The 90,314-nt window shown below is 62.3% G+C and carries 70 protein-coding genes, 11 tRNA genes and 1 pseudogene; 14 read left to right on the top strand and 68 right to left on the bottom strand.

Annotation, left to right across the window (positions count from 1 at the left end; all coding sequences use genetic code 11):
* The 17 genes from IDM28_RS16195 to leuC all read right to left on the bottom strand — a co-directional run bounded on the left by IDM28_RS16195 (position 1) and on the right by leuC (position 17,686).
* Positions 1–77, bottom strand: a tRNA-Asp gene (locus tag IDM28_RS16195).
* A 78-nt stretch (positions 78–155) separates the two neighbouring features.
* A tRNA-Val gene (locus tag IDM28_RS16200) sits at positions 156–231 on the bottom strand.
* Positions 232–367: 136 nt separating this feature from the next.
* The gene (locus IDM28_RS16205) at positions 368–1,141 is read right to left on the bottom strand and encodes an SDR family oxidoreductase (protein ID WP_101321401.1); all 774 of its coding nucleotides are present in this window, start codon (positions 1,139–1,141) and stop codon (positions 368–370) included.
* Positions 1,138–2,349 (bottom strand): O-succinylhomoserine sulfhydrylase, encoded by a 1,212-nt coding sequence (locus tag IDM28_RS16210; protein WP_101321403.1) that lies wholly within the window; start codon positions 2,347–2,349, stop codon positions 1,138–1,140. The genes IDM28_RS16205 and IDM28_RS16210 overlap by 4 nt, the downstream gene beginning before the upstream one ends.
* Before the next feature lie 14 nt (positions 2,350–2,363).
* Positions 2,364–3,869 carry an amidophosphoribosyltransferase gene (purF, locus tag IDM28_RS16215; protein WP_101321405.1) on the bottom strand — a complete coding sequence of 502 codons (1,506 nt, stop codon included), beginning with the start codon at positions 3,867–3,869 and terminating at the stop codon, positions 2,364–2,366.
* 42 nt (positions 3,870–3,911) lie between these two features.
* Positions 3,912–4,466 carry a CvpA family protein gene (locus IDM28_RS16220; RefSeq protein ID WP_101321407.1) on the bottom strand — a complete coding sequence of 185 codons (555 nt, stop codon included), beginning with the start codon at positions 4,464–4,466 and terminating at the stop codon, positions 3,912–3,914.
* 120 nt (positions 4,467–4,586) lie between these two features.
* The gene (locus IDM28_RS16225) at positions 4,587–5,237 is read right to left on the bottom strand and encodes an SPOR domain-containing protein (RefSeq protein ID WP_188036472.1); all 651 of its coding nucleotides are present in this window, start codon (positions 5,235–5,237) and stop codon (positions 4,587–4,589) included.
* A complete protein-coding gene (gene folC / locus IDM28_RS16230; protein WP_188036473.1) occupies positions 5,221–6,528 on the bottom strand; it encodes a bifunctional tetrahydrofolate synthase/dihydrofolate synthase in 1,308 nt (435 codons plus the stop codon). The genes IDM28_RS16225 and folC overlap by 17 nt, the downstream gene beginning before the upstream one ends.
* A complete protein-coding gene (gene accD, locus IDM28_RS16235; RefSeq protein ID WP_101321413.1) occupies positions 6,528–7,427 on the bottom strand; it encodes an acetyl-CoA carboxylase, carboxyltransferase subunit beta in 900 nt (299 codons plus the stop codon). The genes folC and accD overlap by 1 nt, the downstream gene beginning before the upstream one ends.
* A 238-nt stretch (positions 7,428–7,665) precedes the next feature.
* Positions 7,666–8,286 (bottom strand): phosphoribosylanthranilate isomerase, encoded by a 621-nt coding sequence (locus IDM28_RS16240; RefSeq protein ID WP_150570206.1) that lies wholly within the window; start codon positions 8,284–8,286, stop codon positions 7,666–7,668.
* 59 nt (positions 8,287–8,345) lie between these two features.
* Positions 8,346–9,200: a tRNA pseudouridine(38-40) synthase TruA gene (gene truA, locus IDM28_RS16245; RefSeq protein ID WP_101321417.1), complete on the bottom strand. Its 855-nt coding sequence runs from the start codon at positions 9,198–9,200 to the stop codon at positions 8,346–8,348.
* 119 nt (positions 9,201–9,319) lie between these two features.
* Positions 9,320–12,058 (bottom strand): FimV/HubP family polar landmark protein, encoded by a 2,739-nt coding sequence (locus tag IDM28_RS16250; protein WP_188036474.1) that lies wholly within the window; start codon positions 12,056–12,058, stop codon positions 9,320–9,322.
* A 71-nt stretch (positions 12,059–12,129) separates the two neighbouring features.
* A complete protein-coding gene (locus IDM28_RS16255) occupies positions 12,130–13,134 on the bottom strand; it encodes an aspartate-semialdehyde dehydrogenase (RefSeq protein ID WP_101321421.1) in 1,005 nt (334 codons plus the stop codon).
* Between the two features lie 139 nt (positions 13,135–13,273).
* The gene (gene asd, locus IDM28_RS16260; RefSeq protein WP_101321423.1) at positions 13,274–14,386 is read right to left on the bottom strand and encodes an aspartate-semialdehyde dehydrogenase; all 1,113 of its coding nucleotides are present in this window, start codon (positions 14,384–14,386) and stop codon (positions 13,274–13,276) included.
* Positions 14,387–14,450: 64 nt separating this feature from the next.
* A complete protein-coding gene (gene leuB / locus IDM28_RS16265) occupies positions 14,451–15,533 on the bottom strand; it encodes a 3-isopropylmalate dehydrogenase (RefSeq protein WP_150572950.1) in 1,083 nt (360 codons plus the stop codon).
* A 78-nt stretch (positions 15,534–15,611) separates the two neighbouring features.
* Entirely contained in the window at positions 15,612–16,256 is a 645-nt protein-coding gene (gene leuD / locus IDM28_RS16270; RefSeq protein ID WP_101321427.1) for a 3-isopropylmalate dehydratase small subunit, read from the bottom strand.
* On the bottom strand, positions 16,253–17,686 hold the full coding sequence (gene leuC, locus IDM28_RS16275; protein WP_101321429.1) for a 3-isopropylmalate dehydratase large subunit: 1,434 nt from the start codon (positions 17,684–17,686) through the stop codon (positions 16,253–16,255). The genes leuD and leuC overlap by 4 nt, the downstream gene beginning before the upstream one ends.
* 130 nt (positions 17,687–17,816) lie before the next feature.
* Here leuC and IDM28_RS16280 point away from each other — a divergent pair, with 130 nt between their 5' ends.
* Positions 17,817–18,695 carry a LysR family transcriptional regulator gene (locus IDM28_RS16280; protein WP_101321431.1) on the top strand — a complete coding sequence of 293 codons (879 nt, stop codon included), beginning with the start codon at positions 17,817–17,819 and terminating at the stop codon, positions 18,693–18,695.
* A gap of 61 nt (positions 18,696–18,756) precedes the next feature.
* Positions 18,757–22,053: a PAS domain S-box protein gene (locus IDM28_RS16285; RefSeq protein WP_188036475.1), complete on the top strand. Its 3,297-nt coding sequence runs from the start codon at positions 18,757–18,759 to the stop codon at positions 22,051–22,053.
* Positions 22,054–22,102: 49 nt separating this feature from the next.
* Here the strand turns inward: IDM28_RS16285 and IDM28_RS16290 are convergent, their stop codons facing one another.
* From IDM28_RS16290 to uvrB, 13 genes are all read right to left on the bottom strand, one after another.
* A complete protein-coding gene (locus IDM28_RS16290) occupies positions 22,103–22,546 on the bottom strand; it encodes an Hsp20 family protein (RefSeq protein ID WP_101321435.1) in 444 nt (147 codons plus the stop codon).
* A gap of 126 nt (positions 22,547–22,672) precedes the next feature.
* Entirely contained in the window at positions 22,673–23,647 is a 975-nt protein-coding gene (locus tag IDM28_RS16295) for a tRNA dihydrouridine synthase (RefSeq protein ID WP_101321437.1), read from the bottom strand.
* Positions 23,648–23,696: 49 nt separating this feature from the next.
* Complete coding sequence (locus IDM28_RS16300; RefSeq protein WP_186700129.1) at positions 23,697–24,131, bottom strand: acyl-CoA thioesterase; 435 nt, start codon at positions 24,129–24,131, stop codon at positions 23,697–23,699.
* Between the two features lie 43 nt (positions 24,132–24,174).
* Entirely contained in the window at positions 24,175–25,008 is an 834-nt protein-coding gene (locus tag IDM28_RS16305) for an alpha/beta hydrolase (protein ID WP_188036509.1), read from the bottom strand.
* Between the two features lie 22 nt (positions 25,009–25,030).
* Entirely contained in the window at positions 25,031–25,570 is a 540-nt protein-coding gene (locus IDM28_RS16310) for a TetR/AcrR family transcriptional regulator (RefSeq protein WP_188036476.1), read from the bottom strand.
* Positions 25,571–25,741: 171 nt separating this feature from the next.
* Positions 25,742–25,817, bottom strand: a tRNA-Glu gene (locus IDM28_RS16315).
* Positions 25,818–25,862: 45 nt separating this feature from the next.
* A tRNA-Ala gene (locus tag IDM28_RS16320) sits at positions 25,863–25,938 on the bottom strand.
* A gap of 64 nt (positions 25,939–26,002) precedes the next feature.
* Positions 26,003–26,078 (bottom strand) — tRNA-Glu (locus IDM28_RS16325).
* A 42-nt stretch (positions 26,079–26,120) separates the two neighbouring features.
* Positions 26,121–26,196 (bottom strand) — tRNA-Ala (locus tag IDM28_RS16330).
* A gap of 53 nt (positions 26,197–26,249) precedes the next feature.
* A tRNA-Glu gene (locus IDM28_RS16335) sits at positions 26,250–26,325 on the bottom strand.
* A gap of 76 nt (positions 26,326–26,401) precedes the next feature.
* Positions 26,402–26,477 (bottom strand) — tRNA-Ala (locus IDM28_RS16340).
* A 245-nt stretch (positions 26,478–26,722) separates the two neighbouring features.
* Complete coding sequence (gene gltX / locus IDM28_RS16345; RefSeq protein ID WP_103438112.1) at positions 26,723–28,204, bottom strand: glutamate--tRNA ligase; 1,482 nt, start codon at positions 28,202–28,204, stop codon at positions 26,723–26,725.
* 146 nt (positions 28,205–28,350) lie between these two features.
* Positions 28,351–30,366, bottom strand: a complete 2,016-nt coding sequence (gene uvrB / locus IDM28_RS16350) for an excinuclease ABC subunit UvrB (protein WP_101321457.1) — start codon at positions 30,364–30,366, stop codon at positions 28,351–28,353.
* Between the two features lie 279 nt (positions 30,367–30,645).
* Here uvrB and IDM28_RS16355 point away from each other — a divergent pair, with 279 nt between their 5' ends.
* Positions 30,646–31,842 (top strand): amino acid aminotransferase, encoded by a 1,197-nt coding sequence (locus tag IDM28_RS16355; protein WP_188036477.1) that lies wholly within the window; start codon positions 30,646–30,648, stop codon positions 31,840–31,842.
* A 36-nt stretch (positions 31,843–31,878) separates the two neighbouring features.
* On the opposite strand, the gene IDM28_RS16360 is transcribed toward IDM28_RS16355, so the two are convergent.
* The 16 genes from IDM28_RS16360 to IDM28_RS16435 all read right to left on the bottom strand — a co-directional run bounded on the left by IDM28_RS16360 (position 31,879) and on the right by IDM28_RS16435 (position 45,091).
* Complete coding sequence (locus IDM28_RS16360; RefSeq protein WP_150570200.1) at positions 31,879–32,439, bottom strand: DUF1285 domain-containing protein; 561 nt, start codon at positions 32,437–32,439, stop codon at positions 31,879–31,881.
* 12 nt (positions 32,440–32,451) lie between these two features.
* On the bottom strand, positions 32,452–33,057 hold the full coding sequence (locus IDM28_RS16365) for a DUF4823 domain-containing protein (protein ID WP_101321464.1): 606 nt from the start codon (positions 33,055–33,057) through the stop codon (positions 32,452–32,454).
* Between the two features lie 66 nt (positions 33,058–33,123).
* The gene (locus tag IDM28_RS16370; RefSeq protein WP_150572945.1) at positions 33,124–34,092 is read right to left on the bottom strand and encodes a GTP 3',8-cyclase MoaA; all 969 of its coding nucleotides are present in this window, start codon (positions 34,090–34,092) and stop codon (positions 33,124–33,126) included.
* Positions 34,093–34,200: 108 nt separating this feature from the next.
* On the bottom strand, positions 34,201–34,836 hold the full coding sequence (locus IDM28_RS16375) for a TetR/AcrR family transcriptional regulator (protein ID WP_101321468.1): 636 nt from the start codon (positions 34,834–34,836) through the stop codon (positions 34,201–34,203).
* Positions 34,837–35,241: 405 nt separating this feature from the next.
* Complete coding sequence (locus IDM28_RS16380) at positions 35,242–36,024, bottom strand: TatD family hydrolase (RefSeq protein WP_101321470.1); 783 nt, start codon at positions 36,022–36,024, stop codon at positions 35,242–35,244.
* Positions 36,025–36,055: 31 nt separating this feature from the next.
* A complete protein-coding gene (locus tag IDM28_RS16385) occupies positions 36,056–37,042 on the bottom strand; it encodes a DNA polymerase III subunit delta' (protein ID WP_188036478.1) in 987 nt (328 codons plus the stop codon).
* The gene (gene tmk, locus IDM28_RS23930; protein ID WP_101321474.1) at positions 37,035–37,667 is read right to left on the bottom strand and encodes a dTMP kinase; all 633 of its coding nucleotides are present in this window, start codon (positions 37,665–37,667) and stop codon (positions 37,035–37,037) included. Before tmk ends, IDM28_RS16385 begins: the two co-directional genes overlap by 8 nt.
* A 9-nt stretch (positions 37,668–37,676) precedes the next feature.
* Positions 37,677–38,840, bottom strand: a complete 1,164-nt coding sequence (gene mltG / locus IDM28_RS16395) for an endolytic transglycosylase MltG (protein ID WP_188036479.1) — start codon at positions 38,838–38,840, stop codon at positions 37,677–37,679.
* A gap of 3 nt (positions 38,841–38,843) precedes the next feature.
* The gene (gene pabC, locus IDM28_RS16400) at positions 38,844–39,665 is read right to left on the bottom strand and encodes an aminodeoxychorismate lyase (RefSeq protein WP_188036480.1); all 822 of its coding nucleotides are present in this window, start codon (positions 39,663–39,665) and stop codon (positions 38,844–38,846) included.
* Positions 39,665–40,909 carry a beta-ketoacyl-ACP synthase II gene (gene fabF, locus IDM28_RS16405; protein ID WP_101321480.1) on the bottom strand — a complete coding sequence of 415 codons (1,245 nt, stop codon included), beginning with the start codon at positions 40,907–40,909 and terminating at the stop codon, positions 39,665–39,667. The genes pabC and fabF overlap by 1 nt, the downstream gene beginning before the upstream one ends.
* A 169-nt stretch (positions 40,910–41,078) precedes the next feature.
* Entirely contained in the window at positions 41,079–41,315 is a 237-nt protein-coding gene (acpP, locus tag IDM28_RS16410; protein WP_004371293.1) for an acyl carrier protein, read from the bottom strand.
* 215 nt (positions 41,316–41,530) lie between these two features.
* Entirely contained in the window at positions 41,531–42,271 is a 741-nt protein-coding gene (gene fabG / locus IDM28_RS16415; RefSeq protein WP_101321482.1) for a 3-oxoacyl-ACP reductase FabG, read from the bottom strand.
* 16 nt (positions 42,272–42,287) lie between these two features.
* Positions 42,288–43,226 (bottom strand): ACP S-malonyltransferase, encoded by a 939-nt coding sequence (gene fabD, locus IDM28_RS16420; protein ID WP_150570149.1) that lies wholly within the window; start codon positions 43,224–43,226, stop codon positions 42,288–42,290.
* 127 nt (positions 43,227–43,353) lie between these two features.
* The gene (gene plsX / locus IDM28_RS16425; RefSeq protein ID WP_188036481.1) at positions 43,354–44,364 is read right to left on the bottom strand and encodes a phosphate acyltransferase PlsX; all 1,011 of its coding nucleotides are present in this window, start codon (positions 44,362–44,364) and stop codon (positions 43,354–43,356) included.
* A gap of 3 nt (positions 44,365–44,367) precedes the next feature.
* Positions 44,368–44,550, bottom strand: a complete 183-nt coding sequence (gene rpmF, locus IDM28_RS16430; RefSeq protein ID WP_016485486.1) for a 50S ribosomal protein L32 — start codon at positions 44,548–44,550, stop codon at positions 44,368–44,370.
* Between the two features lie 13 nt (positions 44,551–44,563).
* Positions 44,564–45,091, bottom strand: coding sequence for a YceD family protein (locus tag IDM28_RS16435; protein WP_101321489.1), 528 nt, complete (start codon positions 45,089–45,091; stop codon positions 44,564–44,566).
* Between the two features lie 94 nt (positions 45,092–45,185).
* Between IDM28_RS16435 and IDM28_RS16440 the strand changes: the two genes are divergently transcribed.
* Positions 45,186–45,764 carry a Maf family protein gene (locus IDM28_RS16440; protein ID WP_188036482.1) on the top strand — a complete coding sequence of 193 codons (579 nt, stop codon included), beginning with the start codon at positions 45,186–45,188 and terminating at the stop codon, positions 45,762–45,764.
* Between the two features lie 38 nt (positions 45,765–45,802).
* Here IDM28_RS16440 and sppA read toward each other — a convergent pair whose 3' ends face one another.
* Genes sppA through rluC form a run of 3 tightly spaced genes read right to left on the bottom strand, consistent with a single transcriptional unit; the run spans position 45,803 to position 48,438 of the window.
* Positions 45,803–46,792 (bottom strand): signal peptide peptidase SppA, encoded by a 990-nt coding sequence (sppA, locus tag IDM28_RS16445; RefSeq protein ID WP_103438127.1) that lies wholly within the window; start codon positions 46,790–46,792, stop codon positions 45,803–45,805.
* A gap of 6 nt (positions 46,793–46,798) precedes the next feature.
* Positions 46,799–47,476, bottom strand: coding sequence for an HAD family hydrolase (locus IDM28_RS16450; protein WP_150570145.1), 678 nt, complete (start codon positions 47,474–47,476; stop codon positions 46,799–46,801).
* The gene (gene rluC / locus IDM28_RS16455; protein ID WP_101321498.1) at positions 47,473–48,438 is read right to left on the bottom strand and encodes a 23S rRNA pseudouridine(955/2504/2580) synthase RluC; all 966 of its coding nucleotides are present in this window, start codon (positions 48,436–48,438) and stop codon (positions 47,473–47,475) included. The genes IDM28_RS16450 and rluC overlap by 4 nt, the downstream gene beginning before the upstream one ends.
* A 783-nt stretch (positions 48,439–49,221) precedes the next feature.
* On the opposite strand from rluC, the gene rne reads away from it, so the two are divergent.
* Positions 49,222–52,509, top strand: a complete 3,288-nt coding sequence (rne, locus tag IDM28_RS16460) for a ribonuclease E (RefSeq protein ID WP_188036483.1) — start codon at positions 49,222–49,224, stop codon at positions 52,507–52,509.
* Positions 52,510–52,608: 99 nt separating this feature from the next.
* Here the strand turns inward: rne and murB are convergent, their stop codons facing one another.
* The 8 genes from murB to IDM28_RS16500 all read right to left on the bottom strand — a co-directional run bounded on the left by murB (position 52,609) and on the right by IDM28_RS16500 (position 59,452).
* Positions 52,609–53,628: a UDP-N-acetylmuramate dehydrogenase gene (gene murB / locus IDM28_RS16465; RefSeq protein WP_188036484.1), complete on the bottom strand. Its 1,020-nt coding sequence runs from the start codon at positions 53,626–53,628 to the stop codon at positions 52,609–52,611.
* Positions 53,625–54,089 carry a low molecular weight protein-tyrosine-phosphatase gene (locus IDM28_RS16470; RefSeq protein WP_101321504.1) on the bottom strand — a complete coding sequence of 155 codons (465 nt, stop codon included), beginning with the start codon at positions 54,087–54,089 and terminating at the stop codon, positions 53,625–53,627. The genes murB and IDM28_RS16470 overlap by 4 nt, the downstream gene beginning before the upstream one ends.
* Complete coding sequence (gene kdsB / locus IDM28_RS16475) at positions 54,089–54,853, bottom strand: 3-deoxy-manno-octulosonate cytidylyltransferase (protein ID WP_101321506.1); 765 nt, start codon at positions 54,851–54,853, stop codon at positions 54,089–54,091. The genes IDM28_RS16470 and kdsB overlap by 1 nt, the downstream gene beginning before the upstream one ends.
* Positions 54,850–55,035 (bottom strand): Trm112 family protein, encoded by a 186-nt coding sequence (locus tag IDM28_RS16480; protein WP_028633616.1) that lies wholly within the window; start codon positions 55,033–55,035, stop codon positions 54,850–54,852. The genes kdsB and IDM28_RS16480 overlap by 4 nt, the downstream gene beginning before the upstream one ends.
* A 42-nt stretch (positions 55,036–55,077) precedes the next feature.
* Positions 55,078–56,085 carry a tetraacyldisaccharide 4'-kinase gene (gene lpxK, locus IDM28_RS16485; RefSeq protein ID WP_188036485.1) on the bottom strand — a complete coding sequence of 336 codons (1,008 nt, stop codon included), beginning with the start codon at positions 56,083–56,085 and terminating at the stop codon, positions 55,078–55,080.
* On the bottom strand, positions 56,085–56,519 hold the full coding sequence (locus IDM28_RS16490) for an ExbD/TolR family protein (RefSeq protein ID WP_060481531.1): 435 nt from the start codon (positions 56,517–56,519) through the stop codon (positions 56,085–56,087). Before IDM28_RS16490 ends, lpxK begins: the two co-directional genes overlap by 1 nt.
* Entirely contained in the window at positions 56,516–57,151 is a 636-nt protein-coding gene (locus IDM28_RS16495) for a MotA/TolQ/ExbB proton channel family protein (protein WP_060481604.1), read from the bottom strand. The genes IDM28_RS16490 and IDM28_RS16495 overlap by 4 nt, the downstream gene beginning before the upstream one ends.
* A gap of 90 nt (positions 57,152–57,241) precedes the next feature.
* The gene (locus IDM28_RS16500; protein ID WP_188036486.1) at positions 57,242–59,452 is read right to left on the bottom strand and encodes a DNA internalization-related competence protein ComEC/Rec2; all 2,211 of its coding nucleotides are present in this window, start codon (positions 59,450–59,452) and stop codon (positions 57,242–57,244) included.
* Between the two features lie 142 nt (positions 59,453–59,594).
* Here IDM28_RS16500 and IDM28_RS16505 point away from each other — a divergent pair, with 142 nt between their 5' ends.
* The gene (locus tag IDM28_RS16505; protein ID WP_150570139.1) at positions 59,595–60,221 is read left to right on the top strand and encodes a DUF2062 domain-containing protein; all 627 of its coding nucleotides are present in this window, start codon (positions 59,595–59,597) and stop codon (positions 60,219–60,221) included.
* Here IDM28_RS16505 and IDM28_RS16510 read toward each other — a convergent pair.
* The 3 genes from IDM28_RS16510 to IDM28_RS16520 all read right to left on the bottom strand — a co-directional run bounded on the left by IDM28_RS16510 (position 60,105) and on the right by IDM28_RS16520 (position 62,582).
* Positions 60,105–60,884 carry an ABC transporter permease gene (locus IDM28_RS16510; protein ID WP_103438136.1) on the bottom strand — a complete coding sequence of 260 codons (780 nt, stop codon included), beginning with the start codon at positions 60,882–60,884 and terminating at the stop codon, positions 60,105–60,107. The two genes, IDM28_RS16505 and IDM28_RS16510, sit on opposite strands and share 117 nt — an antisense overlap.
* A complete protein-coding gene (locus IDM28_RS16515) occupies positions 60,881–61,813 on the bottom strand; it encodes an ABC transporter ATP-binding protein (protein WP_150570138.1) in 933 nt (310 codons plus the stop codon). The genes IDM28_RS16510 and IDM28_RS16515 overlap by 4 nt, the downstream gene beginning before the upstream one ends.
* Before the next feature lie 145 nt (positions 61,814–61,958).
* Positions 61,959–62,582 carry a glutathione S-transferase gene (locus IDM28_RS16520; protein WP_188036487.1) on the bottom strand — a complete coding sequence of 208 codons (624 nt, stop codon included), beginning with the start codon at positions 62,580–62,582 and terminating at the stop codon, positions 61,959–61,961.
* A 168-nt stretch (positions 62,583–62,750) separates the two neighbouring features.
* On the opposite strand from IDM28_RS16520, the pseudogene IDM28_RS16525 reads away from it, so the two are divergent.
* Positions 62,751–65,174, top strand: a pseudogene (locus IDM28_RS16525) (acyl-CoA dehydrogenase); the annotation flags it as partial.
* An 11-nt stretch (positions 65,175–65,185) separates the two neighbouring features.
* Here IDM28_RS16525 and IDM28_RS16530 read toward each other — a convergent pair.
* Positions 65,186–66,715 carry a hypothetical protein gene (locus tag IDM28_RS16530; RefSeq protein ID WP_188036489.1) on the bottom strand — a complete coding sequence of 510 codons (1,530 nt, stop codon included), beginning with the start codon at positions 66,713–66,715 and terminating at the stop codon, positions 65,186–65,188.
* A 216-nt stretch (positions 66,716–66,931) separates the two neighbouring features.
* Here IDM28_RS16530 and IDM28_RS16535 point away from each other — a divergent pair, with 216 nt between their 5' ends.
* From IDM28_RS16535 to IDM28_RS16545, 3 genes are all read left to right on the top strand, one after another.
* Entirely contained in the window at positions 66,932–67,342 is a 411-nt protein-coding gene (locus tag IDM28_RS16535; RefSeq protein ID WP_150573109.1) for a PA2817 family protein, read from the top strand.
* A gap of 228 nt (positions 67,343–67,570) precedes the next feature.
* A complete protein-coding gene (locus IDM28_RS16540) occupies positions 67,571–68,110 on the top strand; it encodes a fimbrial protein (protein ID WP_188036490.1) in 540 nt (179 codons plus the stop codon).
* 56 nt (positions 68,111–68,166) lie between these two features.
* A complete protein-coding gene (locus IDM28_RS16545; RefSeq protein WP_101321525.1) occupies positions 68,167–68,901 on the top strand; it encodes a molecular chaperone in 735 nt (244 codons plus the stop codon).
* 146 nt (positions 68,902–69,047) lie between these two features.
* Here the strand turns inward: IDM28_RS16545 and IDM28_RS16550 are convergent, their stop codons facing one another.
* From IDM28_RS16550 to IDM28_RS16565, 4 genes are all read right to left on the bottom strand, one after another.
* Positions 69,048–72,764 (bottom strand): RHS repeat domain-containing protein, encoded by a 3,717-nt coding sequence (locus IDM28_RS16550; protein ID WP_150573107.1) that lies wholly within the window; start codon positions 72,762–72,764, stop codon positions 69,048–69,050.
* A gap of 58 nt (positions 72,765–72,822) precedes the next feature.
* On the bottom strand, positions 72,823–75,645 hold the full coding sequence (locus tag IDM28_RS16555; RefSeq protein WP_188036491.1) for a hypothetical protein: 2,823 nt from the start codon (positions 75,643–75,645) through the stop codon (positions 72,823–72,825).
* Positions 75,646–75,647: 2 nt separating this feature from the next.
* Complete coding sequence (locus IDM28_RS16560; RefSeq protein WP_262500158.1) at positions 75,648–78,059, bottom strand: hypothetical protein; 2,412 nt, start codon at positions 78,057–78,059, stop codon at positions 75,648–75,650.
* Between the two features lie 211 nt (positions 78,060–78,270).
* The gene (locus IDM28_RS16565; protein WP_150570130.1) at positions 78,271–80,067 is read right to left on the bottom strand and encodes a hypothetical protein; all 1,797 of its coding nucleotides are present in this window, start codon (positions 80,065–80,067) and stop codon (positions 78,271–78,273) included.
* A gap of 322 nt (positions 80,068–80,389) precedes the next feature.
* On the opposite strand from IDM28_RS16565, the gene IDM28_RS16570 reads away from it, so the two are divergent.
* The 4 genes from IDM28_RS16570 (at position 80,390) to IDM28_RS16585 (ending at position 89,870) form a co-directional block, all read left to right on the top strand.
* Positions 80,390–80,827: a hypothetical protein gene (locus tag IDM28_RS16570; RefSeq protein ID WP_188036493.1), complete on the top strand. Its 438-nt coding sequence runs from the start codon at positions 80,390–80,392 to the stop codon at positions 80,825–80,827.
* Between the two features lie 27 nt (positions 80,828–80,854).
* Positions 80,855–85,966, top strand: coding sequence for an RHS repeat domain-containing protein (locus IDM28_RS16575; RefSeq protein WP_188036494.1), 5,112 nt, complete (start codon positions 80,855–80,857; stop codon positions 85,964–85,966).
* 248 nt (positions 85,967–86,214) lie between these two features.
* On the top strand, positions 86,215–88,794 hold the full coding sequence (locus tag IDM28_RS16580) for a fimbria/pilus outer membrane usher protein (protein ID WP_188036495.1): 2,580 nt from the start codon (positions 86,215–86,217) through the stop codon (positions 88,792–88,794).
* Positions 88,791–89,870 (top strand): fimbrial protein, encoded by a 1,080-nt coding sequence (locus IDM28_RS16585; RefSeq protein WP_188036496.1) that lies wholly within the window; start codon positions 88,791–88,793, stop codon positions 89,868–89,870. The genes IDM28_RS16580 and IDM28_RS16585 overlap by 4 nt, the downstream gene beginning before the upstream one ends.
* A 106-nt stretch (positions 89,871–89,976) precedes the next feature.
* Here IDM28_RS16585 and IDM28_RS16590 read toward each other — a convergent pair.
* From IDM28_RS16590 to IDM28_RS16600, 3 genes are all read right to left on the bottom strand, one after another.
* A tRNA-Gly gene (locus IDM28_RS16590) sits at positions 89,977–90,052 on the bottom strand.
* 84 nt (positions 90,053–90,136) lie between these two features.
* Positions 90,137–90,212 (bottom strand) — tRNA-Gly (locus IDM28_RS16595).
* Positions 90,213–90,215: 3 nt separating this feature from the next.
* Positions 90,216–90,291: transfer RNA gene (locus IDM28_RS16600), tRNA-Glu, on the bottom strand.
* Positions 90,292–90,314 lie beyond the last annotated feature (23 nt).

Genomic DNA, 90,314 nt, shown 5'->3' on the forward strand with positions numbered 1-90,314 from the left:
TGGCGCAGCGGACGGGACTCGAACCCGCGACCCCCGGCGTGACAGGCCGGTATTCTAACCGACTGAACTACCGCTGCGCATAGTGGACTTGCGTCCTGTTCCTCTCTACCGATTTGCTTCTTGCGAAGCTGACCAGTCAGGAACATCTCAGAAAGTGGTGGGTGATGACGGGATCGAACCGCCGACCCTCTGCTTGTAAGGCAGATGCTCTCCCGGCTGAGCTAATCACCCATATTCGCTTCAAGTGTTGCCTAGTTCTACCTAGTCTTGCTTGTTACGTTTACTTCGCTGAGGCCGCGAAATTTACGCAGGTACCGATGCTAAGTCAATACCCCCATTGAATTTTTTTTCAAAAAGGCAAAACGGATCAGGTATAGATCATCTTCCGGCTCATGCCGCCGTCCACTACAAATTCCTGGCCGGTAACGAACCCGGCCTGACGCGACAGTAACCACGCCACCAGCGCCGCGACGTCTTCCACTGTCCCTACCCTGCCGGTCGGATGCTGGGCGTGGTCGGCATCGGTCAACGGCTCAGCCCTGCGCTGGGACGGGTCACGTGCGTCGATCCAGCCCGGGCTCACCGCATTGACGCGAATCTCCGGGCCCAGGCTCATGGCCAAGGCGTGGGTCAGCGCCAGCAGCCCGCCCTTGCTCGCCGCATAAGCCTCGGTATCAGGCTCGGATTGGCGTGCACGGGTCGAGGTCAAGTTGACGATGGCGCCGCCATGGGCACGTAGATACGGCGCACAGTGCTTGGCCAGCAGCATCGGGCCATTCAGATTGACCGCCAGCACCCGGTTCCACTGGCTCAGGCTCAAACTCTCGAGGGTATGGTTGTGCGGGTTGGCGATGGCGGCGTTGCACACCAGTGCATCGAGGCGACCAAACTGGCCAAGCACCTCGGACACCCCGGCACTGACCTGGGCTTCATCGGCAACGTCCATGGTGATGAACCAGGCATTGTCGCCCAGGGCCTTGGCCACCTTGGCACCGCGCGGGCGGTCAAGGTCGCTGAGAACCACTTGCCAGCCCTCACAGATCAGCCAGGCGGCAATGCCCAGGCCGATGCCGCGGGCGGCACCGGTAACCAGGGCGACCCGACCGTTATGATCGGGCTCGCCGCCCTTCCAGTCGATCACAGCGCTGCCAGCCCACGCGCCAGGTCGGCTTGCAGGTCAGCAACGTCTTCCAGGCCAACCGCAATGCGGATCAGGCTGTCACGGATACCCGCCGCCTCACGCTCCTGCGGCGACAGACGGCCGTGGGAAGTGGTCGCCGGGTGGGTGATGGTGGTCTTGCTGTCACCCAGGTTGGCCGTGATCGAGAGCAAACGGGTGGCATCGATGAAGCGCCAGGCGCCGTCTTTGCCGCCTCTGACCTCAAAGCTCACCACCGCACCGAAGTCACTCATCTGCCGTTTGGCCAGTTCGTGCTGCGGGTGGCTGGCGAGGCCAGCGTAGTGGACTTTCTCTACCCCATCCTGCTGCTCAAGCCACTGCGCCAGCGCCTTGGCACTCTCGCAATGGGCGCGCATACGCAGCTTGAGCGTCTCCAGGCCTTTGAGGAAGACCCAGGCGTTGAACGGGCTGAGGGTAGGCCCTGCGGTACGCAGAAAGCCCACCACTTCTTTCATCTGCTCACTACGCCCGGCCACCGCACCGCCCATGCAACGGCCTTGGCCATCGATGAACTTGGTTGCCGAATGCACGACGATGTCGGCACCCAGCTTCAGCGGTTGCTGCAGCGCTGGGGTGCTGAAGCAGTTGTCGACCACCAGCAGCGCGCCGCGGGCATGGGCGATCTCGGCCAGCGCGGCAATATCGACAAGCTCGGCCAGCGGATTGGACGGCGACTCGACGAACAGCAGCTTGGTGTTGGCCTTGATGCCCTGCTCCCAACCGCTGAGCTCGGCCAGTGGCACGTAGTCCACCTCGACGCCAAAGCGTTTGAAGTACTTCTCGAACAGGCTGATGGTCGAGCCGAACACGCTTTGCGAGACCAGCACATGATCACCGGCGCTGCACAGCGCCATCACCGTCGACAGGATCGCCGACATGCCGGTAGAGGTGCCGACTGCCTGTTCCGCGCCTTCCAGGGCCGCCAGACGCTCTTCAAAGGCGCGCACGGTCGGGTTGGTATAGCGCGAATAGACGTTGCCCGGTGTTTCACCGGCAAACCGCGCAGCTGCATCGGCAGCCGTGCGGAACACGTAGCTGGAGGTGAAGAACAGCGCGTCGCTGTGCTCAGCCTCCGGCGTGCGGTATTGACCGGCGCGCACCGCCAGGGTGTCGAAAGCGACACCCTCGAGGTCGCTGTCCAGTCGCCCGGCATCCCATTGATCCGTCATGCCGTCACTCCCAATCAGTTGTTGTAGAGGTCGATGATCGCGCTGACAGCCTGAGTCTTGACCTTCGCCGCATCGTTGCGATTTTGCTCGATACGGTCCAGGTAGGCGTCGTCGATGTCGCCGGTGACGTATTCACCGTCGAACACTGCGCAGTCGAAATGCTCGATCTTGATCTTGCCGCCACCGACCGAATCTATCAGGTCTGGCAAGTCCTGATAGATCAGCCAGTCGGCGCCGATCAACTCGGCCACCTGGTCGGTGGTACGGTTGTGGGCGATCAGTTCGTGGACACTCGGCATGTCGATGCCGTAGACGTTGGGGTAACGCACTGCCGGGGCAGCGGAACAGAAGTAGACGTTTTTCGCGCCGGCCTCGCGGGCCATCTGGATGATCTGCTTGCAGGTGGTACCGCGCACGATCGAGTCGTCGACGAGCATCACGTTCTTGCCGCGGAATTCCAGCTCGATGGCGTTGAGCTTCTGGCGCACCGACTTCTTGCGCGCGGCCTGGCCGGGCATGATGAAGGTACGGCCGATGTAGCGGTTCTTGACGAAGCCTTCGCGGAACTTCACGCCCAAACGATTGGCCAGCTCCAGCGCTGCGGTACGGCTGGTGTCCGGAATCGGGATAACCACGTCGATGTCATGCTCAGGACGCTCGCGCATGATCTTGTCGGCGAGTTTCTCGCCCATGCGCAGCCGCGCCTTGTACACCGAGACGCCATCCATGATCGAGTCAGGACGCGCCAGGTAGACGTGCTCGAAGATGCACGGCTTGAGCATTGGGTTATGCGCGCACTGCTTGGTGTGCAGCTGGCCTTCCTCGGTGATGTACACCGCTTCGCCCGGTGCCAGGTCACGGATCAGGGTGAAGCCGAGCACGTCGAGGGCGACGCTTTCGGAGGCGATCATGTACTCCACGCCCTCGTCGGTGTGACGCTGGCCGAACACCACCGGGCGAATGCCGTTGGGGTCACGGAAGCCGACGATGCCGTAGCCGGTGATCATCGCTACTACCGCGTAACCACCAACACAGCGGCTGTGCACGTGGGAGACCGCCGCGAACACGTCTTCTTCGGTAGGCTGCAGCTTGCCGCGCACGGCCAGCTCGTGGGCGAATACGTTGAGCAGCACTTCCGAATCGGAGTTGGTGTTGACGTGGCGCAGATCGGACTCGTAGATCTCCTTGGCCAGCTGCTCGACGTTGGTCAAGTTGCCGTTGTGGGCCAAGGTGATGCCGTACGGCGAGTTGACGTAGAACGGCTGGGCCTCGGCCGAGGTCGAGCTGCCCGCAGTCGGGTAGCGCACGTGGCCAATGCCCATGTGGCCGACCAGGCGCTGCATGTGCCGCTGCTGGAATACGTCGCGCACCAGGCCATTGTCCTTGCGCAGGAATAACCGGCCGTCATGGCTGGTGACGATACCGGCAGCATCCTGGCCGCGGTGCTGGAGGACCGTAAGCGCATCATACAGCGCCTGATTGACGTTCGACTTACCGACAATACCGGTGATGCCACACATGCGACGCAACCCCTACTTTGATGAAACTTGAGTGAATAGCGCTCAAGGCCGCGATGGCCCCAGCAACTGTTCCTTGAACGGAAGATCAGCAGGTGCGCTGATCCCACTGGACATCCACTGGCTGGTGAAACCCAGGATAAGGTTTTTCGACCAGTCAGCGACCAATAGAAATTGAGGTATCAGGCGCGACTCTTGCCACCATGGGTCCTGTTGTACAGGGCCAAGGCTGAGCAGACCGACTGCCACGACAACCAAAAGGGCTCCACGGGCGGCGCCGAAGGCCATGCCCAGAAAGCGATCGGTGCCGGACAGCCCGGTCACGCGGATCAGCTCGCCTATCAGGAAATTGAGCATCGCCCCGACAATCAGCGTGGCGACAAAAAGAATGGTACAGCCGGCGATGACCCGTGCCGAAGGCGTCTGGATGTAGCTTTCCAGGTACTGCGCCAACGAGCCGCCGAACATCCAGGCAACCGCACCCGCGGTAATCCAGATGACCAGCGACAGGGCTTCCTTGACGAAGCCGCGTGTCAAACTGATCAATGTGGAGACGGCGATAACAGCGATGATCGCCCAATCAACCCAGGTAAATGCCACGGTGCCGCCTGCATACGTTTGAGGCGGCGCATTTTACCAGAGCAACGGGCTGGGAGTAAGCGGAATGTCAGGGTGTTGCTTCACCAGCGCTGGCGACGCTGGCAAAGCGACATTCCGGACTCAGTTGCGCTCGGGCTGGAAGCGGGTGACAAAGCCCTTGAGCTTCTGCTGGCGGTTGATCACATCACGCAGGCGCTCGGCCTCGGCGCGCTCGATCAACGGCCCGACGTAGACCCGGTTCATGCCATCGGCGGAGCGAATGTAGGCGTTGTAACCCTGGCTGCGCAGGGTCTTTTGCAAGTTGTCGGCACCGGCCCGGTTGGACAGACTGGCCAACTGGATCGACCAACTGACCGGCAGACCATTGCTATCGATCTTGGACGCGGCGGCAGGCTTGGTGACGGCGGCGCTGGCGGTGGCTGGCGCGGTGACCGGCGCACGGTTCTCGACCTTCGGCGCAGGCGCTGGCGCAGTTACCGGCGCTGGCGACGGTGCAGCACTGATCGGCTGGCTCGGCGTGGACGGTGGCGCGGTCGACTCATCGACCACCACCGGTGGCTGCTCGACAATCGGCTGCTGCTCGGGCACCTGGATCGTCTCGACCTGCACCTGCGGCAAGCTCGGCATAGCCGGGGCCTCGGGCGCATCGACCCGGACCTGGCGCATCTCGTCTTCGCGGGTGAACAGCATCGGCAAGAAGATCACCGCCAGTGCAACCAGCACCAACGCACCGACCATGCGCTGTTTCATTCCCTTATCCAGCACTGCCATTTACTCCGCCCTCAGGAGCCTGCTGCGCAAGCCATTGCAAGGCCTGGGCAACACAGAAAAACGAACCGAACAGCACGATCTGATCATCGCCGGTCGCGTGTGCGCACTGGCCCTGCAAAGCGGCCTCGACGCTGGGGTAAGACTTCACCGACTGGCCAAGGTTCGTCAAGGCCTGCGCAAGCTCGCCAGCCGGGCGACTGCGCGGGGTGTCGAGCGGTGCCACGGCCCAGCTGTCGAACAGCCCCTGCAGCGGCGCGAGCACGCCGTCGAGGTCCTTGTCGGCGAGCAGGCCGAACACCGCCAGGCGTTTGCCCAGTGGTGGCCTGGCAGCCAGCCGTCGTGCCAGGTACTCGGCCGCATGCGGGTTGTGGCCGACATCCAGCAGGACCTCGACAGGTGTACCCTGCCAAGTCAGCGAACGCCGGTCGAGGCGACCGGTCATGCGCGTATCCAGCAGTGCCTGACGTACCTGCGCCGCGTCCCACTCCAGCCCCATCAGCAGATAGGCCTGCAACGCGAGCGCGGCGTTTTCCATAGGCAGATCGAGCAACGGCAGGTCATGCAGCTCGACCGCCGCGCCATCCAGGGTCCGCCCCCGCCAGTGCCAGCTATCGGTAGCCAGGCTCAAGTCAAAATCGCGGCTGCGCAGGAACAACGGGCAGTCCAGCTCGCGGGCTTTATCCAGCAACGGCTGCGGCGGCTCGAGATCACCACACAGGGCCGGTTTGCCCGGACGGAAGATGCCCGCCTTCTCGAACGCCACCGACTCTCGCGTGTCGCCCAGGTATTCGACGTGATCGACGCCGATACTGGTGACCAGCGCCAGATCGGCATCGACAAGATTGACGGTATCCAGCCGCCCACCGAGGCCGACTTCAAGCACCACGGCATCCAGCGCCGACCGCTCGAACAGCCAGAACGCCGCCAGGGTGCCCATCTCGAAATAGGTCAAGGAGGTGTCACCGCGTGCAGCCTCGACGGCGACAAACGCCTCGCACAGGCGCTCATCGCTGGCATCGACGCCATCGATGCGCACCCGCTCGTTGTAGCGCAGCAGGTGCGGCGAGCTGTACACGCCAACGCGCAGGCCCTGGGCCTTGAGCAACGCTGCGACAAAGGCACAGGTCGAGCCCTTGCCGTTGGTGCCGGTAACCGTCACTACCCGCGGCGCCAGCTTGCCCAGCCCGAGCCGCTGCGCCACCTGCTGCGAACGCTCCAGGCCCATGTCGATGGCTGAAGGGTGCAACTGCTCGAGATAGGCGAGCCATTCGCCGAGGGTGCGCTGACTCATCAGGCGACGGCCGCCACTTCCTGCACCAGGGCCTGGGCAGGCGTTGGCTGACCGGTCATCTGCGCCAGCAGACGGGCCAGACGTGGACGCAGTTCAGGACGGGAGATGATCAGGTCGATGGCACCGTGCTCCAGCAGGAACTCGCTGCGCTGGAAGCCTTCTGGCAGCTTCTCGCGCACGGTCTGCTCGATTACGCGCGGGCCGGCGAAGCCGATCAGCGCCTTGGGCTCGCCAACGATCACGTCGCCGAGCATAGCCAGCGAAGCAGAAACGCCGCCATAAACCGGGTCGGTCAGCACCGAAATGAACGGGATGCCTTCTTCACGCAGACGCGCCAGCACTGCCGAGGTCTTGGCCATCTGCATCAGCGAGATCAGCGCTTCCTGCATGCGCGCACCGCCGGAAGCGGAGAAGCAGATCATCGGGCAGCGATGTTCCAGGGCATAGTTGGCAGCACGCACGAAGCGTTCACCGACCACGGCACCCATCGAGCCCCCCATGAACGAGAATTCGAAGGCGCTGACCACGACCGGCATGCCCATCAGGGTGCCGCTCATGGAGATCAGGGCGTCTTTCTCGCCGGTCTGCTTCTGCGCGCCGACCAGACGGTCCTTGTACTTCTTGCCATCGCGGAACTTGAGGCGGTCGACCGGTTCCAGATCGGCACCCAGCTCGGCACGGCCTTCGGCGTCGAGGAAGATGTCGATGCGCGCACGGGCACCGATACGCATGTGGTGGTTGCACTTGGGGCAGACGTCGAGGGTCTTTTCCAGCTCCGGGCGATACAGCACGTTCTCGCAGGCCGGGCACTTGTGCCAAAGGCCTTCAGGCACCGAGCTTTTCTTCACCTCGGAACGCATGATCGAAGGGATCAGTTTGTCGACTAACCAGTTGCTCATGCTTCGTCTCTCCAGTATTTGACGGACGGGGACCGGTCACGCCGGCCAAGCCCTGCCCTTGAGCTCAATTTTTTCAAATGATTCGCTACCAGCTCGGTTCCGTGGCCCGCGGTAGTGCGGTGCCGGCCGGACGACCGGGCCGTGTTCAATCTGTTCGGCTGCGCCACAGCGCGCGCCGGGCAGCACCAGGCTGCGAAAGCTATGGACGATGGCGCGCGGCCAGCCGTCACATCTGCACTCATGCCTGGCGCACTGCGCGCATGAACGCTTCGATCCTGGCCGCGTCCTTGATGCCCTTGGCCTGCTCGACGCCGCCGCTGACATCCACCGCATACGGCTGCACCTGGGCGATCGCCTGGGCGACGTTGTCTGCGCTCAGGCCGCCGGCAAGGATGATCGGCTTGCTTAACTGCGCCGGCACCAACGACCAGTCGAACGCCTCGCCGGTGCCACCAGGCACGCCGGCGACGAACGTATCCAGCAGAATTCCGCTGGCACCCGCGTAGTGCTGGCAAGCCGCCTCCAGATCATCCCCCGGGCGCACCCTCAGGGCCTTGATGTATGGCCGGTTAAAGCCCACACAGTCGCTCGGGGTTTCGTCGCCGTGGAACTGTAGCAGGTCCAACGGCACCGCCTCGAGGATCTCGTTGAGTTCGCAGCGTGAGGCATTGACGAACAAACCGACCGTAGTCACGAACGGCGGCAGCGCGGCGATGATCGCCCGCGCCTGGTGCACGTCGACCGCACGCGGGCTCTTGGCGTAGAACACCAGACCAATGGCATCGGCGCCTGCGTCGGCGGCAGCCAGGGCATCCTCGATGCGGGTAATCCCGCAGATTTTGCTGCGCACGTTGCTCATGGACGGCGAACCCTCGGTAATCGATAGGGGGCGGATGGTAGCAAACGCTGGATGCCGCGTCAGTCCGCCAAGGTATCGAAACCGCTGAGAAAGTGTGGGCCGATGTAACGCTGAGGCAGCACGAATGGCTCGGGATATTCGACCTGGACCAGGTACAGCCCATACGGATGCGCGGTAACTCCGGCTTCGCGCCGGTCGCGGCTTTCCAGCACTTCACGGGCCCAGGCCACTGGCCGCTCACCGCTGCCGATGCTCATCAACACACCAGCGATGTTACGCACCATATGGTGCAGAAAGGCGCTGGCGCGGATGTCGAGCACGATCATCTGGCCGTGCCGGGTCACGCGCAGGTGGTACATCTCCTTGACCGGCGATTTGGCCTGACACTGGCTGGCGCGAAAGGCGCTGAAGTCGTGGGTACCGAGCAGGCATCGAGCGGCCTCGGCCATGCGCTCGACGTCGAGTGGGCGGTGGTTCCAGGTGACTTCCTCGGCCAAGTGCGCCGGGCGGATCGGATCGTTGTAGATGACGTAGCGATAACGCCGGGCGTTGGCTTTGAAGCGGGCGTGAAAATCCGCCGGCATGACCGTCGCCCAGGTCACGCTGATGTCGTGGGGCAGATTGAAATTGGTACCCATGGTCCAGGCACGCTCGTCGCGCAACGCATTGGTATCGAAATGCACAACTTGACCACTGGCATGCACACCGGCATCGGTGCGCCCGGCGCAAGACACGGTAATGGGTGCATTGGCCACCTTCGACAGGGCCTGCTCAAGCGCCTGCTGAACACTCGGTACGCCACTGGTCTGGCGCTGCCAGCCACGGTAGCGGGCGCCCTTGTATTCCACGCCCAGGGCAATCCGGGAGAAGCCTTCGGCCGCCGATTCGGCCCGGTCGATGTCGATGATGTCCAAGTAACTGAAACCTGTGGATGGAACAAAAGGCGCCAGTATAACGACAACGGCAGCCGATAGGGCTGCCGTTGCCGGGCAGGCGCCATGTCGGCCCTGCCCCGTTCTGCTGAACTGGCTGACTAGACCAGACGCGAGAGCATGTCCTCAGCTTCGCTGCGCTGGGTGTCGTCGCCGTCCTTGACCACTTCATCGAGGATGTCCCGTGCGCCTTGATGGTCACCCATGTCGATGTAGGCACGCGCCAGGTCAAGCTTGGTCGCGACCTCATCGGCGCCGGAGAAGAAGTCGAAGTCCAAATCGTCCAGCGGCTCCAGCTCCTGCTCGGCATCGGCGGCCGTGAACTGCGGCTCGAGCGGCGGGGTTTCCAGGCTCTGCGACAGCTTGTCGAGTTCGGCGTTGACGTCGTCCAACTCGGAGGCGAAGTTCTGCGCTGCCGGCGAGTCGTCGTCCAGCGACAGCGACAGATCGAAGTCGTCTGGCAGCTCCAGCTCGGAGATCGGATCGAACTCGGGGATTTCGTCGAATGCGGCCAGTTCCGCCGCGACATCTACCGGTGGCTCTGCTGCCGGCGGCTCGACTGCTACGTCGCCGACGTCAAGGTCGAAGTCAGCCAGGTCATCAACGGCCTGCGGCTCGGCCTGGGCCTGGGCTTGTGCCAGCAGCGCTTCGAAATCATCGTCCGCGTCGGTAGCGGCAGCGACAGGTTCAACCGGCTCGCTCAGCTCGGTTTGCGGATTATCGTCCAGCGTTACCGTGAGGTCGTCCTGGGGCTGCGCCTGCAGTGGCTCATCCAGCAACAGGTCATCGTCCAGGCTGAGGTCGAAGGCAGTGTCCAGATCGTCTTCGGCAACCGGTTCGATATCGGCCAGTGCGGCCGGCTCGGGCTCAGGCTCTGCTGCAGGTGCGGGCTCGGTGATTACCGGCTCGGGCTCGAAAGACAGATCGTCAAGCACCGGCTCCGGCTCGACAGCGGCCGGGATGTCCTGTTCGTCCTGCAGCAGCTCCTGTACGTACTGCTCGTCCAGCTCAGCGGCCAGCGCCGCAGCACCGAGGCCGGCAGCTGCCACTGCAACCATGGCCGGGAAGCGCTCGCGCAGCGATTCGACTTCGGCTTGATTGGCTGGGTTGGCGGGCAACTGGCGTTCCTGCTCGACAAAGGCGTTTTGATCGCCCTGGCGCGCGTAGACTTCCATCAGTTTGAGGCGCAGATCGCTGCGTTCCGGCTCGGCAGCAACCGCTGGTTCGAGCAGGTCGGCGGCGTGATTCAGGCGACCACGAGCCAGGCTCAGGTCGACTTCCGCGAGCAGTGGATCAGTCGTATCGGCTTGAGCTGCGGGCTCGGCCTCCACCACTGGCACCACCGGAGCAACCGGCACCACCGGTTTCTCGGCCGCTGTCGCCGCTGCTGCCGACGCTGCTACCACCGCTGGTGCAAGGGTCACGCTCGGCGCCGACATGTCCAGACCGTCGAAGCTGCCAGGTGGCAGATCCAGATCAGGGTTGCGCTCGCCCTCCTCCGACAAGGCACGGGCCATGCGCAGGTGTTTTTCGGCCTCTTGGTCGGCTTTGCGCTTACGCGCCAGCAAGAGCAGGAGCAACAGCAGCACGAGCAGCGCGGAACCGGCGATCAGCGCCAGCAACAGCGGGTTGCCGAGCAACTGGTCCAGAGCGCTCTGCTCCGGCTTGACTTCGTCTGCAGGAGCGACTTGCGGCGCAGTATCCACAGCAGCTGGCGCAGGTGTAACCACCGGCTCGGCCGGGGCCAGTTGCGCATCGACAGCAGGTACAGCAGGCTGAGCAGGCGTCTCTGCACCAGGCAGCGCAGCTGCAGCGGCCGGGTCTGGCTCGGCCGCGCCTTGGGCTTCAAGGCGGGCCAGCTGGTCGTTCTTCATCTGGATCAGACGCTGCAGCTTGTCCAGCTGGCTCTGCAGGTCGGTCATGCGGCTTTTCAGTTCGTCGTTGTCACGACGGCTGGTGTCCAGGCTTTCCTGGGCCACGGCCAGCTTGTCACTGACCGCCCTGGCATCGTTCCTGGCGGTCTTGCCGCCAGGGGTCACCAGGCGCAGGTTGTCGCCTTGAGCGATCTGCGCGGGCGTGGCTTCAGCGGCACCGCGGCGAGTGGCATCGAGCTGGCGGGCGCGCGGCCCGAGCCTGCGCCCTTCACGCCAGGCGGCATATTGCTCGGCCACATCGCGATTGGCCTCACCCTGCGGGATGCTCTGGATCTGTTGCTGATCAGGCAGGCGCAGCACCTGACCGACCTTGAGCTGGTTGATGTTGTTGCCGATGAACGCGTCCGGGTTGAGCGCCTGGATCGCCAGCATGGTCTGCTGCACCGAGCCACCCTGGCTGTTGCGCGCAGCAATCTGCCAAAGCGTGTCGCGGCGCTTGGTGGTGTAGTTGGCGGCACCACTCACGGCCGGGTTTATATTGGCTGCAGCAGGCTGCGCGCCTTGGGCCTGGGCCTGGTCGAGGAGAACGCTGTAGTCACGCAGCAATCGCCCCTGCGGCCACATTACCTGCACCAGGAACTTGACCACCGGCTCCGGCAACGGCCGACTGGAAGTAACCCGCAACACGCTCTTGCCGTTGGGGCTGAGCACCGTGGTGAAGGTCAGGTCCTCGACGTAGGACGGATAGGCCACCCCGGCCTTGGCGAACTCTTCGCGCGAAGCGAGGCTAGGTGCCACCTCGGCAGCGGTGAGGTCGCGAACGTCGAGCAGTTCGATCTCAGCGTCCAGCGGTTGGTTTTGCGCCGACTTCAATGTCAGCTCACCCAACCCCAGAGCATTGGCCATGCCAGACGACAGCGCCGAAGCTGCCGCCATGGCCAGAACCAGTTTGCGAATTCGAAGCATGACCTCTTCCCTTGTATGAATCGTCCCGAAACCTGCATGCGGTGCAGGACAAAAGTGCTCAGCAGTATCTTTTACAGCCTGTGTTTAAGCAACAATTGGCCGACCTGCACGGCGTTGAGCGCCGCACCCTTGCGCAAGTTGTCGGTGGTCAGCCAAAGGTTGAGCTGCTCTGGCTCATCAATTCCGTGCCGTACACGACCAACATAGACCACGTCTTGGCCGACTGCGTCACCCACCGGTGTCGGATAATCATCCGCTTCGACCAATTCGATGCTCGCCGCCGCCTCCAGCGCCTGGTTCACCGCACCCAGATCCACCGGGCGCCGGCTTTGCACGGCCACACTCAAGCTATCGCCGAAAAACACCGGGACTTGAACGCAGCTCACAGAAATCTTCAGCGCTGGCATATCCAGCAGCGCCCGCAGCTCATTGACCAGGCGCCGCTCTACCGCGCTGTGGCCGTGCGCGTCAACGGCGCCGACCTGGGCCAACACGTTGAACGCGATCTGCCGATCGAAGAAGCGCGGCTCCAATGGCCGCGCATTGAGCAGCTCGGCGGTCTGCCGGGCCAGCTCACCCACCGCTTCCTTGCCCTGGGCCGACACCGCCAGGCTGGCCATGACCTGCACCCGCTCGATATCGAGCAGGCCCTTGAGCGGCGCCAACGCCACCGCCAGGGCCACGGCACTGGCACTTGGGCTGGTGATCAGCGCGGGCAGGCTCAAGCCGGCCACCTGCTCGGGATTGGCTTCTGGTACCAGGGCAACGGCGTGCTCAAGCTCGCCGGACAGGTCGATCACGCTGCAACCGGCAGCGTGGGCCTTGCTAGCGAAGCTGCGGCTGACCGCCGGGCCCGCAGCAAAGAAGGCCAGCTTGACCTGGCTGAAGTCGAAACTGTCGACCTCACGCACGCGCACCTTTTTGCCGGCGAACATCACACTGCTGCCAGCCGATTCCATGCTGGCCAGCAGATGCAGGGTGCCCACCGGGAATTCGAGCTCTTCGAGGATCTGCACGAGGGTTTCACCGACACTGCCGGTGGCGCCGATCACGGCGATATCTAGGGGTTGGCTCATGGGGAGTCCTCTGCTGAAACGGCGGGAGCGGCACTTTACTTGGATTCTCAGTCTGGGGGTACCTTGGCCGCGCCATCTACCGCCCATAAAAAAACCCGCGCTGGGCAACAGCGCGGGTTTTTCTTCAGTGCAAACGCAATCAGCGCTCCAGCAGAATCCGCAGCATGCGGCGCAGCGGCTCGGCAGCACCCCACAGCAGCTGGTCACCGACGGTGAACGCGCCCAGGTACTGGCTGCCCATGTTCAGCTTGCGCAGACGACCAACCGGCACGTTGAGGGTACCGGTGACGTTGGTCGGGCTCAGCTCCTGCATGCTGATTTCACGCTGGTTCGGCACCAGTTTCACCCATGGGTTGTGCTGGCTGATCATGCCTTCGATATCGGCCAGCGGCACATCCTTGTTGAGCTTGATGGTCAGCGCCTGGCTGTGGCAACGCATGGCACCGATGCGCACGCAGATGCCGTCGACCGGGATCGGGCTCTTGAAGCGGCCGAGGATCTTGTTGGTCTCGGCCTGGGCCTTCCATTCCTCACGGCTCTGGCCGTTGGGCAGCTCCTTGTCGATCCACGGGATCAGGCTACCGGCCAGCGGCACACCGAAGTTCTCGGTAGGGAAGGCTTCGCTGCGCATGGCCTCGGCAACCTTGCGGTCGATGTCGAGGATAGCGCTGGCCGGGTTGGCCAGGTCTTCGCTGACGGCGGCGTTGATGCCGCCCATCTGCTTGATCAGCTCGCGCATGTTCTGCGCGCCAGCGCCGGAAGCGGCCTGGTAGGTCATGGCGCTCATCCACTCGACCAGACCCGCTTCGAACAGGCCACCCAGGCCCATCAGCATCAGGCTGACGGTGCAGTTGCCGCCGATGTAGTTCTTGGTACCGGCATCGAGCTGCTGGTCGATCACCTTGCGGTTGACCGGATCGAGGACGATCACCGCGTCATCTTGCATACGTAGCGACGATGCAGCGTCAATCCAGTAACCCTGCCAGCCGGCTTCGCGCAGTTTGGGGAACACCTCGTTGGTGTAGTCGCCGCCCTGGCAAGTCAGAATGACGTCGAGGGTCTTCAGCTCTTCAATGCTGTAGGCGTCCTTCAGCGGAGCAATATCCTTGCCCACGTTCGGACCTTGGCCACCGACATTGGAGGTGGTGAAGAACACCGGCTCGATCAGGTCGAAGTCCTGCTCTTCCAGCATGCGCTGCATGAGCACGGAACCGACCATTCCACGCCAACCGATCAGACCTACACGTTTCATCGCAACTACACCTTTGCTAAAAAGTGGGCCGCCACCGAGAGATATTGGCAGCGGGCCAGAGAGATTACAGATTCCGCAGCGCCGCGACTACTGCATCGCCCATTTCCTTGGTGCCAACCTTGTTGCAGCCTGTCGACCAGATATCACCCGTGCGCAGGCCTTGATCGAGCACCTGGCTGACCGCCTGCTCGATTGCCTCGGCAGCAGCGTGCTGATTGAAGCTGTAACGCAGCATCATCGACACCGACAGGATGGTCGCCAACGGGTTGGCTACGCCCTGGCCGGCGATGTCTGGCGCCGAGCCGTGGCAAGGCTCGTACATGCCTTTGTTGTTGGCATCCAGCGAGGCCGAAGGCAGCATGCCGATGGAACCGGTGAGCATGGACGCTTCATCCGAAAGAATGTCGCCGAACATGTTGTCGGTAACCATTACATCGAACTGCTTGGGTGCCCGCACCAGCTGCATGGCGGCGTTGTCGACGTACATGTGGCTGAGTTCGACGTCTGGGTAATCCTTGGCAACCTCTTCAACCACTTCACGCCACAGCTGGCTGGACGCAAGTACGTTGGCCTTGTCGACCGAGCACAGCTTCTTGCCGCGCACGCGGGCCATGTCGAAGCCGACCCGGGCAATCCGGCGCACTTCGCTTTCGCTGTATGGCAGGGTGTCGTAGGCCTGACGCTCGCCGCCTTCCAGCTCGCGCTGGCCACGCGGGGCGCCGAAGTAGATGCCGCCGGTGAGTTCACGGACGATGAGGATGTCCAGGCCCGAAACGATTTCCGGCTTCAGCGAAGAGGCGTCGGCCAGTTGCGGGTAGAGAATCGCAGGACGCAGGTTGGCGAACAGGCCCAGTTGCGCACGAATCTTCAGCAGGCCGCGCTCTGGACGAATGTCCCGCTCGATCTTGTCCCACTTCGGCCCGCCGACCGCGCCCAACAGCACCGCATCAGCGTTGCGCGCACGCTCAAGGGTGGCATCCGCCAATGGCACGCCATGGGCGTCGATGGCAGCGCCACCGATCAGATCGTGCTCCAGGGCGAAACCGAGCTGGAACTTGTCGTTGGCCAGCTCCAGTACCTTGACCGCTTCGGCCATGATTTCCGGGCCGATACCGTCACCTGGGAGAATCAGAATCTGCTTGCTCATGCTTTTCTCTATCCGTTCAAACGGCGCCGCCGTCATGGCCGCGCCGAACAAAAATTAATGCCCGACCTGCGCACTGCTTCAGGCTTCGCGGAACAGCCATGGCTGGCTGGCGCGGTGCCTGGCTTCGAACGCCTGGATCGACTCGCTATCCTGCAAGGTCAAGCCAATGTCGTCGAGGCCATTGAGCAGGCAATGCTTGCGGAAGGCGTCGATCTCGAAGTGCAGCACCTTGCCGTCAGGACGGGTAACGGCCTGCGCCTGCAGGTCGACGGTCAGCTGATAGCCTGGAATGGCTTCGACCTGCTTGAACAACTCGTCGACTTCTTCGTCGCTGAGGATGATCGGCAGCAAGCCGTTCTTGAAGCTGTTGTTGAAGAAGATATCAGCAAAGCTTGGCGCGATGACGCTGCGAAAGCCATATTCGTCGAGGGCCCACGGGGCGTGCTCACGGCTCGAGCCGCAACCGAAGTTTTCCCGGGCGAGCAACACGCTGGCACCTTGGTAACGTTCGTGGTTGAGCACGAAGTCCATGTTCAATGGGCGCTTGCTGTTGTCCTGGTATGGCTGGCCAACGTCCAGGTAGCGCCATTCATCGAACAGGTTCGGGCCGAAGCCGGTGCGCTTGATCGACTTGAGAAACTGCTTGGGGATGATCTGGTCGGTATCGACGTTGGCGCGATCCAATGGCGCAACCAGGCCGGTGTGCTGGGTAAAGGCTTTCATGCTGCGCTCCCTTGAATCAACTCGCGGACATCGATGAAGTGGCCGGTCACCGCGGCAGCGGCGGCCATTGCCGGGCTGACCAGGTGGGTACGACCACCGGCGCCCTGCCGACCTTCGAAGTTACGGTTGGAGGTCGACGCGCAATGCTCGCCGCTTTCCAGCCGATCCGGGTTCATCGCCAGGCACATCGAGCAGCCCGGTTCACGCCATTCGAAGCCGGCTTCGATGAAGATCTTGTCCAGCCCTTCCTTCTCGGCCTGAGCCTTGACCAGGCCCGAGCCCGGTACCACCATCGCCTGCTTGACGGTAGCGGCGACCTTGCGGCCCTTGGCGACTTCGGCGGCAGCGCGCAGGTCTTCGATGCGCGAGTTGGTGCACGAGCCGATGAACACCCGATCGAGACGAATATCGGTGATCGCCTGGTTGGCACTCAGGCCCATGTACTTGAGCGCGCGCTCGATCGAGCCACGTTTGACCAGATCCGGCTCGGCAGCTGGATCCGGTACACGCTGGTCAACGGCCAGGACCATCTCCGGCGAGGTGCCCCAGCTGACCTGTGGCTTGATCTGTGCGGCGTCGAGCTCAACCACGGTATCGAATACCGCATCGGTGTCGGACACCAGCCCTCGCCAGGCGGCAACCGCTTGCGGCCACTGGCTGACAGTCGGCGCGTAGGGGCGGCCTTCGACGTAATCGATGGTGGTCTGGTCGACAGCGACCAGGCCAACTCGGGCGCCGGCCTCGATGGACATGTTGCAGATGGTCATGCGGCCTTCCATCGACAAGTCGCGGATGGCGCTGCCAGCAAATTCCATGGCATGGCCGTTACCGCCAGCGGTGCCGATCTTGCCGATCACGGCAAGGACGATGTCCTTGGCGGTCACGCCTTCGCCCAGCTGGCCCTCGACACGGACCAGCATGTTCTTCATTTTTTTTGCGACCAGGCACTGGGTGGCGAGCACGTGCTCGACCTCGGAAGTGCCGATGCCGTGGGCCAGTGCGCCGAAAGCGCCGTGAGTCGAGGTGTGCGAGTCGCCACAGACCACGGTCATGCCCGGCAAGGTGGCGCCCTGCTCTGGGCTGATGACGTGAACGATGCCCTGGCGAATGTCGTTCATCTTGAATTCGACGATGCCGTATTCGTCACAGTTTTCATCGAGGGTCTGCACTTGCAAACGCGACACCTGGTCAGCGATGGCCTCGATGCCGCCTTTGCGCTCAGGGGTAGTCGGCACGTTGTGATCGGGCGTAGCGATGTTGGCGTCGATCCGCCACGGCTGCCGCTTGGCCAGACGCAGGCCTTCGAATGCCTGGGGCGACGTCACTTCGTGAATGATGTGGCGATCGATGTAGATCAACGACGAACCATCGTCGCGTCGCTTGACCTCATGCGCATCCCAGAGCTTGTCGTAAAGCGTTTTGCCGGCCATCAGACTGTTCCTCATCAGCGTCTTTCTATGCCAATAACCCCTTGGCTTGTACGGACGATGCTATGGGTTTAGATTGAATAACTCAAATTGATAATTTTTATGCTTTGGATAACCAAAAGGAATACCAGCAGTGGACCTGGCCAACCTCAGTGCGTTTATCGCCATCGCCGAGACCGGCAGTTTTTCTGGCGCAGGAGAACGCCTGCATTTGACCCAGCCCGCCATCAGCAAACGCATCGCTGGCCTTGAGCAGCAACTTGATGTTCGCCTGTTCGATCGGCTGGGCCGCGAAGTGACCCTGACCGAGGCCGGCCGCGCCCTGCTCCCGCGTGCCTACCAGATACTCAATGTACTCGACGATACACGACGCGCCCTGAGCAATCTGACCGGTGAAGTCACGGGTAGGCTGACCCTGGCGACCAGCCACCACATCGGCCTGCACCGCCTGCCACCGTTATTGCGGGCTTTCACCCGTCAGTACCCCCTGGTTGCGCTGGATATTCAGTTCCTCGATTCAGAAGCGGCCTACGATGAAATACTCCACGGCCGGGCTGAAATCGCGGTAATTACCCTGGCCCCCGAACCGCACAACCTGGTGCGCGCGGTGCCGGTCTGGGACGATCCGCTGGATCTGGTGGCTGCCCCCGAGCACCCGCTGGCCAGCAGCGAGACAGTGAGCCTGGCTGACGTCGCCCGCCATCCGGCAGTGTTTCCCGGCGGCAATACCTTTACCCACCACATTGTCCAGCGCCTGTTCGAAAGCCAGGGCCTGACACCCAACATCGCGATGAGCACCAACTACCTGGAAACCATCAAGATGATGGTCTCGATCGGCCTTGCCTGGAGCGTGCTGCCGCGGACCATGCTCGATGATCAGGTTGCGCCTATCGCTTTGCCCGGCGTAAAGCTGACGCGGCAGCTAGGCTACATTCTGCACACCGAGCGCACCCTTTCGAATGCCGCCAAGGCATTCATGGCCCTGCTCGACAGTCACGCCGGCAGCGCCTGACGGTTCGTCGGGGCGGCACACCACTCTCAGGGACAGGTCACTCGCCAAAGGTCTGGTATCGATGCCCAAATCAGCTAACCGTTTTCCGCGCTTGCCGCGTATTCCTGCTGTCGACCCGCAGGACTCGGAGTTGGCCTGGCAGAACGCCCCGCAGTTGCTGGCGGCGCTCAATGGCGCGCAATTGGGCGCTTGGCTGTGGGATATCGACAGTGGCCGAATCAGTTGGTCGCGAGGCACCCAGGCGCTGTTCGGCTTCGATCCGCAGCAGCCTTTGCCCAGTGATATCGACTACCTTGAACTGCTCCCGGAGGAAGACCGCGCGCGTACCCGCCTGGCGTTTCAGGCGGTGGTCAATGGCGAGCCCATCGAGCAGGCCATGCGTCATCGGATTCGCTGGCCCGACGGCAGCCTGCATTGGCTGGAGGTCAGCGGCAGCCTGACCCACGACGGCAATGGCCGCCGGCAGATGATCGGCGTGATCCGTGAAATTACCCGCCAGCGCGACCGCGAAACGGCCTTGATCAACTCGGAAAAACGCTTTGCCAGCCTGTTTCACATGAGCCCCAATGCCATTCTGTTGAGTCGGCGCAAAGACGGCATGCTGTTCGAGGTCAACCAGCATTTTGAAGACATGTTCGGCTGGCCCGGGGCGCAGATCGTCGGCAAGACCAGTATCGAACTGGGCCTGTGGGTGCATCCGGAACAGCGCCAGCAGGTACTGGAGGCGACCCGCTACAGCACCGGGCCGATCACCATGGAAGTGCAGTTTCGCGGCAGCGGCGGCAAGGTCCACGACGGCATCCTGTGCACCCAGAGCATCGAACTGGAGGGCATAGCGTTTCTACTCACTACCTTTGTCGATACCAGCGAGCGCAAGCGCGCCGAGCTTGCCCTCAAGGACAGCCAGGAACGCCTCGACCTGGCGCTGGACTCTGCCCAGCTGGGCACCTGGGACTGGCATATCCCCAGCGGCATGCTCTACGGCTCGGCGCGCGCCGCGCAGCTGCATGGGCTGGAGCCGGTGCCGTTTCATGAATCCTTCGAAGCGTTTTTCGAAGGTGTGCCTGAACAGGAGCGTGAGGCCATGCGCCAGTCTTATCGCAGCTTGCGCGAAGGCCCGGCGGGCAGTTACCAGATCACCTACCGGGTGCAGCTGGAAAATGGCACAGCGCGCTATATAGAAAGCCGCGCCCGCCTCTACCGTGACGAGCAGGGCAATCCGTTGCGCATGGCTGGCACCCTGCTCGACATCACCGACCAGGTCGAGCGCGAGCAGCGCCTGAGCGCCTCTGAAGAAAAGTTCGCCAGCCTCTTCCAGGTCAGCCCCGACCCAATCTGCGTAACCCGCCAGGACAATGGCCAGTTCATCGAGATCAACCCGGCCTTCAGCCAGACCTTTGGCTGGAGCGCGCAACAGGTGCTCGGCCGCACCGCCGAGCAGATCGGCCTGTGGGCAGAAACCGCAGAGCGCGCCCAGCGTATCGAACACGTGATCCGCGAACGGGCGCTGAGCAACGTCGCAGTCGTGGTCAACCATCGTAGTGGCGCGCCCATGACCTGTGTCATTTCCAGCCGCCTGATCATGGTCGATAACCAGCCCTGCAGCGTGACCTCACTGCGTGACATCACTCAGCAGCAGCGCGCCGAAACGGCAATCAAGGCCAGTGAAGAGAAATTCGCCAAGGCGTTTCACTCCAGCCCCGACGCCATCACCATAACCGTGCGCGCCAGCGGCCTGTACCTGGAAGTCAACGACGGCTTCTGCCGCCTGACGGGCTACAGCATTGACGAAGTGATCGGGCGTACCGTGCACGAGCTCGGCATCTGGGCCGACGACACGCAACGGGCGACCTTGCTCAGCGAGATCAAACTGCGCGGGCGGGTGCACCACCGCGAGATGCTCGGACGCAACAAACGCGGCGAGCTGCTGACGGTGGAAGTGTCGGTCGAGCCGATTACCCTGAATGCCACCGAATGCCTGCTGCTGACCGCGCGCGACGTCAGCCAGCTGAAAAACGCCCAGGCGCAGATTCGCCACCTGGCGTACCACGACCCGCTCACCAACCTGCCCAACCGAGCCCTGCTGATGGACCGCCTGAGCCAGCAGATCGCCCTGCTCAAGCGGCACAACCTGCGCGGCGCGCTGCTGTTTCTCGACCTCGATCACTTCAAGCACATCAACGACTCACTCGGTCACCCGGTCGGCGACATCGTGCTCAAGGTCATCACCGCCCGGCTCGAGGCCAGCGTGCGCCTGGAAGACACCGTGGCGCGCCTGGGCGGCGACGAGTTCGTGGTCTTGCTCAGCGGTCTGGAAGGCAGCCGCGAGACGGTTGAAGGCAAGGTCCGCGAACTGGCCGACACCCTGCGCGAATTGCTCGCCGAGCCGATGTCTCTGGACGGCCAGCGCCTGCAAGTCACCCCCAGCATTGGCGTTGCCTTGATCCCCGATCATGGGGCTACGCCTGCCGACTTGCTCAAGCGCGCCGACATTGCCCTGTACCGGGCGAAGGACTCTGGGCGCAACACCACCCAGCTGTACCACACCACCATGCAAAAGGCCGCCAGTGAACGCCTGCGCATGGAGAATGATCTGCGCCAGGCGTTGGCCCGCGGCGAACTGGCGCTGCACTTTCAGCCGCAGGTGGATGCCCGCGACAATCGCATTGTCGGCGCTGAAGTACTGCTGCGCTGGCATCACCCGCAACTGGGGCAGCAACCGCCCTCGCAGTTCATCCAGGTGCTGGAAGAAAGCGGGCTGATTCTGGAGGTGGGTAGCTGGATTCTCGACGAGGCCTGTGATGCCTGCGCCGGCATGCTCAGCGACGGCCTGATCAAGACGGACGAATTCAGCCTGTGCGTGAATATCAGCCCGCGGCAGTTCCGCCAGAACGACTTTGTCGGCAGAGTGCTGCGCAGCCTGGACGACTATCGCCTGCCCCGGCACATGCTCAAGCTGGAGATTACCGAGGGCATCGTGATCCAGAATCTGGAGGACACCATCGCCAAGATGCGTGAACTCAAAGGCTACGGCGTGAGTTTTGCCATGGATGACTTCGGCACCGGTTACTCGTCGCTGACCTATCTCAAGCGGCTGCCGGTGGATACCTTGAAGATCGACCAGTCATTCGTGCGCGATGCGCCGATAGATCCAAATGATGCCGAGATCGTCCGCGCCATCGTCGCCATGGCCCGCAGCCTTGAGTTGACGATCATTGCCGAGGGCGTCGAGCTGAGCGAGCAATTGGAGTTTCTCGAGCGGCTGGGTTGCCATTTGTATCAGGGGTATTTGCATAGCCGACCGTTGCCGCTGAGCGAGTTCAGGCAAATGTTGCTTGAGGCACCGGCGGATTATTGATCAGGCGGGGGATAGAGGAATGGGGCCGCGAGGCGGCCCCAGCCAATCGTCAGTTCAACGCTGGCTTGTCAGCACTGATCGGGATCCGCTTGGCTTTGGCTTCTTCCGGCACGACGCGCAGCAGTTCGACGCTGAGCAGTCCGTTGGCCAGGCCTGCGGATTTCACTTCGATGTGGTCGGCCAAGCGGAACGACAACTTGAAGGCACGCTGAGCGATGCCCTGGTGCAGGTAGGTCACTGCGTCGTTGCTGGCGTCGCGTTTGCCGCCAGTAACCGTCAGTACACCCTTCTCAACCTGCAGTTCAAGGTCTGATTCCTGGAAGCCTGCTGCTGCAACCACGATGCGATAGTGATCATCGCCATGTTTTTCCACGTTGTAGGGCGGGTAGCTGCTACCGGCCTCATTACGCGCCGCGGATTCGAACAGGTCGTTGAAACGGTCGAAACCAACGGAATGGCGGAACAGTGGTGCAAGGGAGAAAGCGGTAGTCATGGTCATAAACTCCTGAAAATCAGCAAGTGAGTCAATCCGCGACCCGAATTCGGCATCGCGTACTAAATAGATATGGCCCGACCAACCGCTTTCAAGAGCTCAACCAAAAAAATTTTTAAAATTTGCTCAGGCCACTGCTTCACATGGCAGCTGGCTGATGTCGGCACCCAGCAAATGGGTGATCCGCTGACAATCATCGACCCGGCGCAGTTCAGCAAATAACAGTACTGCTTCCGGATAGCTGCGAGTCAGCATTGCCACCCACTGCTTCATCCGCCCCGGCGCATAGCGCGGCGACAGCTTGGCCTGGGCCTGACGCCAAAACTCGCGCAGCAACGGCAACAGCGCCTGCCAGGCAAGCGGCTGATACTCGAGCCCCGCCCGTGCAGCAGCAATCTGCAGGCCCAGATCAGGCCGCGACACCAGGCCACGGCCGAGCATGATGTCTTCAGCGCCGCTGACCTCGCGGCACCGTCGCCAGTCGTCCACGGTCCAGATCTCGCCATTGGCGAACACCGGCACCTTGACCACATCCTGCACCCGCGCCACCCACTCCCAGTGCGCCGGCGGCTTGTAGCCCTCGACCTTGGTCCGTGCATGCACCACCAGGTGCGCCGAGCCACCTTCGGCCAACGCGGTAGCGCAATCGAGGGCGCCATCCGGGGTATCGAAGCCCAGACGCATCTTGGCCGTGACCGGGATGTGGGCAGGCACCGCCCGGCGCACTTCACGGACGATCGCGTGGAGCAACTCAGGCTCCTTGAGCAACACCGCCCCACCGCGGGACTTGTTCACCGTCTTGGCCGGGCAGCCGAAATTCAGGTCGATCACCGGCGCGCCCAGCTCGCAGGCCAATGCAGCGTTTTCAGCCAGGCACACCGGATCGGAGCCAAGCAACTGCACGCGCATGGGCACACCTGCCGCAGTACGCGCGCCGTGGCGCAGTTCAGGGGCGAGCTTGTCGAACTGGGAAGGTGGCAGCAGGCGGTCGCAGACGCGAATGAACTCGGTCACGCACCAGTCGACACCGCCGACCCGCGTGAGGACGTCGCGCAGGATGTTGTCGACCAGCCCCTCCATGGGGGCCAGGGCAATTTGCATGGATGGCTCTCGCGAAAAAGGCGGCAGTCTAGCAAACAATCAGGTGGACTCAGACGCCGATCAGCGCCTGCCCATAACCTTCAATGAATTCGCCCGGCATACGCTTGGGCTTGCCGGTCGACAGCTCGATACAGACAAAGGTGGTTTGCGCGCGCAGCAGGGTCACGCCGTCGCTCGGGCGCTTGAGCTGAAACCGGCGGGTCATGCGCAGGCGCTGGTCCCAGTCGACGATCCAGGTGGCCAGTTGTAGCTCGTCATCTTCGTAGCCGGCAGCCAGGTAATCGATTTCGTGGCGAACAACGGCCATGGCCCGGTCAAGACGGCGATATTCGGCCAGGTCCAGACCCAGACGCTGCGAGTGGCGCCAGGCGCAGCGCTCCAGCCAGGTGACGTAGACCGCGTTGTTGGCGTGGCCGAGGCCGTCGATGTCGTCACCGCCAACGCGTAGGTCGATGATGAATGGCGATGCCAGATCCCAGCTCATGCGCGCTCCGAAGGTCATTGAACGCGTTGAGTGTACCGGATGCTCAGGCGCTTTGGCGTGCTGGTGTGACAGCGCGCGCCAGCAGCTCAAGCACGCCTTCGACCAGGAGCGGGTCGGCCAGCACACGCTGGTGACCGCCTTCTTCGAGCATCAGCAAGCGGCTGTCGAACCAGGCCTTGTGGATCAATTGCGCTTCGCTGGCAGCGACCAGAGGATCATCACTGGCGTGCACTATCAGGCCCGGCAGCTCGAGTTGATAGCCGTTGACGTCAAGCCGGGCGACTTGCAGGCCGACATCCTGCTCGACCTGGCGAATAAACGCCGCCCGCGCCCGCGCCGGCATGCCCAGCCGCTGGGCAAAACCGCGCAATACCCCGAGCAGTTGCGCCGGCGCGGCAATGCTGACCGCAGCCTCGGTGCGCAAACCCCATTGCAGCGCCAGCAAGACACTGGCACCGCCCATCGAATGGCCGATCACGGCACGCAGCGGCGGCAGTTCGGCAGCAGCTTCGAGCAGCGCCCGGGCAAACAGCGCCACATGCGCCTGGCGGCCCGGAGAACGTCCATGGGCCGGCCCTTCCAGCGACACCACGGTATGCCCCGCCGCCACCAGCGCTTCAATCAACGCGGCAAACTGGGTTGGGCGCCCTTCCCAACCGTGCATCATCAGCACTGTCGGCCCCTGGCCCCAGCGCAGCGCTGACAGGCCGAAGCGCAAGGTGATGCGTTCAGCTGTCGCCAGCAAGGGCAACTCCCATTGCCGCGGCGGCAGGTTGCGCGGGGTCATGAAGGCGCGGCGCATCTTGCCCGCTATATGCTCGGGGGCCAGCCGGCCCAGGGTACCGTTGACGCCGCGAATCCAACTCAGGGTAGTCATCATCAATACTCCAGTCAGGCCACTAGATGACCGCCGACTTGGCGGCGCGCAGGATTCGGTCGGACAGCTCACTGGTGCCCAGCGCTCGGGCCAGCGCCAGGCCACCGATCATCAGCGCCAGGTCGGCCAACGCCTTGTCGGCGTCCTCAGGGCCGTCGACCATCTGCGCGGTCATCAGCTCCAGGTGCTCGGCCAGCGCCTCGCGAAACGCCTCAGGCAGGCGCTGCATCTCGCTCAGCGAGGTGGGCAACGGGCATGCCTGCTCGAGCGCGTCGCGATGCTTGCGTGACAGGTAGAAAGCAGCAGCGAGGGCACGGCGGCCGGCGCCGTCCAGGGCTGGATCGATCTGGGTGAATAAACCGCGGCGCTCGCTCAGCAACTGGCTGAACGCCTCGAGCATGAGTTCGTCCTTGCTGTCGAAGTGCGCGTAGAAACCACCCACGGTCAACCCGGCGGCGCCCATCACCTGACTCACACTGGGCTCGGCCGGTCCGTGCTGGATCAACGCGCTGCGGGCTGAATCGAGAATGCGTTGGCGGGTCTTGCTCTTCTTGTTGTTCATAAGCCACCCGATAAATATTATGAGTGTAATATGATGCACATAATATTTATTGGCAAGCGAAAAAATCGAGCTTAGGCCGCTTCATTGAAAAAGTAAGGAAGGCAGAAAAAACAAAAGGCCCATTCAATAATCGAATGAGCCTTATAAGCCCCGCAAAACGCGAGAAAAAATTGGCGTCCCCTAGGGGACTCGAACCCCTGTTACCGCCGTGAAAGGGCGGTGTCCTAGGCCACTAGACGAAGGGGACTTGTAACCTTCGTGCAGGCCCGCTTTCACGAACCCTGGCAAATATTGGTGGAGCTAAGCGGGATCGAACCGCTGACCTCCTGCATGCCATGCAGGCGCTCTCCCAGCTGAGCTATAGCCCCTAAAACAAAAGGCCCATCCAATATGCGAATGAGCCTTTAAAGCCCCGCAAAACGCGGGTAAAACTGGCGTCCCCTAGGGGACTCGAACCCCTGTTACCGCCGTGAAAGGGCGGTGTCCTAGGCCACTAGACGAAGGGGACATAACCTTCGTGCCGGTTCGCTTGCACAAACCGCGGCAAAATTGGTGGAGCTAAGCGGGATCGAACCGCTGACCTCCTGCATGCCATGCAGGCGCTCTCCCAGCTGAGCTATAGCCCCGGATTTCTAGCCTCGCGGCCCAGCGACATGGTTATACATCGCTTGTGTAAAACTGGCGTCCCCTAGGGGACTCGAACCCCTGTTACCGCCGTGAAAGGGCGGTGTCCTAGGCCACTAGACGAAGGGGACGAACCTTCTACCGTGAAACCTGGCGCTGGCGCCGGGTTTCATTCTCCGCCAGCAGTGCTGACCAAGAATCGGAATTTGGTGGAGCTAAGCGGGATCGAACCGCTGACCTCCTGCATGCCATGCAGGCGCTCTCCCAGCTGAGCTATAGCCCCACAATGTCGCTTTGAACTGAATTGCCGGCTGGGTTGCTGACAGTTCGTTACGTTCATCGCTGTGGACGGGGCGCATATTAAGATCGGATGGCTATGCTGTCAAACGAATTTTTGAAATTAACCAAAAGATTTTTCACAGATAACAATCACTTACCGCCCTGCCCCAGCAATTGACGATTTTGCCTACGGCAGCCGGCCCGCCCAGCGTCAGCTGGGACAGGCAAGCACGCTTGGGTAGCTGGCTGTCAGGCAATGTTGGCCAGCAGTTTTTCCCATTCCTTGTTTTCTTTCTTCGACACACCACCGAGCAGATCCAGCGCCTGACGCAGGCGGTAGCGAGTCAGGTCAGGGCCAAGGATTTCCATCGCATCCAGCACCGACACCGAACTGGCCTGGCCTGAGATAGCAGCAAACATCAGCGGCATGGCGTCACGCAGCTTCAGTTCAAGCGATTCGACCACGGCCTGGATGCAACCGGTGATGCGGTCTTTTTCCCACTGGCGCAAGCTCTCCAGCTTCCACAGAATCAGCTGGATGACCTGGCGGACCTGATCGGGCGAGAGCTTCTTGTGCTCGAACAGCTTGGCATCAAGCTTCAACGCACCCTCGAAGAAGAAGCCACCCAATGGGGCGATCTGGCTGAAGGTCTCTACGCGGCCCTGCACATGCGGCGCGATCTTCATCATGTAATCGCTGTTGAACGCCCACTTCTGTACCCGTGCAGCGAACTCCTCGACCGGCAACTCACGCAGCCACTGGCCGTTGAGCCAGGACAGCTTTTCGATATCGAAGATCGGCCCACCCAGGGAAACCCGCGACAGGTCGAAGTGCTCGACCATCTCGGCCAGGGAAAACTTCTCGCGCTCGTCCGGCATCGACCAGCCCATGCGGCCGAGGTAATTGAGCATGGCTTCGGGCATGAAGCCCATGCGCTCGTAGAAGGTGACCGAAGTCGGATTCTTGCGCTTGGACAGCTTGCTCTTGTCCGGGTTACGCAGCAGCGGCATGTAGCACAGCTGCGGCTGCTCCCAGCCGAAGTACTCATACAGTTTGATCAGCTTGGGCGCCGACGGCAGCCACTCTTCGCCACGCAGGACGTGAGTGATGCCCATCAGGTGGTCATCGACCACGTTGGCCAGGAAGTAGGTCGGCAGGCCGTCGTTCTTCATCAGGACCTGCATGTCCATGCGATCCCACGGGATTTCGACATCGCCACGGAGCATGTCCGGGACCACGCAGACGCCTTCGCTTGGCACCTTCATGCGGATCACATGGGGCTCACCAGCGGCCAGGCGACGCTGCACTTCCTCAGCGCTGAGCAACAGCGCGCGGCCGTCGTAACGCGGCGTCTCGCCCCGGGCCATCTGTTCGGCGCGCATCTGGTCGAGTTCTTCTGCGGTACAGAAGCAGTAGAACGCATGCCCGGCGTCAACCAGCTGTTTGGCGTACTTCGCGTAGATCTCGCCACGCTCGCTCTGCCGGTAAGGGCCGTGCGGGCCGCCCACGTCCGGGCCTTCGTTCCACTCGATGCCCAACCAGCGCAGGGCGTCGAAGATCTGCTGTTCCGATTCACGGGTCGAACGCAGCTGATCGGTGTCCTCGATGCGCAGGATGAATTCGCCGCCGTGCTGCTTGGCAAAGCAGTAGTTGAACAGGGCGATGTAGGCGGTGCCAACATGGGGGTCGCCGGTGGGCGATGGCGCGATACGCGTGCGAACGGTGGTCATGGAGGGTCTCGAACGAAGTTGAAACAAAGGCGCGATGTTAGCAGGGAGCGGGCATCAGGCTCCAGCGGCGGCGCAATCGCCCCACCGTCAGCCCAGGCGTGCAGATGATCGGCAGGCTATGCCGATCACCGGACCCGTCGGGCAACTTAGCTGGTGATCAGCCGCTCACGCAGCTTGGTGATCTCGTCGCGCATCTGCGCGGCGGCCTCGAACTCGAGGTCGCGCGCCAGCTGGAACATCTTCTCTTCCATCTGTTTGATGCGTTTGGTGATCTCGCCTGGGGTGCGCAACTCGGCTTCGTAGCGAGCGCTCTCCTCCGCCGCCTTGGCCATGCCTTTGCGCTTCTTGCTGCGCCCGCCGGGGATGTTGGCGCCTTCCATGATGTCGGTGATGTCCTTGACCACCCCTTTGGGCACGATGCCGTTGGCCTCGTTGAAGGCGATCTGCTTGGCCCGGCGGCGCTCGGTCTCGTCGATGGCGCGTTGCATCGAGCCGGTCATGCGGTCGGCATACAGGATGGCCTTGCCGTTGAGGTTACGCGCTGCGCGGCCGATGGTCTGGATCAGCGAGCGGTCCGAGCGCAGGAAACCCTCCTTGTCGGCGTCCAGAATCGCCACCAGCGACACTTCGGGCATGTCCAGGCCTTCACGCAGCAGGTTGATCCCCACCAGCACATCGAAGGTACCCAGACGCAGGTCGCGAATGATCTCTACCCGCTCGACAGTGTCGATGTCCGAGTGCAGGTAGCGCACGCGTATGTCGTGGTCGGCCAGGTAGTCACTGAGGTCTTCGGCCATGCGCTTGGTCAGCGTGGTGGCCAGCACCCGCTCACCAACGGCCACACGTTTGCCGATCTCCGACAACAGATCGTCGACCTGGGTCAGCGCCGGGCGGATTTCTACCAATGGATCAACCAAGCCGGTCGGCCGCACCACCTGCTCGACGACACGCCCGGCATGCTCCGCCTCGTACTGACCGGGGGTGGCAGAAACGAAGATGGTCTGCGGGCTGACCGACTCCCATTCATCGAAGCGCATGGGCCGGTTGTCCAGCGCCGATGGCAGACGGAAACCGTACTCGACCAGAGTCTCCTTGCGTGAACGGTCGCCTTTGTACATGGCGCCGACCTGCGGAACGCTCACGTGCGACTCGTCGATCACCAGCAGGGCGTCGGCAGGCAGGTAGTCGTACAGGGTGGGCGGCGGCGCACCGGAAGGCCGACCAGACAGGTAGCGCGAGTAGTTTTCGATACCGTTGCAATAGCCCAGCTCGAGGATCATTTCCAGGTCGAAGCGAGTGCGCTGCTCGAGGCGCTGCGCCTCGACCAGCTTGTTGTTCTTGTGCAGGTACTCAAGGCGGTCCTTGAGCTCTTCCTTGATGCCCTCGATTGCCCCAAGCAGGGTTTCACGCGGGGTTACATAGTGGCTCTTCGGATAGAAGGTAAAACGTGGCAGCTTGCGCAGCACCTCGCCGGTCAACGGGTCGAAGGCGGCAATGTTCTCCACTTCGTCATCGAACAATTCGATGCGGATCGCCTCGAGATCTGACTCGGCCGGGTACACGTCGATGACATCACCGCGCACACGGAAGGTGGCGCGGGCGAAGTCCATCTCGTTGCGGGTGTACTGCAGATCGGCCAGGCGCCGCAGCAACGCGCGCTGGTCGAACTTGTCGCCGCGATCGATGTGCAGGACCATCTTGAGGTACGTTTCAGGGCTGCCCAGACCGTAGATGCACGACACCGTGGTGACAATGATGGCGTCGCGTCGCTCGAGCAGGGCCTTGGTAGCCGACAGGCGCATCTGCTCGATATGGTCGTTGATCGATGCATCCTTCTCGATGAAGGTGTCCGAAGACGGCACATAGGCTTCCGGCTGATAGTAGTCGTAGTAGGAAACGAAATACTCGACCGCGTTGTTCGGGAAAAACGCCTTGAACTCGCCATACAACTGAGCCGCCAGGGTCTTGTTCGGCGCCAGCACCAGGGTTGGCCGCTGCACTTGCTGAATCACGTTGGCGATACTGAAGGTCTTGCCCGAGCCGGTTACCCCGAGCAGGGTCTGGTGCGAAAGCCCGGCGTCGATACCCTCGACCAACTGGCGAATCGCCTCAGGCTGGTCGCCGGCCGGCTGAAAACGGGTGACAAGCTGAAACTCGGACATGGCAGACCTCGAGCAACTGTAAATATAGCCAGTAGTCTACACCGAAACGGGCCTTTCCATTGCCCGCTTCGTGGCTGGCGCTGTGAACGTGTGTTTCTGTGGACCGGGCAATTAGACCAATGGTCCAAAAAAATTGCGAAAAAACGCCGGAAAACCTGCGCCCGATGGTCGCAGCGGTCGGCGCGTATCTCTATACTGACTCCCCGTTTGTGCACCGCTTCAGTGCATTCGACTGGAGCGTGCAAGCCCTATCACACTCCATTCAGAGCCAAGGTAACAATGAGCCTGTTTTCCGCTGTCGAGCTGGCACCCCGCGACCCTATCCTGGGCCTCAACGAAGCTTTCAACACCGACCCGCGCACCGACAAGGTGAACCTGGGCGTCGGCGTTTACTGCAATGAGGAAGGCCGTATCCCGCTGCTGCGCGCAGTGATCGAAGCCGAGACCCAGCGTGCCGCACAGCATGCCTCGCGCGGCTATTTGCCGATCGATGGGATTGCCACCTACGACCAGGCTGTACAGAAGCTGCTGTTCGGCGCCGAATCGCCACTGCTGGCCGCTGGCCGCGTGGTCACCGTGCAGGCCGTGGGCGGCACTGGCGCGCTGAAGATCGGCGCAGACTTCCTCAAGCGCCTGTCGCCTGATGCAGTCGTCGCCATCAGCGACCCGAGCTGGGAGAACCACCGCGCGCTTTTCGAGACGGCCGGTTTCCCGGTACAGAACTACCGCTACTACGATGCTGCCAGCCACGACGTCAACCGCGCCGGCATGCTCGAAGACCTCAACCAGCTGCCGTCGGGCTCGATCATCGTCCTGCATGCCTGCTGCCATAACCCGACCGGTGTCGACCTGACCCTGGGAGACTGGAAAAACGTCCTGGAAGTGGTCAAGGCCAAAGGCCATGTGCCGTTCCTCGACATGGCCTATCAGGGCTTTGGCGCCGGCATCGCCGAAGACGCCTTCGCCGTACGCCTGTTCGCCGAGTCGGGCCTGGACTTCTTTGTCTCCAGCTCGTTCTCCAAGTCGTTCTCGCTGTATGGCGAGCGCGTCGGCGCGCTGTCGATCGTCACTGCCTCCAAGGACGAAAGCACCCGCGTGCTGTCGCAGGTCAAGCGGGTTATCCGCACCACCTACTCCAACCCGCCGACCCACGGCGCAAGCATCGTCGCTGCCGTGCTGAACAGCCCTGAGCTGCGCCAGATGTGGGAAGACGAGCTGGGCGAAATGCGTAATCGCATTCACGGCATGCGCAAGCAGATGGTCGAGTTGCTGGCTACCTATGGGGCCAAGCGCGACTTCAGCTTTGTCGGTCGCCAGTGCGGGATGTTCTCCTACTCGGGCCTGACTGCCGAGCAGGTCAATCGCCTGAAGGATGAGTTCGGCATCTATGCGCTGGATACTGGCCGTATCTGTGTTGCTGCGCTGAACCAGAGCAACATCCACGTAGTGACCAAAGCTATCGTCGCGGTGCTTTGATGCAGTTGGGGGCTGCTCTGCAGCCCCCAACTGTTTTCAGCCAGCACGCCCAATCGGGTAAAACTGGCCATGGCTCCACACCCCGAGCCATTCCTCGCCGTCCAGCAAGCGCGGCACCGCCAGCTCCACCAACTGATAGAACACGTTGCGATGCAACAGCGCCTCAAGGTTGCTGCGCATCAGGATGTAGGGCGCAGGTTCCTGCGTGACCGGATCAACCTCGACCCGCAACGGATGCGCACTGCTAGCCTCAATCACATCCTCAACATTGTTGGTGAAACGCAAAACCTGCGTCTCCCCCGCGCCGATCACCTCCAGCAACACCGCCACAAACGGCGCGTCATCGACTTGGATGCCGACCTTCTCGACCGGCGTCACCAAAAAGTAATCGTCACCGTCACGGCGCAGGATATTGGAAAACAGCCGCACCATTGGTTTACGGCCAATTGGCGTGCCCTGGTAAAACCAGGTGCCATCACGGGCGATGCGCATGTCGATGTCGCCGCAGAAATCCGGGTTCCACAGGTGAACCGGCGCCGGGCCCCTACCCTTGGGGATTTGCGCCAACAGATCATTGGTCTCGACAGACTCGGTCATCACCCTCTCCTATCAGCGGCTCATACCCAACAGGCTACGAGCGTACTCGCGCATGGGCGCTGCGAGCAAATCCTGCGGGCTATTGTCGTGAAACGTCAACAAACCGCCACGGCTCTTGATCCGCGCTGTGTCGATCAGGTAGCGAGTGCTGGTTTCGATGAGCATCATCTGCACCACGCCGGTGTCCCAACCGAGCCGGTCGACTGCCTGTTCGTCGTACCACTCATCACCATTGCCGATGCGGTCGTCGGTACGAGCGAAGCGGGTATACAGCACGTAATGGGCACCGACCGAGCGGGCTTCGGCGATGGCATCTTCCAGGCCCAGCGGGCCTTGCGCACGACGCACCAGCGGGAAGTACTCGACAAAAGCCTTGAACGCCTCTTCGGCGACGATGTTCTGCTGCGGCAGCGGGCCTTTGCCCGGCGGCACGAACGCACCCTGGCCAATATAGATGAACGAATCCGGTTGCAGGCGCACCGACAGGCTGCGCTGGGTATCGCTATGATCGAGCAGACCGGCATCGCTCATGTGATAGCGAACACCTTCGCCCATATCGCTGACATTCATGCAGCCACCAAGCGCCATCAGCGCCAGCAGCAAAACCAGGCTACGCATCTTTCCTCCAGAGACCGGTGACGAAAAACCGGCGAATAGCCGCCAGATGCAGCTTTTGCGCCAGAGTCAGCCGCCGATCACCTTCATTACCGTTACCCCACCGGCGAACGCCAGCTCCTGCTTGTCAGCCAGGGCTTTTACCAGTAACCGTTGCAGCGCTGGCAACGCCAGGTGCCGGGGGCGATCAAGCAAGTCGCCGATGTAGTGCCGATTGCTGCTCGACAGGCAGCCATGCAGCCAGCCGGTTGAGGACAAGCGCAGCCGCGAACAGGCGCGACAGAACGGTACGCTCTCGTTGGCGATAACGCCAAAATGGCCTTTGCCGGGGATCTGGTAGCGCAATGCGGTGGCATCAACAGCAGCGCTGGCCTGCTCAAAAGCATGGTGCTGGCCAATCAGCGCCAGCAGCTCAGGCAGGCTGACCAACTGCTGGCGAAAGGCATTGCCGTCGCGCGCCAGGTGGCCCATGCGCATCAGCTCGATGAAACGCAGCTCGTAGCCACGCGCCAGGCAGTAGTCGAGCAGCGGCGCGACCTGATCCAGATTCTGTCCGCGCATCGGCACCATGTTGACCTTGATGCGCATGCCAGCCGCACTGGCCTCTTGCATGCCAAGCAACACCGTGGCCAGGTCACCGCCGCGAGCAATGCTGCGAAATGCAGCGGCGTCGAGGGTATCCAGCGACACGTTCAAGCGGCGGATACCCGCGGCCTGTAGCAGCGGCAGGCGCCGCGACAGCAACTGGCCGTTGGTAGTCAGGCTGATGTCGTGCAGGTCGAGGCCGGCGATGGCGGTGAGAAACCCTTCGAGCCTGGGACTGATCAGTGGCTCGCCGCCGGTGATGCGTAGACGCTCGATGCCGGCCGCCTCGATCAGGTAAGCCACCCCTCGTGCCAGGGCCTCGCCAGAGAGCTCATCCTGCGCCGCCACCAAACGCTTGCCGTCGGGTACGCAGTAGGTACAAGCGTAGTTACAGGCCGCCGTCAGGCTGACCCGCAGGTTGCGAAAACGCCTGCCTTGACGATCGACGATCATGGATGACTCCGACATGGAAGAATAAGCCGTGCAAAACCTGACTCATAAATCAGGTTTTTGCAAGCTCGCATGTCGGACAGCCCCGCAAAGGGTGACGGGGCGTTGCTGTCAGGCGTTCGGTTCGGGGTCGCGCTTGCGCTTGTTACCCATGCGCACACCGATGTCCATCAGGAACTGGAAGAAGCCTTCCTGATCTTCCAGCACATTGCTCCAGAACGGCGAGTGGTACAGCGCCACTGCGCCATGCACCAGCGCCCAGGCGGCGCAGTAGTGGAAGTACGGTGGCACGTCTTCAAGCTTGCCTTCGCTGATACGACCCTTGATCAGTTGAGTCAGGCGATCGAAATTGGAGGCACGAATGCTGTGCAGCTCCTCGACCATCTCTGGTACCTGATTACCCTTGACCACCTTCTCTTCAAGGCGATCGAACAGCCGGTAGCGCTGCGGGTCTCGCATGCGGAATTCGAAGTAGGCACGCGACAGTGCTTCTTTGTCGCGGTCGACATCGGCCGAGTGCAGCAAGGTGTTCAAATCGCGCTCGTAGTCGAGCATCAGGCGCAGGTAGATCTCTGCCTTGGACTTGAAGTGCTTGTAGATCGTACCTTTGCCGATGCCAACGGCGTCGGCGATCATCTCGACGGTGACGCTGTCTTCACCCTGTTCGAGGAACAGTCTGAGGGCGGTATCAAGGATCTCTTGTTCGCGACGGCGAAACTCACGGACCTTACGCGGTTCTTTCTGCATGGGAGGCTGCATGGGGGAGGACTGGCTGACAATCGAAGCGGATTATTATGCCTATCTTGCAAGAAATTGCACGGATCATCGGCGCATGTCTGTGTTTCACGATGAGTTCGCAAACGGTGGGATTGATTGGGCAAGCTGCAGATTGGCCAATCGAAGTGACTTGCCTGCAGGGAATGCACTGTGCATCCCGCGACGTATTCCAAATCTGTTTAAAAAACGACCAGTTGTCGCTGGCACTGTGCCAAAGCTGACCAATACTTGAAGTGTTGACCCGCCACATCCCCCCAAGTGGCGTGCCGATAAAGGCGCTCAGGGACCGCGTGCCTTTGTTTACTCCTAATGGTCTTAACCCGGTTTCCTCCCCCAGAACCCGGGTTTTTTTTGCCCGCCAATCAGGCTGTCAGATCAGCGTACTCGCGCAAGCGGGAACAAGCGCTTGAAGTTGGCCGTGGTTTGCTCGGCCAATTGTGCATAACTGACGCCACGCAGCGACGCGACGTATTCGGCGACTTCGCGCACGTACTGAGGCAAGTTGGGCTTGCCTCGGTAAGGGATCGGCGCCAGGTACGGTGAATCTGTCTCTACCAGCAGACGATCGCTGGGGACCTGGCGGGCCACGTCGCGCAGGGCCTCGGCATTGCGGAAGGTGACAATGCCGGACAACGAGATGTAGTAGCCCAGGTCCAGCGCAGCCTTGGCCATCGGCCAGTCTTCAGTGAAGCAGTGCAACACCCCGGCCTGCTCCAGGCTGGCTTCGCGTAACAGCGCCAGGGTGTCAGCCCTGGCCGCACGGGTGTGCACGATCACCGGCTTGCCGGTCTGCCGCGAGGCCTCCAGGTGCAAGCGGAAAGACGCCTGCTGCAGGCTCGCCGCCTCCGGCTCGTAGTGATAGTCCAGGCCAGTCTCACCAATCGCCACGACATGCGGATGCGCAAGCTCGTTGAGCAACCAGTCCAGCGCTGGGGTTTCTCCTGGCGCCAGGTCCAGCGGATGAATACCCACCGAGCAGTCGACATCTGCGTACTGTTCACTCAACGCCTTTACCGCGCCGGCATTGTCGGCACTCACGCCAATGCACAGAAAGTGCCCTACCCCGCGCTCACGCGCCGCCTGCAGGGCAGCATCAAGCGAGCCATCATGGGCACTCAGGTCTAGACGGTCGAGGTGGCAGTGGGAATCTACGAGCATGGCAGCAGGACACATATTTAGAAGAAGGGAGTCAGCGTGAGCCTGGCAGCTGGACCCAGTGGGCCAACAACGCTTCCAGCAGCAACACGCGGTTGAGGTTGGCCTTGCCCAGCACCTTCTGCCGCTGTTCAAGGATCCACGCCTGGGTTTCCAGCACCTTGCCCTGGCGGCTCTTCTGCGCCAGATACTGCAGCACCTTGCGCATATCAGCCGGGCCCAGGCCTTGTTCATCCTGAGTCATCTGATAGCGCAGGATCAGGTGCGACCACTCGAAGAACCAGTCAAACAGCAGCAGTAGTGGCACGCTGTTCCACGACTCGGCCAGTTGCGTCGGTGACTGTTGCTGCTTGAGCAGTTTTTTCACGCCCTCGGTGACCTGCGCACGTTGCTCGAGGACACCTTGCGCGTGCAGCTTGGCTGCCATCAGTGGCGATCCTGCCGCCAGGGTCAGCAGCTCCTCGCGCTCTCCCGGCTCGCTGTCTGGCAACGCATTGGCGAGCCAGGCCTGGCTTTGGGCAAGGTTTGGTTGCGGACATACAACTTGCTGGCAACGGCTCTTGATGGTCGGCAACAGTCGGCTCGGTTGATGGCTGACCAGCAGTAGCACCGTATTGCCGGACGGCTCTTCCAGACTCTTGAGCAAGGCGTTGGAGGCATTGATGTTCATGGCCTCGACCGGTTCGATCAGGATCACCTTGCGCCCGCCCAACTGCGCGGTCTGAACAACAAACGACACCAGATCGCGAACCTGGTCGATCTTGATCGGCTTGTCGACGTCTTCCGGCTCAAGCACGTAGTTGTCCGGATGGCTGCCAGCACGCAGCAACAGGCATGACTTGCACTGCCCGCAGGCATCAGCGCCTTGCGGCTGCTGGCACAACAAACGCGCCATCAGGCGCTCGGCCAGGGCCCGCTTGCCAATCCCCTGCGGACCGTGCAGCAGGTAGGCATGGGCATGCTGGCTGCGCCCGGCCAATTGCTGCCAGAGCGCATCCTGCCAGGCGAAGGCCTCAGCCACGGGCGCGTTCCAGCATGGCCGGCAACAAGCTGTCGATGTCGCGCTGCACCGCCTCCAGCGATTGGCCGGCGTCGAGGATGCTGTAGCGCTGCGGGTCAGCTTGGGCCCGTGCCAGATAGGCATGGCGCACGGCCTCGAAGAAGGCCGTGCCTTCTTGTTCGAAGCGGTCCAAACGGCCCCTGGCAGCCGCGCGCGACAGGCCGATCTCGATCGGCAGGTCGAACACCAGCGTCAGGTCAGGGCGCAGATCGCCCTGGACAAATGTTTCCAGCGTAGCGATGCGCTCGACCGGCAAGCCGCGGCCGCCACCTTGGTAGGCGTAGGTGGCATCGGTGAAGCGATCGCACAACACCACCGCACCGCGCGCCAGCGCCGGGCGGATGACCTTGGCCAGGTGCTGGGCACGCGCCGCAAACATCAACAGCAATTCAGTATCCGCTGCCATGCTTTCGTCGCTTGGTGCCAGTAGCAACTCACGAATCTGTTCAGCAACCGGCGTGCCGCCCGGCTCGCGGGTCAGCACTACGTCCAGGCCCTGCTCGCGCAAGCGCTGCGCCAGATATTCGCGGTTGGTGCTCTTGCCCGCGCCTTCGGGGCCTTCCAGGGTAATAAACAAGCCGCTCACGCGCAGTCCTTAGGGTTTGTCATCGGGTGTCGGTGCGGTTGGCGGGGTCGACGCAGGTGCGTCCGCCGGTGCATCCGCAGCAGGTGTCGGCTGGTCTTCCGCTGCCGGTTCTGGCTGCTCAATCGCACCCGGCTGAGCCTGCGGCGCGGGGCTGGAGCGGTAGTCGCTGCGGCGCTTGAGTTGATACTCGCGCACTGCCGAGTTGTGGTTGTCGAGGTCGTCGGAAAACACGTGACTGCCGTCGCCCCGCGCAACGAAGTACAGACTGGTGCCGTTGGCCGGGTTCAGCGCGGCATGAATCGCCTCGCGGCCGACGATAGCGATCGGTGTCGGCGGCAGGCCACTGATGGTATAGGTATTGTAGGGCGTGGGCTCACGCAGGTCGGCACGGGTGATCTTGCCGTTATAGCGCTCGCCCATGCCATAGATCACGGTCGGGTCGGTCTGCAGCATCATGCCCAGCCGCAGACGCCGCACGAACACCCCAGCAATCTGCGCGCGCTCTTGCGGGATACCGGTTTCCTTCTCGACCAGCGAAGCCATGATCAGCGCCTGATACGGGTCGCGGTAAGGCAGATCGGTGGCCCGCTCGGCCCATTCCTTGGCCAGCACTTGCTCAAGACGCATGTACGCCTGCTGCAGGAACTCGACATCGCTCATGCCACGTACGAAGCGGTAGGTATCCGGAAAGAAGCGCCCCTCAGGGAACACGCCACTATGGCCGAGTTTGTCCATCACCTCGGCATCGGACAGGCCGTCCAAGGTCTGGGTGATTTTCTCGTGCTTGACCACTGCCGCGCGCACCTGGCGGAAGGTCCAGCCTTCGACCAGAGTCAGGTTGTACTGCACAACATCGCCACGGCGCCAGGCATCGAACAGCTGGTTGACGGTCATGCCAGGTGTCAGCCGGTATTCACCGGTATGCAGTGGCGTGCCGGCCATGTTGAAGCGCCAGTAAAGGCGCAGCCAGACGGCATCGTCGAGCAAGCCGTCAGTCTGCATGCGGTAGAACATGCGATTGGGTGTGGTGCCGTTGGGAACCTCGAGCATCCGCTCCTGCTCGACGTGCAGGGGCTGCTCAAGGGCCGAATGGACTTTCCAGGCCGACCAGCCCAACGCCAGACCGGCTAGGATCAGGCCTATTTCCAGCAGCAGGAGAAATTTGCGTCTCACGAATCAGGTATCCAGTAACGTCCGGGCAACGGCCTGCAGTTTACGGGTGAGCGGCCCCGCCGGCCAGTTCAGCTTGAGCGCAGAGCACTCCAGTACCGGCCAGATTCCATACACGCTGTTGCAGAGAAAGACTTCCTCGGCCTGTTCCAGGTCAGCCAGGGCCAGATCACTGACCTGCACGCTGATACCCAGTGCGGGCGCTTGCGCCAGCAAAGCGCCGCGCATTACCCCGGCTACACCGCAGCGACTCAGCTCAGGCGTTTGCAGCACCCCGCCACGAACCATGAACAGATTGCTGTAAACGCCCTCGATGACCCGCCCGTGGCTGTCACAGACCAGCCCTTCGGCGTGCTCGGCGTCCTGCCATTCGGCGCGGGCCAGCACTTGCTCAAGGCGATTGAGGTGTTTGAGGCCGGCCAGCAGGGGTTGTTCCGCGAGGCGCGTCTGGCAGGCGAACAAACGCACGCCTTGCTCGGCATTGACTGCGGGATACTGTGGCAGCGGGCTACCCTGAAGGATGCGCCGAGCCGCGGCGCCAACGCCTGGAGCGTAGCCGCGCTGGCTGTCGCCACGGGTAACGATCAGCTTGGCGACGCCGTCGCCGAGCTGGCTGGCAAAGCGCAGCAGTTCGTCGCGCACCAACGGCAGGTCGATGCTGATAGCCAGACGCTGGCAGCCCAGTGCCAGGCGCTGCAAGTGCAGCTCCAGCAGGCTGGGCTTGCCGGCACGCACGGCGATGGTTTCGAACAGACCATCGCCGTAGGCCAGCCCGCGGTTGTGCAGGCTGACTGCAGTCGCGGGTTGGCCGTCGATCCAGCTATGCATCAGTCGGCGAACCGGCGGAACACCAGCGAGCCGTTGGTACCACCAAAGCCGAACGAGTTGGACAGCACCACGTCGATCGGCATGCTGCGGGCGTGATGGGCAACGAAGTCGAGATCGCACCCCTCGTCCGGCTCGTCCAGGTTGATGGTCGGCGGCGCCATCTGGCTGTTGATTGCCAGCACGCTGAAGATCGCTTCCACGGCACCGGCAGCACCGAGCAGGTGACCCGTCATCGACTTGGTCGAGCTGACTGCCACCTTGTACGCATGCTCACCGAACACACGCTTGATCGCAGCCACTTCGGCGATATCGCCGGCCGGGGTCGAGGTGCCATGGGCATTGATGTAGCTGACTTCTTCCGGGGCGATGCCGGCATCGCGCAGGGCGTTGGTCATGCAGCGCGCCGCACCCTCACCGGAATCTGGTGGCGAGGTCATGTGATAGGCATCACCGCTCATACCAAAGCCAACCAGCTCGGCATAGATGGTGGCGCCGCGCGCCTTGGCGTGCTCGAGCTCTTCGAGCACCAGTGCACCGGCACCGTCGGAGAGCACGAAACCATCACGGCCCTTGTCCCACGGCCGACTGGCCCGGGTTGGCTCGTCATTGCGCGTCGACAGCGCACGCGAAGCACCGAAACCGCCCATGCCCAGGCCACACGCGGCCATTTCAGCGCCGCCGGCGATCATCACATCGGCTTCACCGTAGGCAATGTTGCGCGCGGCCATGCCGATGCAATGGGTGCCGGTGGTACAGGCAGTGGCGATGGCATAGTTCGGACCCTGCAGACCCAAATGGATCGACAGGAAGCCGGAGATCATGTTGATGATCGAACCAGGCACAAAGAACGGCGAGATGCGACGCGGGCCTTGCTCGTGCAAGGTCCGGCTGGTCTCTTCGATATTGGTCAGGCCGCCGATGCCGGAGCCCATGGCCACGCCGATCCGCTCACGGTTGCTGTCGTTGATTTCCAGCCCGGCGTTACGGAACGCCTGGAAACCTGCGGCCAGGCCGTATTGAATGAACAGGTCGAGCTTGCGGGCCTCTTTGACCGACAGGTACTGCTCGACTTCAAAGCCCTTCACCGAGCCGCCAAAACGGGTGGAGTAGGCCGTCAGATCGGAGTGTTCGATCGGACCGATGCCACTGCGGCCAGCCAGAATGCCCTGCCAGGTGCTCGGTACATCGGTACCCAGCGGCGACAGCATGCCCATACCAGTGACCACGACGCGTCTACGCGACACAGTACTCTCCTCATTGTCCAGTAACAGAGTCTCTTGCCGTTGCATTCTGCAGCAAAAGGCAATGGCAAAAGGCTCTTGATGCCTGCTTCACACATCTCGCAAAGAAAAAACCGCACGCCAGTTACGGCAGTGCGGTTTTCCCCGACAAGAAGCGTCGACTACAGACGTCTTAAGCCTGGTGGCTGGTGACGTAGTCGATAGCAGCTTGAACGGTAGTGATTTTTTCGGCTTCTTCGTCAGGGATTTCGGTCTCGAATTCCTCTTCCAGAGCCATCACCAGCTCAACGGTGTCAAGCGAATCGGCACCCAGGTCTTCTACGAAAGAAGCACTGTTAGTTACTTCTTCTTCCTTGACGCCCAGTTGCTCGGCGACGATTTTCTTGACGCGCTCTTCGATGGTGCTCATACCTAATTTTCACTCCTAATAGACATATGTCAGGCAGCTGGCCGGTGACCGAGTTTATAGCAAGACGCCTGCTTTTCAAGCGTAACGCGCCCCGCCATCAACTGGCTATGTGGTCACTCGACCCTCTGCCCGGAATCTGGTTGCAGCTTTATAACGGATTTTAAGCTCGGAGTATGACTCTTTTTTGAAGCAATCCGTCACATTGAGTTGCGATATTACATGTACATCCCGCCGTTCACAGGCACTGTAGCACCTGTGACATAGGCTGCGCCGTCGGACGCCAGGAAAGCAACTACCTTGGCGATTTCGTCGGCTTGACCCAGACGGCCCAGCGGAATCTGGGTCTGCAACGCTTCACGTTGAGCCTCTGGCAGCTCACGGGTCATATCGGTGTCGATAAAACCTGGAGTTACCGAGTTGACAGTGATGTTGCGCGACCCGACTTCACGTGCCAGAGCGCGGCTGAAACCTTCCAGACCGGCTTTGGCGGCGGCATAGTTTACCTGACCGGCGTTGCCCATGGCACCCACAACCGAGCCAATGCTGATAATGCGGCCCCAACGCGCCTTGGTCATGCCGCGCAGCACGCCCTTGGACAGGCGGTAGAGGCTGTTAAGGTTGGTGTCGATCACGTCGAACCACTCGTCGTCTTTCATCCGCAGCATCAGGTTATCGCGGGTGATGCCGGCGTTGTTGATCAGGATCGCGGTAGTGCCGAACTGTTCCTGGATCGCGGCCAGAACGCTGTTGACCGACGCTTCATCAGTCACGTTCAGCTCCATGCCGGTGCCGGTGATGCCATGCTCCTTGAGCGTGGCAGCAATGCGCTCGGCGCCCGAGGCCGAGGTCGCGGTACCGATGACGGTAGCGCCCTGACGGCCCAGCTCGAGGGCGATGGCCTGGCCGATACCACGGCTGGCGCCGGTGACCAGTGCAACTTTACCTTGCAGGCTCATGCAAGCTTCTCCAGTTTCAGGCCAGCGCCGCACGGGTGGCGGCGATGGCATCAGGGGTATTGAGGTTGTAGGTGGTCACGCCTTCAGCGCAACGCTTGTTCAGACCGGCCAGGACCTTGCCCGGGCCGCACTCGACCAGATTGACCGCGCCATTGGCCGCCAGGGTCTGCACGCATTCAACCCAGCGCACGGGCTGGTACAACTGGGCCAGCAGATCTTGCTTGAGCACGCTCAGGTCAGCTGGGATGGCTGCAGAAACGTTCTGCACCACTGGGATCTGCGGCGCCTGCCATTCGATGGCGTTGACCGACTCGGCAAAGCGCTCGGCAGCAGGCTGCATCAGTGCGCAGTGCGACGGCACGCTGACCGCCAGCGGCAAGGCGCGTTTGGCGCCCTTAGCCTTGCACAGCTCCATGGCGCGATCTACCGCTGCCTTGTTGCCAGCAATGACCACCTGCCCTGGCGAGTTGAAGTTGACCGCGCTGACCACCTGGTCTTCTGCTGCTTCAGCGCAGATGGCGACCACGACCTCGTCGTCCAGACCGAGAATCGCGGCCATGCCGCCATGGCCTGCCGGGACTGCTTCCTGCATCAGCTGGCCACGGCGCTCGACCAGGCGCACCGCGTCTTTCAGGCTGAGGCTACCGGCCGCTACCAACGCGCTGTACTCGCCAAGGCTATGCCCGGCGACGAACGCAGGCTTTGCGCCGCCCTGCGCCAGCCACAGACGCCACAACGCAATGGAGGCGGTGAGGATGGCCGGCTGAGTCTTGTCGGTTTGATTGAGTTGCTCTTCCGGACCTTGCTGAACCAGTGCCCACAGGTCGTAGCCCAGAGCGTCGGAAGCTTCCTTGAAGGTTTCGACGATCACCGGCTCTACTGCGCCGATTTCGGCGAGCATGCCCAGCGATTGGGAACCTTGACCCGGAAAGACAAATGCGAGGGATGCAGACATTGAACAAGCCCTTATGATCTTGTCGTCGGAGAGGATGCGCCCAGCCCACGGCTGTACGCAGAATCTGAAAACTTGGATGAATACGAAAACCCAGCGGTCACATTTAACCATCTCATGGCGATTATGCCTAAGGCAGCAGGTCTTCGAGGCGGCTGCGCAGGCGCCCGGGCAGGTTTTCCTCGATCTCGATCAGCGCACGCTGGATAGCGCTCTGCAGGCCTTCGACCCCTGCCGAACCGTGACTCTTGATGACGATGCCCTGCAGACCGAGAAAACTCGCGCCGTTGTGCCGTGCAGGCGCCAGGTCAGCCTGCAGGCGTTTGAGCAGCGGCATGGCCAGCACACCGACCGCGCGCGCCAGCACCCCCCTCTTGAACAGCGCCTCAATTCTGGCACTGATCATGGTTGCCAGACCCTCGCTGGACTTGAGCAGGATATTGCCGACAAAGCCGTCACACACCACTACATCGGCTTCACCGCGATACAGGCCATCACCCTCGACAAAGCCGACGTAGTTGATACCGCGGGCATTCTGCAGCAGCGTTGCCGCCAGCTTGACCTGCTGATTGCCCTTGATGTCTTCGGTGCCGATGTTGAGCAGCGCAACGCGTGGGCGCGGAATGCCCAAGGCCTGCGCCGCCACCGAGCCCATCAACGCGAACTGGTAGAGATGCTCGGCACTGCAGTCAACGTTGGCGCCCAGATCGAGCAACTGGCAAAAGCCTGACTGAGTCGGGATCGCCGCGACCATGGCCGGCCGATCAATGCCTGGCACGGTCTTGAGGACAAAGCGCGACAGCGCCATCAGTGCACCGGTATTGCCGGCACTGACGCAGGCCTGGGCCTTGCCGTCCCGCACCAGTTCAAGGGCGATGCGCATCGACGAATCAGGCTTGCTGCGCAACGCTTGCGAGGGCCGCTCGTCCATCCCCACCACTTCACTGGCCGCGACAATTTGCAGGCGCGCGCGATCGGCAGCTGCTAGGCCGCTGACGAGTGATTCAAGAAGGGAGGGTTGACCGACGAGGGTCAGGTGCAGCGAGGGCGTAGCCGAGAGGCAAGCGATACTTGCCTGAACAATGTTGCGGGGACCGAAGTCCCCGCCCATTGCGTCGATCGCGATGATCTGAGCGGACAAGATTTACTCGTCAGCGCCCTTGTCGATCACTTTGCGGCCACGGTAAACGCCTTCTGGCGAAACGTGGTGACGCAGGTGAATTTCACCGGTGGTTTTTTCTACCGACAGCGCGTTTTCCGACAGGGCATCGTGCGAACGACGCATGTCACGGGCAGAGCGGGATTTTTTGTTCTGCTGAACAGCCATAATTGATTAACTCCTAAACGTTTGGGTCACGCTTTAACTGCGCCAGGACACTGAACGGGTTGGACCGCGTTACCTCGTCCTCGCTCGATTCGGGCTCATCGAGGCCCGCCGGCTGCTGGCATTCTTCCGGATGATGAGCAGGCACGATGGGCAAGGCGAGCAAAAGCTCTTCCTCGATCAGCGCCTGCAGATCCAAAGGATCTTCGCCCAGTTCCAGCACGTCATAGCCTTTCGGCAACGACTGGGTATTCGCACCCTCCTTCACCACCGCGTACGAACACTCGCTGTGGATCGGTAGGGTGACCAGCTCAAGACAACGCTGGCAAACCATTTTGACTTCGACGTCGAGCTCACTGTGGATAACCACGGCATGCTGTTCATCTCGTTCAAAATCGAACTTCGCCTGCACCGTACCGACATTGTCGGAAAGCGGGTCGCAGAGTCTTTCCAAATCAGCGAGTTGCAACGAACCTTGAAGGGTTACGCCACGATCGGCTAATTTGCGCGGGTCAACGTGAGGTGGAATCGGGTCATTCAACATAGGCGCAGCATTCTAGGGATGGCCCCCGCCCCTGTCAAAGGAAATTCGGCGGCAAGTGGATGATAGAATCGGTTGATCTGCCAAGGAGTCTACCATGCAGCCCCTGTTACTGGCTTCCAGCTCTGCCTACCGCCGCGAATTGCTCGCCCGCCTGCGCCTGCCCTTTACCTCGGCAAGCCCCGACCTAGACGAACAGCGCCTGCCTGACGAACCCGCCATCGCGCTGGTCAAGCGCCTGGCGCAGCAAAAGGCCGAGGCATTGGCCGCAGCGCACCCCGGCCATCTGATCATCGGCTCTGACCAGGTCGCGGTGCTGGGCGAACAGATCCTCGGCAAGCCACATACGTTCGAGCGCGCCCGCGAGCAACTGCTTGCCGCCAGCGGCCAACAGGTCACCTTTCTGACCGGCCTGGCGCTACTCAACAGCAGCAGCGGCCACTGCCAGGTCGACTGCGTGCCGTTCACGGTGGTCATGCGCGAGCTGAGCCAGGCCAGTATCGAGCGCTATCTGCGCGCAGAGCAGCCTTACGACTGCGCCGGCAGTTTCAAAGCCGAGGGACTGGGGGTAAGCCTGTTCCAGAGCACCCATGGCAGCGACGCGACCAGCCTGATCGGGCTGCCGCTTATTCGCCTGGTGGATATGCTGTTGGAAGAAGGCGTACAGGTGCCCTGAAGGGAAACTGCTGGCCTGCACGCACAGGCCAGCAGCGCTTAGCGCAGGGTCGGCCCCTGGAAGCCCATCCACATTGCCAGGTGCTCAGCTACGCTGGCGCCGATGCGTTTGGAGAAACGGTCGAACGGCGACTCCTGCACGGTGAAATCGACCAGATTCTTCTCGCCAACGATGTCTCTGGCGACATAGCTGGCACTGCCCAGACCATCTACCAGGCCTAGCGCCTTGGCCTGCTCACCGGACCAGATCAGGCCACTGAACAGCTCAGGGTGCTCTTTGTCCTTGAGCCGATCACCACGCCCCTGTTTGACCATGGCAATGAACTGCTGGTGAGTAGTGTTGAGCACGCCCTGCCAGAACTCGGTTTCTTCAGGTTTTTGCGGCGAGAACGGATCGAGGAATGCCTTGTGCTCACCGGCCGTATAGGTGCGCCGCTCGATGCCCAGCTTGTCCATGGCACCGACAAAGCCATAGCCCGCAGCGGTAACGCCGATCGAGCCGACCAGGCTGGCCTTGTCGGCATAGATCTCATCGGCAGCACTGGCGATGTAATAGGCACCCGAGGCACCGAGGTCGGTGATCACTGCGTAGAGCTTGATCTGCGGGTACTCGGCGCGCAGGCGGCGAATCTCGTCATAGACGTAACCGGACTGCACCGGGCTGCCGCCTGGGCTGTTGATACGCATCACCACTGCCTTGGTATTGGCATCCTTGAATGCCTCGCGCAGGCTCTTGATCAGGTTGTCGGCACTGGCCGCCTCCTGATCAGCAATAACCCCACGCACCTCGACCAGCGCGGTATGGCTGCCACTGCGCGAAGCAGCGCCGTCCATACTCATCAGCGGCGAGAACAGGAACAGGATGCCGAACAGGTAAAGGAACGTCAGCAGCTTGAAGAAAATCCCCCAGCGTCGCGCTCGACGCTGCTCCTGCACACCAGCAAGGAGGGTTTTCTCCAGCAGCTTCCAGCTCTTGCGATCCTCACTCTCGACCACTTCGGTCTCGGGCGCTTTCCACTCGTCAGCCATGCTCACCTACCTTGGAATTGATAATTGCGCCGAACCTGCCAACCACTCGCGCAACTGGGAAAAGTGATCGATGCACACCTGCGGCCCGAACTCTGCCAGCGCCTGCAGCGACATAGCCCCGTAACCGACAGCCACCGAGTGCATGCCGGCGTTGTTGGCCATTTGCAGGTCGAACGCAGAATCTCCGACCATCAGCGCCTGGCCGGGTTCGGCGCGGCAGTGGGCAAGAATTTCTTCAAGCATCAATGGGTGCGGCTTGCCGCGGGTTTCGTCAGCCGCCCGAGTGATATCGAAAAAGTCTTCCCAGCCATTGGCCTTGAGCACTCGATCGAGCCCGCGACGGGCCTTGCCAGTAGCTACTGCCAGGCGATAGCCCTGGGCGCGAAACGCATCCAGCGACTCGACCACGCCGTCAAACAACGGTGACGGCTGCTGGTCGAGCGCCATGTACACATCAGCATAGTGCTGACGGAAGCGTTCGACCTGCAGCGGCTCAAGGTGCGGATACAGGGTCCAGATCGCCTCGCCCAGGGCCAGGCCGATAATGCCTTTGATTGCATCCTCGGCACTGGGCGCCTCACCGGCGCGCTCAGCGGCCTCATTCATCGCCAGAACGATGCGCCCGACAGAGTCAGCCAGGGTGCCATCCCAGTCAAAAATCAGCAGCTCGTAGGGTTTGCTCATGTGAAGTCAGGCCGCGCCAGGCGCTCTACAGTCTTGGCCCACATTTCGTCGACCGGCGCTTCTACCTTGAGCTCGCCGCCATCGGGCAGCGGCACGGTCAGGGCATAGGCATGCAGGAACAGGCGCTTGCCGCCGAGATCACGAATCTCGCGGGAGAATTCTTCATCGCCGTATTTGTTGTCGCCGGCAATCATGTGCCCGGCATGCAGGGCGTGCACGCGGATCTGATGGGTGCGACCGGTGATCGGACGCGCTTCGATCATGGTGGCGAAGTCGCCGAAACGGCGCAGCACCTTGAACAGGGTCAGCGCTTCCTTGCCCTCTTCGTTGACCTCGACCATACGCTCGCCAGAACGCAGGTTGCTCTTCTGCAATGGGGCATTGACCTGTTTCTTCGCGGTTGGCCAGTTGCCACGCACCAGCGCCATGTAGCGCTTGTCGACGCCATCACCGCGCAGGGCAGCGTGCAGATGGCGCAACATGCTGCGCTTCTTGGCGATCATCAGCAGGCCGGAAGTGTCGCGGTCGAGCCGGTGCACCAGCTCCAGCTCCTTGGCATCCGGACGCAACTGGCGAAACGCTTCGATCACGCCAAAGCTCAGGCCGCTGCCGCCATGCACGGCAATGCCGGCCGGTTTGTTGAGCACGATGAGCGCCTTGTCTTCATAGACAATGGCCGCCTCCAGGCGCTGCAACAGCGATTGCGCCACCGGCACCGGCTCGTCACGCTCGGGCAGACGCACCGGTGGCACGCGCACGATGTCGCCGGCCTGGATCTTGTATTCAGGCTTGACTCGACCCTTGTTGACCCGCACTTCACCCTTGCGCAGGATGCGGTAGACCAAGGTGCGAGGCACGCCCTTGAGCGCCGTAATCAGGAAATTGTCGATTCGTTGGCCGGCAAGCTCCGGCGCGACTTCGATCAGCTGGACGCCGGAAGTCGGAGGGGTATTGGTAGTCATGGCGCCGATAATAACAATTTTTTAGGGAATTGAAGCACTTAATCATTGCTGCTATAGTCGCGAACGCCGCCAAAAGCGGTGGGCCAGCGGTATACGGCGCTTTGCCAGCCCCTGACCAACGCAATTCTCGAGGACGCGAGGCCGTCCTACGGGGCTTTCGCCAGTTTATCGAAATACCTGGAAGCGCCACTCGCGCCGGGTAGAGAAGACCGAAAAAAATCATAAGTGCGGTAGTTCACCTGCTTAACTGGCTTTTTTCGCCGTGTCTCTGCACCGCCATCGTCACTTCCTCCTGCACCCGGCGAATGCTTCGGAAATACCTGCCTTGGACATGAATGGCGCCAGCTTCCCTTATGAAGATGGCGAAAAATGCAACCCGTTGCGGATTCAGCGCGCGGCAGCACCCGAATTATCAGGGATACGTGCAGGGTGGAGATGCACAGCCCTCGGACCGTGTAGCACCGCGTCCGGCCACCGCCCCACTGTAATGGGCGGCGAGCGGATAAGGTCCTTACAGATGCCACGTAGGCGTCCACGGCTGACGGTTGATTCCTCCTCCTGACTGAGTGCACCAGGCCTGCCAGGTTGATCCCGATACCACAGGCCCACAGCACCGCAGCAACAGGACGCGTCGTCGCGACAACGGCAGGCTGGGCAACCGGCTGGTGCCGAACGTCGCCGACACGGGGGTGGTTCGCCACCCTTTGCGCACCTTGACACCGACCATGAGAAGTCGTGTGTGCCGAACGCCGTTTCCGGCAGCCCGGAAACCGACGGTACAACATGAAAAGAATGCTGATTAACGCAACTCAACCCGAAGAGTTGCGTGTAGCCCTGGTGGATGGCCAACGCCTCTACGACCTGGATATCGAATCCGGCGCCCGTGAGCAGAAAAAGGCCAACATCTACAAAGGCAAGATCACCCGGATCGAGCCCAGCCTCGAAGCCGCCTTCGTCGACTTCGGCTCCGACCGTCACGGCTTCCTGCCGCTGAAGGAAATCTCCCGCGAGTACTTCAAGAAGGCCCCAGAAGGCCGCGTCAACATCAAGGAAGTACTCACCGAAGGCCAGGAAGTCATCGTCCAGGTCGAGAAGGAAGAGCGCGGCAACAAAGGCGCCGCCCTGACCACCTTCATCAGCCTGGCTGGCCGTTACCTGGTGCTGATGCCAAACAACCCACGTGCTGGCGGCATCTCCCGCCGTATTGAAGGCGAAGAGCGCAACGAGCTGCGTGAAGCCCTCAACGGGCTGACCGTACCGGGCGACATGGGCCTGATCGTGCGCACTGCCGGCCTTGGCCGCAGCAGCGAAGAAATGCAGTGGGACCTCGACTACCTGCTGCAGCTGTGGACCGCCATCAAGGAAGCCTCGCTGGACCGCACCGCGCCGTTCCTGATCTACCAGGAAAGCAACGTCATCATCCGCGCCATCCGCGACTACCTGCGCCAGGACATCGGCGAAGTCCTGATCGACAGCATCGAGGCCCAGGAAGAAGCTCTGACCTTCATCCGCCAGGTGATGCCGCAGTACGCCAGCAAGGTCAAGCTGTACGAAGACAGCGTGCCACTGTTCAACCGCTTCCAGATCGAAAGCCAGATCGAGACCGCCTTCCAGCGCGTCGTCGAGCTGCCGTCTGGCGGTTCGATCGTGATCGACCCAACCGAGGCGCTGGTGTCGATCGACATCAACTCGGCGCGTGCCACCAAAGGCAGCGACATCGAAGAAACCGCCCTGCAGACCAACTTGGAAGCGGCTGAAGAAATCGCCCGCCAACTGCGTCTGCGTGATATCGGCGGCCTGATCGTCATCGACTTCATCGACATGACCCCGGCGAAAAACCAGCGCGCGGTCGAAGAGCGTGTGCGTGAATGCCTCGAGGCCGACCGTGCTCGCGTCCAGGTTGGCCGCATCTCGCGCTTCGGCCTGCTGGAAATGTCGCGCCAACGCCTGCGTCCATCGCTGGGTGAAAGCAGCGGCATCGTCTGCCCACGCTGCTCGGGCACCGGCATCATCCGTGACGTCGAGTCGCTGTCGCTGGCGATCCTGCGCCTGATCGAAGAAGAAGCCCTGAAAGACCGCACTGCGGAAGTGCGCGCTCAGGTGCCAATCCCGGTTGCCGCGTTCCTGCTCAACGAGAAACGCAACTCGATCACCAAGATCGAGATGCGCACCCGTGCTCGCATCATCATTCTGCCGAATGACCACCTGGAAACCCCGCACTTCGAAGTCCAGCGCCTGCGCGACGACAACCCGGAAGTGCTGACCAACCAGTCCAGCTACGAAATCGCCACCACCGAAACCGAGGAAGCGCCGCAGCAGGCCGCGACCCGCACCCTGGTTCGCCAGGAAGCTGCGGTCAAGACTGCTCCACCGCGTACCAACGCTCCGGTACCGGCTGCTGTAGAAGAGGCTGCTCCGGTTGCCGCTGCGCCAGCACCAAGCATGCCTGAGCCAAGCCTGTTCAAAGGCCTGGTCAAATCGCTGGTGAGCCTGTTTGCCGCCAAGGAAGAACCGGTCGCTGCACCGGCTGCCACCGAGAAGCCTGTTACCGAGCGCCCACAGCGCAACGAAGAGCGCCGCAACGGTCGTCAGCAGAGTCGCAACCGTAACGGTCGTCGCGACGAAGAGCGCAAGCCGCGCGAAGAGCGTGCACCGCGTGAAGAACGCGCTCCACGTGAAGAGCGTGCACCGCGTGAAGAGCGTGCACCGCGTGAAGAACGCGCACCGCGTGAAGAGCGTGCGCCGCGTGAAGAACGCGCTCCACGTGAGGAGCGTGCTCCACGTGAAGATCGCCCACGTCGCGGCAACCGTGACGAGCGCCCTGTGCGTGAGCTGCGTGAGCCACTTGACGCTACCCCTGCATCGACTGAAGAACGCGCACCACGCGAAGAACGTGCTCCACGTGAAGAACGCGCCCCTCGCGAAGAACGTGCCCCACGTGAAGAACGCGCCCCTCGCGAAGAACGCGCTCCACGTGAAGAGCGCGCCCCTCGCGAAGAACGTGCTCCACGTGAAGAACGCGCCCCTCGCGAAGAGCGTGCTCCACGTGAAGAACGCGCCCCTCGCGAAGAACGTGCTCCACGTGAAGAACGTGTGCCGCAGGAAGAGCGTCAACTGCGCCCAGCCGCCCAGGCTGACGAGCAGGCCGCAGAGATCGCCGATGAGCAACTGCCGAACGACGAACTGCAGCAGGAAGAACAAGAAGGCACTGATGGCGAACGCCCACGTCGTCGCTCGCGCGGCCAGCGTCGTCGCAGCAACCGTCGTGAACGTCAGCGCAATGCCAATGGCGATCTGATCGATGGCGACGAAGAAAGCAGCGAAGGCAACGAAAACGGTGAAGAGCAGCAACCACGTCAGGCGACTGATCTGGGTGCCGACCTCGCCGCTGGCCTGGCCGTAACTGCCGCTGTTGCCACTAGCAACATCAGCGCTGCAGCCGAAGCACAAGCCAATCAGCAGGCTGAAATCGCTTCTACCCAAACGCCTGAAGCGGCTACCGGTGAAGTTATCGCCCTGCCAGCCGAGCCTGCACAGCAAGCTGATGACGTTGCGATCGCCCCTGTGGTCGAGCAGCCTGTCAGCGAGCCGGTTGCAGTGGTCGAGCCGAGCATCGAGCCGGTTGTCGAGGTTGCGCCGCAGCCCGTAGTCGAAGCACCTGCCGTTGAAGCAACCCCGGTTGCTGCAGCAGAAGTGGAAACTGCAGCGCCAGTTGCTGAAGCGCCACTGGTAGAGGCACCAGCCGCCGAAGCTCCTGTGGTTGAAGCTCCAGTGGTTGAAGCCGCCGTGGTCGAGTCGGGTGAAGCCGAGAAGCCAGTGCACGTTGCCGAGGCCCCAGCGGCCGCGCCAGTCGAAGCACCGGTGGTCGAGCAGGCTGCACCGGTTGAAGCCAAGCCCGAAGTTGTCGAGGCAGCGCCTGTAGCGGCTGAACCGGCGCCTGTAATGCTGGCCAACGGTCGCGCACCGAACGACCCACGTGAAGTGCGTCGCCGCAAGCGTGAAGCCGAGGCCGCTGCTGCCGCAGCTCAGGCCCAGGCATCGACCGATGAGCACAAGCCTCATCACGGTTGATAGCCACGGCTGAATGAAAAAGCCCCGCCAGTGCGAACTGGCGGGGCTTTTTTTTGCGTTGCATTCAGCGCTGCACTGGCATATCCATGTGCCACCTACTCAGTACAGATTCGGCTCCATCTCCAGCTCCACGCCAAACCTGGCGAAGATATCAGCCTGAATTTTCTGCGCCAGCGCATGCAACTGCGCCCCCGAGGCCTGGCCATAATTGACCAGTACCAACGACTGCAACCGATGCACGCCGGCATCGCCATCGCGATAGCCCTTCCACCCTGCCTGCTCGATCAACCAGCCCGCCGCCAGCTTCAGCTGGCCATCGGCCTGGGGATAAGCCACCACACCCGGATAGCGAGCGCGAAGCTGCTCGCCGAGCACGGCGCTGACCAGCGGATTCTTGAAGAAGCTGCCAGCATTACCCAGTTCGAGCGGGTCAGGCAGTTTCTCGCGACGAATGCTGCAGATCGCATCGCTGATTGCCTGCGCGGTCGGCTCGACGACGCCCTGCTCGTGCAGACGCTGACGCACTGGGCCGTAGTCCAGGTGCGCATGCAAGCTGCGACTCAGGGCAAAGCGCACGCGCAGGATCAACCAGCGGCCGGGATTGCGCTTGAACAGGCTGTCGCGGTAACCAAACCCGCACTCCTCAAGGGAAAAATCCTTGAGCTCGCCTGTTTCACGGTCGAGTGCGGTCAAGCCGGCAAACACGTCTTTGATCTCGACGCCATACGCGCCGATGTTCTGCATCGGCGCGGCACCGACGGTGCCGGGAATCAGGCTGAGGTTTTCCAACCCGCTGCAACCCTGCGCCAGGCTCCACTGCACAAACTCATGCCAGGGTTCACCGGCTTCGGCCTCGACCACCACACGATCGCCCTCCTCACTCAGCAGCCGCCGGCCACGGCTGGCCATATGCAGCACCAGCGCGTCGATGTCACCGGTCAACAGCAGGTTGCTGCCACCGCCGATGACCAGCACCGGGAGCTCAAGACGGGCCGCTTCGAGCAATGCCGCCCGCACCTCGGCGTCGCTGTGCGCCTGGGCGAAATAGCGGGCCTTGACGTCAATACCAAAGGTGTTGAAAGGCTTGAGCGATACCTGCTGTTGCCAGGTGGCAGTCATAGCCGCCCCCTGATTTCATTGACCAACTGCTCGCACGCCAGCTCGATCAGGTCCAACACCTGCTCGAAACCGGCCGCGCCGCCGTAATACGGGTCGGGGACTTCATCCAACGCGCCGTCATAGCGACGCAGGAACAGATCCAGCTCGCCCTTGGACGCCGGCGGGCGTATGGCCTTGAGGTCGGCGAGGTTGCTGGCATCCATGGCCAGCACCAGATCGTACTCGGCAAAATGGCCGGCCTTGACCTGCTGGGCACGTTGCGCCGATAGGTCATAGCCGCGCGCCAGCGCTGCCTTGCAGGTGCGCGCGTCCGGCGCCTTGCCCACGTGCCAGTCGCCCGTACCGGCCGATGCCACTTCTACCTGGTCGGCCAGCCCGGCGCGTTGCAACTGATGGCGCAACACCCCTTCTGCGGTGGGCGAGCGGCAAATATTGCCCAGGCACACAAACAGGACGCGCATCAGGCCTCCAACAAGCGCCGAACGCGCTCCAGGTCTTCTGGGGTATCAACGCCCACGGCGGGAGCCTCGAGCGCATCTTCAACGTGAATACGCACGCCATGCCACAGCGCTCGCAGCTGTTCCAGCGCTTCGGTCTGCTCGAGCCAGCACGGGCCCCAGCTGACGAAGTCCTGAAGAAAACCAACTCGGTAGGCATACATGCCGATATGGCGGCGATAAGGCACTGCCGGCGGCAACTGCTCGCGGTTCACGGCAAACGCATCGCGGGCCCACGGCAACGGTGCACGGCTGAAGCTCAGGGCCAGGCCATTCTTGTCGCTGACTACCTTGACCGCGTTGGGATTGAACACCGTCTGCGGCTCATGGATCGGCTCAGCCAGGGTGGCGATGCCGGCTTCCGGGTGCGCAGCAAGGTTGGCCGCGACCTGGTCGATGATTACCGGCGGGATCAATGGCTCGTCGCCCTGCACGTTGACGACGATGGCATCACTGGCCAAACCCAGCTGGGCGGCAACTTCTGCCAGGCGATCAGTGCCCGACTCATGGTCAGCGCGGGTCAGCAATACCTCGGCACCAAATGCCTGACAGGCGGCAACGATGCTGGCGTCATCGGTGGCGATCACCACCCGGCTGGCGCTGCTTTTGCGCGCCTGTTCCCAGACGTGCTGGACCATCGGCTTGCCAGCGATCAACAGCAGCGGCTTGCCCGGCAGGCGCGTGGAGCGCAGCCGGGCGGGGATGACCACAGTGAAGTCCAGGCTCATTTGTCCAGACGCTCGTCGTCGGTCAAGGTGCGTGCTTCGCTTTCCAGCATGACCGGGATGCCATCGCGCACCGGGTAGGCCAGGCCTGCGCCTTTGCTGATCAGCTCGGTCTTGTCGGCGCTGAGCTTGAGCGGGCCTTTGGTGATCGGGCAAGCCAGGATATCAAGCAGTTTGGTGTCCATGAGTGCGTCCTTGGGGCCAAGCGGCCGGAAAATTGAACAGGGTCAGGGCTGCTGCGCAGGCAGCAGACGCTCAAGCTGGGCGTCGAACCAGGTACTGAAGGCCGGCGACGGTTGCGCCTCGACTGTCAGGTACCACCAGTCGTCAGCGGCAAAGGCACGGCATTTCACCGCATCTTTTTCGGTCATCACCAGCGGCAGCGTCGGGCTGAACGTCAGCGCTTCGGCGCTGAACTGCGCATGGTCGGCAAACGGGTGCGGCACCGGCTGCCAGTTTAGCTGCAGCAGGGTGTTGAAGAAACGTTGTGGATTACCGATGCCAGCCACCGCATGCACGGCCTGGCCAGGGCTGAAATGGTCAAGCCCACGGCGTTCGTCACTGCGCAGGTTGACCAGCGCCGAAGGCTTGAGTTGAAAGGCGAAGCCGTCTTTGCGGTCGCTGCTGGCACCGTTGTAGAGCAGCGCGTCGACCTCGTCGAGGCGCTCGACCGGCTCGCGCAGTGGCCCTGCGGGCAGGCATCGGCGATTGCCCAAGCCCCGTGCGGCATCGATCAGCACCAGCTCAAGGTCACGCGCCAGGCGGTAATGCTGCATGCCGTCGTCGCAGAGGATCAGGTCGAGGGGTTCGCTGGCAAGCAGCCCGCGTACGGCCGCCGAACGGTCGGGATCGATCATCAGCGGCACACCGGTGCGCTGAACGATCAACAACGGCTCGTCGCCGGCCTGCTCGGCGCTGTGCTCCGCCGCCACCCGCCAGGGCAGCGAAGGCGGCTTGGCACCGTAACCGCGGCTGACCACACCGACGCGCAAGCCCCGCTTGCGGCAGTGTTCGATCAGCCAGAGGATCATCGGCGTCTTGCCGGTGCCGCCAACGGTAATGTTGCCGACCACAATGACCGGCACCGGCGCGCGGTAAGCGGCGCTTGCACCACTGATGAAGCGCGCACGCTTGCGCAGCACGACGCGACGGTACAACAGCTCCAGCGGCCGCAAAAAGGCCAGCGCTGGGTGGCCGTTGTACCAGGCAGCGAGCAAGCGCTCGGTGAAAGCCATCAGGGCGTCCCCGCTGCGGCCTCGACCGTGGTCATGCGCAGCTGGCTGAAACCAAGCTTGCCCGCCGCGTCCATGGCCGTCACCACCGACTGATGCGGGGTCTTGCCATCTGCGCTGATCGACAACGGCAGCTTGGTATCACCGCCAGATTCCTGCTGCAGCGCTTCGACCAGAGTGGCCAGGTCGCTTTTCGGCAGCAGGTGGTTGTTCACCGAGTACACCCCGTCGGCACTGATGGTGATATCCACCCGCTTGCCCTCGTCGGCCTCGGCCGGCGCGCCTGTAGAGGCCTCCGGCAGTTCGACCCGCAGCTGGTTTTCGCGGGTGAAGGTGGTGGTGACGACGAAGAACAGCAGCAGCACGAACACCACGTCGATCAACGACGCCAGGTTGATGTCGACGTTCTCCCGCGCACGGTTGCGCCGAAACTTCACGCCTTGACTCCCGCCACTTCCACTTCGCGATCACCTTGCACGACTTCGACCAGCTTGATCGCCTCTTGCTCCATACCGACCACCAACTCGTCGATGCGGCGCAGCAGGAAGCGGTGGAAGAACACCGCCGGGATACCGACCATCAGGCCTGCAGCCGTGGTCACCAGGGCTTTGGAGATGCCACCGGCGAGCACCGAAGCGTTGGCGGTCATCTGCGACCCCATGAACGCGCTGAAGATGTCGATCATGCCCAGCACGGTACCGAGCAGACCCAGCAGCGGTGCCATCGCAGCGATGGTGCCGAGCGTGCTGATATAGCGTTCGAGCTCGTGAATAACCCGCGAGGCGGCTTCTTCAATGCACTCTTTCATGATTTCGCGGCCATGGCGCGAATTGGCCAGGCCGGCAGCGAGGATCTCGCCCAGCGGCGAGTCAGCGCGCAGGCTCTTGAGCTTGTCACTGGTGAGCTGCTTGTCCTTGATCCACATCCACACCTGACCCAGCAGGTGCGGCGGGGTTACGCGACTGGCACGCAGGGTCCACAGGCGTTCGACGACGATAGCCATGGCGACGATGGAGCTCAGAATGATCGGCAGCATCATCCAACCACCGGACTTTACCAATTCCCACACAGTAATCATCCCCTCGAAAAAGGCCGCCACTCTACCATAGGATCGCCCTCGGCTGAGTTGCCGGAGGTCGCAACAATGCGCGTGCCGGGGTCATTCTTTGTCACGCCAGAACCTGCGCTGGGCACGCTGCCCGGCAACCTGGGATTGAGCGCCCAGGCGCAAGCTCAAGGCGCCCTCTATGGCGGTGTCGTGAATCGCCAGCCCATGGCGCTGGTAGCGTTCCAGCACCTGCGCATGCGGATGGCCGAAACCGTTGTGCGCACCGCGGGAAATCAATACGCCGCGCGGCCTGGTGGCAGCAATGAACGCCTCGGTGGAGGAGCTGCGACTGCCGTGGTGCGGTGACTGCAGCCAGTCGATGCGTTTGCCTTCATGCGCCGCCAGCCAGGCGCGTTCGGCGCTGGCTTCAATGTCGCCGGCCAACAGCAGACGCTCGCCCTGCGCCTCGACCAGCAATACGCAGGAGCGGTCATTGCTCGAGCGCGCCTGCGGCCAATGCCAGAGTGAAAAGTCGACCCCGTCCCACTGCCAGCCCTGCCCCGTCTCGCAGCTTTGTGCCTGGAAGGCCTGCTCCGACTCACCGGCCACAACGCGCCCGACCGACAGGCCGCGCTGCACGGCCGCTGCGCCGCCGGCATGGTCGGCATGGGCATGGCTGATCAGCAGCACATCCAGTCGATCGACGCCCAGTTTACGCAAAGTAGGCAGCACTACACTTTCGCCCAGATCGCTCTCGCCGCGTGCTGGGCCAGCATCGTAGAGCAGGCTGTGGTTGCGCGTGCGCAAAAGGATCGCCAGGCCTTGGCCGACGTCCAGCTGCAGCACCTCGACCTGCCCCTGCGGCAACGACTTGCCAGGCACCCACAGCGCCAGCAGCATCAGCGCGCCCAGGCCACGCATGGGTACGCCACGGGGCAGCAACACGATCAACGCGCCACTGAGCACCAGCAACCAGGCCAGTAGCGGCAACTGCCGGGCAATCCATGCCGGCTGCCACTGAGCCACCACCGTCAGCACGTCGAACAACCCAGCCAGCGCTGCGCCGGCCAGCCATAGCAGCAGTTCGCCAAACCCCGCCAGCGGCAGCAACAAGGTGCCCAGCAACGCCAACGGCAGCACCACGAAGCTGATCCAGGGCACCGCGAGCAGATTAGCCAACGGCGCGCTCAGACTGATCGGTAGGCCCAGCGCCAGCATCGCCGGCAACAAGCCGATGGCGATCACCCACTGCGCACGCGTCCACGCTTGCCAAGGCCGCCAACCGCCTAGGCGCTGGGCAAAGCAGCAGATCAGCACTGCCACCGCGCCGAACGACAACCAGAATCCGGGCAGCAAACTGGCCAACGGCTCAACCAGCAGCACACCACACAGTGCCATCAACAGTGGTACAAAGGCGCTCACTTGGCGAAAGCGCAGGCGCCAGAGCAGCACCACCGCCAGCATCAGACAGGCCCGCTGCACAGGCACGCCAAACCCGGCCAGCCAGCCGTAGCCCAGCGCGGCCGTCATGGCCAGCCCGCACGCCCACGGCAGCCATGGCCAGCGCCGCGGCCAGCCTCCGTAACGTGCCAGCCCCGCCACCAGGCCGTAGACCAACCCTGCGACCAACCCGATGTGTTGGCCCGAGATGACCAACAAGTGCACCGTGCCGGTCGCCTGCAGCGTTTGCCAGTCTTGCCTGGCCAGCCCCGAGCCATCGCCCAGTACCAGCGCCGCCAACGCCGCTTCGCGGCCCCAGGCATCCACTGCCAGCAGGCGCTGGCGCAAATTGTCGCGCCAGCCGCCGGCCAACGGCTTCAGCAACGCTCCCGCCTTGACCGTGCCAGTCGCGCCGATGCGCCGGGCCAACAGCGTCGCCTCGCGGTCCGGCCCATGTGGATTGAGCAGGCCGCGCGGGCGTTTCAGGGTCACGGCCAGGCGCCAGCGCTCTCCGGCACGAATCTCTGGGCCGTCGAACCAGCTCAGTTGCAGGCGCCCGGGCAATTCGGCGCGGCGCGAAGCGGGTTCATCCAGCTCGAAGCGCACACCGTGGGCCGATACCGCTGGCAGGCCGACCACGCGCCCCTCAAGCCATAGCGTGCGGCCATCAAGTGAATGCGCCAGACGATCATCCAGCGCCTGCTGCGCCGACCAGCACGCCCAGCAAAAGCCCAGCAGCAAGCAGCCCAGCGGCCAGACTCGCGTAGCCAGGCAGCCAAGCGCAGCCAGTAGCATCACCACCAGCCAGCCGACCGTCGGCAGAACGGGTAGAAAGCCCAGGCACAACAGCCCGAGCGCAAGCGCCAACATCCCTGTGCGCATAAGGTAGAGCTCCGCAAGCAAGACAGCCTGCAGAGGAATAGCGTATTTAAGGGTCAGTCTTGCTCAACAATTGTCACAAACTCTGAACAAGCCATTCCGGGAATCAAGGCATACTTGCCCGATCACTGCCCCGGGAGCCCCCATGCCGCGCCGCCTGTTCAAACGGTACATGCCGGATCCGACCAGCATTCGGGAACACAAGTCCTTACGCTTTTTCGGCAAGCTGCTGCACGACCCCAACCTCTGGCACCTGAACCGCCATTCAGTGGCACGGGCCATGGGCGTGGGCCTGTTTGCCGCATTGATCCCGATGCCGATGCAGATGCTGCTGGCCGCCAGCCTGGCGATCCCGCTGCGGGGCAACCTGCCGATCGCGGTCAGCCTGGTCTGGCTGACCAACCCGCTGACCATGCCGCCGGTGTTCTTCGTCACCTACATGACCGGCGCCTGGCTGTTGCAGACGCCACCACGCAGCCTGCCCGACGACCTCACCTTCGAGTGGATCACCGACCAGCTGGCTACCGTGTGGCAGCCATTTTTGCTCGGCTCAGTGGTGTGCGGCGTGGTGCTGGGCATCGCCGCCTACTTCATCACCATGAGCTACTGGCGCTGGTGGGTCGGCCGCCAGTGGCGCCGCCGCAAGCAACGTACGTCATGCACGCATGCCGCGGCCGCTGACCAGCAGGCGAATGCACAGGGCATACAGCACAGCCGTGGCCACCAGCATGAAGGTGATCGCAGTACCGATACTGATATCCGAAACCCCTAGGATGCCGTAGCGGAACGAGTTGACCATGTGCAGCACCGGGTTCGCCAGCGACACCACCTGCCAGAACGGCGGCAGCAGGCTGATCGAGTAGAACACCCCGCCCAGGTAGGTCAGCGGGGTCAGCACGAAGGTCGGGATGATCGAAATATCATCGAAGTTGCGCGCAAACACTGCGTTGACGAAGCCCAGCAGCGAGAAGATGGTTGCGGTCAACAGCACTACCACCACGGTCACGCCCAGGTGATGCACCTGCAGGTGGGTGAAGAACATCGACAGGATGGTCACGATCACCCCTACCGCCAACCCACGCAGCACGCCGCCGAGCACATAGCCGACGAGAATGGTGTGCGGCGACACCGGCGACACCATCAGCTCCTCGATCGAGCGTTGGAACTTGCTGCCGAAGAAGCTCGAGACCACGTTGCCATAGGAGTTGGTGATCACCGACATCATGATCAGCCCAGGCACGATGTACTCCATGTAGGTGAAGCCACCCATGTCGCCAATCTGCCGACCGATCAGGTTACCGAAGATGACGAAGTACAACACCATGGTGATGGCCGGCGGCAGCAGCGTCTGCGGCCAGATGCGCAGGAAGCGACGCACTTCGCGGTAGACGATGGTATTCAGGGCGACCCAGTTGGTGCGCAATTCCACACTCATACGGCCACCTTCGACAGGTTTTTCTCTACCAGGGACACGAACAACTCCTCAAGCCGGTTGGTCTTGTTGCGCAGGCTCTGCACCTCGATGTTCTGCAAGGCCAGCTGGCCGAACAGCGCGGTGATGCCGATATCCTTGTCGACCTGCACTTCCAGCGTATGCGGGGTGATCAGCCGGCACGGGTAGCCGTGCAGGGCTGGCACCGTGGTCAGGTCCTGCTTCAAGTCCAGCACAAAAGTCTCGACATGCAGCGTGCCGAGCAGTTTGCGCATGCTGGTGTTTTCGACAATCGTGCCGTGGTCGATGATGCCGATGTTGCGGCACAGCTGTTCGGCCTCTTCCAGATAATGCGTGGTCAGAATGATGGTGATGCCTTTCTCGTTGAGCTCGGTGAGAAAGCTCCACATCGACCGACGCAGCTCGATATCGACGCCCGCGGTTGGCTCGTCGAGGATCAACAGGCGCGGCTCGTGAATCAGTGCACGGGCGATCATCAGCCGACGCTTCATGCCGCCAGACAATGAGCGTGATGGCACGTCGCGCTTGTCCCACAGGCCCAACTGGGTCAGGTACTGCTCGGCGCGTTCCTTGGCCAGCTTGGGCGGGATGCCGTAGTAGCCGGCCTGGGTGACGACGATATCGAAGGTCTTTTCAAACTGGTTGAAGTTGAATTCCTGCGGCACCACGCCCAGGCAACGCTTCAGCGCGGCAGGCTCGCGGTCGAGGTCATGGCCAAAGACATTGACGCTGCCGCTGGTCTTGTTGACCAGGGTCGAGAGAATGCCGATGGTGGTGGATTTGCCGGCGCCGTTGGGGCCGAGCAAGGCGAAGAAGTCACCTTCGGCGACATCCAGATCAATACCCTTGAGGGCCTGGAAGCCGTTGCCGTAGGTTTTGGTCAGCTGTCGGATGGACAGAGCAGAACTCATAGCGGGTCACGTACCATTCTAGGAGGTTCAGGACACGCCAGATAAGGTCACTGGCGCAGTGAGTGCGGCCCATGGTGCAAGCCAGGGCCACACAAGTACAGTCATGTGCATTGATAGTGACTATCGAAAGCGCACAGGTGTTCGATCAGGTCAGCGCGGTCATTACCGCCGCTTGATAGGCCGGCCGCGCCTTGAGGCGCTCATACCAGGCCTGCAGATGGGGCAAATCAGGGCGCTCGATGGGCATCTCGAACCACGCGTAGGCGAAACAGCCCAAGGGAATGTCACCCATGCCGATCTGCTCGCCGGACAAGTACGGTTGCCTGGCCAAGGTCTCATCGGCGATCGTCAGCAGGTTGCTACAGGTCTTTAGCGCGGTGTTGATCGCCACCCAGTCGCGTTGCTCCTCGGGCGTGCGCAGGATGCCCCAGAACAGCGGCCGGAACGGCGTGGCCAGGGCTGACGTGGTCCAGTCCATCCATTTGTCCGCCAGGGCGCGCTGGCGTGGATCATCCAGATACCAGCCCTGCTCGCGGCCGTACTGCGCGCAGAGGTAGCGCACGATGGTGTTGGATTCCCACAGGGTCAGGTCGTCGTCCTCGACCATCGGCACCAGGCCATTGGGGTTGCGCGCACGGTAGTGCGGCTCATTGACCAGACCAAAAGCGCCGCCGGCATCGATCGCTTCGAAATCCAGGCCGAGTTCGTGGGCAGCCCACAATACCTTGCGCACGTTGCTCGAGTTCTTGCGACCCCAGATCTTCAGCATGACGACGTCCTTATGAATGCAGAATCTGGAGTCTACTCCAGCGGCCCCCCAGGAAACATGCCCTGACAACACCCGGCGAACTCTTGGCGCCACGACCGGTCACTGAACAGACGAGGCCGTCTATGCTGCTGGGGTCGGCTCAAGCCCAACTTCCAAGGAGGAAGGATTATGTTGCTGTTGTGGTTGCTGGTCCTGGTGATCGGCACGGCGTACCTCACCCACCGGCGTCTGCCACCGTTGCAGATTCTCGCCATCGTTGCCGCCTATACCCTGCTGATGGGCATTTTCAGCACCGCACCCGGCTGGCTGCTGGCGCTCATCTGGCTGGTGCTCGCGGCCAAGACCGCCCTGCTGGTGCTCCACGATTGGCGCCGCAAGATCTTTACCGGGCCGGTGTTCAAGTGGTTCCAGCGCACCCTGCCGCCGATGTCGCAAACCGAGCGCGAGGCGATCGAGGCCGGCACCGTCTGGTGGGATGGCCAACTGTTCAGCGGCCGCCCTGACTGGCACACCCTGCTCGACTACCCCGCGCCGAAACTCACGGAAGAAGAGCAAGCGTTCATCGACGGCCCCACTGACGAGCTCTGTGCGATGGTCAGTGATTGGCAGATCGGCCAGGACCTGGACCTGCCCCCCGAAGCCTGGGCGTACATCAAACAGCACGGTTTCTTCGCCCTGATCATCCCCAAGGAATACGGCGGCAAGGGCTTCAGCGCCTACGCCCACTCCCAGGTGGCGATGAAGCTGGCGACCCGCAGCGGTGACCTCGCCTCGACCGTGATGGTGCCCAACTCGCTCGGCCCGGCCGAACTGCTGCTGCACTACGGCACCGACGAACAACGCAATCACTACCTGCCGCGCCTGGCCCGCGGCGACGATATCCCGTGCTTCGCCCTCACCGGCCCGCTGGCCGGCTCCGATGCCGGCGCCATGCCTGACACCGGCATCATCTGTAAAGGCCAATGGCAAGGCGAGGAAGTCCTGGGCCTGCGCCTGAACTGGGAAAAGCGCTACATCACCCTCGGCCCGGTCGCCACCCTGCTCGGCCTGGCCTTCAAGGCCTATGACCCCGAGCACCTGCTGGGCGAGGAAGAGGAACTGGGTATCAGCCTGGCGCTGATCCCCACCGACACCCCCGGCGTGGAGATCGGCCAGCGCCACCTGCCGCTGGGGGCAGCGTTCATGAACGGGCCGAACAGCGGCAAGGACGTGTTCATCCCGCTGGACTTCCTCATCGGCGGCCAATCCATGCTCGGCAAAGGCTGGATGATGCTGATGAACTGCCTGTCGGTCGGCCGCTCGATCTCCCTGCCAGCGGTCGGCACCGGCGCCGCCAAGTACACCAGCCTGGTCACCGGCCAGTACGCCAACATCCGCGAGCAGTTCAACGTACCCCTGGCCGCCTTTGAAGGCATCCAGGAATCGCTGGCGCGCATCGGCGGCAATGCCTGGCTGATGGACAGCGCGCGCCTGCTCACCGCCAAGGCGGTCGACCTCGGCGAGAAGCCCTCGGTGCTGTCGGCAATTCTCAAGTACCACCTGACCGAGCGCGGCCGCGAGTGCATTCAGCACGCCATGGACGTTCACGGCGGCAAGGGCATCATCATGGGCCCGAACAACTACCTGGGCCGTAACTGGCAAGGCGCGCCGATCTTCATCACCGTCGAAGGCGCCAACATTCTTTCGCGTAACTTGATGATCTTCGGCCAAGGCGCCATCCGCTGCCATCCGTTTGTGCTCAAGGAAATGGCTGCGGCCGGGCACGAAGACCGTGAGCAGGGGCTGAGGACGTTCGATGATCTGCTGCTCAAGCACATCTCGTTCGCCGTCAGCAACGCGGCCAGCACCTTTGTCCTGGGCATTGGCCTGGGGCGCTTCGAGCGGGCACCGGGTGACACCTTGAGCCAGGGCTACTTCCGCGCCTTGAACCGCCAGGCCGCAGCCTTTGCGCTGCTCGCCGATCTGTCGATGATGCTGCTCGGCGGCGCGCTCAAGCGCCGCGAGCGGCTCAGTGCCCGCTTGGGTGACGTGCTCAGCTACCTCTACCTGTCCTCGGCGGCGCTCAAGCGCTACCACGACCTGGGTTCGCCCGAGCACATGCAACCGCTGCTGCGCTGGGCCATGGAAGAAAGCCTCGGCCAGGCGGAAAAAGCCCTGGATCGCCTGCTGGACAACTTCCCCAGCCGCTTCATCGGCTGCGCCCTGCGGGTGCTGGTATTCCCCACCGGCCGCTGCCATACCGGACCGAGTGACGAACTGGATGCGCAGGTCGCCGAACTGATCGGTCGCGGCAAAGGCGACCCGGCGCTCGAGGAATTGCTGGCGGGCTGCTACCGGCCCAATGCCGCCGACGACCCGGTGGGCGCATTGCAACGCGCCAGCGACCTGCTCGATGAGGTCGCCCCGCTGCAACGAACGCTGCACCAGGCCCTCAAGGACGGCACCGTGCGACCCGCGCCCGGCGAGTCGGCCATCGATGCGGCGGTGAACGCAGGCGTACTGCAGCCGCAGGACGGGCAACGCCTGCTCGATGCGCAACAGGCCCGTCGACAGGTGATCGATGTGGACGCGTTCGAACCCGAGCAGCTGGCGCTACAGGCGCCTCAACCGTTGGTCAGTTCAACGAAGCGAGCGGCGTCCAGCGTCGGTACAGGCAGGACAATCGACGCCCAATAGTGGAACTGCGCCTGATCCTGAGTATCTTCTGCCAATAGCACAGTGAAGGGGGACGGGTCGCTCGGGTGTGGCGTAAACACCCCCGCTGTAGACATGCTGCCATTACCACTGATGACGGTCCATCGGACCTGGGCATCAGGCACCTCGACCACACCCCCCCAAGTCTCATAAAACACCTTCAGCTTGACCTTGTTGTAGGCCAACTGCGCCTTGATGTAATGGGACTCTGTGGTGTGCAACGCAACGAAGGTGGACGTTGCACTTTGACCGCCCGCTGTTGCCTTGATGACGTCCGCGCTGATCAGCGTACCGGCGTCGGATCGGCGCGCTACAGGATGCCTGGTTTTATTATTGGCCTCGAGCACGAAGGCTGGCGAGGGTGAATTGGGCGGGTAATAGAACATCTGCCCCTGTTCGTTTACCAAGCGGCCGAGAGCTCGACCCTCAAAGCTCCACTGCACGCTCGGCGCGCCAGGGGGCAAGCTCAGGGCCTGTTTTTCATCACCTGCGCCAACCAACCGAAGCCGAGGCGTAATGGACAGCGGTGGTGCAGCGAGTGCCTGACTGTGGTCTGGACTCGCCACGCTGCTGACGTCATACATGGCCCAATACATCAGCAGTTCAGGTATCAATTGCCCGGCGGTAAATCGCAGGGCAGCCGGCGGCGTGCAGAAGTTGGCAAGCCAGGCCCTATCAACAGGTGGCAGCCCGGTTAATACCTCGGGGAAAAGAATGCTGAGGAACGATAAAACGCCCGCATCCCCTGCACGTGCAGGCGCAGACGCTGGCGTTTCATCAACTGCGGCATGTTCTCCCGATAACGAAGACAACACCAGGTCCATACTGTCGTCGCGTATCGTGTAACTGCCTTTGATGTCGTGCAGCAGCGGACTGACTGGCGGAAGTACCTCATACAAGTTGACCCGAGACGCTGTTTTATAAAACTCGCTCAGCGCTGCCCAATTGTAATCACCGCCCGAGTTTTCGAACGTCGCCTGACCCGACCACTGCAGCCGAACGACCCGCCCCTCGAGCGTCTTGTAACGCAAGTAGCCATTGGCCAGCGGTACCTTGACGGTGAATGTCGTGTCCGCACCCGGCAAGACTTCCAGGATTTCATGAACCCGTCGCTCGGCACGCCCCAATTCCGCGCGAAAGGTAAACTGCGAGTCCTTTACAACGGGCAGGGTCAGGCTGATGGAATGATCGCCGTAGTGCACGCGTGGAACACCCACAGCGAGGGTGCCCACCCGCCACACATTACCCTCGACAATCCGGTCGTACGGTATCTGCTCACTGATGCGCTGCGCATCACGCTGAGCATAAGCCGACCAGGACGCGTTGACGACCTGCTGGTCAAAGACACCGATAAGCAGCGTTGGCGGGTCGACACACAGCGTTTTCAAGGAACTGTCGGGCGTCGTGGGTTGCGCGCGGCGTGGCGTAGTATCAGGCATGGCAAAACTCCTTGTTCTTCAGGTCGCCCATACCAACATTGCGTCACCACACCGCCAACTGACAGTCCTTGCAGTAGACAACACACTCATTGGCAGAACACCCTGTCTGTCGCCCGCCCACATTGAGACGGGGCGATAGCCGTTGGCGCCCATTCGGGACAGGAGGTCGGCCCTGAGCGTATAATTGCGCATTTTCTACGTACTCGAGTTGTTAACATGGCCCACTCCTATCTGGCACACCACCTGCAGCTTCTGCAGCACCTGCGTACCATCCTGGTGGCGCTTGGCGAAGCCGAACAGGTTCCCGAAGAAAGCCACGCGTTGTTCCTCGAGCGTTTCGACGAACTGCTGGAGCGTCTGCCGACCGATCCACTGGAAAGCCAATACCTCGGCCAGGACCTGATCTGTCAGGTCATCCAGCGCTATCCGCAGATCGCCCACCTGGTGCCCCGTGACCTGCTGTGGTTCTTCGGTGGCGACTGCCTGCACTTCATGCCGGACGACGAGCTCGAGCTGTACCAGCAACTGGAAGAAATCCGCTACGACGCCGAACAGCAAGGCGAAGCGTTCGATTGGCATCAACACAAAGAAATGCTGATGCTGTCCAATCGAGGATCTGCGCACTGAACACTGCGGTCTGCCATATCAGGGGCGGCGCGTCAGGCTGACGTGTGCCCCGCCTCTGCGCCCCTTGCGGCGCCCCCATCTGATAATCCACAGGCGCGGGTTAATTAGCCCTACATCCTGCCTGTCGCGTCCCCTTTAATCTGCTCGTCGCTCACATCCACCTAGCGCCGCTCCATCAGCGAGCCTGCTGGGCCTGCCACACACACGAACAGATTCAAGGAACTACCCATGAAAAAGACGTTACTCATGCTTGCCCTGGGAATGGCGAGCAGCACCGTGTTCGCAGCACCCGAAACCGGCCAGATCAACTTTTACGGTACCGTTTACGGCGGTGGCACCTGCCCCATCGAGGTGGTCAACCCGGGCGGCAGCGTCATCCCCCGTGTATCGATGGGTAACTTCACCACCGGCTACTTTGGCGCGAGCGGCACTGCCACCCCAGAAGTGGCATTTGCCTTGCGCGTGACGCCGACCACCTCGTGCGTCATCGCTCCCGGTACCAAAACCAAGGTGACCTTCACGCCATTGCACGGCGTGGTCGGCACCAACCTGTACGGCATTCGCGGTGGCGGCGCCACGGGACTGGGCATCACGATCAAGGACCGGACCCGCACCAAACTCAACCCCACTGTGGCATCTCCCGATTACGACCTGTACCAGTCGCAGCCTACCGACTTGATGTTCTATGCGGCGTATGAGTCCTACGCCGCCAGGGTTGGCGAAGGCCTGGCCGAAGCGGAAGTTTCGTTCCTGGTGAGCCTGCCTTAACACGCACTCCAGGTGCTGGCACCTGGAGTCGATTTCTTTACGCTCGGTCAAACATCATGCAGCCTTTGCCCCGCTCACTGATTACCCTGAGCAGCTGCCTGCTGCTGCTCAGCGCCAGCATGCCTAGCGCGTATGCCGCACTCACCATAAGCCACACGCGAATCGTCCATGAGAGCGCCAAGCGCAGCTCTTCGGTGATTGTCGCAAACCCTTCGAAAACGTCGTACGCCGCACAGGCCTGGGTCAATACCGAGGCCGACGATGCGACCACTGCCGTCCCCCTGATTGCCTCGCCCAGCCTGTTCCGCATCGACCCTGACAATGAACAGACGGTGCAGATCAACGCCCTGCCCAACGACCTGCCGCAAGACCGTGAATCGCTGTTCTATTTCAACCTGCAGGAAATTCCGCAAGCGACGGACACTGGGCAAAACGTCCTCAACATCGCCCTGCGCACACGCATCAAGCTGTTCTACCGGCCCAGCCACCTCAAAGGCCGCCCGGAAGATCGACTCAAGGACCTGGTCTGGTCGGTACAACGGATCGACGGTAAACCGCACCTGGTGGTCGACAATCCCTCGCCCTACCACTTCACCTTCAACCAGCTGGTCATCAGCGGCGCCGGCGTCCGTGAAACCATCACCGCCCACGACATGGCCTTGCCATTGGCCCGCCAGACCTATGCGTTGAAGCAGGTATCGGTCACCAACGGCCTGCAGGTCAGCTTCACCACGATCAATGACTACAGCGGCATCACTGCCGAACGTTCCAGCCCGGTGGGCGTGCAGTGATTCAGCGTCGTTAGCGGCTGGCCGGTAACCACCCGGCCGCAGCCCACAGCAAAAAAAAAGGCCTGTGCATGCACAGGCCTTTGTTCATTCGAGGCAATCCAAGGGCCGCTGTGCCTGCACATGCCAGGTCACACCGCGCCCGTCACTCAAAGCGTTTGTTGCATCGCCAGCCGATCCAACGGGTCGTAGCCGTAAAGGGCGATGGTTGAACGGTCCTCGTCCTTGACGCTGTGCAAGCGCCCCAAGGCATCGTACTGCAGCTCGCGCCCTTCTTCGTCCAGCACCAGGTTGCCATCCAGGTCATAGTCGAGCACGATCCGGCGCGGCGTTTCCTCAAGCCCGCGGACCTCGATACCGGTCAACTGCGCAGGATCGAGCGCATTGTCGAACTGATAGCGGGCGTCAATGGTGCCCCCCTCGAAGCGCGTGCGCACGCGGGTGATGTTGTCCAGGGCGTCCAGATCGAACCGCTGGATCTGGATTTTCTTGCCGTAGGGGTCCACCGGCACGTACGCGTCTTCACCCTCACACTCGTAATGGGTCAATCGGCCTCGCTCGTCGTAGGTGTACGCCTCCTCGCGAAGCCGTTGTCCGCCCTCGCTGAGCGTCTTGGTGACGATCGCATCGACCGCATCGTAGGTCTGCGCCAATACCTGTTGCGCATCGCCAAAATCAAAGTGGCGAGCGGTCTCACGCTCGAAGTCGTCATAGTCCAGGGTGATCTGCACGCTGCGAACAGCCTCATCGGCGTCACGCGTCTGGGTGGTGATCGACGTGTTGCGGCCCAGTGCGTCATAGCTGAAGGTGCTGGTCAGCGTGCCCAGGCTGGTCTGCTCGAGTTGGCCCAGCGGGTTGTAGCTATAGGACTGGACCTGCCCGAGCACATCGGTGTAACTCAACAGGCGACCGGCCAGGCTGTGAACATAAGCCATCTCGTAGCGGGTGCCCTCCTGCACGCGCGCCTCCGACCGCACCTGGCCGGTGCTGAAGTAGGTACGCGAGAGCTCCTCGCCCTGCTCCTTGCAATACAGCAGCCGCGCATTGTGCTTGTCGTAGTCGTATCGCGCCTCGACCCCGGAGCCAATCACCGCCCGCTGCAAGGGTTCCTCACCCAACTGCGGCAGGTACTCATAGCGGATGACCTGGCCACTGGGGGTGACCACCGACTCCGGCTGGCGCATGCCATCGGCGTACTGCAGCACCCGCCGACGGCCACCGGTGATGGTCTCGACCATGCGATCGAGGCCGTCGAACACCTGTTCACCCAGCACACTCTGGGTGGCACCGTCGGCATGCCGCACCTTGATCAGCACCGGCAGGTCTTCATCGCTGTGCTCGGCATACTCGCGCAGCACCTGCGCGCCATCGGCCAGGGTATGCGTGTGCAGGCGGTCGAACTCGTCGTAGGCGAAGGCGGTCTGCGCACCACGGCCGTCGATTTCTCGCGCCGTCCGGCCCAGGCCGTCATAGAAGTACTGGTGCAGGCTCTCGCGCGCATCGTCACAGCGCAGACGTTCGACGCGTACCGGCTTGTCGAACAGATTGTTCCAGATGACGGTCTTGCCAGTGCGCACACGGCCATCCGCCGACTCACGCCACTGGGTGAGGATCGGCCCGTTCGATTCTGGCGTGCCGATCGGATCGACCTGCTCGTGGTTGCGCACGCCGTCGGGGCCGATCACACAGCTGCGCTGGCCCCAACCGTCGTATTCGAAGCGGGTGCGCAGCGGCAGGTCGTCCAACGCCAGCCACTCGTGCTCGATCTCTTCACACAGATTGCCGAGGGCATCGTAGCGGGCACTGTAGCTCAGCCGCGGCGCTTCCTGGGCCAGCCGGGTCGTCGCGTAGTCAGGGTCCTGGCGCATCTGCCGGACCACCCGGTTGAGGCCGTCGACGTAGCTCCAGGTAGTGACGCCCTTGACGTCCGTCATGACCTGCACCGCCTGGTTGCCCGTGGCCGACAGGTAGTAGCTGTAGGCGCGCGCGGCCTTGAATGCTTCCTCGTTCGGCGAGACGGTTTCGCGCACTACACGCCTGAGCGGGTCGTACTCGTAGGCAATCTGCACCTGATTGTCGTCATAGTTGAGCAGCGGCTCACCGATCAGCACCGAGTGGTGCAGGGTGGTGACTTTTTGCGTTTTATCGAACCCCGTCCGGGTAGCCACCGTCTCCACCACCGGGTGCCGGTCGACCACGCGCTGGGCGTAGCGGTAGTCGGTACGGGTGCGCTTGCCGCCAAGGGTGCGCATCTCGCTCAGGCGCCGGCCATGCAGCAGCGGATCGGCCAGCGCGGCCGCGTACTCGACCTGGGTGCGGCTGAGGACAGTGCCGTCACTCACACGCACCAGCACTTCGCTGTCCTGCAACAGCTCGCCCTTGGCCTGAGCATCGAGGGCGGCCAGCGCGATGTAGGTGTAATCGCGGCGCAGGGCCTCGGCCTGGCCCTCACCGTCGGCGGCCGGCAGCTGGACCTGCGACTTGAGCGTGCGCACAAAGCCTTCCGGATCGCGCGGGCAGCCCTGGCTTTGCGTGGCCGGGTAATAGCTGTAGTGGGTTTGCATCCCATTGGCCTGGACCTCGCGGATGAGGTTGCCGTGGGTGTCGTAGTCGGTGGCGGTCACTTCACTGCGGCGAGCCTGGGGGTTGCCTTGCAAGCGCCACTCGGTGGTCACCGTCTGGGGCAACTGGAAATGTTCAGGCTGGTCGGCGAACGGCAGATCGCTGAGCTCGTGATAGGTGGTTGTCGCCGTTTCGATGCAGCCTTGCTGGGTGGTGACCTGGGCGGTGAGCAAGTGGAAACGGTTGAACTCGCGGGTGATCGTGCGCAGCGCGGCGCCGTCCTGGTAGTGACTGGCCGTCGAGCTGTAGACGAAGCGTGAGCCGGTAAACTTGTACAGGTTGTCCAGACCATCGTTATCCCAGCTCACCCCGGTGCCATTGCCGAGGAAGTTGTTGCTGCTGAACGCGTAGTGCGTCTCGACGTCCGGCTGCCCGGCGCCCGGGCTGATGACATGGCGTCGCACGTACGGCACTGTGCGCCCCTGGCCGCCGGGCAAGGCATGGCCGTCATCCTTGTACTCGATCACTTCGCGGGCACCGACCGGGGTCTGCATGGCGGTCAGGCAGCGCAGCTCACCCACCCGACGATAGGTGAAGGCCCAGCATGCCTGGTCGGCGGTCGGCAACACGACCTTGCCCAGCTCATCACCCGAACGTTCGAGGGTGTAGCGCGCAAAGGCTTCAGTGCCGGGATTGAGGTCGATCTTCACCTGCGCATTGCCGCTGTAATCGATCGCCAGCAGGGTGCGCGGGCGTCCGTCGAGCAGCGTGTCATCGGTGATCGTTTCGAGGCAAGGCGCGCCGTTTACCACGCGGTAGCTCAGGCTGATGCCGTGGCCGCTGGCGGCCAGTACGCGCACTGGCAGCGCCACCGAGTAATCCGGTGCCTGCGGTTCAAGCACCTCGATCAGGCCGGACTTGTGGGCGATGCGCAAACGCTCCTGCGCACCCTCGCTGACATTCTCGAAGTGAAAGCTGTCGATCTTGCGTTCAGGGATCACTGCCGTCTGGCCAGGCCCATTGTCGGCCACCTTGAAGCTTTCGCCGGTGTGCAGGCCGAGCATGCCGGTGGTGACGTCGAACTGGGTCAGGTTGAGGCTCCAGCCGACGCCGAAGCCGCTGTCCTGAATGTTCAATGGGTTGTAGCGCAGGCTCAGTGGCAGGTTGGGCCCACTTAGGTGGTTGGCCGGCAGCTCGGGCAGTGCGATGGCCAGGGAATAGAACCCGGTGCGCGGGTCGACACTGCCCTGCACGAAGCTGAGGAAGTTGAAGGCGTTGGAGTGAATCAGGGTTTGCGTCGTCATAGGATCGTTTTCGTTCTGATAGCGATGGAAAGTCGCCCCGCGAAGGGGCGACCCACACTTACTGAAGGTCCAGCGTCAGGGTGTTGCGACTGTCTGCTCCGGCACCGAAGGTGACCTTGAGCCGATGCGCAATGCCGAAGTTGTCGATCAGGGTGAACGACAGCGGCGTGTCCAGGACTTTGCGGTAATTGGTGCCTGCGGTGTCATACCAGTAGGCGAGGTTCGGCACCCGATCCAGAGTCAATAGCAGGCTGCCTTCAGCGACGTCTTCCTGGCCCTTGAAGCCATAGTCGAGTTCCTTGAAAGCCACTTGCCGTTCTTGCGCCAACAGCTGCAACTCGGCCTGGTATTCGATACCTGTCGATGTCGGCACTGCGTCCCGGTAGCGGCGCGGTTTGAAGGCGTAGCCGGTGTACGTGCAATACGACTCCTTGAGCAGTTCGCTTTCCCAGCGGATCATCGACGCTTTATCGAAACTAACACTGGTGAATTGCGTGTCCCTTGCGCTGATCACCCAGTAATCGGTGGTGTAGTGCCAGTAGTTGAAGGTATCCAGTGGCTGGCCGTGATCGAAGCCCATGCGACGGGCCACGCGCTTGGGCGCGATCGCGTAGTTGCCAAGGTTCGGTGGCGGTACCACCACCCCTTCGAGCTGCACGACGCCCTTGGTTTCGTCCTTGAGCTCGGAGTAATGCCAGGCATTGGCATGATCCTGGAACTTGGCCTTGAACTTGCGAACCTCTGCCTCCAGGCAATGCACGTACACCGTGACGATGCGTCGGGCATCAGCCGGCGCCAGCTGCGGTGCCGGCGTGGCCTGGGCGCTGCGGTTGGCGGTTGGCAGGTAGTCGAAGCGATTGCGCACCTTGCTCACCGCCCAGTGCTTGCCGTCGCCGGGTTTATCCGGGTCAAGCCCTTCGCGCCCGGGCAGCAGGTAATCGACTTCAGTGCCGTCCTCATGCAGGATCACCAACGTCGACAGCTCCAGGTCGCTGACCGGGTCCCAGGCCGTACCGTCATCGTCCTCGAACGAGTTGGTTTCAAGCAGGATATCGATGCCCACCTGCTGCAACCCATTGGCCAGCACCCGGTTACGGTTGGCGTTGTTGAGCGAAACCTCGAACCTGTTCAGGGTTTTCCAGCGCGCGCGCAGGCTGGCCATTTGTTGCGGGCTGTTACGCTGGTGTTCAATCACCGCAAAGCCGGCGTGCATACCGGCGATGCCGGCGACCACGCTGACCTCGCCCGCGCCGCTCTCAGGCGCCGTGTACTCACCGGTCGCTCGGTCGATTTCGCCGGCACCGAACAGTACCCAGTCATCAGCGGGGAAATCGGCCAGGGCGAACGTCTGAACACCACTGGCGGGCATCGTGCTCACATGGAAGGGTTCTACGTTCAACACTGGCGTGTAGTTGAGAATCGCCACGGTCGCATAACCGCTGTCCGCGCCACGGGTGACCTTGATCCGCTGCAGCACGACCTGCGCCGCACCGGTCTGATCCTTGGGCACGAACTGCGCCGTACCCAGGTTTGCCGGGTCGGGCTGCAGACTGCCGTGCGCTGCGCCCTCCAGCTCCCAGCGCAGGCCGTCACTCTGCGACGCGCGCAGGCTGACGGGGCCATCGCCCTTGCCCCACAGCACCACCCTCGGCGAGATGGCCAGGGACTCGCTGGACTCGACCAGCAACGCCGTACGCGGCTTGCTGTCCGCTGCATCGGCCACGTGTGCGGTGACCACCACCACTTGCTGATCGCTGACGAAATCTTCGCGCGCAGATGCGGTATAGCGGCCTTGACTGATCGCACCGCACGCACGTGGATGGACGAGGTTGCGCGCCGACCATGCGCTGGCGGGTGTTCCGTTCAGCTTGTAACTGACCTGCCGGGAGGCCGCGACACTGCTCAGGGCGGGTTGCAGGTCACTGCTTTGCGCAGTGGCCTCGAGGTCACCGAACAGAATCATGTCGTGCGGCAGGTGCTCTTCGCTCATGCGCACCTGATAAGCCTGGGGTAGCAGCATGCGCGTCAGGGTATTGCTGGCCTTCTGGCCCAACAGCGGCGCACGAAGTCTGTCGACCAGCAGGGCGGCATTGTAGTTGCCGCCACCGGTATCCTTCGCCGGCAGCAGGTACGGCAGCGCCGAAGGGGCGTCACCTGCGGCGGCACTACCGCGCAACTGCAGGAGCAGCAGCACGGCACCATCGTCTGCCGGTGACGCGCCGCTGCCAGCGCCTTGCGGTGCTTTCTGCGCGACTACATTGAAATCGGCCACCGAGGTTGCGTCATAGCCGAGCATGTCGAGGGTCATCACCGGCAGTATCCACTCGGGGCGTTGCTCACCGAGTTGCTGCTGGATGAAGTTACCCATTGCGCGCCTGGCGATATCGCTCATCCCCAGGTTGCAGGTGGGCTCAGTGGCAGCCCCCAGGTCCAGGATCAACTGGCTCTGGCCGGACGCTTCCAGCGGGACCACCTGCAGCACCGCCTGCATTTCCAAGTGATAGCCCATGCCCTGCAGCAAGCGATGGCTGCGGCGCAGCCAGTCGGGGGCGCCTGGATGCTGGCCGATCGCGTAGCAGGTACCGGCGATCAGCTCCATGCTGACCGTGACCTGCGCCGTTTTCCCGCTGGCATGCTTGAACGACAGCTGAGGCGGGCCGAGCATGAGGTTGTCGAAGACGACCTTCTCGGTGCGGTTTTCTATGAAGTACTCGCCGCTGATCGGCAAGGTGAAATCCTGGGTCGCGAACGCATCGACGAATTGCGATTCAAGCAACTGATTGAAGCGATTACGTCCCAGCGCGAGGATCGCGCCCCAACCATGCAGGGCATCGCCCTTTTTCAGCTCATCGAGCAGGGTTTGTTTAGCGTTGCCAGTCATGATCAGCCCTTCCTTTGAGTGCTGTGCGCGTGCACATGCTCGACCAATTCGGTGTAGGCCTGGTCATATGGCATCGGCAAGATGGTGTAGCTCCAGACAAGGGCCGGAGAAGTCTTGTCAACCGCGGCAACGATGATGTAGTCACCCTCGGCACCTGGCGTGTAGATCCCTGTTTCAGCCAGGGTGCCCTCACCCTTGACCAGGAACCACAGGGTATTTTCAGGTGGCACCTCCACCGAGCCGCCGCCCCAGCTCTGCCCCCACAAGCCCAGTTTGAGCGTATTGCCCGGTTGCGCAGTGACCTTGAGTTCGGCGGTGGTGGGCATCCAGGGCAGGACGACATCCATGGTCTCTGTTTGTGCACCCGCACTCACCTTGACCGTATCCAGCTGCATCAGGGAGTCGACCGTGCCGCTAGCGCCCGGTTGTTTGGTCGGCGCGACATAGATCCGCACCTCCTGGTCCACTGGGATGTCCAGGTCCGAGTCTTCAGCGCCCGGCGTGCGCAAGGTGCCTTTGGCCCCGGGTGCCATCGACCAGGTCAACGGGGCGCCCAGGCTACCGCCGGTCACGACATAGCGGGACGGTTTCGCAGGCGGCTCGCTGGAGAATTGGCCACTGAGCAGGAAGGGGAAGACCGACACGCTGCGGGGAACGACGGTCACCAACGCGCGGCTGAGCTGGTCGCCGACCTTGGCGGTAACGATGACCCGCTTCGACGTACCGGTGATGGTTTCGCTGGCCGGCGCGCTATACACACCGTTGACGATCGTGCCTTTGTCGCCGGTCTCCCCTGGCAGGTGGTCGACAGTCCAGGTCACCGTACCCGAAGGGCGTGGCGTCAGCTGGAAGGTTTGGCTGGTACCCGCAGAGAGCGAGGCATTCAGCGGTTCGACGGCGAATGCGGTGAGCTTGGGTGCCAAGGTGCCCAGCAGTGACAGGTCACCAGGGGCCTGGAGGCTCTCCGGCTCGGCAGCCTGCTCGCTGCGAAACAGCAGGCTGTTCAAGCGCAGGACGTCCAGCGAGACCCCGGCGGCATCTACGGCAGCGGTAAAGGTATCGAACTTCTCGACGACCTGAGCCAGGAGTTTGGGGGCAGTATCACGGCGAATGTAATCCTGGAAGGGGCCGATATTCCAGTTGGTATCGTCCACCTGCTTGACGTCCACAGTGGACGTGACCGCGTCACCCTTGAAAATGACACTGCCTTTGCGCGCACCACTGGTCTGCAGTTCCGATACGAACTTTTTGGTGCAGGTAAAGGTAAACTCAGCCTTTCGGCCCTCTGCCACTACCCACGACTCGGCATATTTGAATCGGGATGAGAAGGTGCCGACCGCCACGGCGCGCCACGAGAAAACAATGTTGTTGTCTTCCACACGGAAATTCAGCGCGCTACGGCTCGGCTGCAGATCGAAGGCATCATAGGCCTGCCATGTCACCCAGTTATCGCCATCGAAGTCATCGCGGCCGGCCGGGAACGCGACATTGGCTGAGCCGAACTCAACCCCTACATTGAAACCATTCTCCACCACATAGGTCGGCACGGTTTCGGTAAAGCCAGGCACACTTCTGAGCAACTTCACCAGTACCTGCTGGGTCCAGCTGGCATTGCTCAAGAGCACGTTCATGGTGTACGGCGCATGACCACTGTTCGGCGCAGGCTCGGGCAGCAAGTACGGCATGTCCTGGTCACGGGTTGGAAAATCGCCCCCCTTCGCGCCGTTGAAGGCGACACCGATCACCACTGCGCCCTCTTCTTGCTCAGCCCGATCGGTGCTGGCTACAGATTGCCCGGCGTTGGCCAAGGAATGGGTGCGTACCGCAAACGAGGTGGGGTTGAGCTCACCCTCGACCGGCTTCAGCGTGTTCAGCTCCCACACCCGCTCCTCGATCGGTAGCGCGGCAAAGCTCCGCTGAATAGCGGCGCCGACCTTTTCGTTCAAGTCTTTCCAGCTCGACACTTCGAAGGTGTAGCCCGAACCCTCGGAGAGGTCCAGGGTCACCCGTCCCTGATCGGTGATAGTGCCGTTGTTACTTTGGTTGAGGTTGATATTCATGCGCACGGCCGGTGCACTCAGCGGGTCGAGCCGCGACAGCCCCACCAGTTCGATCTGCTCACTGCCGGTCTTTCTGCGCAACTGTTTGAGTTTGCCACCTTGCATAGACATGCTCAAACGGGCCGCCGAACTGCTGATGTTCGAATTGACGAAGGACAGGCTCGGCTTATCCATTGTCAGTTCGGAAACATCGGTCCAGCTGCCGCCTTCGGTTTCCACTCGCACGCTGATCGGTTTCAACCAACGGCTGTTGTCAAAGCGTTCGATATGTTCCTGCGCCAACAGCATGTTGGTTTTGAAACGGTCATACACCAACAGCGCACCCCAGCCTTTGGTGCGGGGTTCACGTTTCAAGTAAGTTAAATAATTTGCGAATGTAAGCTTAGCCATCAGGGTCTTTCTCCTAACCTATCGAGTCGTCATGAACAATTCTGCGAATTGCATGGAATTGCAGGCGATATGAATCGCCAGATAAACCTGGAGTCGATTTGGATTGTTTGCTATCAGTCAGTGTCCTGGAAGGCAGCTTGACAACGTGCCAACCGGGGTTATTGAATGGTATGAACTAGCGGTTCAACGTTAATGTGATACTACGAAACGGCGTGTAATAGTCCCCGCCGTCAAAACTGAGTCGTGGCGAAAGTGTGAAACGTTCGCCCATTACCAGCCCTTGCAGGAATGCCCTGGGCAACTTTGCCTGTACCCCTTTCTCGGCTTGCTCGGCCGTGACCGGAACGCTGTCGAGAATCACCTCCTCGACCTCGCCCGTTGCCGTCAGGCCGCTGGCTACCAGCGTCAGCAGTTGGCCTTCTTTGCCGAACAGCCAGGTCCCCAACGTCAGGTCGGCACCCGCAGCAGGAACCCTCGACAGTGACAGCCCCCCCGCATCAGCCTGGGTACAGTTGATCTGCGGGTAGTTGGCGCTGGGCACCGGCGTGATCCGAAGGTTGTACGGCAGCGAGTCGACATGGCCGTTAGCTCCGATCAACCGGTAGAACACCGGAAAACGCCTGGACTCGTCCCGGTCACCGCGGCCAAAGTTCGCCGGCACATAGTCTTGCGGAATGAGGAAGCGCAGGGGGTTGGCCTCGCTGACCGGTGACTTGGCGACATACTGGCCCAGCGCTGACTGGCCCATCCAGTGAACCTCGGCTCGCTCGCCCGGGGCCAGGGTGTCTGGGGGCACCACCACATAGACTCCGCCTCGGGCCTCGAGAGCGGGTATCCGGCCTGAGCCAGGCGCGTTTTCCGGGATGGCACTTCGGACATCAGCGGCAAGCAAGGTGCGTATCAATGCCACATTGATCAGCAGCTCCCTGGAGCCCAGACTGGCGCCCTCGCGCCCATACTGGTAGGTCAAGCGCACGCTCGCGCCCGCGTTGTGCACCAGGTTTTCGGCAGGCACTCGGAAATACATCGAATCCGCCGTCACGCTGCTGAGGTCTACCCGCGCCGCCTGGATCAGGTCACCCGCCGGGCTACGCCAATGCAGCACGACATGGTCCGACACAGCCATCCCCGGATAACCTGGCACGCGAAGGGTCAAACCGTTGCGAAAGCGTGCCGGGTCCAACGGCTCGCCCTCGGTGTGGCCCTCGATGGCGGGTGCATCGAGCAGGCCGGGGAGCGTTGCGCTCGAGTCGATCTTCCAGCGCTGCGCAGGCGAGTCCAGGCTGCTACCGTCAGCCAGGGCAATGCGGTAATGGCCTTCTACACATCCGTCTTCGAGGAAACTGAACCAGTTCTTGGGAACGTTGGCGGACAGCGGCTTCTTGTCGAAATGGTCTTTGTCCACCGTCAGCACAGTCGACCAGTCATCGTCCTCGACCCCATCTTCGTCGTAGCCCACCAGCTTCACGGTGATCTTGTCACCGACCTGCATGGCCTGGTAAGGCGCGACCACCAGCGTGATGACCCCATTGGAGGGCAACGCCCGTGGCTGCAGGGTCAGGTCATGCGAGGGCAAGGCATGCAGCACCGACAGGGTTTCCGCCGCGGGCTTTGGACGCAGGCCCAGGTAGCAGATCTTGCGCAGTGATTCCGGCCCTTCGTTGACGCTATAGGAATACACCGCCAGCCCCCCTGCGGCGGCGCGAATATCTTCATTCTTGATAATGACTGGATGACCGCTCACCAGATCATCCGGGCCCACCTGACGTACGGCCCCGACATCGTCGAACGGCTCGCCGCTGATACTGGCGCCTATCCAACGCGGCCGGAGCAAGTCACCATCTTGCATACCGGTATATTTGATATAGGTCAGCAGGTCCTGGTTACCCAACGCATCCAGGTCCAATTCATTCGATTCATTCAAATCAGGAACTGACGGTTCTTCGAGCCCTGCCGTCTGTTGCACACTCATGTTTAGCGACCTCAAATCAGAGACGGAACTTATTTAACCGCCGCATCGCCAGCGGTTGCCGGGCCTCAGTTATAAGCCGGGTTGAATGAGTCGAACAGCTGGCACAACTACTAGGCTGCTCACGGTGAACTCACCAGCCCTCTGGATTCGCCAGCTTGCGGCCAGCCTGCGCGCACCTGTGAATGTTACGAGGTGCGCACCCAGTCAAACTCTCCTAGCCTGCCAATCTTCAAACAGCGCTGCACGGCACCCGCCAATTGTGCTCACACAGGCGCTGCACGCACGTGTGAACCAAACTATTAATTCACGAGGTTAGTGTTTCATGACCCATAACAACGCACGCTTGCAATCTGCGGTGATCATCGTCAGCGATCCCGATCAAGATTCAAAGATTCTCAATATCCCGGCAGATGCCAACGGTCGAACCTTCACACTGGACCTCACCCGAGGCGATACCCAACTGGGCAGACCGCGCAAGATTCAAATGGACGACTTACCGTCTGCCACACGCATCACACTCGCGTCCAGACAACTGAACAGTGACGGTACACCACAGTGGTGGATGCGTTTGAAAACCACTCACCAGACTTCAAAGTTGGACAACCATGACGTCGATTACTTCGTTAATGGTTATCTGGCGAACGACTTTATCAAGGAAGGCCTGGGCATCGTCGTCGATGCAAAGACTGAAAATAATATAACCCGCGACACCCTCGGCAAAGTCACCGTCGACACGTCCCCTGTCCCCCCCACCCACTGAGCTGAGTGGTTTCACCTGGAGCACTGTATGTCTCTGCATTCCAATGCCTTCAACTTCATGAGTTTCGTTCAGGGCAGTGTCGATCCACGCACCGGCCAATATGCACTGGGCATCGACTTGCCGGCACTCAACCCCAACGCACTGTGCGGCCCCGACCTGCCCCTGCAGTTGAGCTTCAACCCGATGAACGAACGCAACAGCGGCTTCGGCATCGGCTGGAGCCTGAAACTGACCCGCTTCAGCCTCGCCGATGGCATGCTCGAGCTGCACACCGGCGAAAGCTTCAAGGTCGCCGATAACGGCCCTGGGCAAACCGCGGTCATCGCGGAGCGCAAACTGGAAAGCTTCCAGTTCAGCAACATCAGCGAAGGCGAACACAAGCGCTTGCGCATTGCCCATAAATCGGGCCTTGTCGAAATCCTCGAACCCCAGGGCCCAGGCTTCGACGTGGCCCTGCCGGTGCGGGTACTGGCGCCCTCCGGGCATGGCATCGACCTGACGTATCAGGTCCTCAACGGCCAACCGCGCCTGGCGTCGATCAGCGACGACTGCCAACGCAGCCTGCTGAGCATCGACTACAGCGGCAACGCCCGGGTACTGCTCGACCTGCACCCCGCGACCGACGCCCATGCCCGCTTCACCCTGGGCCTGGAAGGCGACCAGCTGACCCGGATCACCCTGCCCGGCACCGACCAGGCGGGCTGGGACTTCACCTATCGAACCATTGGCGGCTTGTACTACCTGACTCGCTTGGCCAACCCCATCGGTGGTGTCGAGACGGTGGCCTACAAGGAAGACGGTCACGCGCTTCCGGGGGTCGCACGCACGCTGCCCTATGCCGCCGAACACATTCTCCAGCCTGACCCGCTGGATGAATCCACCCACATGAAGAACACCTACACCTTCAGCAGCAATAACTTCCTCGGCTATGGCGCCGGCGTCACCTGGTCCGACCAGGGCGAGGACAACCTCTACAAGTCGACCCAGGCCAACTTCAGCTACGACTCCACCGCCAGCCATTACCTCGATGGCCAGGTACTGCGCACCGTCAAACGCAGCTTCAACCGTTTCCACCTGATGACCGAACAGGTCACCAGCCAACAAGGCTGCATTGAAACCGTCACCACCACCTACCATGAACTGCCCAACCTGCAGTTCGCCGACCAGCCGAACTTCTTTCAGTTGCCGCACACGGTGACCAAGACCTGGACCCTGCAGGGCAACTCGCAGGACCGGCGCGCGGAAACCCTGCAAACCCGCTATGACGCGTTTGGCAACCTGATCGAAGAGATCAACGCCAATGGCATACGCACCGTGCGTGAGTACTATCCCAGGACGCAAAGCGACGGCTGCCCGGCGGACCCGGAAGGCTTCGTGCGCAACCTCAAATGCGAGACGGTCTACCCCGCCCCGGTCGACGACGAGACGCTGCCCGCCGCGGCGATCAAACGTAATCGCTATCGCTATGCGCTGCTCTCTGGCCTGACCCAGAACACCCTTCAGGCGCTGCCTGAAGGCTGGCTCGCACTCGCGCAGGAGGACACCTTCGAGGTCACCCTCGATCAGGCCAAGGAACACGAAACGCTGTTGCACAGCAACCGTCGCAGCTACCTGAACCTGCCCGACAAGCCCCATCTGCACGGTCGCCTCGACCAGCATCAGTTCAGCATGAATGGCGTTTCCGCCAGCCGCCGCTGGCGCTACGAGCTGGTCGATGACCCTGCCGGGCAACCGACCTGGCTGCAGAAACGCGAGACCTACAGCGCGCCATGCGGCACCCTGGAGACCACTACCCGTTCGGCGCAGTCGATCATCAGCGGCCATCTGGTCGAAGACCAGGACACCCTCGGTGTGGTCACCCGCTACCAGTACGATGTGCTCGATCGCCTGGTCGAGCAGACCACCGCGCCCGATGACCCGACCTACCGGGCCACCCGCCGCTTCGCTTACCCGATCCTGCAAGAAGACCGCCGCACGCGCAGCTGCGAGGAAGTCACCGACGCCAAGGGGGTGCTCACGCGCATCGTCTACGATGGCCAAAACCGCCAGATCAGGGAAGAGCGCGAAGTCGCCATGCCAGGCGACCCGCAACAGCGTCTGAAGTACACCGTGTCGACCATGCGCTACGACTCGGTCGGCCGTCTGGTCGGTGAAACCTTCCATGACTATCCGACGCAGCCGGGGGATGCCCGGGCGCTGACCCCGGACGTCACCCTGAGCTATAGCTACGGTTACGACGGCTGGGGCCGACGCAGTGAAGTGACCCGTCCAGACGGCGTCAGGGAGCTGACCCACTTCACCCCGTTTGGCGACGGTGGCGACCGTCTCAGCCACTGGTCCGAGAGCCCGGATGCACCCGGGGTCAAGCAACAGCTGCGGGTCAGCCAACTCAATGCGTTCAACAAGCCGGTGTTCGAGTACCGCCAGCTCGAGCAGGGAGACCAGCCAGCGCTCCAGGTGGGGCGTAAGGACTTCGTCTATGACGGGCTCGGCCGCTGCGTTCAGGACACCTTCAGCTTCACTGACAACAGCACCCAGGCAGTACGCCGCGTGACGCAATACACCTATGACGTCTGGGGCCGAATGGTCGAGACCGTGCGTCCGGATGGCAGCGCCCTGATCCGTCACTTCGCCGCGCAGAGCGCCAGTGAACTGACCACCGCCTTGCAGGTGCGCAAAAGTGCCGGCAGCGACGCCGAGACAGTCTGCGAGCGTGCCTTTGACGGCCTGGATCGGCTGGTCAAGGTCAAGGTTGGCCCGCGCCTCGAAGAATACGATTACCGCAGCACCACCCCGCTGGTGGAGAAGCGCACGAGCTACAGCCTCGAGCGCACTGGCAAGGGCCTGCGCAAGCGGGTGATCGGCTACCAGTACCTGCCGCAGTTGACCGTGCAGCCGACCCACGTCAGCGCCCGGATTGAAGTGGAGGGTCAAAGCGCGCCCAGCAGCGAATTGCAGGCCAATTATGCCTACGACGCGGTGAGCGCAGAGATTGCCAGTGCCGCCAATGCCAGCGGTAGCCGCGAATACCACTACTCCGCTCAGGGTCACCTGCGCGCAGAAACCTGGAAAGTCGCCGACCAGCAACAGCATCACAACGCCTACCGGCACTCGCTGCAAGGGCGAATCCAGGCCCGCGAGCACTCCGATGGTCACGACTGCCACTATGCCTATGACAGCCTCGGGCGCGTCACCCGCGTGGACCAGGGCAGCCTGCACTGTACCTTCGGCTACAACAGCGAAGGCTTGCTCGCCTCCACCACCACCCGCGACAGCGACAATGCCGATCGCCAGGTGCAGTGCACGCTGGCCTACGACGCGCTGGGACGCGAGGTTACCCGCACACTGAGCGTCAATGGCAGCGAACAGCAGGTAGTCAACCTGACCTGGCTGGACAACGACCTTCTTGCGAGCCGTACCTTGCACCGCGCTGGCAAACAGGTGCGCAAAGAGACTTTCGAGTACGATGAGCTCGATCGCCTCTTCGAACATTGCTGTGACGGCGAGGCACTGCCGCGCAATGCCAAAGGGCGGCCGATCAGTCTGCAGCAGTTCCGATTCGACGAACGAGACAACCTCACCCGCTGCGTAACCCAATTCGCCGATGGCACCAGCGACCGAGCCGACTTTACCTACGCGACGGATGGCAGCTTCAAGCTGACCAAAGTGACCCATCGCCTGCTTGAGGATTACCCCGCAGAGCAAGCGTTCGACTACGACGAATTCGGCAACATGCTCAATGACGAGCAGGGGCGCAAGCTTGAATACGACACCCTCGGCCGCCTGCAACGGGTGCTGGAGGTCGACGGTGTGACTCCGTTGGTCGAGTACCAGTACGATGGCCATGATGAGCTGGTGGGCTCGCTGCACGGCGGCACTCGCCAGGTCGACCGGCGCTTCCTAGGTCAGCAATTGCACTGCACCTCGCAAGACGATGTGCTGACCCACTACCTGTATGCCGGCATCCAACCGCTGGGGGTGCAGCACTACCCCGCCGATGCCGACGCCACGCAACTGCTGCTCAGCGACCTGTCGGGCAGCGTCATCGGCGAATGCGATGCGCAGGGCACCCGCCACGCAGACTATAGTGCCTACGGCGAACGGCCCGATGACAATGGCATGCGCAGCCTGCTGGCGTTCAACGGCGAAGCCCGTGAAGAGGCGCTTGGCTGGTACCTGCTGGGCAACGGTTATCGTGCCTACAACCCAGGCTTGATGCGCTTCCACAGCCCGGATTCGCTGAGCCCCGAAGAGGCCGGCATCAACCCCTACCTGTATGCACTGGGCAACCCGGTCAACTGGCGTGACCCCACCGGGCACCGGGCCGAAGGCGTCTCGCCGGATCGCGATCCACCGTCGTATGTCGATCCGCCGGAGAAGCCGAAGACACCGTGGGGCGCATGGATCGGCGTAGGCATCGCCGCCTTGATGCTCGGCGTGGCGGCCTTCACCATGCCGTGGACCGCACCGGCGACCATTGGCCTCACGCTGAGCTATGTTGCCGGTCTGGGCGGGGTGGCAGCCAACGCAGCGGCGCTCGGCATCCAGACCTACACCGCAATTACCGGAGATGACAACGCCAACCTGACCTACATCGCCTACGGGCTCAGTTTCATGGGCGGCTTCATCGGGGCTGCGGGGATCAATGGCACTCGCGCTGCACTTGGCGCAGTCAAGGCGGCGCAGTCTGCGAAAGCCGCGGCCAGTTACCAAGCGGGGAAAAAAGCCTTGTTCGACAATGTCTCCAAGGTCGCCACGGCCACGAGCAAGGTCAAAGGTAATGCGCCAGCGGGGCTGTCGAGGTCGCCGAGTTTGAGTGGACCCACCAGAAGCTCGATCGCCAACTTGCCCGAGCCCGACGCAGCCATGGGAAGCAGAACCGGTTCACAAAGTTGGTCAGGGCTGGACCTAGAGATGTTCGAAAACGCTTCCAGTCCGTCACCAGTCGCTTCCCCGGCACTCTCGCGCGCGAGCTCAGCGTCGAGCGTCAATCCGGTAGCAAACAGTGGCCATACAACTGCCACACCAGGGGCGGCATCCCCATGGAGACCAGTGCCCGCTGACTTTACCCAAGTGGGTAAGGGGCAATACATCGCCTGGAGAGATAATCACCAGCAATGGAGAATCATAAATGGCTAAACCTGAGGGTTGTCGAGCCTGAGCACGCTCTGCGCCATGCAGCGGTAGTCCATATCGCTACGTAGACTACTCCACTGCGAACCAGAGAAATTGCCTACATCCCCCCTTCCGGCGCCAGCCTAACCTAGCGCCCTCGAACCCGATGTACCTGCCGCTGAGGCGGTCGGTACATCGCGGTTCCCCCCACGCTCCAGCCACCACTCACCGATCCACTGCGATCGGTAGTGCATGCAGTTCAGGATCCTCCCATGTCCCGACTTGACCGGCGCAGGCCTCTGCCGTCGCGCCTGCGCATCGCCCTGCTTCCACCCTTTACGGGCAGTTGCCTGACCCTGGTGCTGAGCGCACCCGCCCTTGCCGAAAGCCCCTCTTCGCAGTTCCAGGCAGGTTTCATGCGCCAACCACCCGGCCAGGCGGCCGAAGCGGGTGCGCTTGCCCTGCAAAGCCTGGCGGCGGATACCCCGCTGACCCCTGGGCGCTATCGGGTGGCACTGCTGGTCAACCTCACGCCCGTCGAAACGCGCGAGATCGAATTCCGTCAGTCTGGCAAAGGCAAAGCGTTACAGGCCTGCCTGACCCGCGACCTGTTGCGCGACCTGAACCTGCGCGAGCAGGCGCTGGAAACGCCCTTGCCCGATGACGATCGCTGTATCGACCTGGCAGCGCTGATCCCCCAGGCGCGGGTTGATTTCGATCCGTCGCAGCTGCGCTTGTCGCTGTCGATCCCGCAGATTGCCCTGCGCCAGGATCGCTCCAGCAGCGTGCCGCAAGAACGCTGGGACACCGGCATCCCGGCCGCTTTCATCAACTACCAGGCGTCTGCCCAGTACAGCAGCCGGCGCGACGGGCGCAACACCCACAGCCAGGACCTCAACCTCAACAGCGGGCTCAATCTGGGGGCCTGGCGCCTGCGCAGCCAACAGTTCCTGCGCGAGGATGAACAGGGCCGGCGCCGCTGGACCCGCACTGACACCTACGCCCAGCGCGACCTGCCGGGCCTGTATGCCAACCTCACCCTGGGTGAAACCTTTACCAGCGGCGACATGTTTCGCTCCTTCGCCTTCTCCGGCGCGCGCCTGGCCTCCGACCAGGGCATGCTGTCCGACACCCTGCAACAGTACGCCCCAGTGATCCGCGGTGTGGCACAAACCCGGGCCAAGGTCGAAGTGCTGCGCAGCGGCTTTCCGATCTACTCGACCTACGTGGCGCCCGGCCCCTACGAAATCGACGACCTGAGTGTCGGCTCCGGCAACGGTGAGCTGGAAATCGTCGTCACCGAGAGCGATGGCCAGGTCAGCCGTTTCATCCAGCCCTATTCATCGATGGGCAGCCTCTTGCGCGAAGGCGTCTGGCGCTACAGCGCCACCGTTGGCAATTACACTGGCGCCAGGCACCTCGACGAGCCGCGCTTCTGGCAGGGCACGCTGGCGCGCGGCGGCGCCTGGGGCACCACCCTTTATGGCGGCCTGCTTGTCAGTGACCACTACCGAGCCGATGTGCTGGGCATGGCCCGCGACTTCGGCGAGCTGGGCGCGTTTTCGCTGGATGTCACCCAGGCCAATACCGACCTGGGTAGCACCCTGGGCCACGTCCAGGGGCAAAGTTACAGCCTGCGTTACGGCAAGACCTTCCAGACCCGCACCAGCCTGCGCTTCGCCGGCTACCGCTACTCCACCGAGGGCTACCGCGACTTTGACGAAGCGGTCCAGCAGCGCTTCGCCGACGCGCGCTTTGCAGGCAGCCGGCGCAGCCGGGTCGAGGCCTCGCTGTACCAGAACCTTGGCCGCAGCAGTTCGCTGAGCCTGACCCTGTCGCAGGAAGACTTCTGGCACAGCAATCAGCAACGCCGTCAGTACCAGTTGCAGTACAACACCCGCGTGGACAAGCTGGGGGTCAACCTGTTCGCCTCGCAATCGCTCAGTTCGCGCAACACCGACAGCCGCCAGTTCGGGGTCAGCTTGAGCCTGCCGCTGGATTTTGGCCGCCGCCCGCATACCGCTTCGTTCAACCTGCAACACGTCGATGGCAAGTCCAGCGAGCGGGCGAGCCTGCAGGGCGGCCTGCTGGATGATCGCCTCAGCTACCATGCTTCGCTCAACAACGATCGGAACCAGCACCAGAACGGCGCCGTATCCCTCGCTTATCAGGGCAGCCAGGCCAGCTTCGGGGCAGGTTACAACGAGTCACGCCAGCAACGCAGCCTGTCCCTGAACGCCAGCGGTGCGGTACTGGTGCATGCCGACGGTATCGCCTTCGGCAGCTATCTGGGCGAAACCCCGGCCCTGGTCCATGTACCCGACGTCGCCAACGTCGGCGTGCAGAACGCGTCCTCGGCTCGCACCGACGCCCAGGGCTATCTGCTGGTCTCGCACCTGAACCCGTATCGGATCAATTCGCTGGTGCTGGACACCGACCAGCTATCGCCCGAGGTCATCATCGACAATGCCAGCCAGCAGGTGGTGCCGCGCCGGGGCGCGGTGATCAAGGCCCGTTTCGATGCCCGCAAGGTGCTGCGGATGGTGCTGACCCTGCATCAGCCCGACGGCCGCCCGCTGCCCTTCGGTGCCCAGGTCAGCAATGCCCAGGGCGAGGTACTGGGGAGCGTCGGCCAAGCCGGGCAAACCCTGCTGGCCACCACCGAACCCGGGCTGCAGCAGCTGCAGGTGCGCTGGGGCGACAGCGCTATTCAACACTGCCAGGTGATGCTGGATGCGCAAACGATGCCGTACAGCGACGGCTATCGCCTGCAAACGCTGGCGTGCCTGCCGCACTCCCCTGACGACGCCGCCCCGGCCTCCGCTACCCTCTTACAGGAACAAACCTCATGACTTCTGCGCTGCGCAGTACCCTGCGTCCCCTCGTGCTGATCCTGGGCAACCTCGCGCTCGGGCTGGCCTCGACCAACGCCTACGGCAGATGCGCATTTGGCACCGGTGGCGCCTACATGACCTTCGTCAAAGACATGGGCAGCTTCTGGATCCCTCGCGACGCCCCGGTCGGCACCGTCATTGGCAAAGCACGATTATTCGCTCGCAATAACGAGAGCACGACGCTGGAGTGTTTTTATGATGCCGCCACCCCAGTCACCGCCAGGTTGCCCAACACTGCACCGCTGTTCAGCGGCAGCCTGCCACCGGTCGAAGGCAAGAACGTTGATGGTCACGTGCTGCAAACCAATATCCCAGGCGTCGGTGTGTATATCGATTTGGGATATCCCTACGATGGCAGCAGCACCAATAGCTTCAGCCCGGACGCTGTCAACGCAGTCCCTTACTCTGGCGCCATGAGGACCATGACCAGCTTCCCCGCGTCACTGAGCACCATCAATGGCGAGGCGGTGTTCATCAAGACCGGCGACATCGCCGCGGGGCCGCAGCGGATCGCTGGAGAGATGTTCCATGGGATTGTCCACGACCTGGGCAAAGTGCTGGACTACCGGCTCACGGCGACGGTCACTCGCGCGCAATGCTCCCTCAAAGCCGATGCGGTGAGTGCCGACCCGGTGTTGCTGGGTGATCACAAGGTTGAAGACTTCAAGGGCGTCGGCACGCACACGCCGTCCGTACCCTTCCATATCACCCTAAACGATTGCCAGGACAGCAGTGTGCCCGGCGCCACCCGTGCGGATGTCTTTGTGCATCTCGACGGTGCCAAAGGCTCTCGGGCAATCGACCCTGATCAAGGCGTGTTCAGCCTGACGAGCACGTCGGACGATATCGGCCTGGGTATTCAGCTATTGCGCAGCGACGGCTCGCCGATGCCGCTGCAAGCCGATCAGTTGATGAAAGCCCTGGACATCGGCCTCACCCGCCTGGATTTTCAGGCACGCTATGTTCAGATCGCCCCGCGGGTGAAACCGGGCGTGGGCGAAGGCGCGTTGAACTTCACCATCACCTACCGCTGAGCCCTACACGCCCCTGATTCAGGGGCGCCGGCGCAGTCACTGGGTCAGCGTGAAAAAATTCAGACGCAAAAAAGGGGACCAGAGGTCCCCTTTTTCGTACTACGTTTGGAGCGGGAAACGAGACTCGAACTCGCGACCCCGACCTTGGCAAGGTCGTGCTCTACCAACTGAGCTATTCCCGCAATGTAAAGCGTGCTTCTGTCGGCGTGACCGGCGTACTGCCCTTCACCACCGCTGTACGTCATGAACGCCACAGTTTGAAAAACTGGAGCGGGAAACGAGACTCGAACTCGCGACCCCGACCTTGGCAAGGTCGTGCTCTACCAACTGAGCTATTCCCGCAAATGGCGTCCCCTAGGGGACTCGAACCCCTGTTACCGCCGTGAAAGGGCGGTGTCCTAGGCCACTAGACGAAGGGGACAATGCCGACGCTTTGCAGCGCAC

Origin of the sequence: Pseudomonas sp. EZ-C24, assembly GCF_014525325.1 — a bacterium.
In the GTDB taxonomy this organism is placed as follows: domain Bacteria; phylum Pseudomonadota; class Gammaproteobacteria; order Pseudomonadales; family Pseudomonadaceae; genus Aquipseudomonas; species Aquipseudomonas shirazensis.

What these genes read in the sequence shown, in the direction of transcription:
- IDM28_RS16210 (WP_101321403.1), bottom strand. Translation starts at nt 2,349, where the DNA reads ATGACGGATCAATGGGATGCCGGGCGACTGGACAGCGACCTCGAGGGT.
- purF (WP_101321405.1), bottom strand. Translation starts at nt 3,869, where the DNA reads ATGTGTGGCATCACCGGTATTGTCGGTAAGTCGAACGTCAATCAGGCG.
- IDM28_RS16225 (WP_188036472.1), bottom strand. Translation starts at nt 5,237, where the DNA reads ATGGCAGTGCTGGATAAGGGAATGAAACAGCGCATGGTCGGTGCGTTG.
- folC (WP_188036473.1), bottom strand. Translation starts at nt 6,528, where the DNA reads ATGAGTCAGCGCACCCTCGGCGAATGGCTCGCCTATCTCGAGCAGTTG.
- accD (WP_101321413.1), bottom strand. Translation starts at nt 7,427, where the DNA reads ATGAGCAACTGGTTAGTCGACAAACTGATCCCTTCGATCATGCGTTCC.
- IDM28_RS16240 (WP_150570206.1), bottom strand. Translation starts at nt 8,286, where the DNA reads ATGAGCAACGTGCGCAGCAAAATCTGCGGGATTACCCGCATCGAGGAT.
- IDM28_RS16250 (WP_188036474.1), bottom strand. Translation starts at nt 12,058, where the DNA reads ATGCTTCGAATTCGCAAACTGGTTCTGGCCATGGCGGCAGCTTCGGCG.
- IDM28_RS16255 (WP_101321421.1), bottom strand. Translation starts at nt 13,134, where the DNA reads ATGAGCCAACCCCTAGATATCGCCGTGATCGGCGCCACCGGCAGTGTC.
- asd (WP_101321423.1), bottom strand. Translation starts at nt 14,386, where the DNA reads ATGAAACGTGTAGGTCTGATCGGTTGGCGTGGAATGGTCGGTTCCGTG.
- leuB (WP_150572950.1), bottom strand. Translation starts at nt 15,533, where the DNA reads ATGAGCAAGCAGATTCTGATTCTCCCAGGTGACGGTATCGGCCCGGAA.
- leuD (WP_101321427.1), bottom strand. Translation starts at nt 16,256, where the DNA reads ATGAAAGCCTTTACCCAGCACACCGGCCTGGTTGCGCCATTGGATCGC.
- leuC (WP_101321429.1), bottom strand. Translation starts at nt 17,686, where the DNA reads ATGGCCGGCAAAACGCTTTACGACAAGCTCTGGGATGCGCATGAGGTC.
- IDM28_RS16285 (WP_188036475.1), top strand. Translation starts at nt 18,757, where the DNA reads ATGCCCAAATCAGCTAACCGTTTTCCGCGCTTGCCGCGTATTCCTGCT.
- IDM28_RS16290 (WP_101321435.1), bottom strand. Translation starts at nt 22,546, where the DNA reads ATGACTACCGCTTTCTCCCTTGCACCACTGTTCCGCCATTCCGTTGGT.
- IDM28_RS16295 (WP_101321437.1), bottom strand. Translation starts at nt 23,647, where the DNA reads ATGCAAATTGCCCTGGCCCCCATGGAGGGGCTGGTCGACAACATCCTG.
- IDM28_RS16300 (WP_186700129.1), bottom strand. Translation starts at nt 24,131, where the DNA reads ATGAGCTGGGATCTGGCATCGCCATTCATCATCGACCTACGCGTTGGC.
- IDM28_RS16305 (WP_188036509.1), bottom strand. Translation starts at nt 25,008, where the DNA reads ATGACTACCCTGAGTTGGATTCGCGGCGTCAACGGTACCCTGGGCCGG.
- IDM28_RS16310 (WP_188036476.1), bottom strand. Translation starts at nt 25,570, where the DNA reads ATGAACAACAAGAAGAGCAAGACCCGCCAACGCATTCTCGATTCAGCC.
- gltX (WP_103438112.1), bottom strand. Translation starts at nt 28,204, where the DNA reads ATGACCACCGTTCGCACGCGTATCGCGCCATCGCCCACCGGCGACCCC.
- uvrB (WP_101321457.1), bottom strand. Translation starts at nt 30,366, where the DNA reads ATGTCCGAGTTTCAGCTTGTCACCCGTTTTCAGCCGGCCGGCGACCAG.
- IDM28_RS16355 (WP_188036477.1), top strand. Translation starts at nt 30,646, where the DNA reads ATGAGCCTGTTTTCCGCTGTCGAGCTGGCACCCCGCGACCCTATCCTG.
- IDM28_RS16360 (WP_150570200.1), bottom strand. Translation starts at nt 32,439, where the DNA reads ATGACCGAGTCTGTCGAGACCAATGATCTGTTGGCGCAAATCCCCAAG.
- IDM28_RS16365 (WP_101321464.1), bottom strand. Translation starts at nt 33,057, where the DNA reads ATGCGTAGCCTGGTTTTGCTGCTGGCGCTGATGGCGCTTGGTGGCTGC.
- IDM28_RS16370 (WP_150572945.1), bottom strand. Translation starts at nt 34,092, where the DNA reads ATGATCGTCGATCGTCAAGGCAGGCGTTTTCGCAACCTGCGGGTCAGC.
- IDM28_RS16375 (WP_101321468.1), bottom strand. Translation starts at nt 34,836, where the DNA reads ATGCAGAAAGAACCGCGTAAGGTCCGTGAGTTTCGCCGTCGCGAACAA.
- IDM28_RS16380 (WP_101321470.1), bottom strand. Translation starts at nt 36,024, where the DNA reads ATGCTCGTAGATTCCCACTGCCACCTCGACCGTCTAGACCTGAGTGCC.
- pabC (WP_188036480.1), bottom strand. Translation starts at nt 39,665, where the DNA reads ATGCATAGCTGGATCGACGGCCAACCCGCGACTGCAGTCAGCCTGCAC.
- acpP (WP_004371293.1), bottom strand. Translation starts at nt 41,315, where the DNA reads ATGAGCACCATCGAAGAGCGCGTCAAGAAAATCGTCGCCGAGCAACTG.
- fabG (WP_101321482.1), bottom strand. Translation starts at nt 42,271, where the DNA reads ATGAGCCTGCAAGGTAAAGTTGCACTGGTCACCGGCGCCAGCCGTGGT.
- fabD (WP_150570149.1), bottom strand. Translation starts at nt 43,226, where the DNA reads ATGTCTGCATCCCTCGCATTTGTCTTTCCGGGTCAAGGTTCCCAATCG.
- rpmF (WP_016485486.1), bottom strand. Translation starts at nt 44,550, where the DNA reads ATGGCTGTTCAGCAGAACAAAAAATCCCGCTCTGCCCGTGACATGCGT.
- IDM28_RS16435 (WP_101321489.1), bottom strand. Translation starts at nt 45,091, where the DNA reads ATGTTGAATGACCCGATTCCACCTCACGTTGACCCGCGCAAATTAGCC.
- IDM28_RS16440 (WP_188036482.1), top strand. Translation starts at nt 45,186, where the DNA reads ATGCAGCCCCTGTTACTGGCTTCCAGCTCTGCCTACCGCCGCGAATTG.
- sppA (WP_103438127.1), bottom strand. Translation starts at nt 46,792, where the DNA reads ATGGCTGACGAGTGGAAAGCGCCCGAGACCGAAGTGGTCGAGAGTGAG.
- IDM28_RS16450 (WP_150570145.1), bottom strand. Translation starts at nt 47,476, where the DNA reads ATGAGCAAACCCTACGAGCTGCTGATTTTTGACTGGGATGGCACCCTG.
- rluC (WP_101321498.1), bottom strand. Translation starts at nt 48,438, where the DNA reads ATGACTACCAATACCCCTCCGACTTCCGGCGTCCAGCTGATCGAAGTC.
- rne (WP_188036483.1), top strand. Translation starts at nt 49,222, where the DNA reads ATGAAAAGAATGCTGATTAACGCAACTCAACCCGAAGAGTTGCGTGTA.
- murB (WP_188036484.1), bottom strand. Translation starts at nt 53,628, where the DNA reads ATGACTGCCACCTGGCAACAGCAGGTATCGCTCAAGCCTTTCAACACC.
- IDM28_RS16470 (WP_101321504.1), bottom strand. Translation starts at nt 54,089, where the DNA reads ATGCGCGTCCTGTTTGTGTGCCTGGGCAATATTTGCCGCTCGCCCACC.
- kdsB (WP_101321506.1), bottom strand. Translation starts at nt 54,853, where the DNA reads ATGAGCCTGGACTTCACTGTGGTCATCCCCGCCCGGCTGCGCTCCACG.
- IDM28_RS16480 (WP_028633616.1), bottom strand. Translation starts at nt 55,035, where the DNA reads ATGGACACCAAACTGCTTGATATCCTGGCTTGCCCGATCACCAAAGGC.
- lpxK (WP_188036485.1), bottom strand. Translation starts at nt 56,085, where the DNA reads ATGGCTTTCACCGAGCGCTTGCTCGCTGCCTGGTACAACGGCCACCCA.
- IDM28_RS16500 (WP_188036486.1), bottom strand. Translation starts at nt 59,452, where the DNA reads ATGCGCACAGGGATGTTGGCGCTTGCGCTCGGGCTGTTGTGCCTGGGC.
- IDM28_RS16505 (WP_150570139.1), top strand. Translation starts at nt 59,595, where the DNA reads ATGCCGCGCCGCCTGTTCAAACGGTACATGCCGGATCCGACCAGCATT.
- IDM28_RS16510 (WP_103438136.1), bottom strand. Translation starts at nt 60,884, where the DNA reads ATGAGTGTGGAATTGCGCACCAACTGGGTCGCCCTGAATACCATCGTC.
- IDM28_RS16515 (WP_150570138.1), bottom strand. Translation starts at nt 61,813, where the DNA reads ATGAGTTCTGCTCTGTCCATCCGACAGCTGACCAAAACCTACGGCAAC.
- IDM28_RS16520 (WP_188036487.1), bottom strand. Translation starts at nt 62,582, where the DNA reads ATGCTGAAGATCTGGGGTCGCAAGAACTCGAGCAACGTGCGCAAGGTA.
- IDM28_RS16530 (WP_188036489.1), bottom strand. Translation starts at nt 66,715, where the DNA reads ATGCCTGATACTACGCCACGCCGCGCGCAACCCACGACGCCCGACAGT.
- IDM28_RS16535 (WP_150573109.1), top strand. Translation starts at nt 66,932, where the DNA reads ATGGCCCACTCCTATCTGGCACACCACCTGCAGCTTCTGCAGCACCTG.
- IDM28_RS16540 (WP_188036490.1), top strand. Translation starts at nt 67,571, where the DNA reads ATGAAAAAGACGTTACTCATGCTTGCCCTGGGAATGGCGAGCAGCACC.
- IDM28_RS16545 (WP_101321525.1), top strand. Translation starts at nt 68,167, where the DNA reads ATGCAGCCTTTGCCCCGCTCACTGATTACCCTGAGCAGCTGCCTGCTG.
- IDM28_RS16550 (WP_150573107.1), bottom strand. Translation starts at nt 72,764, where the DNA reads ATGACGACGCAAACCCTGATTCACTCCAACGCCTTCAACTTCCTCAGC.
- IDM28_RS16555 (WP_188036491.1), bottom strand. Translation starts at nt 75,645, where the DNA reads ATGACTGGCAACGCTAAACAAACCCTGCTCGATGAGCTGAAAAAGGGC.
- IDM28_RS16565 (WP_150570130.1), bottom strand. Translation starts at nt 80,067, where the DNA reads ATGAGTGTGCAACAGACGGCAGGGCTCGAAGAACCGTCAGTTCCTGAT.
- IDM28_RS16570 (WP_188036493.1), top strand. Translation starts at nt 80,390, where the DNA reads ATGACCCATAACAACGCACGCTTGCAATCTGCGGTGATCATCGTCAGC.
- IDM28_RS16575 (WP_188036494.1), top strand. Translation starts at nt 80,855, where the DNA reads ATGTCTCTGCATTCCAATGCCTTCAACTTCATGAGTTTCGTTCAGGGC.
- IDM28_RS16580 (WP_188036495.1), top strand. Translation starts at nt 86,215, where the DNA reads ATGTCCCGACTTGACCGGCGCAGGCCTCTGCCGTCGCGCCTGCGCATC.
- IDM28_RS16585 (WP_188036496.1), top strand. Translation starts at nt 88,791, where the DNA reads ATGACTTCTGCGCTGCGCAGTACCCTGCGTCCCCTCGTGCTGATCCTG.